Annotated in this window: 87 protein-coding genes, 15 tRNA genes, 2 rRNA genes and 3 pseudogenes (1 of these 107 running past the window's edge); 72 read left to right on the top strand and 35 right to left on the bottom strand. The window is 46.2% G+C overall.

Annotated elements, in window-relative coordinates; translation table 11 throughout:
• The 19 genes from GJB61_RS00005 to GJB61_RS00095 form a co-directional block, all read left to right on the top strand.
• Positions 1-225 (top strand): 23S ribosomal RNA (locus tag GJB61_RS00005); the annotation flags it as partial.
• A gap of 78 nt (positions 226-303) precedes the next feature.
• Positions 304-420 (top strand): 5S ribosomal RNA (gene rrf / locus GJB61_RS00010).
• Between the two features lie 57 nt (positions 421-477).
• A tRNA-Ile gene (locus GJB61_RS00015) sits at positions 478-554 on the top strand.
• 3 nt (positions 555-557) lie between these two features.
• Positions 558-633: transfer RNA gene (locus tag GJB61_RS00020), tRNA-Asn, on the top strand.
• Positions 634-638: 5 nt separating this feature from the next.
• Positions 639-731 (top strand) — tRNA-Ser (locus GJB61_RS00025).
• A gap of 17 nt (positions 732-748) precedes the next feature.
• Positions 749-820, top strand: a tRNA-Glu gene (locus GJB61_RS00030).
• Positions 821-826: 6 nt separating this feature from the next.
• Positions 827-902, top strand: a tRNA-Val gene (locus tag GJB61_RS00035).
• 33 nt (positions 903-935) lie between these two features.
• Positions 936-1,012, top strand: a tRNA-Met gene (locus tag GJB61_RS00040).
• Positions 1,013-1,121: 109 nt separating this feature from the next.
• Positions 1,122-1,198 (top strand) — tRNA-Met (locus GJB61_RS00045).
• Positions 1,199-1,223: 25 nt separating this feature from the next.
• Positions 1,224-1,301 (top strand) — tRNA-Asp (locus tag GJB61_RS00050).
• Between the two features lie 16 nt (positions 1,302-1,317).
• A tRNA-Gln gene (locus GJB61_RS00055) sits at positions 1,318-1,391 on the top strand.
• A 6-nt stretch (positions 1,392-1,397) separates the two neighbouring features.
• Positions 1,398-1,473, top strand: a tRNA-Lys gene (locus GJB61_RS00060).
• 16 nt (positions 1,474-1,489) lie between these two features.
• Positions 1,490-1,573, top strand: a tRNA-Leu gene (locus GJB61_RS00065).
• Between the two features lie 7 nt (positions 1,574-1,580).
• Positions 1,581-1,655 (top strand) — tRNA-Gly (locus tag GJB61_RS00070).
• A gap of 12 nt (positions 1,656-1,667) precedes the next feature.
• A tRNA-Arg gene (locus GJB61_RS00075) sits at positions 1,668-1,744 on the top strand.
• A 32-nt stretch (positions 1,745-1,776) separates the two neighbouring features.
• A tRNA-Pro gene (locus tag GJB61_RS00080) sits at positions 1,777-1,850 on the top strand.
• A 12-nt stretch (positions 1,851-1,862) separates the two neighbouring features.
• Positions 1,863-1,933, top strand: a tRNA-Gly gene (locus tag GJB61_RS00085).
• A gap of 188 nt (positions 1,934-2,121) precedes the next feature.
• Positions 2,122-3,108: a helix-turn-helix transcriptional regulator gene (locus GJB61_RS00090; RefSeq protein ID WP_154115950.1), complete on the top strand. Its 987-nt coding sequence runs from the start codon at positions 2,122-2,124 to the stop codon at positions 3,106-3,108.
• Positions 3,109-3,340: 232 nt separating this feature from the next.
• Positions 3,341-3,535, top strand: coding sequence for a sporulation protein Cse60 (locus GJB61_RS00095; RefSeq protein ID WP_154115953.1), 195 nt, complete (start codon positions 3,341-3,343; stop codon positions 3,533-3,535).
• Between the two features lie 152 nt (positions 3,536-3,687).
• Here the strand turns inward: GJB61_RS00095 and katA are convergent, their stop codons facing one another.
• Positions 3,688-5,148 carry a catalase KatA gene (gene katA, locus GJB61_RS00100; protein ID WP_154115955.1) on the bottom strand — a complete coding sequence of 487 codons (1,461 nt, stop codon included), beginning with the start codon at positions 5,146-5,148 and terminating at the stop codon, positions 3,688-3,690.
• Between the two features lie 185 nt (positions 5,149-5,333).
• On the opposite strand from katA, the gene GJB61_RS00105 reads away from it, so the two are divergent.
• Positions 5,334-6,587, top strand: a complete 1,254-nt coding sequence (locus GJB61_RS00105; protein ID WP_154115957.1) for a GGDEF domain-containing protein — start codon at positions 5,334-5,336, stop codon at positions 6,585-6,587.
• Between the two features lie 50 nt (positions 6,588-6,637).
• Here GJB61_RS00105 and glgP read toward each other — a convergent pair whose 3' ends face one another.
• Positions 6,638-8,254, bottom strand: a complete 1,617-nt coding sequence (gene glgP, locus GJB61_RS32320) for an alpha-glucan family phosphorylase (RefSeq protein WP_338115620.1) — start codon at positions 8,252-8,254, stop codon at positions 6,638-6,640.
• 357 nt (positions 8,255-8,611) lie between these two features.
• On the opposite strand from glgP, the gene rbsK reads away from it, so the two are divergent.
• Positions 8,612-9,541 carry a ribokinase gene (rbsK, locus tag GJB61_RS00115; protein WP_229521382.1) on the top strand — a complete coding sequence of 310 codons (930 nt, stop codon included), beginning with the start codon at positions 8,612-8,614 and terminating at the stop codon, positions 9,539-9,541.
• A 38-nt stretch (positions 9,542-9,579) separates the two neighbouring features.
• Positions 9,580-10,344, top strand: a complete 765-nt coding sequence (gene aroD, locus GJB61_RS00120; protein WP_154115962.1) for a type I 3-dehydroquinate dehydratase — start codon at positions 9,580-9,582, stop codon at positions 10,342-10,344.
• Positions 10,345-10,423: 79 nt separating this feature from the next.
• Here the strand turns inward: aroD and GJB61_RS00125 are convergent, their stop codons facing one another.
• Positions 10,424-10,807, bottom strand: coding sequence for a carboxymuconolactone decarboxylase family protein (locus GJB61_RS00125; RefSeq protein WP_154115964.1), 384 nt, complete (start codon positions 10,805-10,807; stop codon positions 10,424-10,426).
• Positions 10,808-10,934: 127 nt separating this feature from the next.
• On the opposite strand from GJB61_RS00125, the gene GJB61_RS00130 reads away from it, so the two are divergent.
• Positions 10,935-11,291 (top strand): MerR family transcriptional regulator, encoded by a 357-nt coding sequence (locus GJB61_RS00130; RefSeq protein ID WP_229521383.1) that lies wholly within the window; start codon positions 10,935-10,937, stop codon positions 11,289-11,291.
• Positions 11,292-11,349: 58 nt separating this feature from the next.
• Here the strand turns inward: GJB61_RS00130 and GJB61_RS00135 are convergent, their stop codons facing one another.
• The 5 genes from GJB61_RS00135 to GJB61_RS00155 all read right to left on the bottom strand — a co-directional run bounded on the left by GJB61_RS00135 (position 11,350) and on the right by GJB61_RS00155 (position 17,762).
• The gene (locus GJB61_RS00135) at positions 11,350-12,144 is read right to left on the bottom strand and encodes a MerR family transcriptional regulator (protein WP_154115968.1); all 795 of its coding nucleotides are present in this window, start codon (positions 12,142-12,144) and stop codon (positions 11,350-11,352) included.
• A 263-nt stretch (positions 12,145-12,407) separates the two neighbouring features.
• Positions 12,408-13,160 (bottom strand): 3'-5' exonuclease, encoded by a 753-nt coding sequence (locus GJB61_RS00140; protein WP_338115621.1) that lies wholly within the window; start codon positions 13,158-13,160, stop codon positions 12,408-12,410.
• Positions 13,161-13,436: 276 nt separating this feature from the next.
• The gene (ilvD, locus tag GJB61_RS00145) at positions 13,437-15,128 is read right to left on the bottom strand and encodes a dihydroxy-acid dehydratase (RefSeq protein WP_154115970.1); all 1,692 of its coding nucleotides are present in this window, start codon (positions 15,126-15,128) and stop codon (positions 13,437-13,439) included.
• A gap of 2 nt (positions 15,129-15,130) precedes the next feature.
• Entirely contained in the window at positions 15,131-15,820 is a 690-nt protein-coding gene (locus GJB61_RS00150) for a GntR family transcriptional regulator (protein WP_154115973.1), read from the bottom strand.
• A 163-nt stretch (positions 15,821-15,983) separates the two neighbouring features.
• On the bottom strand, positions 15,984-17,762 hold the full coding sequence (locus GJB61_RS00155) for a putative bifunctional diguanylate cyclase/phosphodiesterase (protein ID WP_154115975.1): 1,779 nt from the start codon (positions 17,760-17,762) through the stop codon (positions 15,984-15,986).
• A gap of 242 nt (positions 17,763-18,004) precedes the next feature.
• On the opposite strand from GJB61_RS00155, the gene GJB61_RS00160 reads away from it, so the two are divergent.
• The 8 genes from GJB61_RS00160 (at position 18,005) to GJB61_RS00195 (ending at position 30,527) form a co-directional block, all read left to right on the top strand.
• Positions 18,005-19,012 (top strand): NAD(P)/FAD-dependent oxidoreductase, encoded by a 1,008-nt coding sequence (locus GJB61_RS00160; RefSeq protein WP_154115977.1) that lies wholly within the window; start codon positions 18,005-18,007, stop codon positions 19,010-19,012.
• Positions 19,013-19,633: 621 nt separating this feature from the next.
• On the top strand, positions 19,634-21,766 hold the full coding sequence (locus GJB61_RS00165; protein ID WP_154115979.1) for a helix-turn-helix transcriptional regulator: 2,133 nt from the start codon (positions 19,634-19,636) through the stop codon (positions 21,764-21,766).
• Positions 21,767-21,989: 223 nt separating this feature from the next.
• A complete protein-coding gene (locus GJB61_RS00170) occupies positions 21,990-23,561 on the top strand; it encodes a methyl-accepting chemotaxis protein (RefSeq protein ID WP_154115981.1) in 1,572 nt (523 codons plus the stop codon).
• A 14-nt stretch (positions 23,562-23,575) separates the two neighbouring features.
• The gene (locus GJB61_RS00175) at positions 23,576-24,001 is read left to right on the top strand and encodes a chemotaxis protein CheW (RefSeq protein WP_154115983.1); all 426 of its coding nucleotides are present in this window, start codon (positions 23,576-23,578) and stop codon (positions 23,999-24,001) included.
• A gap of 23 nt (positions 24,002-24,024) precedes the next feature.
• Complete coding sequence (locus GJB61_RS00180) at positions 24,025-26,607, top strand: chemotaxis protein CheW (protein WP_154115986.1); 2,583 nt, start codon at positions 24,025-24,027, stop codon at positions 26,605-26,607.
• Positions 26,608-26,614: 7 nt separating this feature from the next.
• Positions 26,615-26,968, top strand: coding sequence for an STAS domain-containing protein (locus tag GJB61_RS00185; protein WP_154117248.1), 354 nt, complete (start codon positions 26,615-26,617; stop codon positions 26,966-26,968).
• Between the two features lie 174 nt (positions 26,969-27,142).
• Positions 27,143-28,798, top strand: coding sequence for a SpoIIE family protein phosphatase (locus GJB61_RS00190; protein WP_195724176.1), 1,656 nt, complete (start codon positions 27,143-27,145; stop codon positions 28,796-28,798).
• 4 nt (positions 28,799-28,802) lie between these two features.
• Entirely contained in the window at positions 28,803-30,527 is a 1,725-nt protein-coding gene (locus tag GJB61_RS00195) for a methyl-accepting chemotaxis protein (protein ID WP_154115989.1), read from the top strand.
• A 20-nt stretch (positions 30,528-30,547) separates the two neighbouring features.
• Here the strand turns inward: GJB61_RS00195 and GJB61_RS00200 are convergent, their stop codons facing one another.
• The 6 genes from GJB61_RS00200 to GJB61_RS00225 form a co-directional block, all read right to left on the bottom strand.
• Positions 30,548-31,276, bottom strand: a complete 729-nt coding sequence (locus GJB61_RS00200) for a spermidine synthase (protein WP_154115991.1) — start codon at positions 31,274-31,276, stop codon at positions 30,548-30,550.
• A gap of 15 nt (positions 31,277-31,291) precedes the next feature.
• Entirely contained in the window at positions 31,292-32,788 is a 1,497-nt protein-coding gene (locus tag GJB61_RS00205) for a response regulator transcription factor (protein WP_154115993.1), read from the bottom strand.
• A 27-nt stretch (positions 32,789-32,815) separates the two neighbouring features.
• Positions 32,816-34,609 (bottom strand): sensor histidine kinase, encoded by a 1,794-nt coding sequence (locus tag GJB61_RS00210; RefSeq protein ID WP_229521385.1) that lies wholly within the window; start codon positions 34,607-34,609, stop codon positions 32,816-32,818.
• Between the two features lie 52 nt (positions 34,610-34,661).
• Positions 34,662-35,501: a carbohydrate ABC transporter permease gene (locus GJB61_RS00215; RefSeq protein ID WP_154115998.1), complete on the bottom strand. Its 840-nt coding sequence runs from the start codon at positions 35,499-35,501 to the stop codon at positions 34,662-34,664.
• A 2-nt stretch (positions 35,502-35,503) separates the two neighbouring features.
• Positions 35,504-36,397 (bottom strand): carbohydrate ABC transporter permease, encoded by an 894-nt coding sequence (locus GJB61_RS00220; RefSeq protein ID WP_154115999.1) that lies wholly within the window; start codon positions 36,395-36,397, stop codon positions 35,504-35,506.
• A 121-nt stretch (positions 36,398-36,518) separates the two neighbouring features.
• The gene (locus GJB61_RS00225) at positions 36,519-37,820 is read right to left on the bottom strand and encodes an ABC transporter substrate-binding protein (protein ID WP_420819717.1); all 1,302 of its coding nucleotides are present in this window, start codon (positions 37,818-37,820) and stop codon (positions 36,519-36,521) included.
• 274 nt (positions 37,821-38,094) lie between these two features.
• Here GJB61_RS00225 and GJB61_RS00230 point away from each other — a divergent pair, with 274 nt between their 5' ends.
• The 7 genes from GJB61_RS00230 (at position 38,095) to GJB61_RS00260 (ending at position 49,617) form a co-directional block, all read left to right on the top strand.
• Positions 38,095-40,641, top strand: coding sequence for a beta-mannosidase (locus GJB61_RS00230; protein ID WP_154116004.1), 2,547 nt, complete (start codon positions 38,095-38,097; stop codon positions 40,639-40,641).
• A 24-nt stretch (positions 40,642-40,665) separates the two neighbouring features.
• A complete protein-coding gene (locus tag GJB61_RS00235; RefSeq protein WP_154116005.1) occupies positions 40,666-42,825 on the top strand; it encodes an alpha-galactosidase in 2,160 nt (719 codons plus the stop codon).
• Positions 42,826-42,991: 166 nt separating this feature from the next.
• The gene (locus GJB61_RS00240; RefSeq protein WP_154116008.1) at positions 42,992-43,486 is read left to right on the top strand and encodes a CYTH domain-containing protein; all 495 of its coding nucleotides are present in this window, start codon (positions 42,992-42,994) and stop codon (positions 43,484-43,486) included.
• A 220-nt stretch (positions 43,487-43,706) separates the two neighbouring features.
• Entirely contained in the window at positions 43,707-45,095 is a 1,389-nt protein-coding gene (gene thrC, locus GJB61_RS00245) for a threonine synthase (RefSeq protein WP_154116011.1), read from the top strand.
• 424 nt (positions 45,096-45,519) lie between these two features.
• Positions 45,520-46,506 carry a Gfo/Idh/MocA family protein gene (locus GJB61_RS00250; RefSeq protein ID WP_154116012.1) on the top strand — a complete coding sequence of 329 codons (987 nt, stop codon included), beginning with the start codon at positions 45,520-45,522 and terminating at the stop codon, positions 46,504-46,506.
• 19 nt (positions 46,507-46,525) lie between these two features.
• A complete protein-coding gene (locus tag GJB61_RS00255) occupies positions 46,526-47,401 on the top strand; it encodes a radical SAM/SPASM domain-containing protein (protein ID WP_154116015.1) in 876 nt (291 codons plus the stop codon).
• Between the two features lie 119 nt (positions 47,402-47,520).
• A complete protein-coding gene (locus tag GJB61_RS00260; protein ID WP_154116016.1) occupies positions 47,521-49,617 on the top strand; it encodes a class I SAM-dependent methyltransferase in 2,097 nt (698 codons plus the stop codon).
• Here the strand turns inward: GJB61_RS00260 and GJB61_RS00265 are convergent.
• On the bottom strand, positions 49,612-50,496 hold the full coding sequence (locus tag GJB61_RS00265) for an AraC family transcriptional regulator (protein WP_154117249.1): 885 nt from the start codon (positions 50,494-50,496) through the stop codon (positions 49,612-49,614). The genes GJB61_RS00260 and GJB61_RS00265 overlap by 6 nt on opposite strands.
• Before the next feature lie 127 nt (positions 50,497-50,623).
• Here GJB61_RS00265 and yicI point away from each other — a divergent pair, with 127 nt between their 5' ends.
• A complete protein-coding gene (gene yicI / locus GJB61_RS00270) occupies positions 50,624-52,945 on the top strand; it encodes an alpha-xylosidase (RefSeq protein WP_154116018.1) in 2,322 nt (773 codons plus the stop codon).
• Positions 52,946-53,065: 120 nt separating this feature from the next.
• Positions 53,066-54,235, top strand: coding sequence for an SGNH/GDSL hydrolase family protein (locus GJB61_RS00275; RefSeq protein ID WP_154116020.1), 1,170 nt, complete (start codon positions 53,066-53,068; stop codon positions 54,233-54,235).
• Positions 54,236-54,360: 125 nt separating this feature from the next.
• Here GJB61_RS00275 and GJB61_RS00280 read toward each other — a convergent pair whose 3' ends face one another.
• Entirely contained in the window at positions 54,361-55,974 is a 1,614-nt protein-coding gene (locus GJB61_RS00280) for a response regulator transcription factor (protein ID WP_154116022.1), read from the bottom strand.
• On the bottom strand, positions 55,971-57,791 hold the full coding sequence (locus tag GJB61_RS00285) for a cache domain-containing sensor histidine kinase (RefSeq protein ID WP_154116024.1): 1,821 nt from the start codon (positions 57,789-57,791) through the stop codon (positions 55,971-55,973). The genes GJB61_RS00280 and GJB61_RS00285 overlap by 4 nt, the downstream gene beginning before the upstream one ends.
• A gap of 126 nt (positions 57,792-57,917) precedes the next feature.
• Here GJB61_RS00285 and GJB61_RS00290 point away from each other — a divergent pair, with 126 nt between their 5' ends.
• The 4 genes from GJB61_RS00290 (at position 57,918) to GJB61_RS00305 (ending at position 63,341) form a co-directional block, all read left to right on the top strand.
• Positions 57,918-58,799: a carbohydrate ABC transporter permease gene (locus tag GJB61_RS00290; RefSeq protein ID WP_154116026.1), complete on the top strand. Its 882-nt coding sequence runs from the start codon at positions 57,918-57,920 to the stop codon at positions 58,797-58,799.
• Between the two features lies 1 nt (position 58,800).
• Positions 58,801-59,637: a carbohydrate ABC transporter permease gene (locus GJB61_RS00295; RefSeq protein WP_154116027.1), complete on the top strand. Its 837-nt coding sequence runs from the start codon at positions 58,801-58,803 to the stop codon at positions 59,635-59,637.
• 195 nt (positions 59,638-59,832) lie between these two features.
• Positions 59,833-61,137 (top strand): ABC transporter substrate-binding protein, encoded by a 1,305-nt coding sequence (locus tag GJB61_RS00300; RefSeq protein ID WP_154116029.1) that lies wholly within the window; start codon positions 59,833-59,835, stop codon positions 61,135-61,137.
• A gap of 206 nt (positions 61,138-61,343) precedes the next feature.
• Positions 61,344-63,341, top strand: coding sequence for a beta-galactosidase (locus tag GJB61_RS00305; protein WP_154116032.1), 1,998 nt, complete (start codon positions 61,344-61,346; stop codon positions 63,339-63,341).
• A gap of 549 nt (positions 63,342-63,890) precedes the next feature.
• Here the strand turns inward: GJB61_RS00305 and GJB61_RS00310 are convergent.
• Entirely contained in the window at positions 63,891-64,724 is an 834-nt protein-coding gene (locus tag GJB61_RS00310; RefSeq protein WP_154116034.1) for a helix-turn-helix domain-containing protein, read from the bottom strand.
• Positions 64,725-64,843: 119 nt separating this feature from the next.
• Between GJB61_RS00310 and GJB61_RS00315 the strand changes: the two genes are divergently transcribed.
• The 3 genes from GJB61_RS00315 to GJB61_RS00325 all read left to right on the top strand — a co-directional run bounded on the left by GJB61_RS00315 (position 64,844) and on the right by GJB61_RS00325 (position 68,708).
• Positions 64,844-66,883: a beta-galactosidase gene (locus tag GJB61_RS00315; protein WP_338115623.1), complete on the top strand. Its 2,040-nt coding sequence runs from the start codon at positions 64,844-64,846 to the stop codon at positions 66,881-66,883.
• A gap of 47 nt (positions 66,884-66,930) precedes the next feature.
• Positions 66,931-67,284: a VOC family protein gene (locus tag GJB61_RS00320; protein WP_154116036.1), complete on the top strand. Its 354-nt coding sequence runs from the start codon at positions 66,931-66,933 to the stop codon at positions 67,282-67,284.
• Positions 67,285-67,607: 323 nt separating this feature from the next.
• Positions 67,608-68,708: a hypothetical protein gene (locus GJB61_RS00325; RefSeq protein ID WP_154116038.1), complete on the top strand. Its 1,101-nt coding sequence runs from the start codon at positions 67,608-67,610 to the stop codon at positions 68,706-68,708.
• An 83-nt stretch (positions 68,709-68,791) separates the two neighbouring features.
• Here GJB61_RS00325 and GJB61_RS00330 read toward each other — a convergent pair whose 3' ends face one another.
• Positions 68,792-69,451 carry a hypothetical protein gene (locus GJB61_RS00330; protein WP_154116040.1) on the bottom strand — a complete coding sequence of 220 codons (660 nt, stop codon included), beginning with the start codon at positions 69,449-69,451 and terminating at the stop codon, positions 68,792-68,794.
• A 152-nt stretch (positions 69,452-69,603) separates the two neighbouring features.
• Here GJB61_RS00330 and GJB61_RS00335 point away from each other — a divergent pair, with 152 nt between their 5' ends.
• The gene (locus tag GJB61_RS00335) at positions 69,604-70,161 is read left to right on the top strand and encodes an SLOG family protein (protein WP_154116042.1); all 558 of its coding nucleotides are present in this window, start codon (positions 69,604-69,606) and stop codon (positions 70,159-70,161) included.
• A gap of 74 nt (positions 70,162-70,235) precedes the next feature.
• On the opposite strand, the gene GJB61_RS00340 is transcribed toward GJB61_RS00335, so the two are convergent.
• From GJB61_RS00340 to GJB61_RS00360, 5 genes are all read right to left on the bottom strand, one after another.
• Positions 70,236-71,693 (bottom strand): amidase family protein, encoded by a 1,458-nt coding sequence (locus GJB61_RS00340; protein ID WP_154116044.1) that lies wholly within the window; start codon positions 71,691-71,693, stop codon positions 70,236-70,238.
• Positions 71,694-71,778: 85 nt separating this feature from the next.
• Positions 71,779-72,426 carry a hypothetical protein gene (locus tag GJB61_RS00345; RefSeq protein ID WP_154116046.1) on the bottom strand — a complete coding sequence of 216 codons (648 nt, stop codon included), beginning with the start codon at positions 72,424-72,426 and terminating at the stop codon, positions 71,779-71,781.
• A gap of 167 nt (positions 72,427-72,593) precedes the next feature.
• Complete coding sequence (locus GJB61_RS00350) at positions 72,594-73,091, bottom strand: hypothetical protein (protein WP_154116048.1); 498 nt, start codon at positions 73,089-73,091, stop codon at positions 72,594-72,596.
• 72 nt (positions 73,092-73,163) lie between these two features.
• Positions 73,164-74,561, bottom strand: coding sequence for a HAMP domain-containing sensor histidine kinase (locus GJB61_RS00355; protein ID WP_154116050.1), 1,398 nt, complete (start codon positions 74,559-74,561; stop codon positions 73,164-73,166).
• Positions 74,549-75,229: a response regulator transcription factor gene (locus GJB61_RS00360; protein WP_154117250.1), complete on the bottom strand. Its 681-nt coding sequence runs from the start codon at positions 75,227-75,229 to the stop codon at positions 74,549-74,551. Before GJB61_RS00360 ends, GJB61_RS00355 begins: the two co-directional genes overlap by 13 nt.
• Positions 75,230-75,711: 482 nt before the next feature.
• Between GJB61_RS00360 and GJB61_RS00365 the strand changes: the two genes are divergently transcribed.
• The 6 genes and pseudogenes from GJB61_RS00365 to GJB61_RS00390 all read left to right on the top strand — a co-directional run bounded on the left by GJB61_RS00365 (position 75,712) and on the right by GJB61_RS00390 (position 79,745).
• Entirely contained in the window at positions 75,712-76,437 is a 726-nt protein-coding gene (locus tag GJB61_RS00365) for a YceI family protein (protein ID WP_154116052.1), read from the top strand.
• Between the two features lie 269 nt (positions 76,438-76,706).
• A pseudogene (locus tag GJB61_RS00370) lies at positions 76,707-76,838 on the top strand (nucleoside triphosphate pyrophosphohydrolase); the annotation flags it as partial.
• A 63-nt stretch (positions 76,839-76,901) separates the two neighbouring features.
• Positions 76,902-77,252: a DUF1648 domain-containing protein gene (locus tag GJB61_RS00375; RefSeq protein ID WP_154116053.1), complete on the top strand. Its 351-nt coding sequence runs from the start codon at positions 76,902-76,904 to the stop codon at positions 77,250-77,252.
• A gap of 98 nt (positions 77,253-77,350) precedes the next feature.
• Positions 77,351-78,349, top strand: a complete 999-nt coding sequence (locus tag GJB61_RS00380) for a Gfo/Idh/MocA family protein (RefSeq protein WP_154116055.1) — start codon at positions 77,351-77,353, stop codon at positions 78,347-78,349.
• A gap of 113 nt (positions 78,350-78,462) precedes the next feature.
• Entirely contained in the window at positions 78,463-78,822 is a 360-nt protein-coding gene (locus tag GJB61_RS00385; RefSeq protein WP_154116057.1) for a hypothetical protein, read from the top strand.
• Positions 78,819-79,745 (top strand): ADP-ribosylglycohydrolase family protein, encoded by a 927-nt coding sequence (locus GJB61_RS00390; protein WP_154116059.1) that lies wholly within the window; start codon positions 78,819-78,821, stop codon positions 79,743-79,745. The genes GJB61_RS00385 and GJB61_RS00390 overlap by 4 nt, the downstream gene beginning before the upstream one ends.
• Positions 79,746-79,884: 139 nt before the next feature.
• Here GJB61_RS00390 and GJB61_RS00395 read toward each other — a convergent pair whose 3' ends face one another.
• A complete protein-coding gene (locus GJB61_RS00395) occupies positions 79,885-80,385 on the bottom strand; it encodes a recombinase zinc ribbon domain-containing protein (RefSeq protein WP_154116061.1) in 501 nt (166 codons plus the stop codon).
• 76 nt (positions 80,386-80,461) lie between these two features.
• Here GJB61_RS00395 and GJB61_RS00400 point away from each other — a divergent pair, with 76 nt between their 5' ends.
• Together GJB61_RS00400 and GJB61_RS00405 are read left to right on the top strand one after the other, a co-directional pair.
• Entirely contained in the window at positions 80,462-81,226 is a 765-nt protein-coding gene (locus GJB61_RS00400; RefSeq protein ID WP_154116063.1) for a tetratricopeptide repeat protein, read from the top strand.
• 342 nt (positions 81,227-81,568) lie between these two features.
• Positions 81,569-82,018, top strand: a complete 450-nt coding sequence (locus GJB61_RS00405) for a hypothetical protein (RefSeq protein WP_154116065.1) — start codon at positions 81,569-81,571, stop codon at positions 82,016-82,018.
• A gap of 285 nt (positions 82,019-82,303) precedes the next feature.
• Here GJB61_RS00405 and GJB61_RS00410 read toward each other — a convergent pair.
• Positions 82,304-82,468: pseudogene (locus GJB61_RS00410) on the bottom strand (GyrI-like domain-containing protein); the annotation flags it as partial.
• Between the two features lie 427 nt (positions 82,469-82,895).
• Between GJB61_RS00410 and GJB61_RS00415 the strand changes: the two are divergent.
• The 3 genes from GJB61_RS00415 to GJB61_RS00425 all read left to right on the top strand — a co-directional run bounded on the left by GJB61_RS00415 (position 82,896) and on the right by GJB61_RS00425 (position 85,793).
• A complete protein-coding gene (locus GJB61_RS00415; RefSeq protein ID WP_338115624.1) occupies positions 82,896-83,594 on the top strand; it encodes a response regulator transcription factor in 699 nt (232 codons plus the stop codon).
• Positions 83,595-83,614: 20 nt separating this feature from the next.
• Positions 83,615-84,991: a sensor histidine kinase gene (locus GJB61_RS00420; RefSeq protein ID WP_229521387.1), complete on the top strand. Its 1,377-nt coding sequence runs from the start codon at positions 83,615-83,617 to the stop codon at positions 84,989-84,991.
• A 97-nt stretch (positions 84,992-85,088) separates the two neighbouring features.
• Complete coding sequence (locus GJB61_RS00425) at positions 85,089-85,793, top strand: hypothetical protein (RefSeq protein WP_154116071.1); 705 nt, start codon at positions 85,089-85,091, stop codon at positions 85,791-85,793.
• A gap of 588 nt (positions 85,794-86,381) precedes the next feature.
• On the opposite strand, the gene GJB61_RS00430 is transcribed toward GJB61_RS00425, so the two are convergent.
• Positions 86,382-87,239 carry a hypothetical protein gene (locus GJB61_RS00430; RefSeq protein ID WP_154116073.1) on the bottom strand — a complete coding sequence of 286 codons (858 nt, stop codon included), beginning with the start codon at positions 87,237-87,239 and terminating at the stop codon, positions 86,382-86,384.
• 141 nt (positions 87,240-87,380) lie between these two features.
• Positions 87,381-88,835 (bottom strand): hypothetical protein, encoded by a 1,455-nt coding sequence (locus GJB61_RS00435; RefSeq protein ID WP_154116075.1) that lies wholly within the window; start codon positions 88,833-88,835, stop codon positions 87,381-87,383.
• 381 nt (positions 88,836-89,216) lie between these two features.
• On the opposite strand from GJB61_RS00435, the pseudogene GJB61_RS32470 reads away from it, so the two are divergent.
• The 4 genes and pseudogenes from GJB61_RS32470 to GJB61_RS00455 form a co-directional block, all read left to right on the top strand.
• Positions 89,217-89,436, top strand: a pseudogene (locus GJB61_RS32470) (response regulator); the annotation flags it as partial.
• 518 nt (positions 89,437-89,954) lie between these two features.
• Complete coding sequence (locus GJB61_RS00445; protein WP_154116076.1) at positions 89,955-90,104, top strand: hypothetical protein; 150 nt, start codon at positions 89,955-89,957, stop codon at positions 90,102-90,104.
• The gene (locus tag GJB61_RS00450; protein WP_154116078.1) at positions 90,104-91,360 is read left to right on the top strand and encodes an acyltransferase family protein; all 1,257 of its coding nucleotides are present in this window, start codon (positions 90,104-90,106) and stop codon (positions 91,358-91,360) included. Before GJB61_RS00445 ends, GJB61_RS00450 begins: the two co-directional genes overlap by 1 nt.
• Positions 91,361-91,805: 445 nt before the next feature.
• Positions 91,806-93,752 carry a methyl-accepting chemotaxis protein gene (locus tag GJB61_RS00455; RefSeq protein ID WP_195724178.1) on the top strand — a complete coding sequence of 649 codons (1,947 nt, stop codon included), beginning with the start codon at positions 91,806-91,808 and terminating at the stop codon, positions 93,750-93,752.
• 163 nt (positions 93,753-93,915) lie between these two features.
• Here the strand turns inward: GJB61_RS00455 and GJB61_RS00460 are convergent, their stop codons facing one another.
• Positions 93,916-94,908: an SDR family NAD(P)-dependent oxidoreductase gene (locus GJB61_RS00460; RefSeq protein ID WP_154116082.1), complete on the bottom strand. Its 993-nt coding sequence runs from the start codon at positions 94,906-94,908 to the stop codon at positions 93,916-93,918.
• Between the two features lie 146 nt (positions 94,909-95,054).
• Between GJB61_RS00460 and GJB61_RS00465 the strand changes: the two genes are divergently transcribed.
• Both GJB61_RS00465 and GJB61_RS00470 read left to right on the top strand, forming a co-directional pair.
• Positions 95,055-95,615, top strand: coding sequence for a TetR/AcrR family transcriptional regulator (locus tag GJB61_RS00465; protein WP_154116084.1), 561 nt, complete (start codon positions 95,055-95,057; stop codon positions 95,613-95,615).
• 113 nt (positions 95,616-95,728) lie between these two features.
• Positions 95,729-96,847, top strand: coding sequence for a GNAT family N-acetyltransferase (locus tag GJB61_RS00470; RefSeq protein ID WP_154116086.1), 1,119 nt, complete (start codon positions 95,729-95,731; stop codon positions 96,845-96,847).
• Here the strand turns inward: GJB61_RS00470 and GJB61_RS00475 are convergent, their stop codons facing one another.
• The gene (locus GJB61_RS00475; protein ID WP_195724179.1) at positions 96,848-97,129 is read right to left on the bottom strand and encodes a hypothetical protein; all 282 of its coding nucleotides are present in this window, start codon (positions 97,127-97,129) and stop codon (positions 96,848-96,850) included.
• A 329-nt stretch (positions 97,130-97,458) separates the two neighbouring features.
• On the opposite strand from GJB61_RS00475, the gene GJB61_RS00480 reads away from it, so the two are divergent.
• Positions 97,459-99,480 carry a methyl-accepting chemotaxis protein gene (locus GJB61_RS00480; protein WP_229521389.1) on the top strand — a complete coding sequence of 674 codons (2,022 nt, stop codon included), beginning with the start codon at positions 97,459-97,461 and terminating at the stop codon, positions 99,478-99,480.
• Positions 99,481-99,685: 205 nt separating this feature from the next.
• On the top strand, positions 99,686-101,515 hold the full coding sequence (locus GJB61_RS00485) for a stalk domain-containing protein (protein WP_154116092.1): 1,830 nt from the start codon (positions 99,686-99,688) through the stop codon (positions 101,513-101,515).
• Between the two features lie 36 nt (positions 101,516-101,551).
• On the opposite strand, the gene nudC is transcribed toward GJB61_RS00485, so the two are convergent.
• Positions 101,552-102,400, bottom strand: a complete 849-nt coding sequence (nudC, locus tag GJB61_RS00490) for an NAD(+) diphosphatase (RefSeq protein WP_154116094.1) — start codon at positions 102,398-102,400, stop codon at positions 101,552-101,554.
• 36 nt (positions 102,401-102,436) lie between these two features.
• Positions 102,437-102,865, bottom strand: coding sequence for a MarR family winged helix-turn-helix transcriptional regulator (locus GJB61_RS00495; RefSeq protein ID WP_338115625.1), 429 nt, complete (start codon positions 102,863-102,865; stop codon positions 102,437-102,439).
• 133 nt (positions 102,866-102,998) lie between these two features.
• Here GJB61_RS00495 and GJB61_RS00500 point away from each other — a divergent pair, with 133 nt between their 5' ends.
• Together GJB61_RS00500 and GJB61_RS00505 are read left to right on the top strand one after the other, a co-directional pair.
• Positions 102,999-103,586 (top strand): NAD(P)H-dependent oxidoreductase, encoded by a 588-nt coding sequence (locus GJB61_RS00500; protein WP_154116096.1) that lies wholly within the window; start codon positions 102,999-103,001, stop codon positions 103,584-103,586.
• Positions 103,587-103,702: 116 nt separating this feature from the next.
• Positions 103,703-104,188 (top strand): GyrI-like domain-containing protein, encoded by a 486-nt coding sequence (locus tag GJB61_RS00505; protein WP_154116098.1) that lies wholly within the window; start codon positions 103,703-103,705, stop codon positions 104,186-104,188.
• Between the two features lie 69 nt (positions 104,189-104,257).
• Here the strand turns inward: GJB61_RS00505 and GJB61_RS00510 are convergent, their stop codons facing one another.
• The 3 genes from GJB61_RS00510 to GJB61_RS00520 all read right to left on the bottom strand — a co-directional run bounded on the left by GJB61_RS00510 (position 104,258) and on the right by GJB61_RS00520 (position 107,499).
• Complete coding sequence (locus tag GJB61_RS00510) at positions 104,258-106,015, bottom strand: hypothetical protein (RefSeq protein WP_154116100.1); 1,758 nt, start codon at positions 106,013-106,015, stop codon at positions 104,258-104,260.
• Between the two features lie 412 nt (positions 106,016-106,427).
• Positions 106,428-107,354 carry a hypothetical protein gene (locus tag GJB61_RS00515; protein ID WP_154116102.1) on the bottom strand — a complete coding sequence of 309 codons (927 nt, stop codon included), beginning with the start codon at positions 107,352-107,354 and terminating at the stop codon, positions 106,428-106,430.
• Positions 107,347-107,499 (bottom strand): hypothetical protein, encoded by a 153-nt coding sequence (locus tag GJB61_RS00520; protein WP_154116104.1) that lies wholly within the window; start codon positions 107,497-107,499, stop codon positions 107,347-107,349. The genes GJB61_RS00515 and GJB61_RS00520 overlap by 8 nt, the downstream gene beginning before the upstream one ends.
• Before the next feature lie 206 nt (positions 107,500-107,705).
• On the opposite strand from GJB61_RS00520, the gene GJB61_RS00525 reads away from it, so the two are divergent.
• The 3 genes in view from GJB61_RS00525 to GJB61_RS00535 are tightly spaced (at most 39 nt apart) and all read left to right on the top strand, a layout consistent with a single transcriptional unit that may run on beyond the window.
• Positions 107,706-109,526, top strand: a complete 1,821-nt coding sequence (locus GJB61_RS00525; protein WP_154116106.1) for a vWA domain-containing protein — start codon at positions 107,706-107,708, stop codon at positions 109,524-109,526.
• Between the two features lie 39 nt (positions 109,527-109,565).
• Positions 109,566-112,955 carry a tubulin-like doman-containing protein gene (locus GJB61_RS00530; RefSeq protein WP_154116108.1) on the top strand — a complete coding sequence of 1,130 codons (3,390 nt, stop codon included), beginning with the start codon at positions 109,566-109,568 and terminating at the stop codon, positions 112,953-112,955.
• 4 nt (positions 112,956-112,959) lie between these two features.
• Positions 112,960-115,343, top strand: the 5' portion of a protein-coding gene (locus GJB61_RS00535) for an FtsZ/tubulin family protein (protein ID WP_154116110.1). Its footprint extends 28 nt past the window's final position; 2,384 of the gene's 2,412 nt are visible here — the first part of the coding sequence; its start codon is at positions 112,960-112,962; its stop codon lies beyond the right edge, outside the window.

A 115,343-nucleotide genomic window follows, 5' to 3' on the forward strand; every position in this document is an offset into this window, starting at 1 on the left:
CGGGATGGACGTACCGCTGGTGCATCAGTTGTTCCGCCAGGAGCATGGCTGAGTAGCTACGTACGGACGGGATAAGCGCTGAAAGCATCTAAGCGTGAAGCCCCCCTCGAGATGAGATTTCCCAATTAGTAAGACCCCTTGAAGACGACGAGGTAGATAGGTTGGAGGTGGAAGTGCAGCAATGCATGGAGCTGACCAATACTAATCGGTCGAGGGCTTATCCTAAACAAGCAAGAAACGCAAATTCGATTCGGATTCAGTTTTCAGGCGATTCAAGCCTGTGCATTTAGCTATAAATGCCCGTTTGGTGGCGATAGCGGAGGGGTTCCACACGTACCCATCCCGAACACGACCGTTAAGCCCTCCAGCGCCGATGGTACTTGGACCGAAGGGTCCTGGGAGAGTAGGACGTTGCCAAGCGGACAACCACATTACTTGTGGTATTTTTTTTGCCCTTAATATATGTATACGATAGAAGGGCCCTTAGCTCAGCTGGTTAGAGCGCACCCCTGATAAGGGTGAGGTCGGTGGTTCGAGTCCACTAGGGCCCACCATATTCCCTGATAGCTCAGTTGGTAGAGCACTCGACTGTTAATCGAGTTGTCACAGGTTCGAGCCCTGTTCGGGGAGCCATTTATGGAGAGGTGTCCGAGTTTGGCCGAAGGAGCACGATTGGAAATCGTGTAGGCGTCACAAGCGTCTCGAGGGTTCGAATCCCTCTCTCTCCACCACAAATTTTTAAGACTAAGGCCCGTTGGTCAAGGGGTTAAGACACCTCCCTTTCACGGAGGTAACATGGGTTCGAATCCCATACGGGTCATATCATGGAGGCTTAGCTCAGCTGGGAGAGCATCTGCCTTACAAGCAGAGGGTCGGGGGTTCGAACCCCTCAGCCTCCACCATATTATTACACAATCTAGCTGTATAGCTAATGACGCGGGGTGGAGCAGCCCGGTAGCTCGTCGGGCTCATAACCCGAAGGCCGCAGGTTCAAATCCTGCCCCCGCAACCAATTTATCTTTATTGAGTAAGGCTTTGAACAAAGACATAGTGAATTTGACAAGTTCATCTATCACCAAAAGATCAGAGGTTAATCGCCTTAAATCTGTTATACTTAATGACGCGGGGTGGAGCAGCCCGGTAGCTCGTCGGGCTCATAACCCGAAGGCCGCAGGTTCAAATCCTGCCCCCGCAACCAATTTTGACTTATGTTTTATGTCTATGGAACCGTGGTGTAGTTGGCCTAACATGCCTGCCTGTCACGCAGGAGATCGCGGGTTCGAATCCCGTCGGTTCCGCCATTTTGTTAATTGATGTTGGGGATTAGCCAAGCGGTAAGGCAACGGACTCTGACTCCGTCACCATAGGTTCAAATCCTATATCCCCAGCCATTTTGAGAGCCATTAGCTCAGTTGGTAGAGCACCTGACTTTTAATCAGGGTGTCGAAGGTTCAAATCCTTCATGGCTCACCATTTTCATTTGTTTTGTGCGCGTGTGGCGGAATTGGCAGACGCACTAGACTTAGGATCTAGCGTCTATGACGTGGGGGTTCAAGTCCCTCCACGCGCACCATTTTTTTGCGGACGTGGCTCAGCGGTAGAGCATCGCCTTGCCAAGGCGAGGGTCGCGGGTTCGATTCCCGTCGTCCGCTCCAATAGTTTTATATGCGCCCTTAGCTCAGCTGGATAGAGCGTTTGACTACGAATCAAAAGGCCGGGGATTCGAATTCCTCAGGGCGCACCATTTTTTTGGAAGCAATCTTAAGTTTATACTGTCGGGACGTAGCTCAGCTTGGTAGAGCACCTGGTTTGGGACCAGGGGGTCGCATGTTCAAATCGTGTCGTCCCGATATTACATTTTTGCGGGTGTAGTTCAATGGTAGAACTTCAGCCTTCCAAGCTGATAGCGTGGGTTCGATTCCCATCACCCGCTTGGAGATTCACCATTAAGTTATAAAAGAAAGAGCCGTGGAATTCCACGGCTCTTTCTTTTATATGTAGTGTGGGTTGATAGGCTGGATTTATCTTGCAAACGTACGATTGTTGACAGCGAACGAGAATTAGGTGCTGGTATAGTACAGTTATGGAATTTACAGTATCTCGTACTAAGGAGCATATCTAATGACTGACAAAATAATTCGTATCTTCAAGGTTATTAATGCCATACAGTCTCATCCCGGAATAACGGCCGCTGATTTGGCCCTCAAATGTGAAGTGAATATTCGAACAGTCTATAGAGATCTTGAGGTACTCAGTCTTATTGCCCCTGTCACGAATGAGGGTAGAGGCACTGGTTATAAGTTTATGGGTAAGTTTTTTTTATACCCACTTGATTTCTCGGAGCAGGAGGCGCTTGCTTTCTCACTGTTACCTTCTGTGTTGACTCCGGATAAAGTCCCACCGGGCTTTAATACTGCCTACGATAAAGTATTAGGTACACATCTGAGGGAAAAATCCAAGCAGAATGACATCCTAGAGAATAGTGCTGATATTATTCAGATGGGCAAGCCTGCCTACCGTAAGGAAACCCGGAATTTCCTGCAGCCTATTATTGAGGCTATTTTGGAGCAAAGGAGTATCCGTGCGATTTATCATTCACAGTCGCGTAATGCGACAACAGAACGTGAAATCGACCCTTATTATTTGATTCCGCGTGATCAGCGGTTCTATTTAATCGGCTTTTGCCACTTAAAGCAAGCGATTCGGACCTTTCGGATTAGTCGATTTCAGCAGGTGGAAATTACATCCTCGGCTTTTGATAAGGGAACCTTTAATATCAAGCAATATTTGAAAAATACGTGGTCTATTGACCGTGGCCGTAAAAATATAACGTTCAAGGTTCGCTTTCACGCAGAGGTGGCTCGTTATATTAAAGAGGAAGAGTTGTTTGTCCATCCACGGATGAGGGATGAAGAGGACGGTAGCCTAAGCTTCGAGGTTACGGTAAACAATGAAAAAGAATTCATGAAGTGGATTCTGCAATATGGGCCTAATGCAGAGATTATAGAGCCAGCATCAGCAAGAGAGCAATTAAGGCAACAGTTGGAGCAGTGGATGAGTATTTACCAGAACACTTCTGAACCTGATAAGTGTATTAATCTTGGCTGAAATATAATATTTTCTAAATATGGTATTGAAAACGTTTGACTCTTATCGAATTGGATGCTAAGCTTGGCTGAAGTATAGGCATTCCGCAAAGCTGCGGGGTGCCTTACTCTGTTTCAGGGATTATTATTTACCATTAAATGTTACCTGAGGGGTGATACACCATGTGCATTTCATTCTTTTCAAATATAGGATTAAGAACTACTGAATAATTAATAACCAAGGAGGAATTAAGATGATACAGGTGAAAGAATTTGTGGATGCAGATAATTCTTATGCAGAAAATAAGGCGAATGAGTTCTTGGCGGGACTACAAGAGGATCAGGTAGTGAATGTATGTTACGGTTCGGTTGTTAAGGCATCACGTGATGGAGTACAACATCAGAGAAGTACTATTCTGATCGTTTACAAGACGTATGAGAAGCAATAGCTGGGGTATATTTTTCTCTTGTCTGTCTATCGGTTCAACGCTGTGCCTTTTGTTAGCCGCCATATATTTTACGATCAACTAGTAATCAATATATAATTATTAAAAGAAGGGCTTCCCCAATTGCGGGGAAGCCCTTCTTTTAGTTCTTTTTCTTACACTCCATCCGGTACGGATAATCCCAATCCGATGGCGATACGCTGACCGAATTCGGGATCAGCTTTATAGAAATGGCCGATCTGGCGAAGCTTAATGTCATCTCTATCGACAGGAGCCATAGCGCCTACGATGTTCTGTACGAGACGGGTACGTTCCTCTTCACTGAGCAGCCGGTATAAATCACCAGGCTGTGTGTAATGATCGTTATGATCATAGCTGCCACTGTCAGCGGAACCGGATACTTCAAACGGAGCCGGTTTATGTTGCGGTGATTCTGTAGGCCCGCCGTAGCTGTTAGGCTCATAGTAGACAGAACCACCACCATTGTTTCCCGAGGCCATCGCGCCATCCCGTTGGTAGTTGTTCACTTCAGCTTGTGGACGGTTAATCGGCAGATTATTGTGGTTGGCACCTACGCGGTAGCGATGGGCATCCGCGTAAGCGAACAGGCGGCCCTGCAGCATTTTGTCAGGAGAAGCTTCAATGCCGGGTACAAATGATCCTGGTGAGAAGGTGGCCTGCTCCACCTCTGCAAAGTAATTCTCTGGATTACGATCGAGCACCATGCGGCCTAGCTCAATCAGAGGATAATCTTTTTGCGACCAGACCTTAGTCACATCAAACGGGTCAAAGCGGTACGTGTTCGCATCTTCTTCAGCCATAATCTGCACATGTAGCTTCCAAGCCGGGAAGTCGCCCTTCTCAATAGCTCTGAATAAGTCCTCTGTATGATAATCCGGGTTATCACCGGCAATTTGCGCAGCTAGATTCACATCAAGGTTCTTGATACCTTGTTCTGTTTTGAAGTGGTATTTCACCCAGACCGCAGAACCTTCAGCATTTACCCATTTGTAGGTGTGGCTCCCAAAGCCGTGCATATGTCTCAGGGTGGCTGGAATACCACGATCGGTCATTAGAATAGTAACCTGATGCAGCGATTCAGGGGATAATGACCAGAAGTCCCAAACGGCATTAGGGTTCTTCAAATGCGTCTGCGGGTGGCGCTTTTGTGTATGAATGAAATCCGGAAATTTAATCGCATCACGGATGAAGAAGACCGGTGTATTATTGCCGACGAGGTCATAGTTGCCTTCTTCGGTATAGAACTTTACTGCAAAACCGCGTGGATCGCGAACCGTATCGGCAGAGCCCAGTTCACCAGCAACAGTGGACATCCGGATGAACATCGGAGTGCGTTTACCTATTTCAGACAAAAAGCTGGCCTTGGTATATTGGGACAAATCATGTGTGACTTCAAAGTATCCATGGGCTCCGGCACCTTTAGCATGAACGACACGCTCGGGAACACGTTCACGGTTGAAATGCGCTAATTTCTCCAGCAAATGGACATCTTGAAGTAAAGTAGGCCCACGAGAACCTGCTGTCATTGAGTTTTGATTATCGCCGACTGGAGCGCCTGAACTAGTTGTAAGATGGTTATTGTTGTTGGAACTCATAAATGGAATCACCTCATAGGATTTGATTTTAGATTTAGTATAAGTTCTATAATAACAATAATTGAGGGAAATGCAATCTTTTTTGTAATAATTTTAAATAAGAAATACTTGTGGGATTTTTTGTTTGGGTTTCATTCTTAAGATGGACCATAATAGACTCATAAGTTCTTAAGAAGGAGAAGCAAATGCTGAATAAATTGATCACGCTACCGTTTACCCTAGAAATAGAAGAGCAAAGGCAGTTGCAAAAGGCGACGTTTGAAGAAAATATTGCCCGTGGGAAATTGTTTGCGAAGATTACGATCGGGATTGAAGGAACGCTTGCAACAGCTGATATTATAGGCTCCTTGTCAAAGGCGCATGCGAGCTTTCATTTCAGCTTCTATTTTGCGATGTATCTGTTCTTGATTCTCCTGAATATTTGCGTTCTATGGGGAGGGGCCAGATATGATAGAAGGAAAGAACATTCAAAACACAACATGCGTACATACGAGACTGCCTTTTTCCTCTATGCGATTTTTTTTATGGTATGGGGAAGCGTTGTTACTTTGGTAGATCAGAGGCTTTATGGGCAGTTGATGGCTTTTGTTGTTAATGTTATGAGTATCTCAGTAATTTTCTATTTTAATAACAGGAGAGTGTTGTTCCTATATTGTATTTCAACATTCACCTTGTTTATAGGGCTGCCGTTTTTTCAACACTCTAGTGAGGTGCTAATTGGCCATTATGTTAACCTGACAATCTTTCTGTTCTTCTCCTGGGTGGCTTCAAGAATTCTGTATGTGACTTATTGCAGTAATTTCTATAGCAGAATTCTGCTGAAGCAAAGTAACCAAAGGTTGGAGGATGAGATAAAAGCGAACCTAAGCGTACATGAGGAACTCGAGTTAGCGAATGAGGAATTGCAAAAAATATCGCTTGTTGACGCGCTGACGGAGATTCCGAATCGGCGGGCGTTTGATCAAAGGGTGCAGGCATTGCTTAGTGCTTCGGATTCTGCTCGATCGGTCATTTCAATCATTATGCTGGATATCGATTTCTTCAAGTTGTTTAATGACAATTATGGCCATGCGGAAGGGGATGATGTTATTACAAAAATCGCCCAAACGATTCATGCAGCAACACGCAGCTCTTTGGATATCGCTGCCCGTATGGGAGGCGAAGAGTTCGTATTTGCAGCGTTTAATACCAATGAACAGGAGGCAATCCAGTTAGGAGAGAGTATCCGATGCCGGATACAGGAGTTGAGATTAATTCATGAATACTCAACTATCAGCCCATATGTTACGGTTAGCCTGGGGACGGCTACCGGTCCAGTTAGCGATCCTGAGCAGTTTGCCGAGTTGATGAAAATGGCAGATGAGGCGCTGTATTCGGCAAAAGCGAACGGACGCAATAGTCTATTCAGTATGAATAGACCGAAATCCCGTCCACAGTAGCGGACGGGATCGAAGTAGCCGGTGTATTTAGGGGAATAATTAGGTTGTGCTTAGTTCTTAATGTACATTCTGTTATAGTACTCCTCAAGCATACGTTTAGTAGCGAATTCAATACGGGTCGCTTCGATGCTCTTCTTCATCATCTGTACCCATTTCGTTTGATTCTCATAAAAGGTTGGGACTACACGTTTCAGAAGGGTATCGTACAATGCATCGCTGTCATGCTGGTCCAGAACTGCAAAATCGGTTGTTTCGAAGCCATCCCCAATCTGCCAGCCATTCTCGCCATCTATACAGGCTTCAGGCCACCATCCATCAAGGATTGAGCAGTTTAGGACGCCGTTCATGGCAGCCTTCATGCCGGAGGTGCCACTGGCTTCAAGAGGTCTACGCGGATTGTTGAGCCAAATGTCGGAGCCGCGCGTCAGCTGTGCTCCAATAGTCATATCGTAATTTTCTAGGAAAACAACGCTCTTGGGATATTTTTTCATCATCGCTACGAGGTTACTGACGATTTTCTTGCCGTTATCATCGAGCGGATGTGCCTTACCGGAGAAGACGATCTGTACTTTGCCGGTTTCCAGATAAGGTTCGATAATCTCCGGTTGGGAGAAGATCAGGTCACTGCGTTTGTACGGCGCGGCTCTGCGTGAGAAGCCGATGAGTAGATTGTCGGCATTTAAGGAAATGCCGGACCGCTCTTTGATGAAGCTTATCAACTCGCCCTTGATTTCCTTATGTGTTGCCCAGAGGTCGCCACCTTCCTCGAAGGCTCGGGTCATCCGTTCATCCACCCAGGTTGGGGTATGAATAGCGTTGGTAATGCCGATAATGCTCGATCTGCCGGCTACTTCTTTCCACATTTTATTAGCTGTATCTGCATGCAGCTGGGCAACTGCATTGGATATGCGGGAAAGGCGCAGACCAGCAACGGTCATATTGAACGGTTCCCCACCAAGCCGTTCCATTTGGTCACGGGTTAAGCCGTTAAAAGCGCTCATATATTCAAGACGGTCGAGCGGGTGGGTTTCGTTGCCTTCTTTTATCGGCGTATGTGTAGTGAATACTACTTCTTCCCGAGTCGCTTTCCAGGCTTCTTCAAAGGTGTCTCCACTCGACATTTTCTCGCGGATCAGCTCGGTTGCTGCTAGTGCGGCATGGCCCTCGTTGAAATGATAGACGTCGATCGGGATTCCTAAAGCTCGCATGGCCTTAACGCCGCCGATGCCCAGCACAATTTCCTGCGCAATCCGTTCCTCTCCGAACCAGCCATACAGCTGCCCCGTAATCCAGGCATCCGCATTCTCGGGAATGTCTGTATCCAATAAATATAAAGGATTGTTGCCAAAGTGATCTGTCTTCCAGACTTTGCAGACCACATCCGTCTTTCTGACTTTAACAGTAACCTTCACCCCTGTATCTTCAAGGAAGTCATAAACATAATTATAGTAGGAGTCATAGGGATTGCCGCTTGCATCAATCTTCTGATCGGTATAACCTTGCTTCCACTTCAGTCCAATGGGGATGATGGGCGCGTTAATATCCTTGGCACCTTTGATGTAGTCTCCTGCCAGAATTCCAAGACCTCCGGCATACATTTTGAAATCGGAATGAAGCCCAAACTCCATACTAAAATAGGCTACTGCTGGTAATTTTTTCTGGTTCACTGGGGTAAGCCTCCTAATCGCGGATTAGATTGAAATGCAGCACTGCTGTAGGCTTTATCTAGGGTGCAAACGTTTGCTCAAAAATAGGTGTTGCTCCTCTGTGGAAGCGATTGCACACCTATTTTAGCATACTTCTCGAATAAAAGTATAACATAAGTTTTCGGGGGAAATAATCAGCGGAATAATCTAATGCTCTCTGTTGATGACTACGAATTAGTATTTCCTTATCAGGGGCACTGCTAAACCTATTCTCCTGATTCCAACCATTTGCGACGGAATGCACAGAATAGTTTGATTAAGTAGAGAGAAGGCCATAAGATAAAGAAGTGATAGAAACAATTAATGGTGGTGTATATATTGGGGATAGTTGTGATTGGTAGCTTGAATATGGATATGGTTGTGCGCACTGTCCGTGCTCCTGAAGCAGGAGAGACCTTGTTTGGGCAGGGATTTGCTCTGTCTCCAGGCGGGAAAGGGGCCAATCAGGCTGTAGCGGCAGCACGTCTTGGTGCTGAGCTTACGATGGTCGGTAGAGTCGGTAAGGATACTTTTGGCGGCGAGTTACTCGAGATTATGAGACAAGAAGGTATCCATATAGAACATATTTCAGTGAGTGATAAGCTGGTAACAGGGGTAGCCTCGATCGTTCTGGAAGAGAACGGAGAAAATCGAATTATCGTTGTGCCGGGAGCGAATATTGAACTCAATGTAGAGGATATTCAGAAGCTAACGTCTGTGATCAGCAGCGCTGAGCTTATTATGCTGCAGTTGGAGATGGATCTGGCGATGAGTGAATGTGCGATTGCCATTGCACATAGTCACGGTATTCCGGTTATTTTGAATCCAGCTCCTGCAAGAGTACTTAGTGACGAGATGTTAAGCCAAGTAACGTATCTGACTCCAAATGAGACGGAGGCGGGAATATTGGCGGGTATCGCAGTGAGTAGCTTAGAGACGGCTAAGCAGGCGGCCCAGATCCTATTGCAAAAAGGTGTGCAGCATGTGATTGTCACCATGGGTTCCAAGGGTGCACTGATCGTTAACCACGAAGGAGTGCAGCATATTCCGGGGTTCCCGGTGCAGGCGGTAGATACGGTTGCTGCCGGGGATTCCTTTAATGGTGCGTTAGCCCAGCAACTGACAAGTGGGAAGATACTAAAGGAAGCAGTGAGCTTCGCTAATGCTGTTGGGGCACTGACGGTGGGGAAAGCAGGAGCCATTCCTTCCTTGCCCTGGCTGGCAGAGGTTGAGCAGTTCTTGAAGCAGGAAGCCGCGCGATTGGAATAGATATAATATAAGATATCGAGTACAAGGAGTTGAAATGGATGAGCAGGACGATAACTGTTAAAGATGTGATCATCGGCGAGGGGATACCGAAGATATGTGTTTCACTGGTAGGTACATCGTTATCTGAGCTGAAGCAGGAGACTGAGGCGTTACAGTTGCTAGCTCCAGATCTGGTGGAGTGGCGGGTGGATTACTATGAGCAGGTGGATGATATTGAAGCAGTCAAGGAAGCCTTAAAGTTAATCCGTGCCATCGTTCCAAATCTGCCGCTCATCTTTACCTTCCGCAGTGCCAAGGAAGGCGGCGAGAAGCATATCAATACGGAGTATTATATAGAGCTTAATAAGGCTGCAGCCGAGAGTGGTCTAGCTGATATTATTGATGTGGAATTATTCAATGAGGAAGCGGAAGTTAGGGGGCTTATTACCGTTGCCCATGTACATAGTGTGTTCGTTATCCTCTCGAATCATGATTTCAACGGAACACCTTCTAAGGATGAAATTATAGCCCGTCTGTGCAGAGCTCAAGAGCTTGGTGGGGATCTGCCCAAAATTGCCGTGATGCCGAAATCTGCAGCTGATGTGCTGACTCTGCTGGAAGCAACCCACATCATGAAGGAGAAATATGCCGACCGTCCAATCATTACGATGTCGATGGCTGGGGCAGGTGTAATCAGCCGCCTCGCCGGTGAAGTTTTCGGCTCAGCGCTCACCTTTGGTGCAGCACATAAACCTTCGGCACCGGGACAGGTAGCTGTTACGGAATTGCGGGATGTGTTGTCCTTGCTGCATCGCAGTCTGTAATTATTCATTTCTCAAGATAAAGCAGCATTCATCAAACGGCATCCTAATAGACTGGATGCCGTTTGATGTGCCTATTCTATTATTGAAGTATTTTTCGCCCATAAAAAACTTCTTTCGCCACAAACGTTGCATTCAGAACTCGTGGGAAACCGGTATAAGGTATGCAGTGAAGTAGTGCTTCAATAATCTCTTTGGGGGAAAGTCCCACATTAAGCGCGGCATTAATGTGAACTTTGAGCTGAGGCTCACACCCGCCTTGCGTAGTGAGTGAAGATAGGGTTATTAGCTGGCGTTGTTTAGAATCCAGCCCCTCCCGACAATAAATATCACCAAACCCGAATTCAACAACATACTTGCCAAGATCAGGAGCAATGTCCTGAAGTGAATCTACTACACGTGCTCCCCCTTCGCCGTCTATTTCCATCAGCTTATCCCATCCGCGTGCATAACGTTCTGTAGTCATAAATAATTCCTCCTGTTGAATTAGTTGATTTCTCTAGTTCAGGGTACACCTTAGAGTGTACTCTAAAGCAATAAGTAAAATTTTGTGGTATGCTTTTTGCATGGAAAAGCTACTTAATATTCAAGAAATGTCGAAGCTCATAGGGCTTAGTACGCATACTTTGAGATATTACGAAAAGATCGGAATGCTCAAAGGTGTAGCACGCAATGAACAAGGCTACCGCTGTTATTCGGAAGCTGATCTGCTATGGATCCAGTTTCTGATTTGCTTGCGTGAAATGGATATGCCCATCAGCGAAATGATGCACTATTCCAATCTGCGTACCCAAGGAGATTCCACAGTCTATGAGAGGAGAGTTATGCTAGAGGCTCATCAGGATAAGGTTGTGCAGCAAATGAACAAGCTGAATGAAAATCTGGGGAGGATTGGGGCTAAGATTGAGCATTATAAGGGTCTGGAGAAAACTGTGTTCTGTGAAAAATAAGTCGGCACCGGAATTTCCGGTGCCGACTTTCCCTTTTGTGGAGGTTAGTAAAGCTTTCTTACATAGGTATATTAGTGTAAATGTGTACAGCATCTCTTAAGAACTGTGCGAAGCCAGGCTGGTGCTTGTCATAATAGCTAGTGAAGCGTTCATCATCCACATACATTTGTGCGACCCTCGCATGAGCTTCCTTGGAGTAGGTATCCCAATAGAAGCTAAGCCACTGGCGGTGTAGATCAGCCCCTTTTTGCGCAAGTTCGCTGCTTGGGTCACCATTCATCATGGCTTGACCGATCGTGTGGAACATCTCCTCTTCAAGCTTCTGGATAGAAGCATATTGTTCTTCCGTCATGTTACTCAGCTTCCGGTTCGATTGATCCACGGTGGCATCCCCGTATTTCGCGCGAATCTCCTGTCCGTACTGCTGCTCGTTATCGGTAATCAGCTTTTGCTTAAAGCCTGCGAATTTCTCAGCATTACTCATAGTTATTCTCCCTTCGGTTTGCGCCAGCGTCTGTTCAACGTTAGCGATTAATAGGTCTAATTGTGTTCTCCGCAGAAGCAGATTGTGATGATGTTCCCGCAGTGCCCTGGCTCCGTCAAATGAGGGTGCAGTTACAATTTCTTTGATGGTATCCAGATTCAAGCCAAGTTCCCGGTAAAAAAGGATTTGCTGCAGCCGATCTACCTCGATCTGACCATAGATACGATAGCCCGAGGAGTTGATTCTTGCTGGCTTAAGAATGCCAAACTCATCATAATAACGCAGCGTCCGCGTGCTTATCCCAGCCAATGTTCCAAGCTTCTGTACAGTGTATTCCGTATGATCACCTCCTGAAAGTTTTGAGAGCATACGCTACTTGAATTACTCCGCAAAACTACTTCGTAAGCAGCCACTTAGTTTTGAGAGCATACGCTACATGAATTACTTCGCAAAACTACTTCGTAAGCATCTGCTTCTAAATCAACTCTACACCTTGACGTAACGTTAATGTCAAGCGAAGCACGTTAAACAGCGGCAGCCCCCATCGATGGATCTAGGGGGCTTGCCGCTGTGTGTTTTGATATGCCTAGTGAAAACTTGTGTAACTTTAGAACGCAGTTACCATACAGAAATTAGGGCCGTCCCACCTGTGCCGTGAAATAGTCCTGCAGCTCCGCGAGCTTTCGGGGATCGGTAAGGGTAGTCTTATCGGAAAAATAATGCTCGGCCACAAGTTCCCAGGTGGGGGTGATTTTTTGCGAGTTCATGGCTTTGATGGCTACTTTGACCGTCTTGCGTTCTCTAGCGTTGGAGTAGGTGTCCTTATAATGCTGCGAGCGCTCAAAATCGAGATCGTTAAATACGGCGCGGAAGATCTCTGAGGTCATACGTGCATCATCAAGTGCCCGGTGAGCGGAACCGGAAGGGTCGAGCTCAAATAGAGCCATCGCGCCTTCCACACTGATATCGTTGCTAAGGTTGCGTGCCCGCAGAACACCTTTGAGCAAATCGAAATAAGTAGCTTCCATCCAGTAGATATCATCCATTTTATGCATACGTATATCCTGAATAATCCGCTTCATATCCTCACCGCCCCAAGTAAGGAGCAATACACCGTCCGTACTCTGGTCCAACCACTCTGTAAAAGCAGTGATGACCTTTGGAAAACGGTCTGCGATATCGATCTCTTCTTGAGGGATACCGGTCTTTTTCTTAATGAAAGAATTAAGGGTGGAGAAATATATGGGTTTGATCAAGGAAGAGAATTCATCCTGATACTGCAATGAAGAGTCTAACCGGACGGCTCCAATCTCAATGACCTCCATAGGGTGCTCGCTGGCAAACTTACGGCCGTTGAATTCGATGTCCAGAATAATATAATCCACAAGTACTGCCTCCGTTTCCGTGACTGACGCTGCAATAAGCCAAATACGCCGACACTTCTATTTTAACAAAAAAAACGGAATAGTGGGAGATAAGGAAGCGACCAGTTTCAGATATTCGCAAGAAGAAACGTTTTCGCCATCCTTTATATGGACGGCACACATTTCTTCGAGAAATATAAGGATAATTTATCGTGTGAAATCGAAGCATACCCAAACAGATTAATTCTCTTCTTGAAAAAGGGATCAGCGCTCCTATCGCGCTGACCCCTGTACTCTTTAAAGATCCAAATCGGTCACCGCGCCTTTGGAGGCAGAGGAGACGAGGCGAGCATATTTGGCCAGCACGCCAGAACGGAATTTGAGCGGAGGTTTGATCCAATGCTTCGCTCTTTCCGTTAATTCTTCAGCAGTAACCGCAAAATTAATCTCTTGCGTCTCGCTGTCAATAGTGATGATATCGCCTTCTTGCAGCAAGGCAATCGGACCGCCAACCTGTGCTTCAGGAGCTACATGGCCCACGACGAATCCATGTGATCCGCCGGAGAATCTTCCATCTGTAAGGAGGGCTACATCTGCACCGAGACCTTTCCCTACAATCAGAGCCGTGACGGACAGCATTTCCGGCATACCGGGGCCACCCTTGGGGCCGCAATAACGGATGACGATGACGTCACCTTTACGAATCTTATTCTGCACAATCGCTTCGGTGGCTTCATCTTCACTATTATACACACGGGCTGGACCCGTGAAATTCAGAATCTTCAAACCGGACATTTTGGCTACGGCACCTTCAGGTGCCAGATTGCCTTTGAGCAGGACGAGTGGACCACTTGGTTTCAGTGGATTATCGAAGGATCGGACCACGTTCTGATGTTCGCTAAGCGGCTGAACATCAGCCAGATTCTCGGCGATAGTCTTCCCTGTAACGGTTAGACAATCTCCATGCAGCAATCCCCTCTCCAGCAGCATCTTCATAACGGCTGGAACACCACCGGCATCATTCAGATCCTGCATCATGTAGCGGCCGCTAGGTTTCAGATCGGCGAGATGTGGAACATTTTTGCGGATGCGTTCAAAATCATCAATAGTTAAATCGACCTCGACAGAGTGGGCAATCGCCAGAAGATGGAGGAAAGCATTGGTAGAGCCTCCAAGTGCCATAATGACAGTGATGGCATTCTCAAATGCCTTTTTAGTCATTATATCGCGAGGGAAGATCCCTTTTCTAAGTAGTTCCACCACCGTTTTGCCGGCTTCTACACATTCAGTCGCCTTGTTATCGGCAATAGCAGCGGTAGAAGAGGAACCGGGCAAGCTCATTCCAAGCGCTTCGGCAGCTGAGGCCATTGTATTCGCTGTATACATTCCCCCGCAAGCACCGGCTCCAGGGCAGACATGACATTCAATCTCATGTAGTTCCTCCTCGCTCAGCTTCCCATCATGATATTGGCCGACGGCTTCAAAGGCGGTAACGATATTAACATCCTCACCGTTCAATTTACCGGGTTGTATAGTTCCCCCGTAGACATAGACAGCAGGAAGATTCATGCGGCCGATCGCCATTAAGCAGGCGGGAGTATTCTTATCACAGCCACCAATAGCCACTAATCCGTCAAAACGTTCGGCGTTTACGACGATTTCAATGGAGTCCGCAATAATCTCCCGGCTCGGAAGCGAGTAGAGCATTCCTTCATGTCCCATGGCAATTCCATCAGCTACGGTGATTGTATTAAAAATTAAAGGGGCTCCCCCATTAGCCTGAACGCCTTGTTTGGCTTCCCTTGCTAACACGTCAATATGGATGTTGCAAGGAGTTACCTCGCTCCAGGTGCTGGCAACCCCGATCATCGGCTTCTTGAAATCCTCATCCTGAAATCCTACAGCTCGGAGCATGGCTCGGTTAGGCACCCGATTAACACCTTCACTGATAACTTTGCTGCGAATCCGCAAATCTTCCTGTTCCATCATCTTTATTGCTCCCCTCTGGATTCTTTATTGATCATCTCGTATAACTCATGCATGGGTCTGAGTAGATTTTGTTTCATTATTGCTGAGGCAGACGCCATATCCCCGGTTTCCATAGCCTTAATCATTTGGGTATGTTCTTCAGCAGAGGCAACAGTCGCTGAAATGGGCTGGGCCAGAAATACATATTTGAATCTGCGGATATGGATCTGTAATGAAGAGCTGAAGGAGGCTACATACGGATTGTCAGAAGCTTCAACAATAAGATTATGAAATTGTTCATCGATCTCCATAGCCTGATATGGTTGACCATGCGCAATCGCCGCGGCAAAATCTGCGTTAAGTCCTTTCAATAGCTCGATTTGTTCAACCGTGATCAGCGAGGTAGCTGTCTCTACGGCTAAAGCATGCAGTGAGGCGAGCGCCGAGTACATTTTGAGAATGTCATCCTTCTCGATGATATTCACTCTAGTATCTTTTCCCGGATGCATCTCAACTAGTCCTTGCACCTCTAGCAATTGTAGAGCTTCACGGATGGGTGTTCTGGATACCCCTAGTACCTCGGCCAGTTCGGCATCCACCAGCTTCTCGCCGGGCTGCAACGTTCCATCGATAATCCATCTTTGGATTTGTGAAAAGGCCCTTTCTTTAGCAGATACCCTTAATGGGGGTGAATAATTGGTTGGGATAGGCATATCGTTCCACTCCTTGTGTATGCAATATATCGCATACACCTGTTTTAATCAAGTTTAGAGAATACTTTTGTACTCATCAAACAGCAAAAAGACTGCCTAACGGCAGCCGTGTTACTTGTGAACTTTATTCTTTTGATAGGCAATAATGGAGAGTAGTAGGACCTTAGGTAGTAATGCCTGTCATCTCCCAATCGGCCAACAGCTGCTCAATATCCTTGCCCGCTTTTGGTTTGCTAAAGAAATAGCCTTGGATCTTATCACAGCCCTGCTCCTGCAAAAAGTCCAGCTGATCCTTTCTTTCCACACCCTCGGCAATTACAGTCATGTTCATTCGTTTGCCAATCATAATTATCTGCTCCACCAGTGTAGCTTTATTGGTTCCTGCGGGAATCGAATCAATAAAGGATTTGTCTATTTTCAAGGTTGAGATTGGCAAATGGGTCAGATAACTGAGTGAGGAATAACCTGTCCCGAAATCGTCCAAGGCAATTTTAATATTATGGGTTCTAAGCTCATTTAGTTTGCTGCTAACATGACCGTAGGATTCAACAAATATAGATTCTGTAATTTCCAGTTCCAGATAATGAGGCTGAAGCCCGGAGGATTCCAGCGTATTCAGGACCAACTCATTAAAATCGTTCTGCAGTAGTTGCAGCATCGAAATATTAACGGATATCGTTAAATGCTCGAAGCCCTGCTCATGAAGATGCTGCAAAAAAGTACAGGCTTTACTAAGGACCCAAGCTCCCAAAGGAATAATCAGATGTGAATCCTCAGCGACTTTGATGAACTTAAGTGGAGAGACATACCCCAGTTCCGGGCTATTCCAGCGTAAAAGTGCTTCCAGGCCAGTTACCTTGTTTAGTGCCAGATCCACCTGAGGCTGATAAAAAAGCTCGAATTCATCTTGTTCCAGAGCCAGATACAATTGTTTTTCTATATACATTCTTTCGGTAAAAATATCATTCAAATACTGATCAAATACAACGTATTTATCTTTTCCTGCTTCTTTGGCTTTGTACATGGCAATGTCTGCCCGTTTAACCAACTCCATGATATCGCTACCGTGCTCTGGATAAATGCTGATTCCAATACTGATGCTGATATGCAACAACGTATTATCCATTTCAAAGCCCTTTTTAAAGCCTGTAAGAATTCGGCCTGCAACCCTGTCTGTATGGGCTCTATCCTGCAAAGGATGTAACAGAATAATAAGCTCATCGCCACCAAAACGGTAAATCGCTCCCTCTGTTCCTACGATGGAGAGGAGTCGCTCACTGGTCTGTACGATCAGTCGGTCTCCGAAAGCATGGCCCATCGTGTCATTAATATATTTAAAGTTGTCGATGTCAACAAACATTATGGCTGCATTAGTGCCGGAGTCTGTAAGAACATCATTAGCAGCATTCTCATATAAGGCCAGTTTGTTGGGCAGACCTGTGAGTAGATCATGATAGGCCAAATGATGCATCCGTTCTTCGCTTGCTGTAAGCTTGCGCTGATTCTCAATTAACATATCGTACTGCTGCCTCAGTTCCTCTTCAGTAGCCGTGACTTCTTCGTATACCGATTCCAACGTTTCATGAGCGAGCAACATTTCTCTGTAGGAGAGCTCTAGCTTATCTTCCACTTTCTTAATACGCTTCAGTGTTCTCAGAATAAGCGAGAAGACAAGCAGAGCTGTGATGAGGACAAAAAACCAGCCTTTTATCATATTGATCCTAGTGACCCATTCTTTATTTATAGAAAAAGCAGAAACGGCTCTATCCGTTAGCAGAATCCATAAGCACCCCACAATAAAATAAATTCCAGCAATTCTGGAGGAGCCCCATAGTGGGTTGAAAGAATTCTTATTCTTAAGCTCCTGATAATTTTCCTCATTCAAACTTCTAGCTAGCAGAATTGATGTTTCGGAATCCTTTTTCTTCTCTGTTCGTTGCATATGGCCCTCCTATGTTTCAAACTAATCTTATTGAATTGAACTTTTCAACAAATTTCTCCAAAACCCTCTATTATTCAACAGGGGATTGTAGAAAATGATTATACAGATTATATACAATCACTATACAAATGTTATACAATGATGGCGGATAAATAACCTTACATGTTACGTTATGCTCTCTGAAAGATAATAGCTAAGGAATTTACATTATATAATATTTTCTTTAGCAAGGTGGAGGTTAAATGATGAAACATGTGGATGTTGTGATCGTGGGTGCTGGAATTTCCGGATTAATGGCTGCGAATATGATTATGAATAATAGTAATGCCAGTGTGCAATTGCTAGATAAAGGTCAAAGTCCTGGTGGGCGGTTGGCAACACGACGGATAGCAGGAGGTAATTTCGATCATGGTGCACAGTTTATCACGGCAAATAGTGATATCTTCCAAGCTATAATAGAAAGTTGGTTAATCCAGGGTTGGATAACACCCTGGAATTCTAAAGACCGCCCCAGATACGCGGCAGTAGGTGGTATGAACCAACTTGCTAAACGATTGGCTTTTCAGCAGCCATTGGAGTGCTCGACGGTAGTCGAAAGTATATCTCTTCTTGATGGTGATTATATCGTACAAGCGAGAAACACCAGAACGAATACTTGGCAGCAGTGGACAGCAAAGTCTGTGCTGCTGACTTGTCCGATTCCACAAATGTTCCCGATCCTTGAGTCAGGCGATATCTCTATAGCTAGTGATATCAGCAGCTTACTACATAAAGTGGAATATAAACCATGTCTTGCTGTTATGGTATGCATGGGTGAGACTAAGGGATTCCCTCTGGTGGGGAATATGAGAGAACCATTCCCGGGAATAATCTCGTGGATAGCAGATAATAGGAGTAAAGGAATTAGTGAGATCCCTTCCTGGACGCTCCATCTTGATTCCGATTGGTCGGAGAGGCATTTCAATGATACGGATAGCGATATTTGGAACGATGTGTTGCCTTACTTAAAGAACATTCAGGGAGAAACCAATACACTTGAGGAGCAGGAGTATCAGATTAAACGCTGGCGCTTCGCGAAAGCTCATCAACTCATAAGTGAACCTTTTCTTGATATCGGAAATGGCGTCCCACTGCTCCTTAGTGGGGACGCCTTTGGCTCTTGCTATCTGCCAGGAAACAGTGGTGGCAAAGTGGAAAACGCTGTTTTATCTGGTATTGCAGCAGGACAATATTTAGCGAAAATAGTTTAGTAGGGTTAATTCATTCAGTAGAGATTTGTAAATGCGTTTCAATAATAAAAAAATGGGTTATTTATCTAATTATGCTATACAATAGAAAACGTGATGTTCTATCATATGCTAGAGCTTTTAGAGAGACGGATGGTGATGATATGCACTTCATACGCAGAAATAATCTCTTTAAAGCTATCTTGGCTGGAATTTTCTCAGGCACTGTCCTAGGTCTGTTCTTGAAAGCAATAGAGCAGTTGACTTCATTGAAAGTGTATACCTTACTGTTAAATATTGATTATATCCCACTGCTAAATCGGATGAGCTTACCAGAGATCCTGGAATTCACCTTACATTTGATCATCTCTATCCTATTAAGCATCTGCCTATCCATCTATCTTCAATCCAGGCATTGGTCTCCAAGGAAAAATATATATTGTGTGATGATAGTCAGTCTAGTAGTTGCAATAATACTGTATTCGACAACAACACTTTCAGAAAAGACACCAGAAATAACTGATATCCCAGCCTTACTTGTATGGCTACTCGGGCATGCGATATATGGATGGATTCTGGGATGGCTACTTAGAAAGCAAGATTAGCAGATAGTGAATATAATTATTCACGAAATGAGGAACATTTATGAGGATAAAGCCATTACAGAGTCTCCAGCACCTACAAGACGCTTATTCTTCCTTATGTGGGTTAACGATAATGATTATGGATCAGGAGGACAATCGACTAACAGAGCCATCGGGTCTATCAGAGATTGTGAAACTTCTTCTTGGGTACCAAAAGAAGTCGATTGAGGATTCCATCTTAAATATTCTAGATAAGGTTAAAGACATTCAGAAACCGATTGTGTATGAAACTATTACTGGATTTAAGCTGTTGATCGCCCCCATAAGAGTAAAAGAACAAACACCCTATTACATCTTTGCAGGTGCCATCGTAGATGAGAGCAATCTTGAGCTCATCGAAAGCAGGATTTTTGAGGATTTGCCTGCGCAGGTATGGGAGACATGGAAAGCTGCATTGGTTCAAACGCCAACCTATGGACAGAAACAGGTGGGGAAGGTTCTTATTCAGCTTGAAGAACTAGCAGAAATGATCCGATTACTGCTTGATCGAGGCGTGGAGAAAGGAAAACACGCAAATCGGTTACAGCTATTAAATCTTGTACATTTGATGGATTCAGGTGATCCTAAATGGCTGCAAGGCGTATTAGGTGTATTTACCCGTGTTATGGGCCTGGAGTTCGCTGGATTTGCCCGTAATCTGATAAATGAAGAACAATATACCGTAATAGAAACGATTGGTTTTAAAGAAAATGCAACGATACAAGATGCGTCATTTTCTCTTGGGGAAGGATTTCTGGGGCAGATCGGGCTTACCCGGCAGATGGGGTATTGGGAGAGATCTGATTGGGACCCTAGGGTGTCTTTTTTTACAAAGCGGGGAATTGAGCCAAAGGTTATCATTTGTTATCCTATTAAATATCAGAATCTCTTCTTTGGATTGTTATTTGGCGGAGATTCATCCGTACAAGAGCTCACAGAGGAGCAAGCGGATACAGGGGCGCTGTTAGCCAACCAATTAGCTGCTGATTTCTATTATTTGGAGAATGAAGCCTACAACGAACGACGTAAAATACGTATGAAAGCCTTTGAAGAAATTACTCAAGGGATTCTAGGTATTAAGGATAAGGAAGCCTTCTTCCAGATGCTGATAGACTCTATACAACGGACGGTTCAAACCTCCTTTATCAGTATGTTATTAAAAGAACCAAAAGAGAAGGAAACGAGTGTATATCTCTGTTCGAATCGTTCGGAGGAATGGGGAATTACTTATGTGGAAAATGCTGAATTAACGTACTTCAAGGCAGGAAGTTCAGGCTTAAGAATGCTTCGGAAGCCCTTGTATCGGCAATGGAATGGAGTAGAATTACTGGAGCTGCCCCTTGTTTTTGAACAAAAACTCTTCGGTGTGGTAGGACTGGTATTAGAAGGCGATGTTAAACATATGGAGAACATGCCCTTCCTTAATGCTATAAATGCTATCGTGTTAACAAAGCTGCAACTCGAAACCGGACTAACCACAGTATCAAAAGCAGATACGGTAACCCTATTACATCAGAACTTGCTGATCCTGAATCCAGAAGCCTTTTACAAGGCAATGAAGGTCAAGGAGCTGGCGCAGAGTTTCCTTAAACACATGAATGGTTCGCATGAAGAGATCGAAAGGATCGCTCAGGCGAGTTTACTTTCTGATTATGAACCTGCCTTGTTGTCATCCTGTATTGGAGAAACCTCTGTGGTGAGTCTGCTGCGAGAAGTTCGCCAATATAGGTCCGGTAAGAAAAATGAAGCTGCAGGTGCTGAACCTGAGACTTTGCTTGGGAAGATTCTACTTATTGTGATCTGGTATTGTGAGCACGGGGATAAGGAGAAGACATGGATATTAACGCTGCCCATTTCCATAGATGAATCCCTACTACGATCCTTTGAATACTTCTTGTCTAGCCAGACGGAGTTGGGAGCACCACCCTTACTTGAGAGTAGAGGTCGCCTTACACATCGGGAAAATGAGATTCTGAACAATGTTTTACATGGCCTGACCAACCTGGAAATTGCCGAGAAGTTATTTATTAGCACACATACGGTCAAGAATCATATCACCAAGATTTTTGGGAAGCTGGAGGTTAATGGTCGTGCTCAGGCGATAGCAAAGATATATCAAAAAACGAGTTGGGCTGATCCCACACAAAAGCGATAGGTTCCGCATACAGCGGACTGTCGTTTTTTTTTTTTTTGCGTGTCTAGAGGCACACAGGGTCTAGTTGCTGATTAGGTAGGAATGAGTTCCTATAGGGCTAGTGAGAACTGTGTCGAAAATAGGAAAAAAAGGGGATAGGATTAAAGGCCCACAAAATCGCATAATGAGGATAAATAATCCAATATAGAAAAGTAAAATAGAAAATTCCAGGGGAGTGTTTCGCTTGAAATTAAATATCCGCACTAAATTACTGGGGAGTTTCATTATTGTTGTATTGTTGCTTGTTGCTATCAGTTGGTTGTCTATTAACAAAATGGGGCTCATGAATAACGATTCACAGATGCTGAAAAATAAGAATGTACCTGGGTTAGCACTAGTAGGAGAGATAAGTACTAACTTGTATAAGCTTCGTGGCGATCTGTTTAAGGTTATTCTTGAAACGGATGATACTGAACTTGGAAAAGTTGAGGGGATGATCGCAGAAGATCAGACCAAGCTTGCAGACAATATTAAGTCTTATGCCATGCTCGAACTAACGGAGGAGCAAAGGTCACAAGTACTGGTGATCGAGCAAAGCCTTAAAAACTACAATTCAATAGTACCAGAGGTTATCAGTTATGGCATTGCAAATGACTTCACGAATGGATACAAAGTACTTGTAAGAGGAATGGTTGATTTGCAATTGGCGATTGATACCACAGAACAAGCGGTTGCAAGTGTTACTGACGGAGCAAATGTAAGGGTTGAAAGCATTGTGAGCAACTATACCTCAGGCAGTGAAACTATCATTATTTTTGCCGTTATTGCTGTAATCCTTGCCATTGTGCTTGCTTTAATCATCTCACAAGGAATCGTAGGCTCTGTATCCAAACTACTGGCTCTGATGGTGAAGATGGCAAGTGGCGATCTTAGAGAAAATATGAATGTTAAGAGCCGGGATGAATTTGGGAAGCTTGCGGATGCGGTGAATGCTATGATTGTAAGCTTAAGAAAATTAATTGGGAATACAGTTGAGTCGGCTCAGAATGTTGCGGCTTCGTCACAAGAGATATCAGCGACAATAGAACAGATTTCTGATGGAAGTCAGTCCCAGGCACAATCCGCACAGAATATCAGTGAATTAACCCAAGAGCTCTCTAAGGCCATCAATGAAGTTGCGAAAAATGCAGAGCAAGTTTCAGAATTGTCGGCCGAGACTAAGCTGGGTGCAGAGGAAGGCAGCAGATCCGTCAGAGAATCCAGTCTTGGGATGAACAAATTGTCTGAGAAAATGGGGATTCTGGAGCAGGATTCTCATAAAATCGGTGAAATCATTGAGGTTATTAACGAAATAGCAGAACAAACAAATCTGCTAGCCTTGAATGCAGCAATTGAAGCTGCCCGTGCCGGGGAACAGGGTCGAGGATTTGCCGTGGTCGCAGATGAGGTTCGTAAGCTTGCGGAGCGGAGCAGTGAGGCTACGAAACAAATTGCCCATATTATTCGGGGAATGCAGCAAAATACGGTGCTGAGTGTCCAAGCTGTTAGTGAAGCCTCCGTATTATCGGATAAAACAGAGGTGTTAATAGAAGGTATCCTTTCCCGAGTGAATGAAACTTCCCAGCAGATTACCAGTATTGCTGCAGCATGTGAGGAACAGGCAGCACAAACGAATGAAGTGCTGCTCTCCGTTGAGTCCATTGCGGCAGGAAGTCAAGAAGCGGCAGCAGCAGCAGAAGAAACCGCTGCATCCTCACAGATGCTGGCAAAACTAGCAGATGAACTGAATGATTCTGCAGCTACATTTAAGCTATAAGGAGGATGGAAGCAATGACAGTGATCTCTGAGCAATATATTGTCTCCAGGTTGGGAAATGAACGGCATGCCTTTAATATTCGTGATATTAATGAAATTATCAAAATGGAGTTCATCACGGAAGTACCCAATAGCAAGCCATATATTAAAGGAGTTATCAATTTGCGCGGGAAAATTGTACCTGTGGTTAGTATGTGCAGGAGATTCGGCATCCCCGAAACACCGATTGGAAAGCTATCACGGATTGTAGTTGTCCAATATCAGAATGAAGCAACAGGTATCATTGTGGATGCGGTTGAGAAGGTGACTTCCTTTGACGATATTCAGCCTCCCGTCGATACAAATGAACCCAATGGTACCCAGTTCATGGATGGAATTGGACAAAGTGTTGATGGTTTGGTCGGGATTCTTAACATTGATAGACTGTTTGGCGAAGGGTAGCGTTTAGAGGGAGGTATAAACTAATGAATGAATTCCATAATGCAACGTACTTAGGCGTTTTTCTGGATGAAATGGAAGAGCAGCTGCAGTGTTTGGATGCAGCTCTGTTAACGCTTGAATCGGACAGTGGCAAGGAAGAAACGATTCAGACTATTTTTCGGGCAGCTCATACCCTAAAGGGATCTTCAGCGGTAATGGGGTTTCAACGCTTAAATGAGCTTACGCACCAAATGGAAAGCGTCTTTGATTTGATTCGAAATGGCCAACTGAAAGTGACCTCTGAATTATTAAATATACTTTTTGATTGTGTTGATTATATCAAGCAGCTTCGTCAATCCATACTTGGTGGAGAGATGACAGAGGGGGAAACAGAGCCGCTTCTGAAACGTTTAGAAGCTGTGCGAGATCTGCCAGTCCTACCTTCGGAGAGTTGTGAGCAAGAAGTGAGCAGAGAAGAGAATAAGGAAACATTCACTTCAAGTATTGCCTTTAATGAAGTACAAAAGGACCAAATTCAAAGTGCGCTAATCAATGGCTATGATGCCATGGCAATTTATGTTCAATTGTCTAAAGAGGCCGCTATGAAATATGTGCGTGCGAAGCTTGTACACATTAATCTGCAAGAATTGGGTGAGGTTGTAGTCTGTTCTCCAGAACTGGAATTGCTTGAGACCGATGAACAGTTTAACGGAACAATTGTGTATATCCTTATTACCCAAGAAATTCAAAAGGTTATACTTCACAGCTTGAATCAGGTTTCTCAGATTGATTCCGTTAATATTGTAGCGATCACAGATCAGAACTTAGATACGATCAGGATAGTAAGGGATGCTCTAGTGATTGAAACAACTAAAGCTGAAGTGGAAGTATCAGAGACAGGAAGATCAGAGAGTAAAGTTGAGGGCAGGGTAGAGAGTAAGGTTCAAGTGACACAAACGGTTCGTGTCGATGTAGAGCGGTTAGAGGGTCTGCTGAATTTAGTAGGCGAATTGATCATTGATAATACACGACTACGTAGTATTCGGGCCAAACTTACAGAGCATTTTAAAGATAATGGTGATGTAGCCATTTTGAATGATATTTCCAACCATTTAAGCACCGTAGTTGCTGATCTGCAGGAAGGTATGATGAAGACACGGATGCTGCCGATCGAGCATTTGTTCGGGCGGTTTCCACGGATGGTTCGGGATTTGGCCCAAAAGGCGAACAAAGAGATCGAACTTATCATTGAGGGAAAAGAGACTGAGCTAGATCGTACGCTCATTGAGGAAATTAGCGACCCTCTTATTCATATTTTGCGTAATTCGGCAGATCATGGTCTCGAACTGCCTGATGAGCGGGCAAAACTAGGGAAATCTCGTAAAGGAACTATCATATTAAGAGCCAGCCATCAAGGCAATATGATTGTGATTACGATTGCCGATGACGGTAAAGGAATTGATGTCGAAAAGGTCAAAGAAATGGCGGTTCGTAAAGGTTTTGTAACGGAAGAGGAAGTCAACCAGATGACGGACAAGGAGCTTACTTTCCTTATTTTTCGTTCTGGTGTATCCACTGCAAACCAGGTCACTGACCTATCTGGACGTGGAGTAGGCATGGATATTGTAAAGTCCCATATTGAAAAATTAAATGGTGTGATTGATATTGAAACAGTGCCTAATGAAGGTACGGTATTTACGATAAAATTACCTTTAACATTGGCAATCATTCGATCATTGTTAGTTAAGTTTGGGACAAGCACATTTGCCATACCCCTAGTAAATGTCATTGAAATATTCAGGCTGCAGGTAGCGGATATCCGCTTGGTGCAGGGTAAGGAAGTGTGTATGTTCCGCGATCAAGTACTACCGCTAGTCCGCTTGCATAATAAGCTGAATGTGCAGGAGGATACAGAACAGAATAAGGACCGTTTGTTCGTTGTTATTGTCGGTGTGGCAGATAAACGAGTTTGTCTAATTGTTGATCAAACGATTGGTAATCATGAGATTGTAATTAAACCCCTTGGGAGTTATATAGGTAATGTTCCCTTTATTGCAGGTTCGACTATTCTAGGGGATGGCTATGTGGCACATATATTAGATGTGGGTTCCATTGCCCGTGAGGTCGGATCTTATTATGAGAAGAAGGTACTGGATGCCAGAGAAGAAGCACAGCTGGAGTCACGCAATAAAAAATATGTGACCTTCCAGTTGGCAGATATGAAATTTGGAATTGCAATTAGTAAAATGAAAGAGATTGTTCCTGTCCCTGAAATTCATTCGCTGGTATCGGCTGCTCCCAATGTGTTAGGTATGATTAATTTACGAGGTTTGCTATTGCCTGTTTATGATTTACGGCGTAGATTAGGTATGGAGAATATAGAGACTTCCGCCAAGTCACGCATTCTAATCTGTGAAGTGTCAGGTCATGAGGTAGGGTTAATGGTAGATGAAGTTACAGAGGTTAGCCGGCTTTCAGAGGCTGAGCTGGAAGAAGCACCGGATCATGTACTGCGGAATTCAGATTTTCTAGAAGCCATTTATAAAAAGGAGCAGCAGTTTATCCTATTGTTAAATTTAGAGAAGATGCTTAATTTGGAATATTCCAAGAAGAAGGAAGCTGGTTAAAGTGAATATGGAATTCGATCCGGTAAACTCAGTGAATGAGAATATTCAATTATTGAATTGGGGCAAAGATGTAACCCTGAAAAATGTTGACGAATTTCGCATGGCAATTTGGAAGTTGCTGGAGAGCGATCAAAGTGAACTTATCTTGGAACTGACCGATGTGGCTTACTTAAACAGTGCTGCATTAGGAGTGATTGCAGATGCAGTTCTTTCTGCGGGGCGTTCTGACAAAGAGCTTGTGCTGGCGGGAATACAATCGACGGTGGGGGAGATTTTTCAAATCGTTCATTTTAGTACATTTATGAAAATATTCATTGAAGTTAATGATGCTTACACTTATTTCGATTCCCTTAGGGAATAAGTATATTGTTAGCATATGCCCTTCACGTGACAAATCTTAGTAAGGTCTGTCACGTGATGGTTTTTATGCATCTTAATACGATTGTGAGGGGGGATTGTAATAAATAAAATATTCAGATTTTTTATTAAATGGTACCAAAAAAATATGTTTATATTCATACTTTTAGTCTTAGTAGTGTTAAATCTGTATAATTTGGTGTTTATCGATAAAAGGTTTGGATTTGAATTTATTGTCGATCTTCTAACCCAATGTGTTATTTTAACTCCATTATTCTTTATGTACAGACAGCAAATTGCCAATACAAAGAAGCTTTTTGACAGCGAGCAGCGCTATAAATCATTATTTCTCTATGAAAATGCTGGGATTTATGTGGTTAATGGAAATGGACTGTTGGATAGTATAAGTCCAAATCTTTTGGATAGTCTCGGATATTCAGAGTCGGAAATTAATAACCAACCTTTTTCAATTCTCTTTGCTCCAGAAGATCTGGCCATGATTCAGCGGACCTTTTTAGAGATTATCAAGGGAACTACCATTTCCTCATCAAGAAAAATGAAAATCAAAAACAAATCAGGACAAAACCTTGTCTTTGATTTTTCTAGTGTAGCCCTTATGGTGGATGGGGAAATTCAAGGTGTGATTGGGTTTGCTAAAGATATAACTGAATTAGAGAAAGCTCAGGAAAAGCTCAGTGTAGTCCAAAACCAGATGAATAACATTTTTCAGAGTATCGATATTGTGCTCTGGTCTTTAGATGTTATACAGCAGAAAAGAATTATCCTGTCAGATGCCTGTGAGAAGATTCTCGGCTATACGGTTGAGGAGCATTATAGCAACCCGAATTTGTGGACAGATCGAGTCCATGAAGAGGATAAAGAAATAGTAACGGGACGAATGAATAGAGTATATAAAGAAGAATCTTCATCTTATGAAAATATAGAATACCGATTAGTTCATTTAAATGGAGAAATTCGTTGGGTGGAAAGCCGTTTATTTCCCGTTATAAATAGTAACAATCGATTGGTAGGTATTAATGGGCTTATGATTGATATTACAGATAAGAAGAGGATTGAGGAGAACCATAGAATTGATCTGGATTTAGCCAGACAGGTGCAGAAGAGCGTACTTAGTAAACCTATCTATACTCCAGTCTTTTCGATAGACGCGCGTTATGTTCCATCACAGGAGCTTGGGGGAGATATGTATGCCTGGTATCACATAGATGAACATCGGTATGGAATTCTTATCATGGATGTAATGGGCCATGGAGTTTCCTCTTCACTTATTTGTATGTCCATTCGTGCGTTGCTTAGAGGAATTATACAATCCTGCTCCAATCCTGAGGATGTGGTCAAAGAGCTGAATGATCATATGAATAAGCTATTTAGCGAAGCTATGCCAGCTACAAATTTCTTTTTCACAGCGATATATCTGATTGTAGATCATGAGAATAATTGTATAGAATATATAAATGCTGGGCATCCCAGCGGCTTGTTAATGGATGACTCCGGAGAAATTCATATCTTAGAATCAACAGGTATTCCGATCGGACTCATGCTTGACTTAAATGTGACGACCAAAATAATTCAGCTTAAAGGATCCGCCAGATTAATTCTGTACACGGACGGATTAATTGAGAATCCAGGCACGTTGATGCTAGAACAGGTTAATTCCGTGAAAAATATCATGGTTGAAACCAAATTGGAATCCATGACTGTTGTGATGGATACGTTGCTTGCTTTTAGCAACATAAATAAACAGGAAGTTCCAGATGATATATGTCTGATCTGTATGGATATTTGTAGTGAGAAGGCCTCGGAGAGAAGGTAATTAAATGCATGGAAAATTAAAATTCAATAATATTCGTTTAGGAACAAAAATGTTATTCCCCTTAATTCCACCGATTATTGCAATTATTGTCCTATCCATACTATCCATTAGCTTTATTAATCAGTTATCTAATAAACTAATTGATAATTTGTATAATGAGTCTCATGCCAGTAGTTCCTGGCTACTCAATGCAGATCGTGACTTTTATCAAGCTTTGGTTGACCAGGAACATATGACGAACTCAAAAGATGCAGGGGGAGCTAACGAGTTTAAAGCTTCTTATGAAGAAAATGTGGCACAGACGGTAGAACGAGTACATAAAGCCAAAGATATTATGAGCAAGAACAAGGAAGAGTTTCTGAAATATAAGCATGAGACATCAGGGAAAACGGCATTTGAACTATTTGATTCATTTGATAGCCAGTTTAAAGAGTGGAAGGCCCTTCCTCCCTCAGCGTCATTAACTCAATTTGAAGCAGCAAGAGAGAGTATTAATGAAATTGAAGAAATTCTGGATACGTATAGTTTGGATATTATTGCGGAAAGTGCGGATTTTGTGAGCCACGTCAAGCAAATAATGTGGATAGGATTAGCTATTGCACTTATTATTTCATTAATTATTAGTATTATTGTGATTCGTAATGTAAAGAAACGCACGGGTATTACGGTGAAGCTCATTCAAAAAACGGCGGATTTGGATTTGAAATATGATCATAATTTTGAGAAGTTTTTGAATGAGAAGGATGAATTTGCCGTAATTATTCAAGCTGAGGCTAGAGCAAGGCAAGAATTCAGAACGATTATTCAACATGTGCAGGACGAAAGTGCACAATTAGAACAGGTTATTAATACTGTAAATGTTCGAATGATAGAATTGGACGACAGTGTTCAGGATATCTCAGCAACAACTGAGCAGCTATCCGCTGGAATGGAAGAAACCGCAGCTTCCACCGAGGCAATGAATGCAACTTCTACGGAGATTGAAAGAGCCGTGGAGTCTATCGCGCTAAAAGCACAAGATGGGGCCAAATCTGCTGTAGAACTGAACACGAGAACAACTCAATTGAATAAAGACTTTCAGGAATCTCACAGTAATGGTAATCTTGCTTATCTAACTGTAAAAGAGAATCTTGAGAAAGCTATGAGTGAATCTAAAGCTGTTGAAGAAATATCCATATTGGCGGATGCTATTATTCAAATTACTTCCCAAACCAATTTATTAGCACTTAATGCAGCTATAGAAGCAGCTAGAGCAGGTGAATTCGGAAGAGGTTTTGCAGTGGTGGCTAATGAAATTCGCAAACTTGCCGAAAATTCCAAGCGAGCAGCTGATGAGATTCAAGAAGTTACAAATGTAGTTATACATTCAGTAAGCAATCTTAAATCGAATTCATATGAACTTTTGCGATTTTTTAATGAAAATGTTAGTGAGGATTATACTTCTATGCTTAACGCCACAGAGCAATATGCCAAAGAAGCCTATGCTAACGATGACCGTTCGACTGATTTAAGCGCAACTACTCAACAATTACTGGCATCCATAGAGAGCTTAGTGACTTCAACCAATGAAATTGCCAGTGCAGCGGATGAAGGTGCAAGTGGAACAAGTAATATTGCCGAAAAGACGATGTTGGCTGCCATGAGTGCTTCAGAAGCTCTAAACGAAATGAAAACTTCGAAGTTGAGTATTCAAACGCTTGTTCAAGCGGTTGCTAAATTTAAGGTTTAGTTCATTTCCAGAAATCATGACTAATCCCAAATCATATGTCCTTGTCCAAGGTTGATCTCAGTAAAACCTGCCATTTGGCGGGCTTGAAACTGGATCGGCCTTTTTCTGCCGATAATTAAAATATTCTGAATGTCGGCTGCACCTTCTGCAGGCAGGGCAAACGATTTAAGATAGGGATATTGTTCGCTAAGTGTGGTATGGATGGCGTTCACTAGCGGATCATGTTCCACTTTTCCCATCAGGTTCATAATGATAGAACCACGGGAATTGAGCTTAGAATGGGTAGCGCTGAAGAATTCGCTAGTGGTTAAATGTCGCGGAGTGCCAGCCGCGGTGAAGGCATCCAGAATAATGAAATCATAAGCATTAGGTTGTTCGCTTTCCAGAATATAACGCCCATCCCCGATAACCACATTATCTTGATTGTAACCAAAATAGGTTCTGCTTAATTCCACTACTTCGGCGTCGAGTTCCGCGATCTTAAAGCGTTTTTCCGCGAAATACCCTGCGAGGGTTCCAATCCCATGCCCAATGACAAATACATCCTCAAAATAGGGCTCATTAATCTCCATCAAATGAATGATTGCTCGCGGGTATTCGAATAGGATGCGTTTCGGATGATTTAAATCCAGCGCACCTTGAATAGCTTTATTGGAGAACTCCATGACACGGAATTTCCCTTTCTCGCCATAAAGCTCGGTGGTGTCGTAAACTGTGATCTCATGGTTACTACTGTTGGCCTGAAGCATGGAATGAAGGTCTCCTTAGTGGATCGAAATTCGCTTATATTCGTTCGGAGTTACACCAACCACCCGTTTGAAGAGCTTATTGAAATAAGCAGGATCGGCATAACCGACCTCGGTTCCGATTTCGTGCACCTTCAGATCAGGAGCGCTTTTGAGCAGCTGTTTGGCTTTGCGAATGCGTATTTCGATGATGTAATCGGTAAGTGTTAATCCTGTCTCTTGCTTGAACAGCTTGCTTAAATAACTTGGGGTTAGAAACACCATGTTCGCCAGGGTATTCAGCTCTGCATGTTGGTTGTAGTTGGTGGATATCCAGCGCTTTACAGTCTCCACAGCAGTGCCGGACATCCCCAGGCGATGGGTGCGGATCTCGGAGAGAACCGTCGAGAAAATAGAGGTGAATACATTCTCGATTTCACTAAAAGACAGGCAGGACTGAACTCTTTCCTCCAAGCGTATCCTGGTAAAACCTTTGTAGACAGCCTCGAACTCCTGCAGTTCCTTAAGGGTAGTTTCCTCAAGCAGACGACAGACACGGACAATCTGCTCCGGATTGGATTGCTGTGATTGTAAGGCGGTGAATAATTTGTGAATCCATTCCATGACTCCGGCCACATTCAGAATCTGCAGTTCATGGATCAGCGGCTCCCGAAAAGCAGAAAAGAGATCATCCGTAACCGTTTCCGGCAGCTGGATCTCCTGAATATTCGCATAGTACAGATTACCTTGACTATAGATACCGGCGTCACAGGCTTGTTTGGCTTCCAGATAGGCTTGTCTAAGCTGAGCCACATCGGTATAGGTACAGCTGGAACCTACGTGCAAGATATGTTCTGGGGAGTTAATCCGGAGCTGGCTGCCGATTGTACTTAATTGCTCAGTAGTAAGAGGCTCCTCCGAATACCAAATCCAGACCTCCAGCCCTTTGTGGACTTCCAGTTTGTCAAACAGTAACTCCTTTTCTTGCCGCAGACTGCCTGTACAAGCACAGACTACTTCGGGACAACTGCCCCTGAGCGCAAATATGGTGAAAAAAGGCTGGGGCAAGACAAGACCGCTCAACAATATAGAAGACGGTTCCTCGATATGGAGCAGAGACAGCAACAGCCCGGACCGTTGGTGTTCTTCCTTGACGTGCAGAAGCCGGCGCTCTTCATCCAAACGGTAGAGCAACTCAAACAGCTGATCCTTGTTAATGGGCTTTAACAAATAGTCCACCGCTGAGCTGCGGATGGCCTCTCTGGCATAATTAAACTCGACAAACCCACTCATCAGAATAGAGCGGATCTGTGGCTGGCTGGCCTTAAGTTGCTTAATAAGCTCCAGACCATCGATTTGCGGCATGCGGATATCTGTAATGACCACATCGAAATGAAGCGTTGGTAATTCATCAAGCACATGCTTCCCATCTGGATAGGAGCCAATCACCACAAACTTAGTGCTCTCTCTACTAATCATTCGGGCCAGACCTTCGCGAATTAGGATTTCATCATCTACAATCACAATACGCAGCAATCCGGATATCCCCTTTCTTTATCTTTATTATTCTAGGTTGTTATCACTGGAAGGGTCTTTAATCCGCAGGGTGACACGGGTGCCTTCGCCAAGCTGGCTCTTTACACGTAAGCCAAATTCACTGCCATAATGAAGGCGAATCCGTTCGTTTACATTTCTTAGTCCAATGCCGAACATTTCTCCAGCAGCCCCATGGGTTAAGCTGTCGTTTAAGGAATGCAAATTGTCCTCATCCATGCCGACACCGTCATCCTCCACACAGAATACGGCATGTCCGTCTTCATTCCAAGCAGAAAGGATCAGTGTGCCTGGCCCTTCTTTGTGCTCCAAGCCATGAAAGACCGCATTCTCAACTATGGGTTGAAATACAAGTTTAATCACAGGCAGATGTTGAAAGTCTTCTGGAACATCAATGTTCAATCTGAATTTATCGGGAAAACGGATTTGCAGCAGGTGGAAATAATTTCGTACATGATCCAGCTCATGTCTGATCGTAACCGTCTCTTCACTGCGAACAATACCATACCGCATCTGAACGCCAAGCAAGTAGGTAAGCTCCGCTACGCGTGAATCATCACTGCTCTCCGCCAGCATACGGATCGATTCCAAGGTATTGTAGATAAAATGTGGATTAATCTGATTCTGCAGCGCCCGCATATCTGCTTTCTGTTTGCGCTTCTCGGTAAGCGATACTTCCTGCAGCAGATCTTTAACCCGTATAATCATCCGGTTAAAATGGCTGCCCAGCATCCCAATTTCGTCGTTATATTTGGGATGAATCCAGACGTCAAGATTGCCATGCTGCACCTGCTTCATGAGGCGAACCATGGATTTTAGTGGTTTGGTCAGCGCATGAGAAATTACTGTGGCGACGAACAATGCAAAGGCGATAATGATTAAGGTGGTGGAGATGAGCACATTACGGTTCTTCTCCACGGGGGAGAGAATGCGGGATAGCGGAATGGAAACAAGGGTTGTCCAGCCGGTTATCTTCGAAACAGTATATACCGCCAGATAAGACTGCCCGTCCAGATCCATTTGAAAATGGCCATTTTGTTTATCTACTTTTTGTAGCAATAGCTGTAGGTTAATTGCCTGCTTCTCAGCGGTTTGATCACCCGTGTCAGCACCGGCATACATTAATCCACCCTTATCGTCTATGATCATCGTATTGCCTTGGGTAACGGCGTTTACGGGATCAATAATGCCCTTGAAGAGATTGATATTGACATCGAATATGAGTATTCCGATACTTTTCAGTGTACTTACAGAGGTAACGGTTCGTAGAACGCTAAAGACTTCTCTGTGTTCATTCGAATTTACCCGGATCGTTTGTCTGCCCTGAATGACAGGAGCCGTTCCTGCAGCCAAACTAAGGGCTTTCCATTTGGCTAGTCGTTCCTCCGGGAATAGCTGATTAATGCCGGGGTTCTTGTCATAGAAAACGGAGTCAAAATGATCTACCAGATAAACGGCAATGATCTCTTCCTTGGTATGGTTCAGATAACTTAGAAACATGGCCATGTGGGTGTTCTTATCCCAGTCTGTATTGTGCTGCTCCAGATAGAACTGCACATCAGTATTATACAGCGGGAGTGCCGTATTACGCTTCAAGTCGGCAATATAACGGTCGATGGTATCCGAGGCGCTTACGGTCATCTGCCCGGCGCTATCGGTTGCATTAGCCAGAACGGAATTAAACATGGAGTGGGAAGATAGATAACTAACATAAGTGATAGGCAAAGAGATCAGAAAAATAAATACGACGATTAGTTTTCGCTCCATCGGCAGGTTGGCAAGGAATAACCACAGGTTGCGCAAGATTCTCCAGATGTATGACACCATAGCTGTTATTCCTTTCTGTCAGTCCGCCTTATTTGACTGCGCCGCTAGTTACACCTTCAAAGATATATCGTTGAAGGAAGAAATATAGAACGATTGTTGGCAGGAGAATGAGTAGAATGGCTGCACAGATTAAATTCCATTCACCCGAGTTGACCCCTTGAAAACGCATAAGCACAGTGGTGACTACTCCAAGGCTTTGCTTAGGCATATATAGGTAAGGAATGTACATGTCATTATAAATACTGATGGTCTTCAATATAATCAAAGTAGCCGTTGCTGGTGTCAGTAAGGGGAAAATGATAGAACGGTATATTTTAAACAAGGATGCCCCTTCAACCATCGCGCTTTCGTCGAGATCAACGGGTATATTACGGATGAATTGTAAGTATAGAATAATCTGGATCACATCTGCTCCAATATATAACACGATCGGAGCGCCTAGTGTGTTATAAAGACCCATATTTTTTATTATACCAAAGGTAGCGACTTGAGTCGTGATACTAGGAATGATGGTGGCTACCAGATAAGCACCGAAGACAATCGGCTTCAATTTGAAGGAGAAACGTCCCAGTACAAAAGCTACCATAGTCCCGAATAGGATGTTCAGGGTTAGTGTAATCACTATGATGATCAGTACATTGCCGAAGCCACTGAGCAGGCCTCCACGTTGAAATACGGCAATAAAGTTATCGAAATTGAGAAAGTTTTTGGGCAGAGCCATAGAACTGCTGCTATTAAATTCATCGGTGGATTTGAAGGCGTTGACAATGACCACATAAGGCGGGAACAGTACAACGAACACGCCGATAATCAGCGAGAGATATTTGAGGAAATCTGGGATGCTGAATTTAGATTTGGAATGTGTCATAGCTACTTATCTCCTCCCCGATTAAGAACTAGCTGCTGGAGCAGCAATACAAAGACTACAAAGAAGAGCAAAATAATACTCATCGCAGAGGCTAGACCATAATTGCTATAGGCAAAGGCTGTATCTACAACACGCATTACGTAGGTCTGGCTGGCACCTGCGGGACCACCCTTAGTCAGTACGAATGGCAGATCGAATACTTCCAGCGCACCGGTAACGGTTAGAAATAAGTTTAACTGGATAACAGGTTTCATATTGGGAAGTGTAATTCTCCATAGTGTCTGCATAGAGTTGGCCCCATCGATCTTGGCCGCTTCATAGATATCGCGGGGAATAGCCTGTAATGAGGCAATGTAGATGACCATGTTATAGCCCATAAACCGCCAAAAGCCAGTCGAAGCGAGTGAATAGTTAACCAGTCCATCTGTTCCAAGCCAACTCGTTTGTGCAAGACTACTCAGGCCAATGTTGTTCAAGAACACATTCAGTGAGCCATTGGTGGTATCAAATACATAACCAAACATAAAGGCAACAGCAACGCCGTTCATAATATAAGGAAGGAACAGCAGAATGCGGAAGCCCGTTTTGCCCCGCAGCTTGCCGGTCAGGATGACTGCGAAATAGATAGCAACAATGTTCTGGATAATCCCCATCGCGAAGTATGCAAAGTTATGCGTAAACACTTTGAAGATATCGGGAGTGGTGAAGACCTCTTTGTAATTAGCTAGGCCAACCCAAGGTTTCTCAGGACTATAACCATCCCAGTTCGTAAAGCTGTAATAGATCAGCTTCAGCGCCGGATAATAGGTGAATGTCCCGAGAAGAATCAAAGGAATAAGCAGGAATGACACGATAATAATAGTTTTCTGTTTATTGTAGGATAATGTTCCTAACATCGCTAAAGCCCTTCTTTCATAAAAGCATCAATTGTGACGACAAAATGGATTATCCGTAAAGGCGATAATCCATTGTGCGCCGTAGCTATACTAAACCGGAGCGTAAAACATCATCGTCAACTTAATAACCAAGGTCTTTCTTCGCTTTGGCCCAAGCCTTGTTCCATTTATCGAACACGGATTGTGGGTCTTTAGCTAGAACGAATTCTTGTACGACAGCTGGCAGATCCAGCTGTGCTTTGTTGCCGATTTCGGTTACCTTAGCATCATCTGGAGTACCTTCTTGCAAAACTACGCCAGTTGCTTGGAATTCTTTCAACTGAGCCAGTTTGGATTCCTTGCCTTTCAGCGGGGAGATAAAGCCAGCGAAGTCCTCATATCCGGAATCTTCAATCATCCATTTTACAAAAGCTTTGGCGGCTTCTACATTTTTGCTGTCTTTGGAAACAGCATAGAAGAAGTCAGGGCTAAGTGGAGCTACAGGAGTGCCGGAGTTATCATAAGGAAGTGGGAAGAATCCTACATTATCAGCAGTAGTGCCTGCACCGATAACTTGATTGATAACCCAGTTGCCTAGGAAGTACATAGCGAACTTGCCGGAAGCGATATCTTTTTTGGATTGCTCCCAGTTGGTGGAGTTGATATCTTTTTCCAGATATCCTTTTTCGTTCAATTCTCTCAACAAGCCGAGTGCTTTACCGTAACCATTGTCCATTGTGAAAGGAGTTTCTGAAGTCAGCTTTTCGTTAGGGAAATCGGCTTTGCCTTCAATGACACGAGGAACAGCGTACACCCAGTCATTCAGTGGCCATTTATCCTTGAAGTTGGAAGCCAGTGGAACGACACCGTTAGTTTTCAGCTTTTCACATGCAGCAAGGAACTCATCCCATGTTTTAGGAACTTCAGTAATGCCTGCGTCTGCGAAGGCTTTTTTGTTGTAAACGATACCAGAAGTAGAGTTCCCGCTTGTAATACCGTAGAGTTTACCGTCAAAGGACTTGAAGTCTTTGAAAGTGATTTGATCGTTCAAACCAAGATCATCAAGCGAAGCAAAATATTTTGGCAGATCAGAGTTAGGAATGGTAGGGATGAACATTACATCGGGAAGCTCACCACTGGCCATTCTAACTTTAGCCTGTTGATTATAGTCGGTTTGGGAGGCTTCAAATTCTACCGTAATGTTCGGATATTTCTCATTAAAGCGCTTTACATATTCGTCATACTCTTTGCCGATCATATCTGTTCTGTTAGTCAGGAAAGTAATTTTGCCACTAATGTCAGAACCGGCTGCTGGTTCTGCAGTTGCTGTGTCTGCTGCATTAGTTGCTACTGCCTCTGTTGTTGCTTCGGGTTTGTCCGTTGCTGCTGCGTTGTTGTTTCCATTGTTAGAGCCACAGCCTGTCAGAGATATAGAGAAAATCATAACAATAACAAAAACTAACGAAAATAACCTATTTCTCATGTAATTCTCCCCTTTTCGTTTGTTGTTAGCGTTTACATTATCATTATAGCGCTATTTTATTCGCTAATAAATGTATTCAATTATTATTTATTGTCTTTATTTGTTTTGTTTGCTGGATTATAATTAGCGTGTAAATAACAATAAGATAACAAAATACAATAAATATCAAATGTGTTCAATGAAAAGAAAGAAGACGCATGATACTTTGGACATGAACAAACTTTAGGAGGGTACAATGAAACAAATTAATCTTACGAACTGGAAATTTAGAGCCTGCGGTGCTGAGGAATGGCTTGCGGCTACCGTGCCGGGAAGCGTCCACACGGATCTGTTGAAGAACGAAATGATTCCGCAGCCCTTCTATGGAAAGAATGAGCATGAATTACAGTGGATCGATAAGCAGGACTGGGAATATAGCACGGTAATCCATCTGGAGGAAGAGTGGCAGAATCTAGCTTCCACGGAGCTGATTTTTGAAGGACTTGATACGTATGCCGACGTTTATATTAATGATGTACATATCCTTTCGGCGGACAATATGTTCCGGGCATGGAAAGTCAACGTTAAAGAGTGGCTACAGACTGGTGATAACCACATCAGAGTGGAATTCCGCTCGGTAGTGAAGGAAGATCTGCCAAAGCTGGCTCAGCTGGGTTATGCCCTGCCTGCTCCGAATGATCAATCCGAGCTCGGAGGACTTGAGGAACAGCGGATTAGTGTCTTTGCCCGTAAAGCTCCTTATCATTACGGCTGGGACTGGGGCCCCAGATTCCTGACCAGCGGAATTTGGCGTCAAGCGGTTCTCGAAGGCCGCAATGCTGCGGTGATAACCGATGTCTATATTCGCCAGAACAAGATCGGTAAGGAAGAAGCAAGACTGACAGCAGTTATTGAGGTAGAGGCTCCGATAGTTTGGCAAGGATTGCTTCGCATAACTGCCGATGGCCAGGACTGGATGCAAGCGGTTTCTCTGAAAGTAGGCATGCAAACATTAAATATAGACCTCGTTATAGACGATCCGCGTCTTTGGTGGTGCCGTGGCCTTGGAGAGCCTAATCTATATACGTTCCAGGCTGAGCTGGTTCAGGACGGGACAGTCGTGGCAAGTGCGAGTGCGCAAACCGGTCTGCGAGAAATTAAGCTGCTCCGGGAAAAAGACAAGCGGGGCACCTCATTCGCTTTTGCATTAAACGGTGTACCCGTCTTCGCCAAAGGCGCCAATCATATTCCGAACGATAGCTTTATCACAGAAATGACAGAGGAACGTTATCGGCACGAGATTGCGACTGCGGCCGAATCCAATATGAACATGCTGCGAGTGTGGGGCGGCGGAATTTATGAGGAAGAAGTCTTTTACCGGCTCTGTGATGAATATGGCTTGTTGGTCTGGCAGGATTTCATGTTCGCCTGCAGCATGTACCCGGGAGATGAGCATTTCCTGGAAAGTGTGCGGGAGGAAGCAGAATATAATGTGAAAAGACTACGTAATCATCCCTCCATAGCCCTATGGTGCGGCAATAACGAGATTGATTCTGCTTGGTCACACTATGAGGATAATAAAGGCTGGGGCTGGAAGGAAGGTTACACTACGGAAATACGTGAGGTGTTATGGGCGAGCTATCAGGAGATTTTCCACCGTATTTTGCCGGAAGCTGTTGCGTCATTTCATCCCGGTATGGATTATTGGCCTTCCTCACCCCTGCGCAATCTTACTGGAGATGAGCATCAACATGCGACACAGGTTGCGGACGATGGCGATATTCATTATTGGGGCGTGTGGCACGCGAAGGAGCCTTTTGAGAACTATAATGTCAAGGTCGGCCGCTTCATGAGCGAATATGGATTTCAGTCCTTTCCAGAGCTGAAGTCCGTGCTGAGCTATGCGCAGGAAGAGGATATGGAGCTTACGTCTGATGTGATGATGGCCCACCAGAAGAATGGAAGCGGCAATCTGCTCATTAAAGAATATATGGATATGTATTTGCCGCAGCCTAAGGACTTCAGAGCTTTCCTGTACATGAGCCAAATTCTGCAGGCCGAGGCTATGCGGATCGCAATCGAAAGTCATAGAAGAAATAAGCCCTATTGCATGGGTACTTTGTATTGGCAAATGAACGACTGCTGGCCGGTAGCCTCCTGGGCAGGTATGGATTATTACGGACGCTGGAAGGCCTTGCAATATACGGTTCGCAAAAGTTATAAGGATGTCCTATTATCCGTCATTGAAGAGGATGGAGAGCGGCTGGATGTTCATGCCGTATCTGATTTGCAAAGTGTTCTACACAGTGAGCTTGTTATTGCGTTATATCATGTGGATGGTTCATTGCTACGGGAATGGTTCTCGCAAGTAAACTTGGTGGCAGATTCTGCAGCCATGATCTTCTCCGCTCCGCTCCATGAGCTTATGGATGGACATGAGCCGGGCCAAGTCCTGTTATCCCTTCGTTTGCTGGCTGACGGTAAGATATTGGACAGCAAGGAGCACTATTTTGTACCGGCTAAAGAGATTTCTTTAATCCGGCCTGTGATTACAATAGTTGAGACTCCAGAGAGTGGCGAATTTAGCTTCACGGTTACAAGCGATGTGCTCGCCAGAGGAGTGTATTTAACGGCAGAAGAGGAAGGAATCTTCTCGGATAATTTCTTTGATCTGCTTCCGGGGCAGTCCAAGACTATAAGCTTCTCGCTGCGCGGGACGGATGGAAGAGACTGGGTTCCAGCGGTGCCGAAGGGGTTAGAGGTCCAATCCATGGCTGACTTTGTAGATGAGAGCTTATTATAAATCCTAGGGAGAGAAGGAATTGGCATGGGAATCTTGGTTCAGGAAGACAAGGGGCTCTTTCATTTGCAGAGCAAAGGAATGAGTTATATTATCCAGCTTGTGAATGGCTATCCAGTGCATGTGTACTGGGGCAAAAAGCTGCGGAAGGACAGCAACCTTGACGGTTTGCTTAATCACGGCGGGAATACTGGACTGGATCGGCTGCCGCAGGAATATCCGCAGTATGGCTCAGGTGACTTTCGTAATCCCGCTTATCAGGTGCGGCTGCAGGATGGAACAAGGGTAACCGAACTGAGTTATAACGGGTATCGGCTTACAGGAGGCAAGCCTGCGCTGGCCGGGCTGCCCTCTATCTATGTAGAGTCTGAGCAGGAAGCGCAGACGCTGGAGCTTATCCTCAAGGATGATTACGCCAAGTTGAGTGTTATTCTGCGATACACCATATATGAGGATAGCGATGTTGTCGCCCGTTCGGTCCAACTGCTGAATGAAGGGGATACAGCGCTGCAACTGCAGCGTGCTCTTAGCGCCTGTGTTGATTTCCCGGCGGGCGAGATGGATATGGTCTATCTGGCAGGGGCTTGGGCGAGAGAAGGAAATCTTACCCGCAGAAGGCTGATGCAGGGTGGGACAACGATCGAGAGCCGCAGAGGGATGAGCGGCCACCAGATGAATCCATTCGTTGCCCTAGCGAAGCTTGGAACGGATGAGAATCAAGGAGAGGTGTTTGGCTTCAGCCTTGTCTACAGCGGCAGCTTTGAAGCAGAGGCAGAAGTGGATTCCTTTGGGACGACAAGATTCACGATCGGACTAAGCTCATTTGATTTCTCCTGGCTGCTGGAGTCTGGCGAGAGCTTCCAGACCCCCGAAGTGGTCATGGTCTATTCAGCTGAAGGCATCGGAGAGATGTCGAGAACCTATCACCGTCTGTACCGGACCCGTCTGTGCCGGGGACTCTACAGAGATAAAGAGCGTCCGATTCTGGTCAATAACTGGGAAGCGACCTATTTTAACTTTGATACGGACAAACTGGAGTCAATCGCCGCCGAAGGGTCGAAGCTCGGCATTGAACTGTTCGTGCTGGATGACGGCTGGTTTGGCAAAAGAGATGCCGACAACTCATCCCTCGGCGACTGGGTAGAGGATCTGCGTAAGCTGCCCGGCGGTCTTGCCGATCTGGCGCAGCGGGTGAACGGTCACGGCCTGCAGTTCGGCCTCTGGGTCGAGCCGGAAATGATCTCGCCGGACAGCGATCTATACCGCCAGCATCCCGATTGGTGCCTGCATGTACCGGGCCGCCGCCGTAGTGAGGCGCGTTGGCAGTTGGTGCTGGACTATACCAGAGAGGATGTGCGGCAGTATATTTATGAGTCGCTTAGCCGCGTATTCTCCACCGTTCCAGTGGCCTATGTGAAATGGGATATGAACCGTTGTCTGACAGAAATCGGTTCGGCCCAAATTACTCCTGAACGTCAGGGTGAGACGGCACATCGTTATGTACTGGGTTTGTATGAACTGTTAGAGCGGCTGACTTCGAAGTTCCCGCATATTCTGTTCGAAAGCTGCTGTAGCGGAGGTGGACGCTTTGATCCAGGCATGTTGTATTATATGCCGCAAACCTGGACGAGCGATGACACCGATGCTGTGGAACGACTGAAAATCCAGTACGGCACGAGTCTGGTATATCCAATCAGCGCAATGGGCGCGCATGTGTCCGCTGTGCCGAATCATCAGGTTGGCCGGATTACGCCGCTGTCCTTCCGTGGAGATGTGGCCATGTCTGGTAACTTTGGTTACGAACTCGATCTAACCAAGTTCACGGCGGAGGAGAAGGAGCTTGTCAAGGATCAGGTAGCGAATTATAAAAAAATTCGCAGACTGGTTCAGCAGGGCAACCTATACCGGCTGCAAAGCCCGTTCGAGGGCAACCAAACGGCCTGGATGTTCGTATCCGACGACCAGCGCGAAGCACTCGTGTATTACTTCCGGGTGATGGCGGTGCCGAACCCGCCGCGCCGCAACCTGCAGTTGAACGGCTTGAACCCTGAGTTAGACTATACGCTGGAGGATAGCGGAGAAGTGTACGGGGGAGACCGGCTGATGCAGGTGGGACTGTCGCTGCCGGATGTGCAGCAGGATTATGTTAGTGGCTGTTATAGATTGAAGGCACAGGATATTCAATAAACAAACGAGAGAATAAGGCAGGCCATGCGAGTAGTTCTTGGCCTGCCTTATTTGTGTGCAGGCTAAGTGGACCTCAAAGCCGGACCCTTTGCATTGACTTGCGTAGGCCTCGCCCCTATGATGATTTATAATATAGAATATATAACGCATAGAGGGGCGAGACCAAATGGCTTTGGAGATTGAACGCAAGTTTCTGCTGCCGGAATATCCGCAGCAGCTTATTCAAGAAGGTCAACTGAAGATTCTTACCCGGCACAGCATTGATCAGACTTATCTGGCGATCGACGGGGGCCAGGAGCTGCGAGTGCGCAAGATTACCGACCTTGACTCGGGCGAAGTAACCTACACGCATACGTTTAAAGATGGTAAAGGGATCAGCCGCGAGGAAATTGAATATTTTATCTCAGAGGGTTTATATAATCAGATGATCGAGGCGGTTAAGATGATCCCACTGGTCAAAGAGCGTACTACAGGCGTATGGAATGGCACAACTATTGAGATCGATGTGTACACACAACTGAAGCTATCGGTGCTAGAGGTAGAATTCGATTCGCTTGAGGAAGCGGAAAGCTTTGACGCCCCGGAATGGTTCGGCAAGGATGTCAGCGTAGAACGGCAGTACAGCAACAAAACGGTCTGGAAAGAGCTCCAGAATAAATAGTATCAACTGAACGGAACATCGGTATTTTTCGCACAAAAGATGACACAGAATAAGCGGACTTTAACGCGTAAACGTGTTACTATATAGGACAAGATGAAACGGTTTCGCCGTCCTTTATTATAGACGGCACCCGTTTCTTCGAGAAATATAAGGATAAATTATTGCGTGAAGCCTATAAATTCTTATATTTTAAATAAAGAGGGGTTACAGGAGGATGAGCATGAAGTATATAAGCACAAGAGGCAATGTGGAAGCTAAAGGCTTTATCGATACAGTCTTGATGGGATTGGCTGATGACGGCGGATTGATGGTTCCCTCCGAGATTCCGGTGATTTCAGCAGCAACACTGGAAGAGTGGAGAAGCCTTAGCTACCAGGATCTGTTCCTGAAGATTTTTGCCTATTACACGAATGATGAGATTCCTTACGAGGATTTACAAGAAATGGCCTACACCAGCTATGCTAATTTTCGCGCGCCGGAAGTAACGCCTATGCATCAGGTGAGCGATTCCTTATATGTACTGGAGCTGTTCCACGGACCAACGTTTGCCTTCAAGGATGTGGCACTGCAATTTATGGGTGAGCTGTATTCATATATCTCCAAGAAGCAGAACGAGATCATCCATATCCTTGGTGCAACCTCGGGAGATACGGGAGCGGCAGCCATTCAGGGCGTGCGCGGCAAGGAAGGCATTAAGATCTGTATTCTCCATCCGCATGGCAAGGTAAGCAAGGTGCAGGAGCTGCAGATGACAACGGTTGATGATAGCAATGTGCTGAATCTGTCGGTGGAAGGTAACTTTGACGATTGCCAGAAGGTAATCAAAGATCTGTTCGGAGATCTGGACTTCAAGAGTCGGTATCACCTGCGTGCGATCAACTCGATTAACTTTGTGCGCATTCTGGCGCAGAGTGTTTACTATTTCTATGCCTATTTGCAAATCGAAGACAGTGCGGAGAAGAAGATCAACTTCAGCGTGCCGTCCGGTAACTTTGGTAATATTTTCTCAGGATACTTGGCGAAGAGAATGGGGTTGCCCATTAACAAGTTAATCATCGCGACGAATGAAAATAACATTCTGGAGCGTTTTGTGAATACCGGCGAATATAAGCCAGGCGGTTTTACCAGCACCTACAGCCCTTCAATGGATATTCAGGTAGCAAGCAATTTTGAGCGTTATCTGTATTACCTGATCGGCGAGGATGCTGAGAAGCTGTCTGCTTATATGTCCAAGCTGCAGAGTGAAGGCAAAATTATGATTGAAGGCGAGGACCTTCAACAGGTCCAACAGGATTTCGTGGCTCTCGGTGTGAAGAATGACCAGTGCCTGAATACAATCAGCAAGTACCAGCAGGAACATGGTTACCTGCTCGATCCGCATACGGCCTGCGGCATTGCCGCTTATGAGGCTTTTAATGGCCTGGATGAGATCGGCATCACCTTTGCAACCGCACATCCGGCTAAATTTGATGAAGCGATCCAATTAATTGATATCAAGCAGGAGTTTCCAGCGCAGATCGAAGCTCTGTTCGCGATGTCTCAGCATCAGACTGTAGTGGAGCATGATAAGGATGAAATCGTCCGCCAGCTGCAAGCCTTTTATGGCTAAAATCGTCCTCGGATAACATAGTTCATAAATACGTTTGTGAAAGTTAACGGACTCGGGTCCTCTATTAGAGAGGAACGGGTCCGTTTTTTGCTATGCTAACTCGCTGCAAAGAAAATGCACTAAAAATGTATATTTACGTGTGGCCAGTGGCCAATCTGGAAATCCGGAAGAACGGAACGACGCTGATTCTTCAGACCTATTAAGCTGTACAGTAGGCCAGCCCTTGTTTGTAGACGGCGGATCGTAAATCATTTGAATCTAGAGCTTGGGAATGGGCAAGCTGCATTTATGCAGGTGCTTTTTTTCACATACTTGAGTTGCAAAGTTTGTCGGAAATTAATGGTTAATAAGTAGACATCACTACCCCGGGAGTGAGAAAATAGCATTTAGAGTCATTAAGAACAAAAAAGGGCGGAGATCATTTATGACAATTCGATTCGGGGTTATTGGTACCAACTGGATTACAGATCGCTTCGTTCAGGCTGGTTTAGATCATGAAGAGTTTATTCTTACAGCCGTGTATTCCCGCACGATGGAGAAGGGTCAGGCTTTTGCCGCTAAATATGCGGGAGCAACGATATATACAAGCTTGGAAGAGCTGGTCGGCAGCGAAGAAGTAGACGCGGTATATATTGCCAGTCCTAACTCCATGCATGCGGAGCAGGCTATTATGTGCTTGACCCATGGCAAGCATGTCATCTGCGAGAAGCCAGCCTCCTCCAACAGCACGGAACTGCAGGCGATGATTGAAGCGGCCCGTAAGCATGATGTACTGTTGATGGAAGCATTGAAGTCAACGTTCATGCCGAATTTTGGCGTGATCAGAGATAATCTATACAAACTCGGACAGGTACGACGTTATGTAGCTAGTTATTGTCAATACTCGTCGAGGTATGATGCTTTCCGGCAGGGGACGGTGCTGAACGCCTTTAATCCTGTTTATTCCAACGGTTCCTTGATGGATCTTGGAATTTATTGCCTATATCCGATGGTAGCACTGTTCGGCAAGCCGGAATCCGTACAAGCCGTGGGCATGATGCTCTCCTCGGGAGTAGATGGGGAAGGAAGTATTGTCATGCAGTACCCGGATATGGACGCTGTTGTGATGCATTCCAAGATTGCCGATTCGTATCTGCCCGCTGAGATTCAAGGGGAGAACGGCACGATGGTCATCGACAAGATCAATCAACCCTATCAGGTGAGAATTCTTTACCGTGACGGAACTGTTGAAGAGTTGACGGTACCTCAAGTGTATGAGTCCATGTATTACGAGATTGAAGAATTTATCCATTTATTGAAGAACGGCGAACGGGAAAGCAGTGTTAACAGTCATGCCAACTCTTTGGCGGTAGCAGAGGTTATGGAAGAAGCCAGAGCACAAATCGGGCTTCGGTATACCTCGGATCTATAACACGAATGGGGAGCAGAACTTGAAGACTTTTAAAAAGGTATACATCGAGATCACAAGCGTCTGTAACCTGGCCTGCAGCTTTTGTCCGCAAACCGCTCGGGAGAAGAGCTTCATGAAGCTTGAGGTCTTCAACACGATACTCGATGAAATCAAGCCGCATAGCGATCATATCTATCTGCATGTTAAGGGAGAGCCTCTTCTGCATCCCAAGCTTGGGGAGCTGCTGGATGCGGCTCATGCCAAAGGGTTCAAGGTTAATATTACAACTAACGGCACATTGATTCATAAAGCAGGACCCAAAATTCTGAGCAAGCCAGCTTTGCGGCAGATGAATTTCTCGCTGCATAGCTTTGATGGGCATGAAGGCTCCGAGAATCGCGAAGGGTATTTGGCGGAGATTATTTCTTTTGTCCGAGAAGCTTCGGCCCAAGGAGTCATTATCTCCTTTCGGCTCTGGAATTTGACGGAGGATAATCAGAGTAATGTGGAGCGAAGCCGTAACCGGGAGACGCTCGCCATGTTGGAAGAATCCTTCAATCTGGATTTCCATATTGATGAGAAGGTCTTGCCGGGCAGCGGCGTCAAAATCGCACCACGCGTGTATCTGAATCAGGATCACGAGTTCAAGTGGCCGAGTCTTACTGAGCCTGAGGATGACGGCAAAGGTTTCTGCCATGCGCTGCGCAGCCAGGCAGCAGTGCTGGTCGACGGCACGGTAGTGCCCTGTTGTCTAGACGGCGAAGGAGTAATTAACCTCGGTAATCTCCTCCAGACCCCCTTCTCCGAGATCGTGGAGGGTGAACGGGCGAACAATCTGTTCTACGGATTCTCCCGCCGGGAAGCCGTTGAAGAGCTATGCCGCAAGTGTGGATATAGACAGCGATTCGGGACATAAGGTTCATTACCAGAATATATGGTTAAAGAAGCAGCAAGCTTTCATTAGGGAAGTTTGCTTTTTGCCGTGGTCTTTATTGTTACCCGGATAGTTGGTGAAGTTAAAATTAGGAGGCACACATGCTGAAATCACTGGAAGATATTGAAGCTTATCGTCAAGGAAAGCAGGAGCATCTGGAAGATAACGTCTGGCTGAAATACATCGTTCAGGCTGAGGAACAGATTGTGAATCTGGAGCGTGTAGAATCACTGCATGAGCTGGACTATAAGAATCCTGTGCTGGATTATGTGGAGCGGAGTCTCCGGCTGCTGGAGGGCTTGCCGCTGTCTTTTTGGATAAAGGAACTAGTTGAGGAGACCTTGATCTGGTCAGAAACGGCCAAGGGAGGCACTTTACCCCAGCGATTGAGTTGGCAAGCAGAAGGGATTAATTATTTTGTACATAATATAGGTTCGGCACAGTTGTACTTGCGGCATGTGGGGAGTGCGGCCACGGCTATAGATTCGGTATCCGAACGGGTAACTATAGTGCATCAGCTTATTGAGACGCATGGGTTAATCGGGCAGCAGATTCGTGGGGAGGTTCCGCCGACGGTCAATGATCCTTTGTCCGCTCTGGTAAAGGAAGGAGTATTAGCTTCTGAAGAGTTGGAGCGCCTGCTTACAGCCCTGAATCATTGTATTATCGGAGCGGTTTCACCGGAGCTGTGGCAGGAGGTGCAAAGTGAGGTGACAACCCTGATTGCTGTAATTGCTTCTGGGGATGCCTATGCACCTTTGCTGATGATGGAACGCCTGCAAAGAATGCGTACGGGACCGATCTCCAAGGGTGAGGATTTCCGTACCGAATGGAGCAAGCTTGCCGGGGATGGCTTTCATGCTGAACGGCTGGATTCTCTACAGCATGTTACCTTCTGGTATGTGGAATCGGCGCTGCAGACCTTCTCACTGGAGCAATTCCTGAAGGTGATGACCTTGGCTGCTGGCAGCGCGGAGGTGGCTAGCTTAAAGCATGTCAGCTTTGAGCATGTGATGAAGGGAATCTATTATGATTACAAAGGCGCTAAGAAGATCAACGTATATAAGAAACGAATCATTGAAAAATACTTGTCTGAGCTGGAATGGGCAGATATCGAACGGGGAAATACATCTTCTGGCAGTCCGCACTTGAGTCACCAACTGCATCGGAGGACTAATCTGCCAGACACGGTATTCTTTGATTTCCAGTTCTCTCCGGCAGCCGAGAAGCTGATCGAATTCTGTATAGAAGCTGAGAAGTCGGCACTTTACGAACGGGCTGTCCTGCTGCTGTTTGATCTGTTCGAGCTGCGCCGTGATGCCTTCGACCGGTTTCATAATGAGGATAGCTATTTGAGCCAGATGAATGACACTGCCGACTATAAAGCTGTGATTCTCGAATATGTCACTGGCCGCAAGGTGCTGGATATCGGTCCAGGCGGCGGGATATTGTTGGATTTGATCGAGGAGCGTATGCCGGGTGTTACTCCGGTTGGCATTGATATTTCCAGCAATGTAGTGGAAGCCTTGAAGAGACGCAAGCAGCTTGAAGGACGCCAATGGGAGGTGCTGCAGGGCGACGCGCTGAACCTGAAGGACTTCGTGGAGGCAGGTTCTGTAGACACGGTTATTTTTTCATCCATTCTCCATGAGCTGTATTCGTATGTACCTCTGGATGGTGTGAAGTTCAATCATGATACAGTATCTGCTGCGCTACGCAGTGCCTTTAATGTGCTGTCAGAAGGCGGAGTGATCATCATCCGGGACGGTATTATGAGTGAACCGGAGACGCAAATGCGGCGAGTGAGATTTCTGGAGAAGGATGGGCTGGTATGGCTAGAACGTTATGCCAAGGATTTTGCCGGACGCCAGATTCAGTATCAGCGAATGGATGGCCAAGAAGTGCTGATGCCTGTAAATGATGTTATGGAGTTTCTCTACACCTATACCTGGGGCGAAGAGGCTTATATCCACGAGGTGCAGGAGCAGTTCGGATACTTCACTCCTACGCGATATGCTGCGTTCATTGAGCAGACGCTTGGTGATCAGGCCAAGATTGAGGTATTCCGTCACTATTTGCAGGCGGGCTATACCGAGGCGCTGCAGGATCGGGTAAAGGTCATGGACGAGAGCGGCCAAGAGGTGGCGTTGCCAGACAGTACCTGTTTTATTGTGATTCGTAAGAATGGTCGGCTATAGGGCCTTCCTGAACTCGGAGGGCGAGCAATTCATTGCCTTGCGGAACACTTTAATGAAATAACTTACGTTATCAAATCCGACCTCGAGTGCGATGTCGGATATTTTGCGTTCCGTCTGCTGCAGCAAATCAGCCGCCTGGCGAATCCGGTAAGAGTTGATGTAATCGACGGGTGTCTTGCGGGTCATTGTTTTGAAGAAGCGGCAGAACTGCCCCTCGCTCATGGGAATAAGCTCTGACAAATCACGGGTACGGATGGGCTCCTGGTAATTGTCCTGAATATAAAGAATGACCTTCTTAAGACGGTTAATCTTAGTGGTATCGGCTTCATCGGATTGGCTGTGATTCACGGAACGGCCCTCAATAGCAATCTGCGAGAGCATAATGAGCAAAGTTCCTTTCATAAAGGCCTCGAATCCGGGCATGGTATTAGCATATGCCTCCATCATGCGTTCCAGATGACATAGTAGCTCCTGCTGCCAAGGAATGGCGGTTGTAATATGCCGGGGGAAGCTCTGGCGTTTCTCCTGAAGTGGCAAAATGTTATTCTGCTGGATCGTGTCAAACTGGGCACTGGCTAGTAGATCGGGGTGAAACACCAGCGCAAAGAAACGGCAGGGAGTTTGTTCCAGGACATATGCGGCATGAATATCACCGGATTCGATAAAGACGGCTTCACCAGCCCGCAGGGGAAAATAGTCGGTATCTACCTGAAATAGGATTTCCCCTTCTAGCAGCATAAAGAACTCCGCTTCCTCGTGCCAATGCGTGTCCAGTACATGCGCACCCGCTGGAAGTTCCACCCAGTATGCGGCCAGCGGGAACATGGTTTCACCATGTACCCGGTCTTCTTTTAACAAATGCTGTGATGTGCGGTCCATCATAGCCCTCCTTTTGGCGATAACATCAAAATAGTGTTATAAATAAGCTATATTATAGTAGTTATGTGTTTTTGTTATCGTTATAATACAACTATAAACACCAAATTGAGAGGTGGCAAGTACTCAAATGAAATTTACAGATGGTCTTTGGCTGGTTCGTGATGGAATCACGATTAACGGCGCAGTTCAAAATTATGTGGTGGAAAAAACCTCCGAAGGTTTGACCGCAATTACCCAAACAACTCCGATTACAGGTCGCGCAGCAACACTTAACTCAACGTTGCTCACTGTGAAATTCCATTCCCCGCTTCCGGGTGTAGTAGGCATCAAAATTATTCATCATGAGGGTGTGCAGGAACGGGGTCCGGTCTTTGAATTGACTAAAGGCACTGGAGACCATGTAAGAATTGAAGAGAGCGAACTGGAAACCGTGCTGATCAGCGGCGGGCTTCGTGTAGTGATCCGTAAAGGCGAGCATTGGGCTGTGGATTTCTACCGTGGCGACGAGCGAATCACAGGCAGCGGTTACAAATCGATGGCCTATATTACGGATAAGGACGGCAACACGTTCATGCGTGAAGAGCTGGATCTTGGGATTGGTGAATTCGTATACGGCTTGGGCGAGCGTTTTACCGCTTTTGTCAAAAATGGACAGGTGGTTGATCTCTGGAACAAGGATGGCGGCACAAGCTCCGAGCAAGCGTATAAGAACATTCCTTTTTATGTAACAAGTAAAGGCTACGGTGTATTCGTGAACCACCCAGAGCTGGTGTCGTATGAAATCGGTTCGGAAAAAGTGAAAAAAGCCCAGTTCAGCGTAGCTGGCGAAAGCTTGGAATACTTCGTTATCGAAGGCCCTACCATCAAGGAAGTCATCAGCAAATATACATCGCTTACCGGTAAGCCCGCGCTTCCACCAGCATGGACGTTTGGCCTGTGGCTGACGACTTCATTCACGACCGACTATGATGAAGCCACTGTAAACTCCTTTGTAGACGGTATGGCTGAACGTGATCTGCCCTTGCATGTATTCCACTTCGACTGCTTCTGGATGCGTGAATATCAATGGACCGATTTCCAGTGGGATGAGCGTGTCTTCCCTGATCCAAAGGGCATGCTGAAACGCCTGAAGGAAAAAGGCCTGAAAATCTGCGTCTGGATCAACTCCTACATCGGACAACGCTCGCGTCTGTTTGAAGAAGGCAAGCAAAACGGCTACCTGATCAAAAAAGCAAACGGCGACGTCTATCAGACGGATCTGTGGCAAGCAGGCATGGGGCTTGTGGACTTTACCAACCCTGCAGCTTGTGAATGGTATGCCGGTTATTTGCGTGATCTTGTAGATATGGGCGTAGACAGCTTCAAGACTGACTTCGGCGAACGGATTCCTACCGATGTGGTCTACTTCGACGGCTCTGATCCGCAAAAAATGCACAACTACTATACTCAACTCTATAACCAGGTTGTATTTAATGTATTGGAAGAGAAGCTTGGCAAGAATGAAGCGGCTGTATTCGCCCGTTCTGCAACTGCTGGCGGACAAAAGTTCCCTGTACACTGGGGTGGAGATTGCTATGCGGATTATGAATCGATGGCCGAAAGCTTGCGCGGCGGCTTGTCACTAGGATTATCAGGCTTTGGTTTCTGGAGTCATGATATCGGCGGATTCGAGAACACCGCTCCGGCGCATGTCTTCAAACGCTGGTTAGCGTTTGGTCTCCTGTCCAGTCACAGCCGCCTGCACGGCAGCAGCTCGTACCGGGTGCCTTGGGAGTATGATGATGAAGCTGTTGATGTTACGCGCTTCTTCACTAAGCTCAAATGCAGTTTGATGCCTTACCTGTATGATGTAGCCGGACAGGCTCATGAACAGGGCTGGGCTTCGATGCGGGCGATGGTGATGGAATTCCCAGAAGATCCAACCTGCGAAGTGCTGGACCGTCAGTACATGCTGGGTGATTCCCTGCTGGTAGCTCCTATCTTCCAGGAGAATGGTGAAGCGAAGTATTACCTGCCTGCCGGACGTTGGACGCACTTGCTGAGTGGGGAAACGACCCAAGGTGGTTCATGGCGCAAAGAGAAATATGACTTCTTCAGTCTGCCAGTCTTCGTTCGTCAGAACAGCTTGTTGGCTCGGGGTAGTGTTGACCATAAACCGGATTATGATTTTGCTGAAGGTGTGAAATTCGGCCTGTATTCACTGGAAGACGGCGCAACAACCACAGCAACTGTTCGTGATCTGACGGGTGCTCCTGAGCTATCCGTAAAGGCTGAACGCAAAGGCAATACATTATCCATCACCGCTGAAGGCAGCGGCAAAGCATTCACATTTGCTCTGAACGATCTGGGGGTTATTGCTTCCGTACAAGGCGCAGAGCAAGTGGATGAAACCACTGTGCAAGTTCAAGCAGGCAGCAAATCTGTTCACTTCAGCATTGAGCTGAAATAAACTCATAAATTTGAATGTAATACAATAAACCTCTCTAGGTGACATAGGCGTAATCAGCCGTTTCCATGTCACCTTGGGAGGTTTTATTGTTATGAACTTGAAAATAATGGAGAGTGCACGATGGATATTGAAAAAGGTGAGGGAAATGGACCATTGAGCCAGGCCGGCTATACCTCTGCTACGGTGGTTTCAACTGCTGCTAATTATATAATGGACAAGCCGGAGCCTTTTACCCATACCTTCCGGACGTATATCCGCTTAAGGGAAAGCGGGAAATTGAACTTTAAACTTTGGCATAGCAATGCAGTAGATTCCACTTGGAACTTGGGTCAGGAAGCAACTGGCAGCGAGCTGGGAGGCGAATGGCTGATTGAAGCTGCGTATATCGCTGACGGTGGGGTAGAGGTGAATGGCGCGGTCCAAGAACAGACACAGGTGGCCGTTTTGTTTGATGGGAGTACAATGCGTAAGGTTAGACCGGGTGAATCTTTTTGGAGTGATGAAATTGCCATGGAACTGCCGGAAGGGCATTTAATGGTATTTACCTGGACACTGACAACGCGCTCATCTGGCAGAACGATACCCTATAATGTAGAGGGGATTCTGGTCTCTGCATATGATGCGGCGGGAAATCTTGCCGCGCAGGAGTCAGCTGATTCTTTTGCTCTGTCCGATAACCTGCTGGTGCTGCCAAGCTTTATCGGGTATAAGAAACAGGTGAATAAGAAGCTGGTATTCCTTGGAGATTCAATCACTCAGGGAGTACGAACCTTAAAAGATGAGTATGAATATTGGGTAGCGCGGATTGCTGCTGGCCTTGGTGCGGATTATGGAGTCTGGAATATAGGTTCAGGCTGGGCCAGAGCGTATGATGCTTCTGCGGATGGCGTTTGGCTGAATAAAGCCAAACAAGGCGATGAAGTGGTGATTGTGCTCGGTGTAAATGATATTGATATCGGTAACCGTTCAACTGAAGAACTTCTGAGTGATCTTACAGTTATTATATCCAAGCTGAGAGAAGCAAACGATGAAGTGAAGATTATTCTGGGTACGGTACCGCCTTTCAATTTCCAAGATGAGAGAGAACATACTTGGCGCAGCGTGAACAGTGAAATTCTGTCGAATAACCTTGCTGGAGTTAACCGAGTGTTTGATATTGCTGGACTTCTATCTTTACCGGCACCCCATGATCATAGGATCAAACCGGAATATATGAGCAATAAAGACGATCCACATCCTAATGGAAAGGCGGGTAAGGCGATTGCGGATGCCTTTCTGAATTGGTATTAAGCCAAAAATAGGCTCAATAAATGAATATAACCTCTCTGTTGACATGGGCTCACTACCATTTCCAATGTCACACGGAGAGGTTTTTTGTTATGGATATCCGTAAGCGATAGCCTCAGTAAAGCTGCTTAATTCGGGAATTGTCCCCGGTACCCCTGCGGCGTGACACCTTCCTGCTTCTTAAACACCTTGCTGAAATATTTGACGTCCTTGAAGCCAACCATTTCAGAAACCTGTGAGATGCGGAAATGTGGGTTCTGCAGCAGCAGTTTAGATTTATCGATGCGATATTTACCGATATAATCGGAGAAGTTAATACTGAATTCCTGTTTGAATTTACGCGATATGTATTCACGGCTAACCGAGAAGTGCTGCGCAACCTCTTGTAGAGACAGGTCTGACTGATAGTGTTGCTCGATGTACTTGACGATTTGGTTCATGGTCTTGAATTCACTGCCCTGCCGGGAGAGCAATTCCTGTGACAGCCGCAGCATGAAGCCATATGACCAGTCACGCCAGGCGAACAAGGAGAAAGAATAGCCATTCGCAAACGGCGCGGGGTGCAGACGGTCGGAGGCTTCAAGTGCTGCGATGGCCAGCTCGGCGTTCTCACCGGCGTTCTCGCGCAGCAGCCGGGAACGGAATAACAGCGCATCCGCTTTCCACGAGCTGAGCATTTCTGGAGTAATAATACCACCTCGGCTAAGCTCGTCGATCCAGCGTTTGGAGGCAGTTTGCAGCTGCTCTGGCCTACCGCTCATGACAGACATTTTCCAATCATCGCCCATATTCGCAAATAAGCTTTGCGTAGGAGGACTGCCGGAGATCGTATGCACATAGTCTTCCGGATTCAGCAGGTTGCGGCGGCGCAGTGCGGTTTCCGCTTCAGCGTATTGGGCGGGTAAACTCTGCGGTAGTATGCCTGCGTTGCCAATACCGAAGTGCATCCGGCGCTGCAGGGTATGAAAGATGCCCAGATTGATATCTGCGATAAGTTCACTTGCGGCCTCCGGCTGCTCCCACAGAAGCATGGCAATCTCAGCGGGTGCCCCCCAGTAGCGGAAGGCGATGCCACGCTGCCGGGAGTGCATAAATTCATTGCAGATGTTCACGATGGCATAGTGCAGCAGATCGCTGTCATTCCCAAAACGCAATAGAAGAGGACCGTCACCGGCATCCATCTGCAGCAGTAGCAGACGAACTGATCCTGCGCTGGCTGGTATAACACCTTCCAGCCGCAATCTGCGCAAGGAAGCTTCCGCCGTAACCGGCTCATCAATCAGAGAAGAGAGCAGACGCTCGCCGTAAATCGGTTTGAATTCATTCAGCTGGATATTCTGACGCTGGCGGGTGTGGCGCTCCTGTTCCTCCTGATTCCAGGCTGTGACAGCTTTGGAGACTGCGGCATTGATGGCCTCTGGGTCGATTGGTTTTAGAATATAATCAATTCCGCCGTGGCGAACGGTATGTCTGACAAAGTCGAAATCATCATGTCCACTGACCACGATGAACTTGACGCTCACGGCAAATTCGCTGACCCACGCCATCAATTCTACGCCGTTGCCCGCTTCCATCATCATATCCATAATGACAATCGCTGGCTTCAGGGTACGGATCTGCTCAATCGCTTCCGTCCCGCTTCCGGCTTCCTCAATTTCATCAATTCCATGAAGTTCCCAATCTACCAGCAGTCGTACGGCTTTTCGAACTCTGGCTTCGTCATCTACTATTAATGCCCTCATTTAGGCCTCACGCTCCGATCGTTAGATTGTATTCTCAGACTAATGCGTATTCCCACCGGCTCCATATTATCTACAGTAATAGTAGCATCACTTCCGGAGACCATCCGCAGTCGGGCCAGTACATTGACAAAGCCGATTCCGGAAGAGTCGGAAGCCTCTTTCAACGCATCACCAGGGACAATGGTGTTAATGCTGACGCTGTTCTGCAATTTCCAATTCAAGGTGTCCAGACGTGCTTCGGAGATCGGTGCTCCGTTGTTCTCAAGGTTAATTTGTACGAAACCGTCCGGCAGTGCTTTGGCTGTAAGCAGCAGCAAGCCATCCGATCTGGTGCGGTCCAGTCCGTGCTTGAAGTAATTTTCCACGAGCGGTTGCAGGATCATTTTGGGCATCGGGGTTCCAAGTAGCGCATCTTCCAAATCGTAACGGAAAGTGAACCTGTTTTCAAACCGTTCCTTTTGCAGCTCGATGTAGGCCTTCACATGCTCCAACTCATCTTTTAAGGTAACGGTTTTGTCGTCGTTATGCATGCTGTAATGCATCATTTTGGCGAGTGCGGACAGCAGGGCATAGATACGTGGGACGTTCAACTCTAGAGCGAGTGTTCCGATAATCTGCAGCGTATTGTTTAGAAAATGAGGATTGATCTGCGCCTGAAGCGCCCTCAGTTGATTGGTTTTGTTAGACAACTCCAGCTTGTACTCTCGCAGAATCAGATTATTGATGGTATCCATCATCCCACCGAATTTGACCATGACCTGACCGATCTCGTCGTTGCTGACCTGCTCAATATCGATGTCCATTTTACCCGTCTGTACCTGATTAATATAACGTCCAAGCTGTTTAATGGGCGCAGTGATCTTAATGGAAATTATAACTGTAGCGGCAACTATAATGACTAGGGAAATCCCCAGCAACAACAGATTGATCGCTACAGCTTTGTTGGCTTCACGGATAAGATAAGGGACGGGAATCTGCTTCACTAACGTCCAATCCGCTCCGGCTTTTTGCAGACGCTGATAGACAAATACAGCCTTGTCGCTCTCGAAATTTCCCGTGCTACTCTCCGTTCCCACAATATGCTGGGTATACCATTCCTGCTTCATTGGCTGACCAAGCTGCGCTGGTTCATCGCTATAAATGATATTTCCTTCAGCATCAATGATATACACATTCTCGCGTTCCTTCTGATACAGCTGGTCGGTGATGTCGCTTAGTGCAGATAGCTGCACATCAATCGACAAGTATCCTAAGACTTTAGAGGTTGGCACTTTCTCAATTCTGCGATGTAGCGTGAATACCGGCTCTGGCGGGTAGTTGGGCGATAGTAGACCGAGACCATAGGTATTGCTCATATGAGTTTTTTGTACGACAATGCTCTGCCGACCCGTAATTGCAGCTTCTGAAAAAACAGGCACATCCATGGATCGCTTGGGTGTATTCAGCGTGACGAGGGTCGATTTGCGGCTTTTGCTCTCATAGAGATATACCTGATAGATATTCGGTATTGACGTTCCAATATAAGATAAGGCCGCGAACATGCGGGAACTGCTCTGAACATCGTCATAGCCGCTCTCAAGCAGCCGGAAGAACTCCGTATTCGAATACACTGTCGTTGAAGTCCGGTTCAAATCCTCCAGCAGAGCGCTAAGATTACGCTGGCCCTGATAGAGCAGATTGGCATTCTCATCAACGGATCTCGTGATCAGTGATTTCGTGGTATACGAATATGTAATTAGCATTGTAGCCACAATAGGTATAGTGGCAGCGATTAGCATAAATACAATCAGCTTCGTGCGTATGCTGTTCCATTTCATGGCAAGACCTCTCTTCCGATCAATAAATTACTCCTTCGAGTTCACCTGTGTAGGTGTTTATGATACTCCTTAACCTGCATAATAAAAATACAATAGTTCTCCGGTAGAAAGAAAGAGGGGTGCAGGATGGGAAACAAAAAAATGGCACGCTTAGGGCCGCAGCTTGTATTTGTAGGGCCGGTTCTTATATTTTTCACGATTATTATGATTATTCCGTTTCTGCTCGGCATGTATTACTCGTTCACGGATTGGAACGGGGTAGCAGGAACTGTAACTTGGGTTGGCTTCAAGAACTTCCAGCAAATCTTTACGAATGATCCCGACTTCTGGAAGTCGTTCTGGTTCACCACTCGCTTCACCTTGGTGGGCGTAGTATTGACCAATATTGTGGGGTTTGCTTTGGCCTACTTCCTGACTAAAGGACTGAAGCTGCGCAATGTGCTGCGGACGGTTTTCTTTATGCCAAACGTCATCGGCGGTCTGCTGCTCGGATTTATCTGGCAGTTCATCTTCATCAAAGGATTCTCCACACTTGGAGATTTGACCGGCTGGTCGTTCTTTAACCTTCCTTGGTTGGGCGATGCAGCTACCGGATTCTGGGGCATCACCATCGTATTCGTCTGGCAGTCTGCCGGATACCTGATGGTGGTCTACATTTCTTCATTGACTAACGTGCCAACGGAGGTCATGGAAGCTGCGGAGATTGATGGCGCGAATCGCTGGCAAATGCTGAAGAACATTATTATTCCGCTGATTATGCCAGCTGTAACGATCTGCCTCTTTCTGGCTATATCCTGGGCGTTCAAAATGTTCGATCTGAACTTGTCGCTGACCAAAGGTGGACCGTTCAAGTCCACAGAGTCCGTAGCGATGAACGTGTATGTTGAAGCATTCCAGAATAACCGATACGGACTGGGCACAGCGAAGTCACTATTGTTCTTCCTCGTTGTCGCTATTATTACCATATTCCAGGTCCGTCTGACGAAGAGCAAGGAGGTAGAAGCTTAATATGGGTACCCTCAAAAAATATAACGGACGCTTATTTACCACAGAGGTCCTGATGGTCCTTGTCGGTCTGTTGTTTCTCGTACCATTCTACTTTTTGTTCGTAAACTCGGTGAAACCATTTGGAGATATTATGACCAATTCGGCCAGCTGGCCGGCAGTATTTAAATGGGAGAACTACTCCAAGGCGTGGGAGCTCACCCGCTTTCCGCAAGCCTTTTCCAATTCCTTTGGAATTACAGTAGTAAGTGTAGTGCTGATGGCCTTGTTTGCAGCTATGGGTGCTTACTGGATGGTCAGATCAGATACGAAGTTTAACAAAATGTTATTCTTTCTGTTCGTTGCAGCTATGGTTGTTCCTTTTCAATCCATCATGATTCCATTGCTGAAGGTCATTAACGTACTTGGTGTCAATAATAGCCGAACAGGGTTGATCTTGACTTATCTGGGACTGGGAGCGCCGATGTCGATCTTTCTCTTCCATGGCTTCGTCAAAGCGATTCCGCTGGAAATTGAAGAAGCAGCAACAGTAGACGGTTGTAATCCTTACGGTGTGTTCTTCCGAATCGTATTGCCGATGCTCAGACCGATGCTGATGACAGTTATCGTGCTGAATACGTTATGGGTATGGAATGATTATCTGCTGCCGTCTCTAATTCTGCAAAAACCGGATATGCGTACCATTCCGCTCGCCACCTTCGCCTTCTTCGGACAATATACGAAGCAATGGGATATCGCGCTTCCAGCGCTGGTGTTGGGTATTGCTCCAGTGATCATCTTCTTCCTGATGCTGCAACGTTATATTGTTGAAGGTATAGCGGCTGGTTCGGTTAAAGGTTAATATTGAGCTTTATGCAAAACAAGGAATTTCGGCTGGACTAAGTTTAAGAGAAGCTATCCGTTAGGAAAGTTGGTGGAAGAGCGAACGCTCTCCACCAGGTTTTCTAATCGTACGGACAACAATATCTGTTCATGGAAAAGCCGTTCCACATAGAAGACCACATCCATTTTACAATCACTTAAGGGGGAAATAAGAATGAAGAGCAAAAAACCTGCGCTGTTGGCAGTATCCGTTCTGATGGTAATGTCATTAGTACTCGCAGCCTGTGGAGGCAATAATAATGCCGCAAGCGAAAGTAACGGGAATAGTTCTACTAACACAGATAAAGTGAAAACGGTAACAATTTTCCAGTTCAAAACCGAGATTGTGGAAGGCCTGAACGAGCTGAAAGTCGAGTTTGAAAAAGAACACCCGAACATCAAGCTTGATATTCAAACAGTTGGCGGTGGTGCAGACTATGGAGCTTCCCTGAAGACTAAATTTGCTTCCGGTGATGCTCCGGACATTTTCTCCAACGGTGGATACAACGAAATGGATCTGTGGATGGACAAGCTTGAAGATCTTAGTGATCAAGCCTGGGTTAAGGATTTGATTCCTTTGGCTGCTGAGCCGATGACTAAAGACGGTAAAGTATACGGTATGCCCATGAACCTTGAAGGCTACGGATATATCTACAACAAGGATTTGTTTGCAAAAGCAGGCATTACAGAAATGCCAAAAACCTACACCGAGCTGGAAGCTGCTGCGAAGACGCTGAAGGCTGCCGGAATCACTCCTTTTGCTAATGCTTATCAGGAATGGTGGTTGATGGGCAACCAAGGAATCAGCGTGGCCTTTGCAGAGCAACCAGACGTAAATGCCTTTATTAAAGGCTTGAACGATGGTTCTGCTAGTATGGTCGGCAATGAGAAGTTTGATAACTTTGCTAAATTGATGAAGCTGACTGTGGACTACGGCAACAAGAACCCGCTGACTACCGACTACAATACACAAGTTACACTTTTTGCTAATGGCGAAGCTGCGATGATGCAAGAAGGTAACTGGGCACAGACGATGATCGACGGTATTAATCCTGACCTGAATATCGGTGTATTGCCAATGCCGCTTAGCGACGATGCCGCTGAAAGTGACAAGCTGACTATTGGTATTCCAGCTAACCTTGTAGTCAACAAAGATTCGGATGCCAAAGAAGAAGCTAAAACTTTCCTGAACTGGCTGGTAACTTCGGATATGGGTAAAGATTATATCGTGAATAAATTCAAATTTATTCCAGCCTTGTCGACCATTAAGGCAACTCCTGAACAAATGGGCGATATCGGTACAGAGCTGTACAAGTATATTGATGCTGGCAAAATCATCGGCCTGCAATCTTCTAAATTCCCTGATGGTGTAGCGCAAGAGTTCGGCAGCGTAATTCAAGAATATGTAGCCGGAAAAATTGACGTGAAAACTTGGGAAACGAACATGCAAGCCGCTTGGGACAAGCTTAAGACTCAATAATAGATTCAAGTGATCAATGGCTGCTTCTTTTGCTTCATCCTTTGCGGTGAAGCAAGGGGGCGGTCTTTTTTTAAAGATAAGAATTTCCACAGCATAGATTATTATCCTTATATTTCTCGAAGAAGAAACGGGTGCGTCTATATAAAGGCTGGCGATGCCGTATCTTCCTGGTACAATAAAATTAGAAGAATGGAGAGTGGACAGCTATGGCGTTAAAAGAGTATAACAACGTGCAGGTCGGCGTAGAATATTATCCTGAGCATTGGGATGAATCGCTTTGGGAGGCTGATATCAAGCTGATGCAAGCAACTGGCGTGAAGGTGGTCCGGGTCGCCGAGTTTGCTTGGAGCCGGCTTGAGCCAACGGATGGAGATTTCCAATTTGCCTGGCTGGACCGGGCGATGGATCTTTTTCACAGCTATGGATTACAGGTCGTCATTGGAACACCAACGGCTACACCGCCACGCTGGCTGACCACGGGCTATCCCGATGTGCTTCCGGTATTTGCCGACGGGGGAATCTTTCATCCTGGGGTACGCGGACACCGTTGTTACAACAGCCCCTCACTGCGAAAATACGGGAGCCGCATTATAGAGCGTTTGGCGCAGCACTATAGCGGACACCCTGCGGTTATAGGTTGGCAGACCGATAATGAATTCAGCATGCTCAATTGCCACTGTGAGCATTGTAATGATGCTTTTCGTGAATGGGCAAAAGCCAAATATGGCACTCTGGAAGCCCTAAACAGTGAATGGGGAACTAATGTCTGGAGCGGGGAATACAGCGCTTGGAATGAATTTACGGTTCCGCTGGGCGGATCAAGACATCAGAATCCTTCTTTGTTACTGGACTTTCAACGTTTCCAGTGGGATGCGATCGTAGAGTTTCAACAGACACAGATTGATATTCTGCGCTCCGTATGCCCGGAACATTTCATAACCCATAACTTTCATAGCTATCCACAGAAGCTGAATATGTATGCGGTTGGTGCCGAGCTGGATGTCGCTGCGTTTGATTATTATCCGAATACTTCTCCGACCAAACAGGCCACTGCGCCTTATAGTGGAGCTCTATCTCTGGACTTGACCCGTGGGATCAAACGGCAGAACTTCTGGATTATGGAGCAGCTAAGCGGGACGCCGGGCTGTTGGATGCCGATGTGGCGCACGCCGTATCCCGGCTTTATCCGTGCTTATGCTTGGCAGACCATTGCCAGAGGTGCTGATACCGTGGTACATTTTCGCTGGAGAAGCGCAGTAGCTGGTGCCGAGCAATTCTGGCATGGTCTGATTGATCATAGCAATGTTCCGGGACGCCGCTTCGCAGAGTTCACTCAGTTCTGTAATGAGGTAAATGCGCTAGGGGACAAGCTAAAGGGGACAACCTTGAAGAATGAGGTAGCTATTCTGAATTCCCATGAGCAGCTTGTGGCGCTCGACATCCAGCCACAGGTTGAGAATATGGAATATTATGAGAATATGAAGCAAATTCACCGTGCGCTGACGAAGCTTGGGATCGGCTGTGATGTCATCGACTGGAGACAAGAGCTGGATGAATATAAAGTCGTCATTGCGCCGAGCCTATATTTATTGGATGAGGAAGTTTCCAAGCAACTAGAAGCCTATGCCACAGCGGGCGGTACCTTGATAATCACGAACCGCAGCGGCGTCAAAAATATGAATAATATAGCGGTCATGCAGCCGCTGCCAGGCTTGCTCAGCTACGCTGCAGGTGTTCGAGTAGACGAGTATGACCCGATTGGTACGGAAGCACATGTCATCGTAGACATTAACGGTAATTCCTACGAGTGTCTGCAGTGGTGTGATCTGCTTACGCCTACTACTGCAGAGCCGATCGCTTGGTACGGGGATGATTTCTACGCCGGAATTCCGGCAGTTACGGTTAACACCTTCGGCCAGGGCCAAGTCTATTACCTCGGAACACAGGCGGAGGAGAGCTATTGGTCTGCTCTGTTGGGAGATCTGGCGAAGAAACATCAATTGTTCCAGTTCGCCGGGCTGCCGGATGGAATGCAGGCTTCGGTGCGAACCGGAGAGAGCGGAACCTTCCTATTCCTGCTCAATCTGAACCGCCAAGCCCAGACAGTCACGCTGCCGCGTGAATATAAGAGTGTACTCTACGGGCAACCTCGTTCTGGAGAGCTTCAGCTTGAGCCTTATGGTATCGAGATTCTGGAGATGTAAAGGGGGAATGTGGATATAGTTACACTTCATACACTTAAAACCACTTATTTTGCTTTGGTTGACTCTTTAGGTGTATTCTCTGCAACTATATTCTTGAAATGAGGTAGTATAGCCAGAAGGAGCCATTTTTAGTTGCACCAAATACAACTAAAGCCAATCGTTGGTCCTAATGTCACCGAATAAGTGTATGAAATGCAGCTATCTCTTTTAAGCTAGCTCAATTCTATTAATGTTCTCGATCTTGAACTTGACTTTGAACTTGACCTAGTTCATTCATACCCCACACTGTGTTCTAAAAGTGTGGGGCTTTATGGTTCGAACTACTCTCAAGGCATAGCAGAGAGGGAGGTTGGAGGAACGAAGAGAAATTTTGGAACTGTAGGAGCGTTAGCGCCCGCCTTTGTCCCCGGATTTCATCCGCAAAAGGCGGTAAAATAAAAGAAATCTGGGGACAACAGCGGCCGGAAGTCCAAACATTTCTCGCAGTAACGACAAACCCCGTATTCTCTCTTCCTTTGCCATAGGAGTTCACCCATAGGCACCAAACTTTTAGTGCAGCCTCCTAAATTGCTCCGGCGTAGTCCCCGACTGCTTCCGGAACGTGGCGACGAAATGGCTGACATCACGGAAGCCAACTAGTTGGGAGATTGATTTTACCGTTAGGTCTGGCTGACTAACGAGCAGTTCCTTACTTTTGCGGATGCGTAGACGGACAAAATAAGCATAGGGCGAGAAACCAAAAGTTTGCAGAAATAAGCTGTTGAGATAACGTCCCGAGACCCCAAGCTGTGTAGCCAGATCATACAGTCCGATGTCAGGATCACCATATTGGCTATCCATCCACTTCAGCAGCGGCTGCAGCTTGTCCACATTGCGGGAAATCGCTGTATTGTTATGGAGCTGTCCGTATTTGCTCAGGGTTAATAGGAAACGGTAAGCATCGGTGGAGGCCCCCAGACTGAACATATCCTGGGCCGCATCATGGCGGTCCAGCATCTCATTCAGCATCAGCGAGAGAGGAGCCTCACTCTCCCAGCGGTAAAAGGAATTAGATTTCATGCCGAGAGTTTCCAAGATTTGTCGGCTGGAGCTACCACCGAAAGTTAAATAATAGGTGCACCAATCGGCAGATACCGATTCATAACGGTGCGGGGTATGGGGAAGCAGAAGTACACCGCTGCCTTCTGCCAGCGTGAGGGTTTTGTTCTCGAAGTGAATAGTACCCTCCCCTTGGGCAGTTTGAATCCAATGATAAGTATGGTAGCCATCTGGGCGGGTCACTTTTTCCTGTTCAGGGTTGTAACCCATGCTGTCTAAAGTGATGGGTAGATGCTGCCCACCCTCGTGGGCGAACACAATTCTGCGGCGGGCGATTAACGACAAATGACTCATCTCCTGTTAGTTCCATATTATTATATGGTACGGCTGGAATATTATATTTAAAAGGAAAGGTTAACCGTTTACAATAAATATATAATTATACTATAAAGGATGTGCGCAGCGTGATCAACGATAAATTACCGAAGATTTGGTACGGTGGGGATTATAATCCCGAGCAATGGGAAGCTCCAGAGTGGGCAGAGGACGAACGGATGTTTAAACTGGCAGGAATTGATGTGGCTACGATAAATGTTTTTTCCTGGGCGCTGATTCAACCCTCAGAAGACACTTATGATTTCTCTACCTTGGATGAATTAATAGATAGATTATATAAGAACGGGACTTATGTATGTTTGGCTACAGCTACTGGCGCTCATCCGGCCTGGATGGCGCACCGCTATCCTGAAGTAACCCGTGTAGATGTGCAGGGCAGAAAGCGTAAATTCGGCGGACGCCATAATTCTAATCCGAATAGCCCAGTCTTCCGCAAATTTGCCGCGAAGCTGGCAGGCAAGCTGGCTGAACGCTATAAGGATCATCCGGGTCTGGTAGCTTGGCACGTTTCCAATGAATTTAGCGGTTATGATTATTCTGAGCAGTCTGCAGCTGCATTCCGGGTTTGGCTGCAGGAACGTTATGGCACGCTGGATACGTTGAATAAAGCCTGGAATACTCGCTTCTGGGGCCATACCTTTTACGACTGGGAAGAAATCGTTGTGCCAAACGAGTTAAGCGAAGAATGGAATGGCAACCGCACCAACTTCCAGGGCATTTCACTGGACTATCGCCGATTTATGTCTAATAGCCTGTTAGAATGCTACAAGCTTGAATATAACGCGATCAAGGAGCACAGCACCAACATTCCGGTTACGACCAACCTGATGGGTTTCTATCCGGAGCTGGACTACTTCGAGTGGGCTAAACATTTGGACGTGATCTCCTGGGACAACTACCCTTCACTGGATACCCCCGTCAGCTTAACGGCAATGACACATGATCTGATGCGTGGACTGAAGAACGGCCAGCCGTTCATGCTGATGGAGCAAACACCCAGCCAGCAGAACTGGCAGCCCTACAACAGCCTTAAGCGTCCGGGCGTTATGCGCTTATGGAGCTACCAGGCTGTGGCGCGTGGTGCGGACACCGTGTTATTCTTCCAGTTGCGTCGTTCCATCGGTGCGTGTGAGAAGTACCATGGTGCAGTTATCGAGCACGTGGGTCATGAGCATACCCGTGTCTTCCGTGAATGCGCAGAGTTGGGTAAAGAGCTGGAACAGCTTGGGAGTCAATTGCTGGATGCACGTGGACAGGCAGAAATCGGAATTATTTATGATTGGGAGAATCGTTGGGCGCTCGATCTATCAAGCGGACCTTCCGTTGCACTGGACTATGTAAATGAAGTGCATAAATATTATGACGCCCTATATCAGCAAAATATCGAAGCCGACATGATCAGTGTCGAAGAGAATTTGTCCAAATATAAGATCGTGATTGCACCTGTGCTGTACATGATCAAACCGGGTTTTGCCGCGAAGGTAGAAGCCTTTGTGCAAGCTGGCGGCACGTTCATTACGACCTATTTCAGTGGTATCGTCAATGAAAATGATCTCGTAACCGTAGGCGGATACCCTGGAGAGCTGCGCAAAGTGCTGGGCATATGGTCAGAGGAAATCGATGCACTGTTGCCGGGAATGAGCAATGAATTAGTGATGAACAAGGAATGGGGCGCGCTGAGCACATCTTATACTTGCGACCTGCTCTGTGACCTGATTCACCCGGAAGGTGCTGAAGTATTGGCTCAGTATGGTACGGACTTCTACAAAGGCATGCCTGCACTTACCGTGAACAGCTTTGGCGAAGGTAAAGCTTATTATGTAGCGACTAGTCCGGAAGCAAGATTCCTGCAAGGTTTTCTGGCGAATCTTTGCGCAGAGCAGGGGATTCAGCCTCTTGTATCTGCACCAGCAGGCATCGAGTCTGTGCAGCGTGTGAAGGATGGAATGTCCTATTTGTTCCTGCTGAACCATACCGAAGGCGAATTAAGCGCGGATATTGGGACTGCCGTACGTACGGATATTCTGGGCGGCGAGGAACTTAAGGGCACTGTCGTTGTGCCAAGCCGAGGCGTTCTGATATTGAAAGGCGCCCTGTTGAACGGTTAAACAAAGAGCTCCTAAGTACCTATAAAAGGAGAAATCAATGATGGACAATGACTCAACTGGTTACACAGATCGGTATCATCGTAAATGACATCGAGAAGGTTTCAGCAAGCTATGCCAAATTTTTTGGCATTGAGCAGCCGAAGTGGTTCTGGACGGACACTGTCGATCTTGCCCAGACCGAATTCAACCCTTCAACTTGGCGGGACTTCCTGGATAAGGAAGGTGAAGGTGTCCACCATATCGCTTTTTCAATTAAAGGGATGAAAGAGAAGATCGAACTGTTGCACACTAAGAATATGCCATTAATTCAAAAAGGTGAATTCACAGGCGGGCGGTATGCCTATATCGACACCTTTAGTGAATTGAAAGTACTGACCGAATTGCTGGAAAATGATAAATAATCAAGAAGAAACGGCTTCGCCGTCCTTTTATGGACGGCGAAGCCGTTTCTTCGAGAAATATAAGGATAAATTATTGCGTGAAGCATAAAATTCTTGTATTTTACAAAAAACATCCCGAACTACTGCTAAAGTGGTTCGGGATGTTTTTGTAGATTTTGCAGCGCAAAAAGACATGGATTACCGCAAAAATTTAGCGGATTTCCACATCCGGTATTCGGTGAAGCCATGAAAAGGCTATGTTAAGGTGAATAAGTAAAGTTAAAAGTTTAAAAAGGACAAGTTGTACATATCTATGAAATCTAACAGTAGGAGTGATGGGGGCAATGATGCTGCGATCAATTAATTGCTATTTATATGACAGCGAAGCCACCGCGTATCTTTTACAGGGTGTCATTCGTTTTGTTCAAGCAAGAAGTCTAATGAACGTAGTGCTGCAGAAGAGTTGGACCTATGGCTTTCATGTGAAGGTAACCTATCCGGCTGCAGACGGGGACAATGGACTTGAGTCTACGATCCGCCAATTAGCTTTTCGTTACAGCCGTCCTAGGGGACACAATGAATATGCGAAATTTGAAGCTGTCATTCGTAAAGTGGCGGAGCTAGAGGACTATGCAGGAGAATATCTTCCGCTGCGTAAGGATGGAGTGGTGACAATAGAGGAAGGTGAGGACTTGCAACATGGGAATCCCTTGGGCAGCCCTCATGTTAATTATGAGATTGAACTGCAGAAAAGCCAGCTATTGGTTGACCTTTATGATATATGGGGCGAACTAACCGAAGAACAGCAAAACATTGAATTCGCCAAAATGTTTATGATTACGGTTAATCGCTGTGAGGGCGGACTGAAATTCAGTTACTTATCGCTGCGTTCCAACTTTGAATATTTCAAAAATCAAATGGAATTAACCGGAAAATATGCAGAGACTACACGCAGAAATTGGGAGACACTATTCGGCCGTACAGAGGAAGAGCAACAATTTATCACGCAAGGGGTGCAGTTATTCGCAGAGAGCAGCTATGAACGGGAGTATATTTTTACACGGATGCAGATTTTCATTGATTGCCTGCTCTCCGTGCTCTCTCAGGGGTATGACGATGGAGAATTGAGCTTGGACAAGCAGGGGCAAGGCAGTGACCTCTTTCAATACTATGATGCAGTCAATGATTTTCACTGGGACTTTTATTCGAATACTCAATTTCTCAGACATTATCAGCAAAAAGAATTTATAATCTATCAGTTTATAGTCTCTGTACTGTATTCCTTGATGTCGCTCCTGCGGGTGTCTGCCATTCGAAAACTGCGTATCATCGGGATTGTTGCCGAGAGTGTGGAGTGCGGCTTCTCTATGAGCTGGCGTGATACTTATCTGGAGATGAGCAAGGAGCTGGTCTCTGGGAGCGCCAAACAAAGGTTGGTACATTAAGCCGATCCATTGATAATAACGGGGTAAAAGAAAGAGGACTACCAAGTGGTAGCCCTCTTTCTTGAACTAACGCCTGCTCGCCGTTAATTGGTACTAGTCGTGCTGTCGTTTCCTCTCGCCATGCCACCGCCAGGATTTCCATTATTTAAGGTAATGCTCGCAGCTTCGGTGCTATCTGTCTTCAACGTATAGCGGATAATATCGTCAGCCTTTAGGTCTGCTAAGCTTAGTGTGCTTTCTTTCTGTGAGCCGTTGTCGAAGGTAACAGAGGAAATAGTGGTGTCAGCGCCGATTGTAATGTCTGTGGTTTCTGCAGAGAAGTTCTGCTGCATTCTGCCACCTTGCATACCACCGCCCCTCATTCCACGATCTTGTCCACCACTACCTTCTTGCATTCCGCCTTCAGGAGCGGTTCCTTGTTCTCCACCAGCACTGCCTTGTGGAGCCGCACTCTGATCTCCCTGTGGAACCCCTGTACCGTTTCCACCTCCATTTTGCCCAGGTGCCATAGTCATATCCGCCGCATAAATCGTGATCGTGCTTCCACTGATGCTCTTGATTTTGCCAATGTTCATAGCTTTGTTAGGGTTGCCGTTCTCATTGGCTCCTGCTGAAGGAACTGGCTGTGCTGCGGAAGCATCCGTTTGTACTTTGGTGTTTGTGTTTGTATTTGTGCCGCAGCCCGCCAACAATATAGAAGCCAGAAGGCCCCCGGAAATCATAAACGGTATACATTTTTTCATTTGACTATTCCTCCCAAGATATGGTTTTGAGAACAATATATCAATCAATTCTGAAAGTACGATGAAAATTAGCTGGAGGTTGCAGAAAGAAATAGTTCCCCTTTCTGTTGTATAATGGCATTAGTAGTAATCTTCAAGGAAAGAGGCAACACATGAAAACCTTACTAGTAACAGGCTACCGTGCACATGAGCTCGGTATTTTTGATAATAAGCACTTGGGTATTCCCTATATCAAAAAAGCACTGGCGAACAGGCTGGTTCCGCTTGTGGAGGACGGAGTAGAGTGGATCATTACGCCTGGCCAATATGGCGTGGATCTTTGGGCCTGCGAGGTGGTGCTTGAGCTGAAGCAGAAGTACCCTGAGCTGAAGTTGGGAATCATTACAGCTCACGCAGCACCGGAGGAGAAGTGGAAGGAAGAGAAGCAGAACGAATACCGGCGAATTGTTGCTGGCGCAGACTATTACGGAGCGGTCAGCAATGCACCGTATGACGGCAGCTGGCAGTTCCGGGCCAGAGATGATTTACTGTTCCGCAAAAGCGACGGGATTTTACTCTTTTATGATGAGGATGCTGCGGAAGGAAGCCCGAAATTCTTTAAGGCGAGAGCGTTGAAGCTGCATACGGAGAGTGACTACGGCCTCTTTCTAATTCATTCGGATGAGATCCAGAATATTGCCGATGAAGAAAATCAACGAGGGTATGACTGAAGAAATAAGCCCGGAACGAGTGTGAGAAGCTCACCGTTTCGGGCTTATTTAGGTTATAAAGGCTACTACACCTTTCAGATGAAACTCTGCAGCGAAGGTGCCTTGCGAACCTTGGAATGTTGTTCAAAGGCATAAGCCAGCTTAATCAGCAGCGGTTCCTGGTAAGCCTGTGCCGAGAAGGTAACGCCGAAGGGGGCGCCAGCAGCAGTGTAACCTGAAGGGACTACGATTGACGGATAGCCGGCCCGGGAGGTAATTCTGGCTCCGAAATCAGCCGGGAAGAGCAGTGCGTCAAGGTTATGCTCCTTCATGACTGCGTCAATCCCTTGCTCCTTGCACAGCTTCAAGTCGGTCGCGCGGTCGCGCAGGTATTGTGGATCGGTTAAGGTGCCGGAAGTAGCATATTCGGCATCCATGAGCGTAACCTGGCCATATTTTAGCGTCTCCATGGGACGGGTATGATTGAAATCGATAATGTCTCTTAACGTCCGCATCGGTGCTCCCGGGCCTAGACGTGATAAGTAGGCGTTAAGGGAGATTTTGAATTCATTAAGCACCACGGAGGAATAACTGATCTCTCGTGCAGTCCGGATATCGGCGGGGTCAATGATGATCGCACCTTGGGCTCTCATCAGTTCCACGGAAGCATTGAAGAGAGCTAGCTGTTCTTCGGTTAGTTCCTCGAAATAATAATCACGCGGAATGCCAATCCGTGCACCCTTAAGTCCGTTCTCGTCCAAGAAGACGGTGTAATCCTCATGCAGCCTGCCTACGCTTGTGCCCATGGCAGCATCGCTGCTGTCTTTGCCGAGCATGGCGTTTAGGAGCAATACCGCATCGTGAACCGTTCGGGCCATCGGGCCTGCGGTGTCCTGTGTATTGGAGAGCGGAAGGATGCCTGAGCGGCTAATCATGCCGACTGTAGGCTTAATTCCAATGACAGAGCCGAGATTGCCGGGATTCAGGATCGAGCCGGAGGTTTCCGTTCCAACGGATACTGTACAGAAGTTGCAAGCTACAGCTACTGCTGAACCGGCGCTGGAGCCACCTGTCGGCGATGATATATTATAAGGATTAAGGACCTGGCCCCCACGTGAGCTGAAGCCGGAAGGCATGCCGTTGGTCATGAAATTGGCGAACTCGGTCATGTTGGCTTTGCCCATAATGATCGCTCCGGCTGCGCGGAGTTGTGTAACAATAAACGCATCCTCTACGGCAAAAGAATTCGCCAAGGCCAGCGAACCCGCACTGGTATGCATTTTATCCCCTGTATTAATATTGTCCTTCACTAATACCGGTATACCGTGCATCGGCCCCCGGGGCCCTTGCAATGAACGCTCCACATCCAGAGACTCTGCGATAAACAGGGCATCAGGGTTGATCTCTAGCACAGAGTTAATGGTAAGACCGTTCTTATCATGGTCAGCTATGCGTTCGAGATACATGAGGACTAATTGTTGTGACGTAATCTCACCGGCCTCTAAAGCAGCCTGAATCTCCGGTATCGTCGCTTCTACGATTTCAAAACTCATGTGGGTTCACGCTTCTTTCTCTCTAAGAGTGGGCCTTCCCCTCAATCTAACCACATTTTGCGGTGTCTTCATAGTCTTTCTTACACTAAAAACTGCCGAAGATATTCCCAATAGCGCCTGCGATAACCGAAACGATGAGCTTATAAAAGATAAATCCGGTAACTGCATTGGCGATCACCAGCGTATAGGTTATATCCAATCGTCCAGCGAGTGCATTCACGGGATACTGAAATACTACGGAATTGATGGCGACAAAGATGAAGAGATAGGCCAAGACCAGCAGATAGATAGAGAAAGTGGATAGGCTGCAAATCATAAAAAAGATAGCCAACACCAGTAAAGCCACCGCCGGAACCAGCAGTGTGCCGAATCTCGCAGCTAGCAATTTGGGGTCTAAGTGAATTTCCTCCAGCCGGATTACAGCATAGGTTAAGCCGTAAGCAACAGCAATTCCTAAGGCCGTTAAGAGCAGCGGCTTCAGGAATCCGGGACCAAAGACAGGAGAAAGATCAAACTTGATAAACCAGCTTAGAAAATAAAAAGAAGATAATATCGTCACCAAAGCCATCGTGATGAGGCCATAGAGGGCTTGAGCGGCAACCACCGTTTTCATAGTGCGGAAAGGACGTGTAAGAGCGCTTAGAAAGAACCTGGAATACTGCTTGCCCACCTGCCTGGTTTGCTGTACACGTTCATCCTTCAAGAGCGCATTCCAACGTTCTGAGTTATTCATAGATTATCCTCCTTCTGAAATATATGGGAATAGAGTGCTGGATATAATATAAGCGAACAAGCTGTCATTTACTATGAAAAAGGATTCCCGCAATCGATCTCTAAACAAATAAGCCCCTAATCCCGCAAATAAACCGCGGACTTAGAGGCTTTAATATTTAGTTCAACTTAAGACTGCGCCGGAGTAAAGCCTTCTTCCGCCAGATACTCCTTGGCTTCGTCAATACTTTCAAAGGCCATCTCCAGGTTCAGACCGGCATAGACATACCACAAATCGTCCTCCAGTTTAAGGGTCAGCGTATCATCGTCGCTGTTAACCCAGAGCGAATCTGCTTCGGCCACAACAGCCTTCTTTTTTCTTTTATTAACCACTGGAGCTTCCGGGATGTGTATGGACATGGAGGTGATGGAGGCATCAAGCAATTCCCGCAGCTCTGCTTCCGACAACTCGCGAATGTTTACGAAGCCCTTGTCATCCGTCTCATATCCTCGCAGCAACCCTGCGTATACATAGCCGTTGCCGTTTGGGTGGAGATGGAACGCCACTATTTTCTTCTCATGCTGGCTCTGCTCGTAGTGATAGTTCACGCGTCCAAGGGACACGTTCTTGCGTTCAAGTACAGAGTAGGTATCCAGAATAGCTAATTTCTGTTCAAATGTAAGCATATACAGCCTCCGGTTCAGGTTATCATTGTGCACATGATTATAACATGCGGGAGTCCCGCGAGACCACTGATCTTACTCAAGTGGCAAAGTTAGAACAATACAGCAGCCCTGCTCCGGGCTGTCTCCAAGATGGAGGCTTCCGCCCATACACTCGGCCAGCAGTCGGCTGAAGGTAAGGCCAAGTCCCAATCCGCGCAGGGTAGTATTCTTGCTGTTGCTGCGGAAGAAAGCTTCAAACATAAGCTCTCTATTGCCTGGTGCGATCCCAATTCCATTATCAGTGACCCGAATGGCAGCTTGTTCCCCGATGGTTTCAAGCAATTCGATGGTGAGTTCTACCTTCCGGCCTTGCGCCTTTGCCTGCACGCTGTTGTTCAGCAAATTGACAATGATTTGCTGAATACGCAGCGGATCTCCCCGGACAAATAAGGGCTTCTGCGGCATTAGCAGGACGGGTTCACAGACATCTTCTTCCTGTGTCAGCTTCCACTGATAGACAATCTCCGAGAGCAGCGGAACAGCGGCCAGCCTATCGTGGCGAACGGATACAATGCCGGCAGTGAGGGCGTTGTAATCCAGCAGATCGGCAACCATATGCTGCAGCCTGCCCACCTCCAGCAGAGCGATATCGAGGAATTCCTCTGCTTCCTCGCCTTCAACTACACCTTCGCGGACAGCAAGCACGAGACCCTTGATAGAGGTTACCGGAGTCTTTAGCTCATGGGAGACTCCGGCCAGCATGACGGCCCGGGACTGCTCGAATTGCTGTAATTTGCCCGCCATTTCCTGAAAGGAGACGATTAACTCATGAATTTCCCGCTCCTTGGCCCCTTTTTCCAGCACAATATTATATTGGCCGCTGCTGATCTGGACGGCTGCTGCCGCCACTCTTTGAATTGGCTTGGCAAGCTTGCGGGATAAGAGGTAGATCGTCAGCCAGCTCAAGATGATCAGAAAGAGCAGGATGATCGAGAAGAAGATGATTTCATCCTGCGGGATATGGCGCAGCGATTTCTTGGATTGCATAACGATAACCTCACCCAAGACCTCATTATCCGCTTTGATGGGGGCGACGGCACCCTTGTACTCTGAGTTACGAGAATCACTCAAGCTGTCTTTAATCTTCGACCGCATCTGGTTCTCAGTCAGCGGCGGCATGGAGTACAACATCTGCCCCTGCTTATCTGTAATAATGACGCACATTTCCACGGTTAATTTGAAGAACCGCTTCCGGTCCTCAATGAGTTCCCCTAGATTCTGACTGATCTCAATCGTGCCACTCGCGCTAACACTGCGGTCGGCAATCTCTTGCGCTAAGAGGCCGGTGGTCTGCATACGGTTATCCATCGCTTCTTGTTGAATCCACCAGAAGGTAGTCAGCGCGGTGAGCAGCAGACCAACACTAATGATCAACAGGTATCTGACCGTCCAGTAGGAGAGGATGGAGGTGCGCTTCTTTAGGTTGTCCATAATTGGTACCCCGTCCCTCTTAGTGTACGAATCTCTCCCTCGTTTGCCGGCCAGTGTGACAGCGCTTGACGCAGTCTTTTGATGGACAGGTCCACCGCCCGGTCACTTCCTTCGTAATCCATCTCCCACACATGCTCGATTAGCTGTTCTCTTGTACAAATCTGATTCGGCCGTTCGGCTAAGAATAACAGCACGGACATGTCGCGAGGACTGAGGTTGACCTCGGCTCCGTTCAGAAAGAGGCAGCGCGCGCTGTAGTCGATAAATAAGCTGCCGAAATGCCGCTTGCGGCTGCCATCTGACCACTGCGAGGGGCGGCGCAGCACCGCATTCACACGGGCTACTACTTCCTCAGGAATAAAAGGCTTAGACATATAATCGTCAGCCCCGCCGTCGAGCCCCGCCAGCCGGTCGTTAATGCCGTCCTTTGCGGTCAGCATGATCACCGGACAGCTGCTCTTCTCCCGGATCAAGCCCAGCAGTTCGAAGCCGTCCATATTTGGCAGCATAATATCGAGCAGGATAAGCGACGGAGGAGATTCCGCAAAGGCTTCCAGCGCTGCTATACCATCCGCAACCCGGGTGACACTGAAGCCTGCTTTTTTGAGATAGGCACTGAGGACTCTAGCGATCGCTTCTTCGTCCTCGACTATCAGAATGGATTTCATATTCATAGGAGTCTCCTAAAAGTTATTCTTCTCTGAAATGGGCTCTATTTCTCCAAATCAGAGGTTGACCCAGTGAACCGGACTCAGAAGCTCCTATTTGTTCGAAATCAGGCGATTTGGGAATTTGACGGACACCAGGGACGCTATTGACCCAATTTTCTCCCCCAAGTACCTATTCTTGCTTCAATAGCGTATTCTGAGTCCGCTTCCTGTTCCCAAACCCCTTCAAAAGTGAAATAGCGGCGCTACAGTCCGTCAGATTTGAACTGCAACTATTCAGGTATTATATGTTTGCCTCATTAGTGTCTTCGCTCGAATTTATCAACCGCTAATTTTGATTATGAGCCCTGAAATGTTGCCTAAAATTACGACAAGTTTACCACAAGACAGCCAATGATGCTTCGACTTCTTCCCGACATATTGTTTTGCTAGAATGAGGAACGACCTTGCACAATACAAAGAATTCGGATGGAGGAAACAGGATGAAGAAAAAAACAATAGCCATGATCGCTGCCGGAGTTATCATCGTAGGAATCATTTCAGGTTATTCATGGCTGAATAAGTCTATGGGCAATAATGTTGAGATCGAATCCGTGCTTCCTGCTCAGACACAAGGGACAGAAGCCGCAGACTCGCCAGCCGCTACGAATGCTAGTACAGAATCGGTGGGTGGAGCGACGGTTACAGCAGAGCAATTAAATGGAGACTGGACGATAGGCGACACGTCTAAAGTATATTGGTCCGTAACGACCTCGCAAGAAACCGTGAACTTCGTAGACAATTCCGTTAAAGGCAGCTGGACAGTAAATCTGGACGATATCACCTCGATGACTGGAGAAGGAACCGTTGATATGAGCGCTCTGGATTCCGGCAACGGCCAAAGAGACGAGCATGTAAAAGGAGACGATTTCCTGGCGGTTGCCGCTAATCCCACATCTACCTTCGTGGTGAAGTCATTCTCTGAGTTGCCAGCGGAATGGACAGAAGGAACCGCAGTACCGGTTGAAATGCAGGGGACACTTACTGTAAAAGGAATTGCTAAGGACGTCACCTTTGCTACGCAAGCCATGTATAGTGGTGGACAGCTGCTGCTGTCAGGAACGACGACTGTAACCTTTGCTGATTTCGGGATGACCAGCCCTCACTCTATTGTGCTGGATGCAGAGAACAATCTGCTGGTAAGTCTGGAGCTTGTACTGACGAAATAATGGACAGTTTATAAATATAAGGGGCGCCTGCTTAGCCAATTCGGTTAAGGCAGGCGTCTCTTTTGCATGTCCATTCCAGCCTCCTCAGAGAAACAATTCAATCATTCCTGTGTATTATAGGGTATACAGAATAGAGGTAAGTTTCCTGATGGAAGTAGCGGCGGCAATTATACATAATGGAGATGGACAGCTATTGATTGCCCGGCGGCGGATATCCCCTTTGTAGAACAACTGCTGCAAGAGTCTTATCAATAGAAGGGAGATGCCAAATGCCTATCTATCAAAAGCTGGTGCGTGACGGGATTCCAGAGATAATTGCGGCACAAGGAAAAACACTCCGAACAAGGATACTGGATACCGAAGAATATATAGAACAGCTGCGTACTAAATTGAAGGAAGAAGCTGGATGTGGCGGATGAGCTACAGGAGTAGCTATTATTTTAAACGGCAAGGAGGATACCCTAATGTTCAAAAGCAAGCCCACGCTGATTATATGCTGTCTGGCTGCCATCTTACCTTTTATTTTCTACATCTATCTGTACCCTAGTATGCCGGACATTGTTCCGATCCATTATAGAGGGTCCATAGCAGATAGGTTTGTTATGAAAGCGAATATTGAGGTTGTTCTGCTGAGTGGAATCGGGGTGTTAGGATTCGTCTTTATGAAGCTGCTGCAGGTGCTCCTGCGCAAGGTTTTTTTGCGTAGCTATATTGAGAATCTTGCCGTGGTAAGTCGCATATGGAATGCAGCAACGATGTTCGTAACCCTAGTACTCGCGGCCATTAGTATCTATGCTTTGATGAGTATGGTATAAGCGAAGCAGGATGATGGCACGGCCATTTCTTCTTGCTTCTGTCAGCCACTTTGATAGAATCAAATAGACTATGCATAATATTGGGGAGGAAGACTTTAATGACTACGGATAACGCTTACAAGGTAAAATGGGGTATCCTCAGCACCGGTTGGATCGCCCACCAATTCGTAACGGATCTGGCACATGCTAGCAACGGTGTAGCTTATGCAGTGGGATCACGCACTCAGGAAAGTGCGGATGAATTTGCCAAGAATCACGGAGTCCCCGTTGCTTATGCAACCTATGAGGATTTAGTGAATGACCCGGAAGTGGATGCTGTTTATATCGGGACTCCCCATCCTTTCCATAAAGATAATGTGCTGCTGGCACTGCGTGCCGACAAAGCCGTATTATGCGAGAAGCCCTTTACCGTCAATAGCGGAGAGCTCGAAGAGATTGTTGCGTACGCCCGTGAGCAAAAGCTCTTCTTGATGGAAGCCATGTGGGCGCGCTGCATCCCGGCTATTATCAAGATTAAAGAGTGGCTGGCCGCTGACCGGATTGGTGATGTTCGTTTGATAGAAGCTGACTTAGGCTTCCGTTCGGAGTGGAATCCGGAAGGCAGATTGCTTAATCCTAAGCTTGGAGGCGGCGCACTGCTGGATGTCGGCATCTATCCCATTTCATTTACTTCCATGATTTTTGGAGCTAACCCGGAGTCTATATCCAGTACAGTACATATTGGTGAGACCGGAGTGGACGAGCACTTCTCGCTGTTGTTATCCTACGGCGGGGGCAGAACCGCATCGCTGAACGGTGGAATACGGCTGAATCTGCAGGAGGACGCTCAGATCTACGGTACAGAGGGACGTATTGTTCTTCCTGAGAATGTAGTGAATCCAAGATCGGCCGTGCTTTATGTGGGGGATGAGATCGTGGAGACCTTTGTAGATGACCGCTTATCCATCGGATATGCTTTTGAAGCTGAGGAAGTTGGACGTTGTCTGCAGGCAGGACTTACCGAAAGTCAGGCAATCACGCTCGATGAGTCCCTGGCGATCATGAAGCTGCTGGATCAAATTCGTGCCTCATGGGGACTCACCTATCCTGGTGAATAATTTACAGCCCTTTGATCGATTCTTGTAAGAGCAACCCCCGGATGATTAAGCCGCATGGCTCCGGGGGTTATTACATATAAACTAGACTATATTTCCATTGGAGGATGCTTTTGATGAGTCCCTTATACAAAAGAGTACTAGTTCATACAGGATTCTATCTTGTACTGTTCTTTCTGATTCCCTATATCCAGAATCATAGCCATATCATGAACGATCTAGGAACCTTGCTGCTGCTTTTGCTTATGGTCAATCCAGCGGCGGTTATGATTCTTAATGCGGAGGCGGGCCTCCATCAAGGCTTCAATATTGCCCTTTGCCTGCTTCCCGCGCTGTTGTTTGCCTTGTCGGTATTTCTGGTGTTTGACGGCAACACCAGTGCCCAGTTCTATTCCGTTGCCTATGGAGTCATTGCAATTGTAAGTAACAGTATTGGAGCCAAGTATAGAAAAAAGAATATGAGAACAGCGAAATGACATTACATCTGGATCGCTATCAAGGCTGCTTAAACGGCTTGGCTATTGGAGACGCTCTGGGAACAACTGTAGAATTCGAACCACCCGGAACCTTTGCGCCAGTAGAGGATATTGTCGGTGGTGGGGTATTCGATCTGCAACCAGGACAATGGACCGATGATACCTCAATGGCGCTCTGCTTGGCGGAAAGCCTGCTAGAGAAACATGATTTTGATCCCGTCGATCAAATGGAGAGATACATAAAATGGTTCCGCGAAGGCTATTTGAGCAGCACCGGCGTGTGCTTCGATATCGGAAACTCCACACGTTCTGCACTGCAGCACTTTGAAGCTACTGGCGAAGGTTACAGCGGATCAGAGGACCCCCGCGCAGCCGGCAATGGCTCTATCATGCGCTTGGCGCCTGTAGTCATGTACTTTGCAGAGCAGCCGGCCAAGGCGCTGGAGTATGCCGTGCGAAGCTCAAGAACAACGCATGCTGCCAAGGAATGTTTTGACGCCTGCCGCCTAATGGCCGCTTACATCCTCGCTGGCCTGCATGGCCAGAGCAAGCAAGAGGTTCTGGAGCTGCACGCTTACCGTGAATGGCTGCAGGAGGGAAAACTGGGTCGCAGCATCCAGAACATTCTGGATGGTTCCTATAAAGTCAAAGAACCGCCTGACATTAAAGGCTCAGGGTATGTTGTGAAATCACTGGAAGCGGCGATGTGGGCTTTTCATAAATCCACAAGCTTTGCCGAAGGTGCCTTGCTCGCCGTCAATCTAGGCGACGACGCCGACACCACCGGCGCAGTGTACGGCCAAATCGCCGGAGCCTATTATGGGCTCAGCGGCATCCCGGCAAAGTGGAGAGAGAAGCTTGCCATGGGTGAGCTGATTGAGGATTATGCGGGGCGGTTGTTTGGGGAGCGGGCTGGGGGTTGAGTTGAGGAATTTTGGAGTGCTTGGTTATTATACGATGAATGAACCGTACCATAAGTAAGCACAAAGTCATCGCTAATTGAAGCGTCAAAGAATAATTCAATGTCCTTGACGCTCCGCTGTTCGGGATTGTTTCCAAGATTTAAGGTGATCTTGTTAATAATTGAGTGTAGTAAGTCCTTTGTTTCACTGGTTCAACCTTTGTTATGACGGTTGAAAAGTCTGCTAAGACTTGGTGAACCTGCTCAAAAGAAATCTCTTTTATAGTTGGTCTGTTGAGTTCATACGCTGTATCCTTCTTCTGTTCGATTCTCTTAAAGACGAAAGCTTCAGCTTCATCTGCCATTACCAAATTGGTCTTACATACCGCAGAGCCTTTTAAACGTAAAGTTGCACATTGATAATAACGGATGTATTCACCTATCGAGTTTTTAGTTCTATGCCCAATCATTCCGTGTCCACACATTGGACAACGCAATAGCGTTGTAAGTGGGAAGTGTCCGTGGAAGGTCTTTGTTGGCTTATGAGATTTCATTTCGTTCATTGACTTGGCTTTCTCCCAAATAATCATATCAATAATAGGTTCGTGTTCCCCTTGGGCAAGAGTAAAGTGTTCATTCTTACCTGCTCTTCTCTTGGACAATATTGAGAAAATATATTTGAGAACTAAGAATCCCCAGGTAAAAAAACGCGATTTTATTTAGAGGTGGAAGGTAATTTTGAACTTATTTGAACAAGGCGACGAACTGTATTCTAATGGATTTTACCAAGAAGCATATGAAAAATTTGAATTAGCTTATGTTAATGAGGTAGAAAACAGAGCTGATTGCCTTAATTATATGGCGTGTTGCCAAATTCAGTTAGGTAATCCTCAACAGGCAATAGAGTTGTTGGATAAAGCGCTAAAAATAAGTCCTGCATGGGAAAGATTACTTTTTAATAAAGGTCGTGCTTACTTAAAGTTGGGTAATTATACAGAAACCCTTCCATATCTAAACAGAGCAATTATGGCTAACCCTAATAATCAAGATGCTTACTATTATCTTGGCGTGTATTACGAAAAGACTGCTGAATACGAAATAGCTAAACAATACTATGAGAAGTCGTTGGAGATCGACCATGAACAAGCTGAAACGCATTTGAATTTGGGTGTGATATATTGGCGCTTAGATGATAAGGAAAAGGCATTGAAGCAGTTTGATATAGCTTATCTTCTCGACAAAGATTGTCTTGATGCATTGTGGAACAAGGGATGTATCTTATGTTCGCTTAAACAATTTGGTGATGCTATCCCCTATTTTGAAAAAGTTTACGAAAATAAACCTAGCGATATAGAGAATCTAAATGAAATGGCATATGCCTACTTCAAATTAAACGATTTCCAACAGGCACTAAAGTGGCTTAATAAGGTGTTGGAGATTGAACCTAATAATGAACGTGCCTTAAAGGGAATCAGGGCGGTTAGTGAACGATTACATAAGTAAAGGGGTTAGCATAAAAGAGCAATTTCATTGAAAGGAACAGTGCCTTATGCAAATACCAAGCAATAGATAGGAGGATAAATTGTGGAGCGAAGGTTTGTAAAAACCATTATCAAGTGGTACAAAGACCCTCTCCCAGACAAGTTAATGAATGGATTCGAGACATAGTTGTAAACTTCGGAGCAATTGGGGATAAGACTTTTTATGGCGACACATGGACTGTCTTAGTAAGGATAACAAAACATATAACGGGTTATAGTTTTAATCTTTGGGCTGGAAAGGGAATTGCAACAGTTACCATTGTCCAAGCGTAAGTCTAAAAGAGAGCATAAAGGAGGGATTCTCTTGCAAAAGGTGATAATTCCAGAAGAGGTTTCTATAAATTTGAGGAAAGATATGGAACGAATCTGGGATATAAGACAACCTTATTGGTATCCATTATTTGATTGCAGTAGAGAAGACCTTATTGCTTTTAATTCCGAATATATAGAAAGTAAAGAAAAGCTAAATGATATTATTACGTTGCTTAAGCGCCATGGAGTTGAGCAGGTGATAGAATTTCTAGAAACAGGTGAGACTTATAATATACAGCTTTCAGATTTGTACCCTTATTATTGCTACAATGGCGATTTCACAGGCGGTGAGGGGTTTTGGACTTCGCAGAATATGAATTGGATTATCTATGCTTCTCATGAAGGAACAATAACGTTTGGTGGAGAGTGGATAGTTAATAAGATAAAGTCATTGTGGTCTGACTGGAAAAGCAATCTTGAGTGGGATACAAAGAATCAATAAAGAAACCACTCCTTTTTTCAGGAGTAGCTTTGTTTTATATGGAGATGTATATTTTGTGGTCCAATTGAACTTTGTGCTTAGATATATTACGGTGACCCTTATCATAAGCAAGGGCAAGTTTTTGGGAGAATTCCTTACGGGGCATGGGTTTGAATATGCTTGGCCACACGAGAAGGAAATGTGAGTAGGGTACATCCATTTACGTTGTTTGAGTTGAACAACATCCTCATCACTTCCCATAAAAAGAGCAACACGTAGTGGTAGTCACTAGTGTTGCTCTTTGTTCTAAGATGCGGACTTTTTAACGACAGGGATCCAAACTTCCATTTCATACATGTTGTTGGCTCGCTCGTAAGTCATTTCGAACTCAGGACCATCTGTGGATTCATAATTAGAGCTCGGAAACCATTCCCCCCAAATACGCTTCCACAAATCATGAATACCACTCTGTCCGTCGGGGTAGAGGCCGGTTGAGAAAGTTGCTTAGGTTTGAGGGGGGATTTGAAGCTGTTCAAACCCATCCGGCAAGCCGCTTTGGGGCAAAAAATAACTGATCATGTAAGAAGATTTCTCGCCTTGTTTGTTATGCCCAAACATGCTCCAGAACACCTCCCGTAACGTCCGGTCGATCAAATTGCCGCTTAACCAGCCGATGATCTCACCGACAATTAACCCCCCAGATCAGATACATTGATTTGTCCCCTTTCCAGTCTGAACTCTTTATTGAATGATTTCTTTTGTTGCTGCGCTATAATGACTTCATGGGCTGGGCGGTTAACCCGCTATATAGTGTTAATAATAGAAGTGAAGGAACTAAACCTGACCTTTGGCAGGCGGCAAACGAATACCCATACTTGCTTGGGGGAGGAGGGATCAAGTGAAAAAAATTCTCGTGATTGATGATGAAGTGGCCCTTAGAGACTTAATTGAGCTTGTGCTCAAAAGAGAAAACTTTCGGGTGCAGACCGCAGAGAATGGCAGTACGGGACTTAAAGCGCTGGGTGCCTTTCAGCCGGATTTGGTTGTACTGGATTTAATGCTGCCGGACTACTCCGGCTATGATCTCTGCAAGGAAATTATTAAGAAACAAGCGATTCCTGTTATTATGCTATCGGCAAAGAATGAAATCATAGATAAAGTATTAGGACTTGAGCTTGGGGCAGAAGATTACATTACCAAACCTTTTGATAACCGGGAACTCATTGCCAGAATCAAAGTTGTGCTTAGAAGATATGAGAATATCGATCCCAAAAAAAGTGACGAAGAAACTCGGATTAATCATGAAGAACTGGCGTTCGATCTGGAAACCAGAGTGGTGCTTAGAAACGGAATTCCAATTTCGCTGACGGCAAAGGAATTTAAAATTCTGGAAACGCTGCTGAGAAGGCCGGGGAAAATCTTCACAAGAGATGAACTGCTGGAGATCGTATGGGGATATGATTTTTTGGGGGACAGCCGCAGCGTAGATATGACTATCATGCGGTTAAGGAAGAAGCTGGAGGATGACGCCGAAAGTCCAAAATACATCAAGACCATTTACGGATTTGGTTATCAGCTTGGAGGTGGCTCCGTCTGAAATATGCAACCCGGCTTTTGTTGAATTATTTATTTTTTTCGGTGTTGTCTTTTGCCGTTATTATTATTTCAGTCAATAAAGCTATCGATTACTTCAGCTTCGTGACCATAGAAAAGCAAATGATGGAAAAGGCGGATTTATGCGAATTATCATTTAGAGAGATACTGGCAAAGTATGAAAAATCATCTGTTGAGGCGCAAGTCTCGGATGTGCCGAGAAGCGCTCTTGAAACGTTAAAGGCTTCAGGTAAGGAAGTGCGGATCTATGACAGCAATCAGAAGCTGTTGGGACTAGCGGTAGATGGAATCATCATTAATAATGGGAAACCCTTGATTTTTGAGGGGAATATTCAGAATGCCCTAAAGGGGAATTATTCTTACACGGTCACTGATAATCATATGCTGTATTTTGCCATACCCATTCAAGATATGTATTATCAGAATATTTTCGTGTTCGAGTTCGTGGAGGACATCTCTTACTTTTACGATATCATGGACAAAATCCGTTATATCCTGTTTGTTGGCGCAGGGGGCTTTCTTGTTCTGATCACTCTTTCTAGTTTATTCATTGCCCGTAATACGACAAAACCGATTAAATATCTGCTTGGTGCTACAGAGAGCTTCTCCAAACAGCAGTTCCAGCAGGTACAATTGAACAGGAATGATGAGCTAGGGATGCTTGCGGCGGGATTAAACCGGATGGGTATTCAGCTGAGCGACTATATACAGTATCAGAAGCAGTTTGTCTCTAACGTATCTCATGAATTGAAAACACCGCTCGCCGCTATCCGGGGATTCTCCCAATATTTATATGAGAGCGAAAATGAGGATGAGGATTTGCAAAAGATCTATTTTCATCTTGTAAATGAATCAGATCGGCTTACCCTGCTCATAAATGAGTTATTAATGCTATCCCGGTTTGACAAGGCAGGTCTGGAGGGGATCGGCATGGAAAAGACCGATTTATCTAAATTAACCGATCAAGTGGCAGCAGATATGAGAGCAAAAGCCGAGAATAAGGATATAGAGCTGGACATTAAGCCGGGTAAACCGGCATTCGTATATGTAAATCAAATATTGATGTCACATGCCATTGCGAATATTCTGGACAACGCCATAAAGTATTCCAATCCTAACACGCAGATAAGAATTGAAACGTTTATCAGGCAGAATGAAGCGTTCATACAAATAAGTGATCAGGGTATTGGGATCGACGAGGATGAGATTGCACGGGTTCAGGAAAGGTTCTACAGAGCCAGGAATTCAAATACTGCCAAAGGATCAGGACTTGGCCTGCCCATGTGCAAAGAAATAGCCGAGAAATTCAACGGGCATTTGAGCATTGAAAGCAAAATTAATGCAGGAACCACAGTCTCTATCGCTCTTCCGTTGCTGTGAAGTTACAAGAATGATACAAGTCTGTTATTACAATAATAAATCGTTTCCCTATAATGACCTTATAAGATTAAATAATTTAATTTATGGAGGGGTAAGAATGAAAGTATTAAGAAAATCAGCAGCCTTGATGTTGCTCGTAATATTGCTTATGACACTTTTGGCAGGCTGCCAGGCAAACCAGGGTGATACGTCGGCGGCTACATCCACTGCTACCACCGAGGCAACTGAAGTTGCAACTGCGGCTCCAGCCGATCTAACACCCGGTAATTCAGCCGGCAATAACTCCGGTTCCGAGGTGATCAAGGAGGGCACCATTCGAAAAGACGGGAATGTGATCCTAAAGGAGCTTGCATTGGTCTATAAAGATCACACCGTTGCCATTGCTGACGTTGTTGACGATGAAAAGCTTGAAAGCATGCTGGGAAATGCCGTCGAGAAAAAATCCCACACCTATTCCAAAGACGATGGGTTAAATATGGACACACTGCTTGGGTTCACCGAGAAGCAATATAAATTTCCCGGGCTTGAGATAAAAACCATTGATGCGGCTGAAGGCAAAAAGTTCTATATATTCAATATAAAAATTACCGACCCCAAATATTCCACAGTCAGAAATATCAAAGTTGGCGACAGTGTCGAGATGTTGAAAGAAGCCTATCCCGAAGGCAATCTGATTGGAAATGGAGGACCTAACGAAGAGGATGATTATCGGTATTCGCCGGCAAATTATGTGGATGTCATGACATTTCACATAAAAGATGCAAAGGTTGAAAGTATCCTTATGTACACGCTTCTGGACTGAGCTCTGTAATCTGAACGAACATCACAAGTGATGGCAAATTTTTTCACTCCACAATCATTAATGTTACCTTAGTTCATCCGTTATAAAATCTTCCAGTATCGATCTCAAACCTTGCGGATATGCTTACGCAGATCACCGGGCAATTTGGCTTACAGTCTGTTATTATAGTCATCTTGCTCTGGACAGTGGTTAAGTCTTAATCCCATGACAACGATCCCAATCATTGTAGTTACTATGATAAGTATGTATGGTAAGAACCGTGATGATTAACGATCTGACGTTGACTGAACTGCCTTGGTCTGACTATGGAGTGTTATTGTTAAATTCGCTCGTATATTTGATTTTAGGACTCGTTGTCTTTCATGCTTGCGAGAAAACAGCCATAAAAAAGGGTCTTATAGGGCAATACTAGCGTACTTATCCGCTGGGTTTTCTTGGGCACTTCAATCTTGAACTCGATGCTCCTTAAGCTATACGCCGGTGTTCTCTATTACAGAATGGACTTTATTTAGAAGGCGGATGCGATTAACAAAAAAAATGAGAGAAGCGTCCGGCAAAGAGCTTGAACGGTTCCCTCATTTTTTTCGGTTATGACACCATTCTCGGGTTTCTCAACGTGCGCATAAAAGCTTCTATATTGTCTGTTATAAACCCAGTATTTTCAAATCCGGCATTAGAAATTATGTTCTTGATATCTTTGACAAACTCAGTCAAGCTGGCAGTAGAAACATTCCCGAATCTGTTTTCGCCGACGATGTCCCCGATCTGTTTGGCAGCTCCCTCTCTGTATTCCTGCACCCAATCCTTACGAGTTGATACTTTCTCAGCGAAGGTTCGCAAGATGCTACCCCAGTCTTTTCCGTTCGCAATAGTCTCCTGTAGCTTATCAAGGGTTTCTGGCTCGAATTTCTGCATTATATCGGTCAAATCTATATAATCCTCCGGAGCCCCAATAGGCCTTTGCGGCGGTGTTTTGTAATGGATTTCTTTCGTTTCAGGGTCTACAGTTCTGGTTTTGGAGATGGCTCCGATTTGACGAATCGTATTCATAAATTCCGCTGCTTCGTCATCTTTCATGTAGTTGTCTGCGATATACTTACTTTGAGTGAGTCCCAATTCTAATAACGCTGCTCTTTCCTCTTCTCCGGTTACGTCTGTAATGAAATTAGATTGAATAATGCCGTAAACAGCTTCCTTCACCTCCGACGGTTGATCTTTGAGAAGACGATTCAGCGAATCATTGATTTGAACAGTTCCAAAATATGTAGCCGAATGATTCACAATATCGGATGCCGCTAACTGTCTGGCAGCCGGGCTGATTTCCACTGTATCGGCGTCATGCGACAATTCGGTTATCGTGCCTGTGACCAAGGCCGGTTTATCGGTATGCTGTTTCGAATTTAGGTATAAATTTAAATCATACTGGGTCGAGCTATAAATCTTCATAATTATCCCCCTATTCCTTTTATTTAAATTTTCCTCTTATATCCATAATATCGGAATATTATTCCATATTCTTTATATTAATGGGCAAAAAAAAGCAACGGGCGATTTATTCCACCGCCCATTGCTCTTTCGTCGATCTTATTAACCTCCGTAAATACTGTAGGCAAAATGATACACAATATCCGTATCGATCGTGCTAGGGCGATCCGTTACTTTTGCCAACACGCCACAAATGTCATAATAGTGAGTGAAGCTTATGGCGCCGGGCAAATATTGGCTAACGCTTCCGGTTGAAGAAGGCAGGGATAACGTAATGGAGAATTGGCCGCTGCTGTTTGTCCATGCCTTTCCGCTCCGATATCTGTTATTGCTGCCTTCGGTCCAATACTCATTCTCCCAAATGACTTCAACTTCCGAATTGGCTACGGCATAGTTATCCGAGGTCGCAGCAACGCCGGTCACCGTAAAGCTATTTCCTGTAATCCGGTAGTAGCGTCCGTATGCATAGCTAGGGTAATCATTGGGACCGCCATTGGAGTTATAGCCCGTTATAACAAGTTTGTCGGCTCTTAATACCGGCTGCAGATGGAGTGAATAGTTGGTATCCGAATAGGCGTTTGTCGTATAAACTCGCAGATAATAAGTGCCTGTTCCCAGTGACACGTTGCCATTTTGGGAGGGGATCAATGCCATCCGATTATTGCTTAATGCGCCGTACAATTCAGCTTTGTTGCCATTGCCCACAGACGCTTGGTCCAAATCAATATGCATTGCGTCATAATTTCTGCTTTCAGGAACCGTGATTTTATACCAATCCTGATCTACCTCCGAATTGATGGAGCGGCTTACAACAGTAGAACCTCCTGTCGCCACCGTGAAAGGATAGGCATGAAGTGCATTCTCGTCCGTCTCGAATGCATCATAGGTTGAGCTTGTCGAAACTGTAAAATAGAACGGATCGTTAATGCTGGCTCCAACTGCGCCATAGGCTTCAATCAAGTAGGCTTTGGAACCGGCAGTAACGTTTCTCGTGCCGACATTTTCGGCCAAGGTCTCAGGTCCATTTCCATAGTTATTCAAATAAGTTCCATAAATCGAATAATCAATCGGATTCGGGTTCAATTCCCCGGTGGACATATCAAATTCATAGAGATATAGATCGTAATCAAGCTGCGCTGATGCCGGACTATCCATTTGGACCTGTAGTATGCTCCCCGGCTGTACATAAATAGGGTATAAATAAGAGGATGTACCTTCCTGTTGAATGTAGCCCGTATATGTATAAGTCTCCGCTGTAGCGCTAATAGATTGTGGAGCCGCTATTAATCCTTTTTGCGTTTTCGAAGCCGTTGAAGCCGATTTCAAATTCGCCGATGCCTTAACTTGGTGCTGCTTCAATTTCGATGAATCCATCTCAGGCGCAGCTTTGGTAAGCTCGGAAATAACCTCTCCACTCGGCTGCAGTACCTGTTCTGTGGCATGAGTATCAGTGGTAGCCTCCGATTCCGCCATGTCATCGGCAGCAAACGCATTGAGGCCAAAGGCTAAGCTTAAAACTAGATTCATGACGATAATGATAGAAAGCTTCTTTTTCATTATTACAATCTCCTATCTTTTGTTGGTTATTTTTACTACAATACAATTATATTCCAATTCTAGTAGTTTGTTAAGAAGTTTTATAGGATATTCTAAAATTTCGCCTGCAAATGTTACGCCGAACAGGGCTTCCAATATACGTCTCCGGTGAACACACTCTCATAAGGTAACTTGGCTGGATAATGCGTGCATCAAGGACAGCACGGTTGAAGTTGTGTAGGAAGAGGCCTGCTGCTTGCGGAACTCGGATGGAGACATACCGCTAAACTTATTAAATACACACTGCTCAGCAATTACGGAAATCTTCTAAGGATTCAAACAAATTGCTACGGCAACCACGGGAAGGGAAGCTATGCGCCTTGTGGAAGCAGCTTCATTCGTCTCATTGTGCTTGATGTGATGCTTCCAGATACATATGGGTTCGAGCTGTGCCAACAGATCCGCAGGTTTACATCGGTGCCTATACTATTTCTGACCGCACGGTCCGGGGATTTTGATAAATTAATGGGACTTGGCATCGAAGGGGATGACTATATCCCCAAGCCGTTCAATCCCTTGGAAGTTGTGGCCAGAATCCGCGCTCAATTGCGTCGACAAAATCTGTATAGAGCGCCTATTCAACTGAACTCAAACATTATGGATTTTGGTTTGTTTGCTGTTAATAAAAGCGCCGCTCAACTGACTGTAAATGGAATCGATATCCCTTGTCCGGCTAAAGAATTTGAGTGCTACTCTTTCTATGCGAGCATCCCAATCAGGTATGGGTCCATTTAACAAGATACCCTATCTTGATTTTCTGGGCACAAGGTTATCAGAAGGGGGTTCATTAATTCCGAGTCTAAGTTATATGTTAATTAGCATCGGATTATTAATGGCGGCGTATGTGTCAAGAAGACGCTTAGCTCAAACCTTCTAGCAGTGGCTGGGTTGCCGGCATTATTGTCAATACAACTTTCAATTGGATGGTTCGACGGAATCCCTGAGCATCGTGGGCTTTGTCCAAAATGCGGCGCTCATGCTTAGAGAAATGCCATTTCGGCTCGTATTTTTTTGGATGAATAATGAAATTGTTGAAGGGTTTTCCTATAATATATTGAAATATAGGAGTACCTGAGATCGATGTGCAGCGCCGTTGGGAAGGGGAGTAGTGGGCATACGGATGCGGCGTTCAAGGCTTCGGTTATCCGGTTCAGTTTGACGGCCATTTCTTTGTCTACGCGGGCGGTCATTCGTCTGGGAATCATTTGCGAAAAGGGGAAATTAAGCTGATGTCAAAGATTCAGTTAGGCAGTACCCGATTAACAGGTGCGGATGGCATTCGTGCGATCGCTTGCCTGTCCGTCATCCTGCATCATTTGTCACAACGGCTGGTGATGCCCGCACAAAAGCCTTGGCTTCAAGAAATGCAGTCGGTTTTCTTGCTAGGGAACAGCGGGGTGAGCTTGTTTTTCTTATTAAGCGGATTTTTGTTGTCGTTCCCCTTTTGGAGTGCTTACTTAGAGAATGAGCCGTATCCGAGTGTCCGGACGTATACACTGCGCCGTGCTGCAAGAATTATGCCCGGTTTCTATGTTTCATTCCTGGTTTGTCTGTTGCTTGTATGGAGACTGGACATTCCTACGGAGTTTTTGTGGCGGCGAATCATAACGGGTTTCACGTTTACGTCGGGCTTCCACTATACAACGTTTTTCCCGTCCGAATTGAATGGGCCATTCTGGTCGATCAGCTTCGAGGTGTTTTGCTACGTGCTTATGCCTTTGTTTATGGCTGTATTGTTTGTGCTCAGCAAGCGGCGTTCGTTTGGAAAAGCGATCTTATTCTGGGTCATCGCGTTCGGATTGGTGCTTGTCGCAAACGCTCTCATCCATCATTGGTTTACGCCAAGCGAGCAGAACCGGGGCTGGGATTATGGTCTGATTGGCGGTGCGAAATTCTGGATGCCGAATTACAATCCCGTCGGATTCTTCGGCCACTTCTCCATTGGCATCCTGGCGGCGGGCGTAACGACCGCACTCATGCAGCACGGCACTGCAATGGAGCGGCTCCGCAAGCTCGGGCTGTTCGACGCTGTCGGTGCAGTCGCTTTAGGTCTTGCCGGATTGCTGATCTGGCGTATGCGCCAACAGGGCGAATTCGTCTTCAGCCTCCAGCAGCAGCCATACTACTTCCCGGCTTATGCCATTTTGTTCGGAGTCGTGCTGCTGTCGGCACCGTTCAGCGTGATATTAGGACGGTTGCTTGATAACCGCTTTTTCCGGTTTACCGCAAAAATTTCGTTCGGCCTGTATATTTGGCATTATTTGTTCATTACGTTAATCGAAAAGTACGGCATTAAGGATTATCACAATTCCGGGATTCGGGATGTGTGGCGCTGGCTCGGCATCAGTGTATCCGTCGTCGCAATCTCGTATGTGGCTGCGACGATCTCTTATTATGTAATAGAGCAGCCGTTCATCAATTGGTCGAAGGGCAAGCCGTTCTTTCGAAGCAAGCGGACGGATACACACTCGGGTAAAGCCGCATAAGTTTGTGGGAACGAGAAAAGGTTCATAGGGGCAAGACAAAACTTGCCGTTACAGAAATCGCGGGGAATCGTATCATAAATGACGCTTTCCGGTAGATTTGCTCCGGATGCTTACAAATAAGCAAGTTATACTGCCCCCTATTATTAGGGGGTTTTTCTTTATGTTTACAATTACTTATATTCATGGCAATCTAACGACAAACTCGTGAAAATATCGCGAAAATCGTGACGGAATTTGTCGTAAATTGTATAATGTTGTGATATGATGTCGAGGAATGTATGATTTATCCATAAGGGGAGATAGTATGCAAAAAGACCAGCAGCCCATTTTCAACAAAAAGACCCAATCCGTTGACCACTTCAATCCAATGCAACAACTAAGAAATTTTAATTTCAAGAAGATGGTCAAGGGAATGCGGTTTCGTATCACTGTTTTAATATTGTTGATGTCGCTGATCCCTCTTAATATCATTTCCTCTATTGAAATGAGTCAGTTTAACAAGGAAACAACGAGTAGTATCTCGGATAAGGAGCTCACTCTGGCTCGCAGTAATGCAGATATCGTTGATGATTGGATGGGTGTGAAAATATCTTCCATAGAGGAAATGATTGCAAATACCAAGGATTTCAATAAGCTAAGTTATGAGGATGTCAACAAACTAGTAATGCCTATTGGTGTAATAGATTCGGAGGTCTCCTCGACATCGATGGTACCCGCAAATGGTATAATTGGTACCGGTGAAACTGCCTATGACCTTAGCGAGAGAGATTATTTCCGCATCCCTCGTGATACGGGAAAAGCTACTATCAGTGATGTATTTATAAATAAAAAATCAGGTAATATGAATATCGCTTTCAGTGTTCCTATCTTAAATGAGAAAAAAGCATTCAATGGCATCATTGTCAGTCTTGCAGAGATTGATATCTTGAAGAAATATATCGGCAAAATTAAAATCGAGGAAACGGGATACGGCTTCATGATATCCAGTAAAGGTGATTTTATCTACCATCCGGATAAAAAGATGTTGAATCAAAACTATACAAAGGTGATCACAAGCAAATCCTTTACGAATGCAATCAAGAACCAGGTGATGGTGGAGGATAGCGGAGTTTTTACATATACGGATGATAAAGGAATAAGCAAGCATGCGGCATATGCAACCGTTCCCAGAACAGACTGGAAGGTTATCGTAACGGTCCCAAAATCGGAGGTATACAAAGAGATTGATCATATATCGTTCTTGACCAAGATTTTGGTTGGATCGACGATTGTCATCGTGATCCTTCTATCAATCCTGCTTGCAGGATTGATTGCTAGACCCATTGAACGCTTATCCCGTCATGTGGATATTCTTGCAAAGGCAGATTTTACGAACACCCTATCACCTCGTTTACTGAAACGCAGCGATGAAGTAGGGAATCTCGCTCGCTCGATGGAAACGATGACCGGCTCCATTCGCATGGTACTGAAGCAGGTTGTAGACGAAACCTCCAATGTTCAGCTCAATATCAATCAATCCTCCGAAAGAATGGCGGAATTGGCTTCGCAAGTGGAGGACGTATCTGCTACAACAGAGCAGATGTCCGCTGGAATGCAGGAAACGGCAGCATTGACAGAGCATATGAATGCTACTTCGGAAGAAATCACGAAGGCCGTTCATTCCATCGCAGATAAAGCCCAAGAAGGGGCAGAGGTGGTAGAGGATATCTCTGGTAGAGCACAGCAGTTAAGGGAAGAGGCCATCCATTCCAGAGATGCTGCCCTTGAGATTCGCAATGTGATCGAAACCGAATCGAGAACCGCCATTAAGAAGGCGGATGCCGTTGAGGAGATTAACATGCTGACTGCCTCCATTCTGCAGATCACGAGCCAGACCAATTTACTCGCTTTGAACGCATCCATTGAAGCGGCGCGTGCAGGAGAAGCGGGCAGAGGCTTTGCAGTGGTGGCTACTGAAATCCGCAAGTTAGCTGAACATTCAGCAGCAACAGCCAATCGGATAAAAGAGGTCAATCGACTGGTTCTGGAATCGGTTAGTGGGATAACACAGGCTTCGGAAAAGGCATTGGAGTTTATCGATCAGACGGTAATTCATGATTATAGCCGTTTGGTTGATACGGGAGAGCAGTATTTCAAGGATGCAAAGACATTCCAAAATTTGGTTATTGATTTTAGTGCAACATCGGAGGAGCTCCTAGCTTCGATCCAAACTGTGAGCCATTCGATTAAAGAAGTAACAGACTCCAATAACGAGAGTGCAGTCGGAACTCATGACATTGCAGAGAGAACAGCGGAGATGCTTACTAAATCAGAGGGTATGTCGAATTTGATGAAGACTACGGAAGATACCGCGCTCAAGCTGATTGAGGCCGTATCCAAATTCAAAATTTGAGAAAGGCACTTTTTTAAGAATGAGACAACTTTTTGTACTTCATAGCCTTAAAAGCAAATAAACTAGCCAGTCTCTGGGTTATTGGAGACTGGCTAGTTTTCGTTTTTGATCCGTAGTGGCCTCTTCAACATATCAGCCGCTTGTTGTCTGAGGATCACATGTTTCAGTTATTTGCGGCCGCTGGAATAGAATCACGTGGAATCTGGAGAAGATCCTCGCTAAGGGTCCAAAGCTTCTTGGCCGTTACTGTGTCAATGGCCCAGGGGCGTACTCCGGTGAGATCCTTGTAGTCGGCGGGAACGACCTCGGCAATATCGCAATTTTCGCAGTATACACCGCCTTTTCCATCCAGCAGCGGACTTACCGCACACCATACGGACGTGGCAGCACCTTGCTCGACGGTCTTAAAGCCTTCAGGAGAGATGTAGGTACCATCCTCACGCTTCTGGACACCCCAGAGGGCTAGTTCTTCATCTGTCATGTTCCGTATCAAATCCGTGAGAATCCCGCCAGGATGGACAGCAAATGCGCGAATTCCGTAGTCTTTTCCTCGCTGATCCAGTTCAACTGCAAAGAGCGAGCATGCGATTTTGGACTCGCCGTAGGATACGTCCTTGTTGTAATGACGCTTGTTGAAATGTAGATCGCTTAAATCAATGGGACCCGATATATGACCGATGGAAGAAAGAGCAACTACTCGGGCGCTGCCCGATTTTTTCAGCGCTTGCCAGAGGTTAACCGTCAGTTGGAAATGCCCCAGGTGATTCGTAGCAAATTGGGTATCGAAGCCGCGCTCGTCTTTAATCACTGGTGGGCTTGCAACACCTGCATTATTAACCAGAATATCAAGGGCTCGGTTTGATTTTAGGAATTCTGTTGCGAACTGATCGATGGAATGAGGGTTCGCAAGGTCAAGTGGGATGATTTCGACGTTTTTCATGTCTGCCAGATTGATCCGCGCCTTCTTTATATCGCGGGCGCCGACGATGACGGTGGCTCCTGCGCTTGAAAGGACCCGCGTGGTCTCCAGTCCAATACCACTGTGACCTCCGGTTACAATCGCAACCTTTCCTCGAATATCGCGTCCTGCGAGTGCCGCCTGTGCGGTAGTCTCTGGTCCAAATCCTGAATGTAACGGTTTTTGTACAGTTGCCATTATGAAATCGACTCCTTCTTATAGTCTGAGTTCTTGCCATATAGACAATTAACAAAAATCGTCTACATGTACATAATACTCATATGGACAAAAAATGTAAAGTGTCTATATAATAAAAATAAAAGTCTATACAACTGGAGAGTTAAATGATGGAAGATCAAAAGAAAAAGTATATTCTTGCGACTGCGTTGGATGTGTTCTTCAAATACGGCTACAAGCGCGTGTCGATGAATGATATTGCTGAGGCAGCCGGAATCTCGCGTGCAGGACTCTATTTATTCTTTAAGAGTAAAGAGGAGGTATTTCGTTCAACGATTCTTTTGTACGGTGATAATCTCATCGAAGAAATAACAAAGGGGCTCGCTTCTGAGAAAACGGCAGAGGAAAAAATGATGTATGTGTTTGAAGTGTACTCGATTGACAAATTTGACCTAGCGTTAAACTCACCGGAAATGAGGGAAGTCACCGACAGCTCCTACCAGTTTGCCCAGGATGCTCTCGATGCATCCTACGGGAAGCTCGAAGCTGTATTGGTAGCTTTGCTGGCAGAGCATAATAACACTACTGACAGCAAAATGAGTCTTCCTCCAGAGCGAATGGCGCATATTGTAACGTGCGCTTTGCGAGGATTCAAAATCGTCGCCAAGAACTCAGCCGAGCTTCGCCAGATGCTTCAAGACCTGTTAGGAGTCGTACTTGCGGTATAAAGCGGCAGGGGTAATGAGCGATCCGTCATATATGACTGGCAGGATATTAAATATGCTTCTAGAATTATAGTCTAGGAGGGTAGTTTAATATTTAGACTGAAAGGGTAGGTCAAATGATTAAATACAGAATGGCAACTCCGAATGAGCGCGATGAATGCATAGATTTAGCCAACTATGCTTTTCGTTTAGATTTTGAAACCCTGATGCCCAAAGCATATGATAAGAACGTAGATTCTTCAGCCATGCATATGGTTGCTGTGGATGAGAAAGGCAGTCTGCGCGCACAGGTGGCTGTTTTTCCAGAGCCTTTGACGGTATGTGACTATACTCTGCGAACCTGCTATTTGGGTACCGTATCGGTCCATCCTCGTGCGCGTGGGGAAGGGCATATGAAGGTGCTCATGGACATGTGGCTTAGAGAACTGCGCAATACGTGTGATATGGTTGTATTATATGGCCAGCGGCAGAGATATGAGTATTTTGGCTTCACTCTTGGCGGTGTAAAGTTCAAGTATTTCGTGGGAGAGGCCAACGTGCGTCATGGATTAAGGCATGTGAACGACGCAGGAATATCCTTCGTCCCGTTATTCGAGATTGAAGGCGCAGAATCCTTTGCGTATAGCATGAACACCTCACGGCTTGCTTATATTGAACGTAACGTACAGCAATTGCCACTTATATTCAACTCCCTCCATCAAAAGGCGCTGGGCGTTCTGGATAAAGATCAGCTGATCGGGTATCTGATCGTAAACGAAGCAGGCGATGAAATATCTGAATTCGCGATGGAAAATACGGACGATATTTCGCGGACGATCAAGGCTTATAGGGCATATAGCAGCGCAGAGCAGATTTCTATTTATACGCCGGAATATGACATTCCGCTGAATATGACTCTTGGCAGCATTGCTGAAAACTATGTTATCGAGACATCTGATATGTATCATATTCTGGATTTTGCCAACGTTTTGAAGGCTTATCTGACGCTTAAGTTTAAGACCACAGGGATTGTCCAGGGGGAATTCTCCGCAGTCATGGACGGTCAGCCGATTACTGTGCGAGTGGATGTCAGTGGCGTGACTGTCGAGCGGTCTGCTAAGCCCGATGCAGTTGTCCTTAATAAGCAGCAGGCTCAGGCGCTTCTGCTTACACAACACAGTCGTTATATGGCAGTTGATGCGCCCGTAGGATGGTTCCCGCTACCTATATTCTGGTACAAGATTGATAAATACTGACTAATCCAACTTATCATGATAACCCCAAATAGGCACCTTCATGAAAAGCAAAAGCAACTCATTTCCTGTTAAAGGCTGAGTTGCTTTTGCTTTATTCGCATACGGATATGCTATGATTTTGTTCCCCCATATTTCAAAAACACCAGCACTCATAAAGTGAATCCAATAGTTCCGCTTCGCGCCTGTCCAATCTGGAAAGGGAATGATCTTGTCATAAAACTGAGTAATATGGTGCTTGAAAATTTGATAAAGCAACCCGATGTAATCACCTTCGATGGCCATTTGAAAGTCATTAGATAGTGTAATTCGCCACGACACCTAGCAAGAAGCTCTCAAAATTATTCAAATTTCAACTCCAACAATGAATTACCGGTTTGCCCAGTTACATCAAGGCTTATTTGCCTATTTCAAACTGCGAACTTTGAGTGTCTAATACTAGTTATTTTCACTATTTTACAACAAATTGATATACTATTCGACAGATTCCAACATTTGAAAGGTATGATTGAAAATGATTAAGTCATTAAATTAGTTATAGCTGTTTAGGGGGCCACAGTATGGGAAACGTAGTTTCAAGCAGGTTCAAAAGATTTAGCTTTAAGAGTATACGTATGAGAACATTCGCTTCCATCTTGCCCGCATTTCTTGTCACACTGCTAATCGTCACACTTTTTTCTTATAATTACTCCCAAAGCATTATTCAGAGCCAAATTCAAGAAAAGATGACTGTACAGTTATCCGATATCTCTAATGAAATCTTTGCCAATTTAAGCACGCATAGCAAGGTGCCTGAGGTACTGGCCCGAACCTTGGAAAGCCAGGCATCCGCCTATACGCTGGATCAGTACAGAACCATTCTAAGTAACGTATTAATGTCTAATAAGGATACCTTTGGCGTGGGCATATATTTTGAACCGTATCGATACGATCCCAATGAGAAGTATTTCTCCACTTATGCTTACCGGGACGGTGAAAAGATAATCACCACCGAGCAATACAGCGATCCAAGTTACAATTATCCAGAGCAAGATTGGTATAAAATCGGTATGGAAAAAATGGGGATTACCGACCCTTACTATGATCCGGGAACGGATACGACGATGGCGACCTTTTCTGTACCCTTTTTTGACGCAGACCAATCGTTGCTGGGGGTCATAACCGGAGACATCAATTTAAAGACGATGCAGGAAGAGACCGGAAAGGCGAAGGTAGGGAAGACGGGTTGGGCGATATTGCTCGATAAGCAAGGAAATTACATAGCGGGACCAGATAAAGAAAAGATAATGAAGCTGAAAATTACCGATGAGAAGAACAAAAGTTTGGCTTCAGCAAGCAGTGAATTGCTGAAAAACAACAGCGGCATGGTCAAGTTTTCTGATTCTAAGGCAACTAACCAACTGTATTATGAGAAGCTGCCTAACACAGGCTGGCTCCTGGGTTTGGTTATGCCCGAGAAGGAGCTCTATGAACCTTTGCATTCACTACTCCGTTCAATTGTGCTAATTAGTTTGATAGGGCTCGGGATTACCTTGTTGGCAGTATATTTCTATGTTCAATTTATTACCCGTAAGCTTATTCGGATCAATGAGCTTTCCCAAACGATGGCGGGAGGGAACTTTACCCGTACACTGACGATCAATAGCTCCGACGAATTTGGTACGATGGCGCAACATATGAATCAAATGATTGAAAATGTGAGGAGACTGCTAGGCAAGGTAGCCGAGAGTTCCCTGCAGGTAGCCTCAACTTCGGAACAACTGATGACTAGCGCAAATCAAACGAATCAAACAACAGAAGCGGTTGTGAACGCTATTCAGGAGATGTCATCTGGAGCCGATACTCAATTGCATGGCACTCTGGAATCAGCAAGGGCGATGGAAGAAATGGCGATAGGTGTTCAGCGGATTGCCGAATCTTCTGTCAATGCTGCTGAAACGGCTGAGCAAGTGTCCATTCAGGCACAAAATGGCAATGTGAAAATGACTCAGGCGATTGGCCAGATGAAAGAGATGGAGGATTCTGTAACCGAAACAGCGGGATTGATCCATTCGCTGGGTTCTAGGTCCGAGCAGATCGGGAATATTATCGGCTTGATCACTGAAATAAGCAACCAAACCAACATGCTCGCCTTGAATGCGGCTATCGAGGCGGCACGCGCTGGTGAATATGGACGAGGGTTTGCCGTAGTGGCCGGAGAAGTGAAGAAATTATCAGAGCAGACTGCACAAGCAGCCAGTCATATTGGCAGCCTAGTTTCGGAAATTCAACTAGAGACTCATAAAGCGGTCAAGTCTATGAATGCAAATGCAGGCAAAGTGCAGGAAGGTTCCATGATGGTTAGCGAGGCTGGTCAGTTATTTACTGATATATTGAAAGGGATCGTCGAAATCAATACCCAAATTCAGGAGGTTTCCTCCTCATCTGAGCAGTTGTTAGCCGGTACCGAGGAAATAACTTCAACGGTGGATCAGATGGCCGGAATTGCCAAGCAAACCGCTAACCACTCGCAAAATGTTGCTGCTTCTTCAGAAGAACAACTGGCTTCAATGGAGGAGGTTGCTAGTTCCTCTAAGGAGCTAGCTAGGATGGCCGAAGAACTGCAAGCTCAAATTACGCAATTCAAGGTTAACTAAACTCGAGGCGAATAGTACATCAATTTTTTATAAAAAGTAAGCTAATCTCAATAAGCAGCAATCACATTCCCAGTGATTGCTGTTTTTCTTTCTGTCCGGGTACTGATTAAAATTCAGGGCAGGAGGCGCCTTATTTTTACTATAAAGAAAGGAAATAGAAGCCGGAAGCAGAATATCAATATTTAGAAAATATAGGAGGCACACCATGAAACGAATTTTCTTCACAGCAATACTCATGCTATTTACATTTTTTCCCTCAGCTTATAGTTCCGCCACGTCAGCGGATATTGTTGTTCTGATGGATAACGTTCCACTTATGTCTAGTGTGGCGCCCGTTATTGAGCAAGGCCATACGCTTGTCCCGATGCGGGCTATATTTGAACAATTAGGTGCAGAAGTAGAGTGGGACAGCAAGCGGGAAACCTTATTTGTCAAAAAAGGAGACTTGAACTTTAGCTACCATTTGGGTGATAGGTTTGCTGAAACCGATGAAGCTTTGATCGAGCTCGACTATCCGGGGGAAATAATAAAGGGCTCCGTCATGATGCCTACTCGTTTTGTGGCTGAAGTATTTGGAGCACAGGTAGAGTGGGATAAAATGACGAGAACGGTGTCCATCCAATCTCCACCTAAAGTGCAGGCGGTCGTTACGCGGGTTCTAGATGGGCTGTATATCGAACTACATTATAGAAATCTTAAGGGCGATACGGTCGTGGAGCCTGTAGGCTTGGCTGGATTGTCACCTGTCCGAAATGGAATGGAGGCCACAGAGTATGTCCGTGCGCTGCTTCCGGTGGGAACACAAGTTGAGCTGGATATCCGGGGAGGGCGTGATTCAAGCAAACAGCTGTGGGCAGCCATATATATGGCGAATGGCAATTTGCTGAACCGGCAGCTTGTGGTCGATGGATATGCGAAGAATAGTGTGAATAGAAAGGATGCCAAGCTGCAAGAGTCATTCATTGCCTTACAGAATGAGGCCCAGACGTTGCGCAAGGGGGCTTGGGGTGATACAGAACCCTTTATCACACAGCCTATAACAAGTGTCAGTATTGCCAGTCAGGTTGCCATCGTAACTGCAGAGGGGCAGCTATGGGTATGGGGGCAGTTCTATGAGAAGCCGACTAAATTAATGGATAATGTGCTGCAAGCAAAGGTTGAGAATAACTCAGGAATCGCCTTGAAACAGGATGGTACGGTCTGGGTGTGGGGCCTTAATCAGTCGGGGGCTTGGGGAAATGGAATAAATGATTATCAGGCAACCGTCATCCCCCGACAGGTAAAGGGACTTCAGCATATCGTTTCGATTGAGAAGAATCAGTATGCTACGATGGTTATCGATAATTCCGGTACGGTTTACGCTTGGGGTTCGAATTATAACGGCAGGCTGGGCAAAGTATATTCTTCCGGTCTGACTTTTCCCACTCCCTTCCGTCTGGAGTGGAAGGATGTCCAAGCGGTCAAAATTGGCTTCTTATTTACTGTCATCTTAAAAAAAGATGGCACGGTTTGGAAAACACAATCTGACAGTTCTGATCTTGTACAGATGAAGGAGCTTTCGGATGTAAAGGCTATAACCACTGATAGTACGGCTGCGCTCGCCTTGAAACAAGACGGTACCGTATGGGGCTGGGGCGAAATGAATGACGGAGTATTCGGGAATGGGAACTTGTTCACAGAAACACCTGCACCGATCAAGGGGTTGAAGAATATCGTGGAGGTCGTTTCAGGATTAAATCATTTTTTGGCCATTGATGCCGAAGGCAGCTTGTATGGCTGGGGTGAGAATTATTCGGAGGAGCTTGGTATGGCCACTTTAGGAGGCCGGGTCAAGGAACCCACTAGAATAACGACTGTATCTCTGGTCAGCCATGTGTATGCAGGAAGCCAGCAATCTTTATTTTTGAAACAGGACGGTACACTTTGGGCGGTTGGCTACAGTCCGTATCATATATTTGGGGAAGATTCCTTTACGACTGACGGCTTGGACTATCAGGAGTTAGTAGAGATCAATAAGGCTGTCTTTCTACAATAGCCCCATCGATCTCCACTTTCTATGATAATGATAGATTTAACGCATGGTTTCTCTTTCCACAAGCCAATCAATCATCTTGCGCGCGATGCTGACGTTCGGGGGGATAACGGGCAGATTGTCTAGATCGAACCAGTCCGCATGGACAATTTCTTCGCCGTCCACCGTGATTTCACCACTCTCATACTCTGCCAGAAAGCCGATCATCAAGGAATGAGGGAAGGGCCATTGTTGGCTGTCAAAATACGTGATGTTCTTAACCTTGAGGCCAACCTCTTCCATGATTTCCCGCTGAACACAGTCTTCTAGCGTTTCTCCAGGCTCGACGAAACCAGCGATCAGTCCGTACATATTATTCTGGAAATGCTCAGAATGGGCTAGCAAGATCTGCTTGTCCTTCATAATGGCCGTAATCACCGCCGGAGCCAGACGTGGATAGCTGATCAAACCGCACTGTGGGCACACTCGGGAGCGCTCACTTTGTGACAGGTCCGTGAGCGTACCGCAGCGGCCGCAATATTGATGTGTTTCGTCCCAAGCAATCGTCTGCACCGCCTTGCCCGCCAAGTGAAATAGGTCCTCATCCATAAGCTCATACAATGAACGAAGGGGGCGGAAGGTCAGGCCCTCAGGTTCGGGGGATTCCGCTGGCACCTCCACGGCATAACAAGGAATACCTTCCAGAGTTCCGAGATATAATATTCGGTTGGGAGCGAATGGGAGGGATTCAATACTTTGAGCTAACGGAATAGCGAGCCTGCCGGATACGTCCTGTACCAGCAGCTTGCCGGAGCTGAAGATGAACCAGTAAGAGGGGTCTACAAAGTCCGGGTCGGCGGTTACCGCCGGGATGTAACGTTTATAAATGCTCTCTTTGCGGTTGGACATGAGTATAACCACCTTTTCTTTTACCTGTATATACGATTAATAAAATACTTTGCTATGCAGCAGATCAAGCGCAGCTTCGATATCTTTAAGCTCTTCGGCAGACATATGCTGGACGCGCTCCACAAATCGGGACTCAATCTGTCCGAACGCCTCGTGCATCATCGCTTTTCCTTTTGGAGAGAGACGAATATATTGCTTGCGCCGATCTTCGTCGTCGGCCACCTTTTCGCATAATTGCTTTTCCGTTAATTTCTTCAGTTCCCGGCTCGTGTTCGGCATCGACATATGCAGGCATTCACTGATTTCACTGAGCGTAACCGGCTGACTGACGGCAAGATACTCCACAATCTTATACTGAACAGGTGTAATCATTTCGGATTTCACACCCTTGGTCATGTCATACGTTATTTGATGAACGGCAGCTGTAAAGGCCACGAATTTTTGGAACAACATGTTCTGATCCACAAGATCACCTCTATCTGACACGATAGCAGAATTGTTATCATTAAACAATTATCATAATATAATTATCATTTGACAACTAAATTCAAAATGTGTTACCTTTTACTTATCAAATGATAAGTAAAGGAGCTTTACTATGAAAATGCTCATTATTTATACTCATCCCAATCATCGCAGCTTAAGTTATGCTTTTTTACAGGAAGTCATGCGGGGGAGTGAAGAGAACGCTTATATAGAAGAGGTAAAGGTATTGGATTTGTATGAGGAAGGATTTAACCCGGTTCTGGTCTTTAATGAGAATAAACGCCGCAGAGATATGTATACCGACCCGGATTTTGCCACTTACAGAGAACAGCTAATGTGGGCCGACAAAATTGTGCTGGTGTATCCGATTTGGTGGGGGCGTCCACCGGCTATGCTGATGGGTTATATAGACCAAATGTTTGCATCGGGATTTGCCTACAAGGAAGTGGGCAAGCTTATGCCGGAGGGGCTGCTCAAAGGTAAGTCAGTAGTGTGTATTTCGAGTATGAAAGGGCCGGCCCATTATCCACTGTTGATGCTCAATAATGCTCACAAAGCATTGATGCGAAAGGCGCTATTCAGTTATGTTGGCATCCGAAAAGTGAAGTTCTTCGAATTTGGCAGCATGGAAAGTCCAAAGGGCAAGCAGAAGGAGAAGCTGAACAAGATTTATCGCTATTTTAGTACACTCAATCGTTGAAAAGAGGAAGAGAGAATCGCGATCCTCCCCACTTCTTTTTTGCAGGAACTGGACAGACAGCTGTCTACTTACTCTCTGTATACTTAACTCAAATAGAATGAATTGAGGCTGAATATATGGAGACTTATATCGTGCACAAACCGGGAATGACATTGGCTGGAATTAGTGTTCGTACGACAAATGAGCAAGAAGCGGGGGCGGATGGGGTATTGCCAGGGTTGTGGAAGAATTATTTTGCCAGTGATCTTGCGGTAAAAACAGCCACTCTTCACCCCGAACATATCTACGCTTTGTATACAGAGTACGAAAGTGATGCGACTGGGGCTTATACCGTAGTTCTCGGGCATAGTGTTATAACTGGTGATGGAGCGACAGACAGCAGTCTCTATTATGCGTCTTTACCAGCAAGTAATTACATGGTATTTACGACGGATAAAGGCCCAGTCTATGAAATGGTTCTGCAAGCATGGAACAAGATTTGGGCGTATTTTCAGAATTCGCCGCTTGAGCTAAGAACCTACAGTGGTGATTTCGAGCTTTATGATTCGCGTAGCTCGGACCCTGAGAATGCTGTGGTACAGATTTATATTGCTATTTCTTAACAGAAAAAATACCTGAAGGATACAGGCTATCCCCCGTTCCTTCAGGCTTATTAAACGTACTCACAAACTTTAGCTCCCCACCTTATCCACCACAAACACCGGCACATATTGCTCCCCGATATCCGTCATAATGAACTCGTAGCCATTCTGGAATTGCCCGCTGATCACCGTAGAGCCGGTTACAGAACCTATATCACCCTGAAGCGAGAGGTAATTTCCACCCGAGCTGGCCACCCATTTGCCGTTAAGGTCTACACCAATATCGCAGTTTAACGATACATTCTCAAAAGGATGATACTCCAGTTCTGACATGGTAATCACTGGGTACTCCTGAACGATTTCAACAAACTGGTAAGCCCCGTCCAATTTACGGTATAAGGCCGTTTGGTCATCAACACCGTCTCCGAGGTCTGCATTAGTTACAATAATGGAATCATCCGGCTGCAGCTCATAGCTTGCGCCAGTAAGTGAGAATAGCACAGAAATACCTTGCGACTGCAGCTCATACGCAGTGTATATATTTCGTCCATCGGCCCGCACGGCCTCAGCCAGAATAACGGGCACTTCGGTGGAGGACATAAATTGATCATCAAAACTGAGACTGTGTAGTTGCTCGAATCCAGGAAGAATATCTCCGGTTAAGGTAACTACGCTATTATCGTTATTCATGGCCCCATAATATAGGCGTCCGCTGCTGTCAGTTCCGGCTACAACGACCTTCGCTCCGTATTGTCCACGGGTGGAGATGATATTGGTGTATTTGTCTTGCTCTTCACCGCCTGGAAGCAGGCGGACAGGCTCAGCGATATTCCAGGCTAACCTTGTGGCTGCAACCTCTTGCGCAGTATCCTGCAGCGGAGCAAGCTCCCCATATAATTGAATGGACGCTGCATATTGACCTGCCTTAGCCAACTTTCCGGCACTTTTAACCAGCTTCGCTGTATTTTTATCTATTAAAGTTAGAACCTTGGAAGAGGTGAAGCCGCTTAAGCTGGCGAACTTGCGATAAGCCACAGCGTGTCCGGCAAAGGCGGTGATAGCATCGCTATCCACATCCTTATTCAAGAAAATTTTCCCGCTGCTTTCTGTCTGTTCCTTTACCCATGGAGCCTTGTAATTATGGCTGTTGTAATTGTTCATCAGGGTTAAGGCGCTATCCAGCATGGGGGCGAAGCTGCCTGCGGCCGCTAAGGTCTTTAGTTTAGCTGTATCATGCGCCATAAATTTCGTTGCAAGCTGTTCTGCTTTGGAGTCGGCAGCTCCGTAATAAGCATCGGGAATGAGCAGCAGATTCCATTTGAAACTATCCTCATTCGTGTCAACACTGGTCTGGCTCTCTGCAAGCTCGGTGAGAAATTGCTGCTTGAATTGCTTGAAATAGGCTGTGAACTGATCCGAAATGCCTGAAGCTGCCGATAACTGGCGATAATAGGCTTCATAGGGACCTCCGGGCTTCATATATGTAGTCTTCAGGTTGAGTAGGGCCTCATAGCTACTCATGAATCCGGTGAAATCCTTAGTCGCAGCCTGTGCACGAGCAGACAATACCAGTGTGCTCAAGGTGCTGCGGATCGTTGTTATGGGAGCCAACTCCGTAAGTCGGCTGGCGATGGACTCTTCTTTATAGTGAATGGACAGGTTGGCTGCAGCCTGCCGGAACTGATCCTCCGCAGCAATCAGATCGCCCGCAGCATACAGTCGATCGCCTGCTTGCACCGCTTTTATTTTGTCAGCGATCAGAAATATCTTTTCTCCGAGCAGTACAAACATAAAAATACACAGAATAATCATAATATTGCGCAGGGTTAATATTTGTTTGATCGTCATATAGGGTAGCCTCTTTTTCGAAATATAAGAGAATATCAGTTGAGCTCCGTTCCAAAAGTGGATTTGACGGACAGAGAATCCCTTATTTGGTTCAGAATGACCGATGGAAAGTTTGAGCGGACACAGGTTCCGTTAATTGTGCAATTAGAGTCCCAATTGCATGGATTTTCGCACAATAGCGGATTCTGTGTCCGCCAGTTTAAGAAACTAGCGTATTTCAAGTAAATAGCGGCCTCTGTGTCCGGATAATTTATTACAAAAGGTTAACACGACGGATTTTGGAATGGCTGGTTAGCTCGAACGTTTTAACTTCATTTTCAGCTTACTCTGTCATAATGGCTTTATGACGCTGAAATAGCGACAGTGTGCGTCATCGACGTTACTATGCGTCAGTGTGCTCTATTGGTTCATTCTATTGAAATTCCGGGTCCCAGCGGTATTGGGTTTCGCGAAGCTCTGCTACAGTAAGGTCAAGACCGTTCCACGGCTCATGGGGATTGGCGGCTATCAGCTTGGACAGACGTAGAAAGCGGTCCTTAGGCAGCTCATGAGTATATCTTCCGATAAACTCGGAGTATAGCAGCACATAACGTTTCATGCGCACTGCTGCTCCGGCGACACCAGCGAGAATAGCCGTGCCCTTGTCCATCTGGAGGATCTGTACCTCATAGGTCTTCACATAGCGCAGCGTGCGATCCTTGATCAGGTCCGGACGGACTTTGGCAATCTCGCCGATATATTCAGCAAGGAGCGGCTCAAAGTCCTTCAGCAGGAGCTGTTCGAGCTCCAGATCCATGTCCTTGCGCAGCAGGAAGCTATGCAGCAGGGCGACGCGCTGCCGGGAAATTCGGTCGCCACGCAGCAGAATGGAGATTACGCGCAGTTTCTCATAAGCCAGCACATCATTCTCGCGGAGCACGGAGACGGCCTCCTGGCGGTTGAACTCCAGCCCTTCCTTAATAATGCCGACGTTCCGGCTGAATAGCTGATTAAGCGCATGGAGATTCTCGCTCTGCCGTACTTTTCGCTGCGTATAGTACAGCAGTCCCATCAGTACAAGGCCTCCGGCACCGCATATCACCATCTGGCGGATGCTGTTGCCGAAATAGACCGCAGCCAGGGTGAGCAGAAGAGGGAGCAGGAGACGTGTATGCATAGATCGGCCTTTACTGGATACAGCATACTGCTCCACCGGGACCAAAGAGGACTTGCCGCATTTACTGCACCGTTCTTCTGGAAGTGCGGTATAACGTCCGCAGTGCTTGCAGATACGCAGCAAGCCATAGGCGTAGCGAGGAGTCTTGAAAGGGCGAAACGTAACGGGCTTCTTCTTATTCACGGCCGGGGTCACCTCCGTTTAGAGCGGCAAGGAGCCTCTCGTCAATATCCTCACGGGTGAGCGGCTTGCGCTGGCGTGAGGCATAAATAGAAATCTGAATTACGGCATAGAGGAACGTAATCCCGAGAATAACGTATGAGATCATGGAGCAATTCCTTTCTCTTGAACCGCGAGTCGGTTATGAAGGTCCATAGAATGACGATTCTATTACAGTTTCGTAACCGTTACGACAGTCTTAAAGTTGAAGTTTACAAGGTTTAATTATATCATAATGGCATACTATTTACAGAATTTAGCTTTCCTGGTGAACCAGCCATATGCGCCTAATATAACACAAGAGGAGCCATATTTATGCTTCAGAAACATCTTTGCAAGAGAACAAACAAGAATAGCCTATTACGTATTTTTCCGGCACTACTGCTGGCTCTCTGTCTGGCTGCTGCTCCCCTTGGAGCTGTTCGGGCCTATGCGGCAACAACGGCACAATCTCATATTGATGCTGTACTGCTGATCGATGTCAGCAATTCCATGAACAAGAGCGACAAGAACAAGATCGCTAATGAAGCGATGAAAATGTTTATAGATATGTTATCCGCGCAAGGGGATAAGGTGGGTATTGTAGCTTACACCGATAAGGTGCAGCGCGAGAAGGCCCTGCTGCAGATTAGTTCTGCCGGGGATAAGCAGGATCTGAAGGATTTCATTGACGGGTTAGACCGTGGGGCCTATACGGATATTGCTGTTGGTGTGGAAGAAGCGGTCAAGGTGCTTCAGAACGGCAGCGATCCGGCCCATGAGCCGATCATTGTCATGCTTGCGGATGGTAATAACGACTTCAACGATGCAACAGGCCGGACTCAGAGTCAATCTGATGCGGAACTGAAGACTGCGTTGGAAACCGCCAAGAAGAATGGGTATCCCATTTATACCATTGGTCTGAATGCCGACGGCAAGCTGAACAAGCAGAGCCTGGCCGATCTGTCCGACCAGACGGGCGGCAAAGCGTTCTCCACAGATTCACCCGATGATCTGCCGCAGATCCTCAGTGAGATTTTTGCCAGTCATTTGAAGCTGAAGGTAGTCCCTGTGCAGTCTATTACCGCAAATGGCAGCTATCAGGATGTAACGGTGAACGTGCCTAACGGCAGTGTTCTGGAAGCAAACATATCCATTATGTCGGCACAGCCTGTGACCGCGAAGCTCACGGACCCTTCCGGGAAATCGGTAGCGATTCCTTCATCCGATGTCCTGCTGTCCAAGTCCAAGACATATAGCCTGCTCAAGCTGTTGTCACCGCAGCAAGGCGATTGGAAGCTGTCCATCAAGGGCGTACCTAAAGATAAGATTGATATTAATCTCGTATTTAACTATGATCTAGAACTCGAAATTGACGCCTTGCCAACAGCCACTTACAAAAAAGGCGATAAAATTGATATTAGCTCCCACTTGTTCAACAATGGTGCTCAGGTGACCCTCAGCAATATGTATCAAGATATGGAGGCGGTGCTGCTCGCCACGGATACCGATACAGGAGTCGCGGAAGAGATTCCAATGGATAACACCGGCGCTGTGTTCAAGGGAACCTTCGAGGTCAAAGATAGCCATAATTATGAGCTGAAGGTCCGGGCAGAGGAAAGCAGTTTCTACCGTGAGAGTGATATAGTGAAGATTAGCGCCAAGAGTGGGGCAGCGGGAACAGCCGGAACGGGAACCCCAACCGGCAACACTGAAGAACCGGCCAAAGAGGCTGCTTCATACACCCTGTATTACATCATCGGCGGCATTGTGCTGCTGTTGGCGGCAGGGGTAGCACTTTGGTTGTTCCGCAAGCAATCAACACGAGGCTTCGTTGGCCAGATCGTAGTTGAAGTACGGGACGGAAATACGGGCGAGAAAACGTATCCTCAATATAAGAAGCTGGCGGCATTTAGAGGGAAGTTCAATCTCCACCAGTTGCTTCAGCTAGCTCCTGAACTGAAGGAAAGTGAACAATTGGTCTTTACGCCAGGCAAGAATGACAGGCTGCTGCTACGTGGTAGCGGGGGCATATCTGTAGAGAAATCGGGCCGTGCTGCCGATACGACGCGTGGTCTGGAGCTTAAGAGCGGCGACCGCATTTCAGTGGTGCTGCCTACAGTAGATAAGACGATTTTGTTGGAATATTTAATATAAAAGTTAGTCTTTATGAAGTTAGTTCTAGGAGGAGATTGTATGAAACCGGTAGTCAGAGAGCATATTCAACAGTTGGATGTATCACTTGGTGGGGGTATTGTCAGTGACAAGATCAGGGTGGATACGATTGATAATCCGATCCTGATCATTGGACTCGGCGGCACGGGTATTGATGCCCTGCTGCGCCTAAAATATCAGATTAACCGCCGCTTTAAGCTGCCTGAAGATCCATTGTCCAAGAAAAAACGGGATAAGCCCGATAATGTGGAGTTTTTGGCTTTTGAGACCAATGAACAGGACCGTGGCAAGAAATACAAAGGCATCGGCCTCGATCCGCAGAATGAATTCGTGCTGCTAGCCAATGCTGAAATCGGCGGGCTGCTGCAGAACCGCAGTATTCTTGAACCCTACATTACAGACTGGCTGTCACCGGAGCTTAGTATTACTGATGGCATGAATGGTGCTGCCGGGGTGCGTCAGGCCGGACGTCTGCTGCTGTTCACGAAGATTAATCAAGTGGTTGGAGCCATCGACAAAAAGATCAAGACATTGTCCGTTGGCACCAGCAAGAAGTTAATGGTCTTTCTGCTGACAGGTCTGTCAGGCGGAACGGGCAGTGGCGCTTTTCTGGATATCGCTTATATCGTGCGTGGCATTATTGAGCGTGACTTTGGCTCCGCCGGGATTGATCGAGTGAATACATTGGGTTATCTGTTCACGCCGGACGTGAATCTGGCGAACAAAAGCCTCAGCGAGCATACACGTGAATATATTCGCAAGAACGGTTATGCCGCGCTTAAAGAGCTGGATTACTGGATGAACGTAGACAGCCGCGGCGAGCGGTTCCGCCAGCAGTACGGGAATATACTGACAGTGAATTCACCGCTGCCGCCCTTCAATCTGTGTCATCTGATCTCCGCAACCAATACCGAAGGCAAGCTGCTGGAGAATGCCTATGATTACTGCATGAATGTAACGGCAGAGAATATTACGAACTTTATGGCCAGCGAGGAAAAACAGTCGGGTGAGGAATTCGCTATCCACGACTATATCAGCAATATTCGCACGAACATTGCACAGATGAACAAGACTTATCCGGCCAATTACGAATACAACATTATCGGCGCTTCGTCAGCCGTATTGCCGATTGAGGAAATGACGACTTATCTGGCGTTCCGGTTGTTCGACAAAATGGATAAAATGTTCGAACAGGCTCCGGGTCAGGAGGATGTTGAGAAGTTCGCACGCAAGCTCGGCATCGATCTCGACAGTATGATTAAGACCTTTGAATCCCGCGTGCCGGAGCCGCTGCCTGGCTACCAGAACAGCGAGCGTCTGAGTCATGCCAATGTAATCAAGAACCAGGTCGTCAGCATGGATACGGAGCTGGAGCAGAATTTCCTGTCCCGTGCTCGTGAAGAATTCATTAAGGCAAAGAAACAGCTTCCCGGCGAAATAGTAGGCCGTTTTGGTGAAGAACTGGAACGTATCTTCCTGCATCCTGAGCAGGGTCCGTTCTATGTCTCACGGCTCCTCTATACCGAGAAGGGCTTCTGTATTCTGAAGCTGATTCAGTCTTATATCGAGGCCTTGCGCGAGAGCCTGCTGCGCCTGCCGCGTGATATTGAGACCGCACAGGACAGTGCAGACGAGAAACTGGGCGATGCCCGCAGCGCTTTTGTATCCAAAGAGAAGAAGAAGAACGCTTATATAGAAGCAAAGATCAATGAATATTGGCTGCATTCCGATGTGGAACGTACCGAGCAGATGATTCAATTCTATGAGGATCTGTATGAGGGTCTGAATGAAGAGAATAGCCGGATATACGGCGTGTTTACGGAGATTCTGAGCGCACTCAGTTCGATTTTTGCCAAGAACGGGGATCTGCTTATCAATGGTGGAGAGCAGGCCGATCACAAAGGAAACAAGACCTACTACTGGAATATTGTCAATGTGCCGGATATTTCGGCGACGATCTCGAAGGTAATGGATCAGAAGGACGGGGACGATCTCATTCGTGACTTCACCCGAGATATGCTGAATCATTCCGGACGTTGGGTCAAAGAGCAGGAGATCGACATTGTGCGCTCCATTTCTGAGTTCCTGAGCGATAAATTTGGCGATCTGATTACCCGTTCGATGGAAGATTTCCTGGTGATGAAATACGGCAATGAGGAGCCGCTCGACAAGTTTGTGGAGCGGATTATCGCTGGTAGATTGGACGAGGACGCTGTGCCGATTTTTCACCTCAGCAACAGTTCGGGCAGTCTGCATTTCCCATCATGGGGCTTCGTGTCAGTGCCGCTTAATACGCCGGGCATCTTGAAGGGAATTCGCAATTATCAGAATAATGCACTGGGTAAATCGCAATTTACGATCAAGGAAAGCCAGGTGAAGAACCGGATTTTCTGGCTGAATACGCGCAACGGGGTGCCACTCTTCGTCTATACTCCACTCCGGGTGTTCGAAGAGAACTACGAGCGGACCATCCTTGACAAGGAAGGTATTGGCCGCCATCTGGTCATGACAGATAAGAACAACTGGACCTATCTGCCTTCTCCAATTCCAGAGAAATCATGGGGTGATACCTATATCAATCCCCGTGTCCGTGATTATAACGCTAGAATCCGGGCTGATTTTGCGCAAGGCATGGAACTGGGAGTCATCATCGAAAAAGGCATCGACGAGAACACCAGCAGCCGTTATTCGGTCGTGTTCACGAAGGAGTTTGATCTGGAGAAGCTATTGAGCGGTTATGATCTGCAACTGCAGTTGGCACGTCCGAACCTTGGTGAGGTGAAAAAGGCGGCAGATGCGCTTAAAGAGCTGAGCGAGAAGGGGCTGGAGCGCGAGAGTGTTAAGGATATTTTTGGCAGCATCAATAAAGACATGGCCCAGGAGAATCTGATTCGTTCGCCGCAACTGATTACCCGTGTCCGTGAGGAACTGGCAAAGTATGCCGCAATTGCTGCTAAAGCTGCTGAGCTCGAGGTGCTGCTGCACCAATATCTGGATGAAGATAAATGGATGGACCAATTCATCGAGGCTTTGTATACCGACAGCATTATCAAAAAGGGCGCTTTGTACGTCTATGACCGTGATGAAGAGGAAGATGCCTGGGAGCCATTCGCCAACTTAATGAAAGAACGCAGCTACGTGGAGCATGCCGTATACCGTCATTTCCGCGAGCTGGATGAGAAGAGCCGCAGTGTGCTGCTGCGCAAGGCGGCGCGTCGTGCAAGTGAAATGACTGCTGCAGAAGATGTAACTCCACTGCTGTATAAGCTGGAAGGGCTGTATGTGTCCTTTCTGGAGGCGCGGGACAGTCTGGAATATGAACGGGTAGAGCATGCCAACGGGGACGAAATGTACGGGTTCTACAAGAGCATGACCGGCAAGCTCGGCAGTATCCGCAGAAAGCTGAAATAATCAGATGAGCAAATCAGTGGTTTTGTCTTATGGTGAACAATATGCAGCACAGGAAGAGGCGCAACGCGCACAAGGGGATGGACGCAGCAGCATCCATTATCCGGCTCTGTTCCTGTTCGTAGGCGACAAGGTAACTCCGGCCATCGGCCCGGTGCTGGATGGCTGTGAACGGAAATGGGATAACGCTGGTGGTGTGATGGCGGTACATGCGCTGTCAGGAGAAGGTGGCGGGAAAAGTGCTGCTGGAGACCGAGTCGAATATGGTGCGGGAGGAAGAGAACGGGTTATGACAATGCCCCTCCCCGGATCGGCTGGGCGAGATCCCCATACGGTTCGTCAGGATGTCTACCGCGAATTTCATGAGGACAGCCGTTATCTGGCCGAGATGAACCGGACTCTGCGACGGTTAAGCAATAGCATCGCGGACTTCGGCCGCTTGTATTCATCCTTTGACGTAATTCATCTGTCTATCATTACGCGGGTCGATGACCCGCTAAATGTGTTGCTGCCGCAAATTACACTGCTGGCCCGAGCTATTCTCGGCCAATCGTTTAAGTCGGTGCAGACCGATCTGTTCGCCTTGATCAACGAGCGGGAGCAAGGTGAGAATTTTGGCTATTCCAGTTCGGTAGGACTGGCTTTTCTGCGGGAGCTGGACGGAATGCAAGCGGGAGATTATACGCTTAGCGCGCCGCTGCTGGTGACTGAAGACGGGCTTTCGATTCCGGTTGCTCACGGCCCTTCCGCCCTGTTCGATCTGGTCTACCTGCTCTCCGATAAGAATGAGCGCGGGATGATGTCGGTTCATGGCATGAATGACAATTATGAGATCATCGCTCACATCAGCCTGTTGAAGAATCGGGTCCGCCCTGCGTCCGACCATGCCACCGGACATGGTGGCTACAACAATATGACCTTCAAAAGCGGGATCAGAGGCAGTACGGGCAGACAAGGTTACGCCTCTGCAGGTTTCGCCGGAGTCCGCAGACCTAATCTGCAGATTGCGCTGGCAGTGTTGTATCATGCCTTCCGGCGGCTTGACGCAAGCTTGCGGGAGGGCAGCCCCTGGACCCTGCGTGACCGCCAGTCCCTGCTGGGCTTGGACGCGGAAAGTCTGCGGGAGCGTGCGGGAGAATTGCTGCCGGAGGAAGCCGGACTGACGGAAATGACCGGGCTGATGAGCCATGGCCGTCCATCCTATGCAGAGCTGAGACAGTTGTCGCTGCGTGAAGCGGAGCAGCAGCTGTTCGGTGAGGGCGGCGAGGTATACTTCCGCAACAACTTTACAGCTGAAGCGGATAGAAAAGCAGCAGCGATAGAGCCTCTCCGCGAATGGCGTGCGGCTCTGGCGGCACAGGAAGTAGCCGTTCCGGCGGTGACTTTCTATCAGCTGGCTGAATGGACGGCTGACCGTGATGATGCCGGAAACGGAAGTGTGCTGCATCACCTGCGTCAGCATATGGCAGGCTTGCGCACAGCAATTGCTTCTGCTCAGACGGAGCTTGACGGGCTCTACGCGGAAAGCGTGGAGCGCCAGTCCTTTCAGCGGGTACCGCTGTTCGACAAACGTACGGTGCGGAATTTCATCCATTACTTATTCTCCACGGTTTATGGTCGCAGATACGAGTTGCTGCGCCTTGAAACCGAGCTAACGCTCTGCCGCCGGCTGGAATCTGCACTGGAGCAACTGCACGTGGAGAGCATAAGCCGGGTGCGGGCCATGGAGGCGCTGGAGGAAGACCTCCGGAATGTTGCAGTGGGCAGCATCGGACGTACGGATGTGACTACGGGTCAGAATATTATGGAATATTATCGCGCTGTAACCGAAGAGGTCATGAAGGATATCGAAGTGCGGCGTGGATCGGGTGTGTTTTTTAGCGAGCGGTATATGGGCAGTATGTCCAAGCTGCTAGAACAGGGCAAGGCAGCTGTAACCGAACGCCTGATTGATATTTGCCAACGGGAGCTGCTGACCGCAGAGCCGTTTGCGCTTTCCTTCGAGGAAGAGTTGCTGCGGCGCGCCAATGTCGCGGCTGCCTACGAGAACCGTCAGGTGCTCTCCAGGGAGGAACTCTTCAAACAGCTGTACCACAGTCTGGAAGAGGGCGCTGTTGTGAATGTCAGATTGTTCGAATACACGCAGGAGCATCGGCATGAGGAGAAATATTTCTTCGGCGATAGTGCCTCCGAGTTCCTGCGCTACGCCTTCGGCGTAGACGAGACGTCTCGCATCTACCGGCTGGGGTTCGTACATGAGCAGCGCAGAAGCGGGGTCGAGAAGCTGAATCTGATGGGTGGTTTCCATCTGGAGGATCTGCTCTATTATCGCAACGGTAAAGTCTACTACGAGACTTACGCCCAGAATGGCTACCAGCTGCATGGATTGGA

This window comes from Paenibacillus monticola (genome assembly GCF_009664975.1).
GTDB lineage: Bacteria > Bacillota > Bacilli > Paenibacillales > Paenibacillaceae > Paenibacillus_AQ > Paenibacillus_AQ monticola.

Coding starts and splice junctions, on each gene's coding strand:
- GJB61_RS00485 (WP_154116092.1), top strand. CDS start 99,686: ATGAAACGAATTTTCTTCACAGCAATACTCATGCTATTTACATTTTTT.
- GJB61_RS00215 (WP_154115998.1), bottom strand. CDS start 35,501: ATGACACATTCCAAATCTAAATTCAGCATCCCAGATTTCCTCAAATAT.
- GJB61_RS00335 (WP_154116042.1), top strand. CDS start 69,604: ATGAAAACCTTACTAGTAACAGGCTACCGTGCACATGAGCTCGGTATT.
- GJB61_RS00450 (WP_154116078.1), top strand. CDS start 90,104: ATGTCAAAGATTCAGTTAGGCAGTACCCGATTAACAGGTGCGGATGGC.
- GJB61_RS00265 (WP_154117249.1), bottom strand. CDS start 50,496: ATGGACCGCACATCACAGCATTTGTTAAAAGAAGACCGGGTACATGGT.
- GJB61_RS00320 (WP_154116036.1), top strand. CDS start 66,931: ATGACTCAACTGGTTACACAGATCGGTATCATCGTAAATGACATCGAG.
- GJB61_RS00195 (WP_154115989.1), top strand. CDS start 28,803: ATGCATGGAAAATTAAAATTCAATAATATTCGTTTAGGAACAAAAATG.
- GJB61_RS00105 (WP_154115957.1), top strand. CDS start 5,334: ATGCTGAATAAATTGATCACGCTACCGTTTACCCTAGAAATAGAAGAG.
- GJB61_RS00425 (WP_154116071.1), top strand. CDS start 85,089: ATGAAAGTATTAAGAAAATCAGCAGCCTTGATGTTGCTCGTAATATTG.
- GJB61_RS00230 (WP_154116004.1), top strand. CDS start 38,095: ATGAAACAAATTAATCTTACGAACTGGAAATTTAGAGCCTGCGGTGCT.
- GJB61_RS00250 (WP_154116012.1), top strand. CDS start 45,520: ATGACAATTCGATTCGGGGTTATTGGTACCAACTGGATTACAGATCGC.
- GJB61_RS00380 (WP_154116055.1), top strand. CDS start 77,351: ATGACTACGGATAACGCTTACAAGGTAAAATGGGGTATCCTCAGCACC.
- GJB61_RS00260 (WP_154116016.1), top strand. CDS start 47,521: ATGCTGAAATCACTGGAAGATATTGAAGCTTATCGTCAAGGAAAGCAG.
- GJB61_RS00330 (WP_154116040.1), bottom strand. CDS start 69,451: ATGAAAAAATGTATACCGTTTATGATTTCCGGGGGCCTTCTGGCTTCT.
- GJB61_RS00375 (WP_154116053.1), top strand. CDS start 76,902: ATGTTCAAAAGCAAGCCCACGCTGATTATATGCTGTCTGGCTGCCATC.
- GJB61_RS00345 (WP_154116046.1), bottom strand. CDS start 72,426: ATGAATAACTCAGAACGTTGGAATGCGCTCTTGAAGGATGAACGTGTA.
- GJB61_RS00285 (WP_154116024.1), bottom strand. CDS start 57,791: ATGAAATGGAACAGCATACGCACGAAGCTGATTGTATTTATGCTAATC.
- GJB61_RS00125 (WP_154115964.1), bottom strand. CDS start 10,807: ATGACTACAGAACGTTATGCACGCGGATGGGATAAGCTGATGGAAATA.
- thrC (WP_154116011.1), top strand. CDS start 43,707: ATGAAGTATATAAGCACAAGAGGCAATGTGGAAGCTAAAGGCTTTATC.
- GJB61_RS00350 (WP_154116048.1), bottom strand. CDS start 73,091: ATGCTTACATTTGAACAGAAATTAGCTATTCTGGATACCTACTCTGTA.
- GJB61_RS00360 (WP_154117250.1), bottom strand. CDS start 75,229: ATGAAATCCATTCTGATAGTCGAGGACGAAGAAGCGATCGCTAGAGTC.
- GJB61_RS00505 (WP_154116098.1), top strand. CDS start 103,703: ATGGAGACTTATATCGTGCACAAACCGGGAATGACATTGGCTGGAATT.
- GJB61_RS00160 (WP_154115977.1), top strand. CDS start 18,005: ATGATGAAACATGTGGATGTTGTGATCGTGGGTGCTGGAATTTCCGGA.
- GJB61_RS00325 (WP_154116038.1), top strand. CDS start 67,608: ATGATGCTGCGATCAATTAATTGCTATTTATATGACAGCGAAGCCACC.
- GJB61_RS00290 (WP_154116026.1), top strand. CDS start 57,918: ATGGGAAACAAAAAAATGGCACGCTTAGGGCCGCAGCTTGTATTTGTA.
- aroD (WP_154115962.1), top strand. CDS start 9,580: ATGAGCAGGACGATAACTGTTAAAGATGTGATCATCGGCGAGGGGATA.
- GJB61_RS00435 (WP_154116075.1), bottom strand. CDS start 88,835: ATGAAAAAGAAGCTTTCTATCATTATCGTCATGAATCTAGTTTTAAGC.
- GJB61_RS00445 (WP_154116076.1), top strand. CDS start 89,955: ATGTGCAGCGCCGTTGGGAAGGGGAGTAGTGGGCATACGGATGCGGCG.
- GJB61_RS00090 (WP_154115950.1), top strand. CDS start 2,122: ATGACTGACAAAATAATTCGTATCTTCAAGGTTATTAATGCCATACAG.
- GJB61_RS00390 (WP_154116059.1), top strand. CDS start 78,819: ATGACATTACATCTGGATCGCTATCAAGGCTGCTTAAACGGCTTGGCT.
- GJB61_RS00355 (WP_154116050.1), bottom strand. CDS start 74,561: ATGGACAACCTAAAGAAGCGCACCTCCATCCTCTCCTACTGGACGGTC.
- GJB61_RS00385 (WP_154116057.1), top strand. CDS start 78,463: ATGAGTCCCTTATACAAAAGAGTACTAGTTCATACAGGATTCTATCTT.
- GJB61_RS00135 (WP_154115968.1), bottom strand. CDS start 12,144: ATGCTCTCAAAACTTTCAGGAGGTGATCATACGGAATACACTGTACAG.
- GJB61_RS00525 (WP_154116106.1), top strand. CDS start 107,706: ATGCTTCAGAAACATCTTTGCAAGAGAACAAACAAGAATAGCCTATTA.
- GJB61_RS00165 (WP_154115979.1), top strand. CDS start 19,634: ATGAGGATAAAGCCATTACAGAGTCTCCAGCACCTACAAGACGCTTAT.
- GJB61_RS00280 (WP_154116022.1), bottom strand. CDS start 55,974: ATGAGGGCATTAATAGTAGATGACGAAGCCAGAGTTCGAAAAGCCGTA.
- GJB61_RS00150 (WP_154115973.1), bottom strand. CDS start 15,820: ATGCCTATCCCAACCAATTATTCACCCCCATTAAGGGTATCTGCTAAA.
- GJB61_RS00300 (WP_154116029.1), top strand. CDS start 59,833: ATGAAGAGCAAAAAACCTGCGCTGTTGGCAGTATCCGTTCTGATGGTA.
- GJB61_RS00225 (WP_420819717.1), bottom strand. CDS start 37,820: ATGATTTTCTCTATATCTCTGACAGGCTGTGGCTCTAACAATGGAAAC.
- GJB61_RS00365 (WP_154116052.1), top strand. CDS start 75,712: ATGAAGAAAAAAACAATAGCCATGATCGCTGCCGGAGTTATCATCGTA.
- yicI (WP_154116018.1), top strand. CDS start 50,624: ATGAAATTTACAGATGGTCTTTGGCTGGTTCGTGATGGAATCACGATT.
- GJB61_RS00500 (WP_154116096.1), top strand. CDS start 102,999: ATGAAAATGCTCATTATTTATACTCATCCCAATCATCGCAGCTTAAGT.
- GJB61_RS00510 (WP_154116100.1), bottom strand. CDS start 106,015: ATGACGATCAAACAAATATTAACCCTGCGCAATATTATGATTATTCTG.
- katA (WP_154115955.1), bottom strand. CDS start 5,148: ATGAGTTCCAACAACAATAACCATCTTACAACTAGTTCAGGCGCTCCA.
- GJB61_RS00430 (WP_154116073.1), bottom strand. CDS start 87,239: ATGAAGATTTATAGCTCGACCCAGTATGATTTAAATTTATACCTAAAT.
- ilvD (WP_154115970.1), bottom strand. CDS start 15,128: ATGATGGAACAGGAAGATTTGCGGATTCGCAGCAAAGTTATCAGTGAA.
- GJB61_RS00305 (WP_154116032.1), top strand. CDS start 61,344: ATGGCGTTAAAAGAGTATAACAACGTGCAGGTCGGCGTAGAATATTAT.
- GJB61_RS00095 (WP_154115953.1), top strand. CDS start 3,341: ATGATACAGGTGAAAGAATTTGTGGATGCAGATAATTCTTATGCAGAA.
- GJB61_RS00275 (WP_154116020.1), top strand. CDS start 53,066: ATGGATATTGAAAAAGGTGAGGGAAATGGACCATTGAGCCAGGCCGGC.
- GJB61_RS00520 (WP_154116104.1), bottom strand. CDS start 107,499: ATGATCTCATACGTTATTCTCGGGATTACGTTCCTCTATGCCGTAATT.
- GJB61_RS00130 (WP_229521383.1), top strand. CDS start 10,935: ATGTCGAAGCTCATAGGGCTTAGTACGCATACTTTGAGATATTACGAA.
- GJB61_RS00185 (WP_154117248.1), top strand. CDS start 26,615: ATGGAATTCGATCCGGTAAACTCAGTGAATGAGAATATTCAATTATTG.
- GJB61_RS00480 (WP_229521389.1), top strand. CDS start 97,459: ATGAGAACATTCGCTTCCATCTTGCCCGCATTTCTTGTCACACTGCTA.
- GJB61_RS00180 (WP_154115986.1), top strand. CDS start 24,025: ATGAATGAATTCCATAATGCAACGTACTTAGGCGTTTTTCTGGATGAA.
- GJB61_RS00155 (WP_154115975.1), bottom strand. CDS start 17,762: ATGCAACGAACAGAGAAGAAAAAGGATTCCGAAACATCAATTCTGCTA.
- GJB61_RS00455 (WP_195724178.1), top strand. CDS start 91,806: ATGTCGCTGATCCCTCTTAATATCATTTCCTCTATTGAAATGAGTCAG.
- GJB61_RS00200 (WP_154115991.1), bottom strand. CDS start 31,276: ATGCTTCAGGCCAACAGTAGTAACCATGAGATCACAGTTTACGACACC.
- GJB61_RS00475 (WP_195724179.1), bottom strand. CDS start 97,129: ATGGCCATCGAAGGTGATTACATCGGGTTGCTTTATCAAATTTTCAAG.
- GJB61_RS00235 (WP_154116005.1), top strand. CDS start 40,666: ATGGGAATCTTGGTTCAGGAAGACAAGGGGCTCTTTCATTTGCAGAGC.
- GJB61_RS00470 (WP_154116086.1), top strand. CDS start 95,729: ATGATTAAATACAGAATGGCAACTCCGAATGAGCGCGATGAATGCATA.
- GJB61_RS00220 (WP_154115999.1), bottom strand. CDS start 36,397: ATGTTAGGAACATTATCCTACAATAAACAGAAAACTATTATTATCGTG.
- GJB61_RS00530 (WP_154116108.1), top strand. CDS start 109,566: ATGAAACCGGTAGTCAGAGAGCATATTCAACAGTTGGATGTATCACTT.
- GJB61_RS00175 (WP_154115983.1), top strand. CDS start 23,576: ATGACAGTGATCTCTGAGCAATATATTGTCTCCAGGTTGGGAAATGAA.
- GJB61_RS00240 (WP_154116008.1), top strand. CDS start 42,992: ATGGCTTTGGAGATTGAACGCAAGTTTCTGCTGCCGGAATATCCGCAG.
- GJB61_RS00295 (WP_154116027.1), top strand. CDS start 58,801: ATGGGTACCCTCAAAAAATATAACGGACGCTTATTTACCACAGAGGTC.
- nudC (WP_154116094.1), bottom strand. CDS start 102,400: ATGTCCAACCGCAAAGAGAGCATTTATAAACGTTACATCCCGGCGGTA.
- GJB61_RS00460 (WP_154116082.1), bottom strand. CDS start 94,908: ATGGCAACTGTACAAAAACCGTTACATTCAGGATTTGGACCAGAGACT.
- GJB61_RS00465 (WP_154116084.1), top strand. CDS start 95,055: ATGATGGAAGATCAAAAGAAAAAGTATATTCTTGCGACTGCGTTGGAT.
- GJB61_RS00340 (WP_154116044.1), bottom strand. CDS start 71,693: ATGAGTTTTGAAATCGTAGAAGCGACGATACCGGAGATTCAGGCTGCT.